We start from the raw sequence: 113140 nt of genomic DNA, 5'->3' as shown, positions 1-113140 counted from the left end.
AACGTTTGCATCCTCTACCTCCGTTAAGGGATGTGGAGGATATCTTGATTAAGAATAACGAGGACTCGTCAATCGCTATTGCGGAAATAGTAAAGTTTTACGAGTTGAATAGTTAGGTTTAATAAGGTCAGTTAAAGCTCGCCCGCGACAGGCGACAAGCGGGGCTATCGCGGGCAGTTGCCAATTAATACTGCGACAGATCCGCCAACGGATGCCGACCTTCCCACACCTTGTGAAAATGCGCCTCGACCACCGCCTCCGGGACGTTATTGATGTCCGGCCAATGCCAGTGCGGCTTCTGATCCTTGTCGATCAGTCGCGCGCGAACCCCTTCACTGAACTCCGGATGCCGGCAGCAGTTGAGGCTCAGGGTGTATTCCATCTGAAAGACTTCGGCCAGCGACAGGTAGCGGGCGCGGAGGATCTGTTCCCAGACCAGATGCGCGGTCAGCGGCGAGCCTTCGCTCAGGGTTTTCGCGGCGCGGGCGATCAGCGGGTCGTTGCTGTCGCGTTGCAGGCTGATGGCTTTCCAGGCGCAGGTGACGTCGCTGACGTCGAGCAGTTCGTCGATCTGCTGGCGGCGCGGCAACCACTGCGCCTCGGGCATCTGCCCGACGGCTTCCTGTTGCAGGGCTTTGAGCAGACTGTTGAGTTGCATGTCGGTTTGCTCCTGCCAGTTGAGTTGCAGCAGGCCTTCGATCAGTTGCGGTTGCTGCTCTTCAAGCAGAAAGCGGTCGGCCAGATCCAGATCGATCGCATCACGCCCGTTCATGTGCGCACCGGTCAGACCGAGGAACAAGCCGAGCTTGCCCGGCAACCGGGAGAGAAACCAACTGGCCCCGACGTCCGGATACAGACCGATGGTGATCTCCGGCATCGCCAGGCGACTGCTTGGCGTAACGATCCGCGTGCTGGCGCCTTGCAACAGGCCCATGCCGCCGCCGAGCACGTAACCGTGGCCCCAGCAGATCAGCGGTTTGGGGTAGGTGTGCAGGCTGTAGTCCAGGCGGTATTCGGCGGCAAAAAACTGCGCGGCCAGTGGCGGCACTTCGCCGGGATGGGCGCGGCAGGCTTCCACCAGGCTGCGTACTTCGCCGCCGGCGCAGAATGCCTTGGCGCCATTGCCGCGCAATAGCACGCAGACGATTTGCGGATCCTTGGCCCAGGCGTTCAGTTTGTCGCTCAGGGCGTTGATCATCGGCAAGGACAGCGCGTTGAGCGACTTTTCAGCATCCAGGCTGGCGATCCCGAGGCGGGCGCCGTCGGTGCCGGTGAGTTCTTCGAAGTGCAGATTCATCGTGACCTCGATCGGGAATTTGAACGATCAGTATGATCGCTGTGTGGGAAAGTGCCGGATCTGTGTCAGATCAATTGACAAGCGTGGTCGGCTTTCCTAGGGTTCGCCCCATTGTTTTTGCCGGGTATGACCATGACTGCTGACGACCGTATCAAACTCGAACCGAGCTGGAAGGAGGCACTGCGTGCTGAATTCGACCAGCCTTACATGGCAGAGTTGCGCACTTTTCTGCAGCAGGAGCGGGCGGCCGGCAAGGAAATCTATCCGCCGGGGCCGCTGATTTTCAACGCGCTGAATTCGACGCCGCTGGATAAGGTCAAAGTGGTTATCCTCGGCCAGGACCCGTACCACGGCCCGGGCCAGGCCCATGGCTTGTGCTTCTCGGTGCAACCGGGCGTGCCGGCGCCGCCATCGCTGGTCAACATCTACAAGGAGTTGAAACGCGACCTGAACATCGACATCCCCAATCACGGTTACCTGCAGAGCTGGGCCGATCAGGGCGTGTTGATGCTCAACACCACCATGACCGTCGAGCGCGCCAATGCCAATGCGCACAAGGACAAAGGCTGGCAGTTCTTCACCGACCGGATCATTGAGGTGGTCAGCGAACGTCAGCCGCATCTGGTGTTCATGCTGTGGGGCGCGCATGCACAGAGCAAGCAGAAGCTGATCGACGCGACCAAACATCTGGTGTTGACCTCGGTGCATCCGTCGCCGCTGTCGGCTTATCGTGGATTTTTGGGGTGCGGGCATTTCAGCCGGACCAACAAGTTTCTTGAGCAGAATGGTGAAGCGCCGATCGAGTGGCGGTTGCCGCCGGTTTGACTGGCTGAGTAAATCTGTGGCGAGGGAGCTTGCTCCCGCTCGGCTGCGCAGCAGCCGCAAAACCTGTGATTTCGGTGTGCCGGAAGTACGCGGCTCAAGGATCTCGGGTCTGCTGCGCAGCCCAGCGGGAGCAAGCTCCCTCGCCACAGTAACTCGGTATCACTCGGGATTACGATTCCAATACTTGAACAACGGCTCCGCCAGAAACAGCACAAACAACAGCCGCATCACTTGCATCGCCGTCACCAGCGGCACAGACAGTTGCAGGGTTTCCGCCGTCAGACTCATTTCGGCAATGCCGCCGGGCATCATGCCCAACGTCAGCGAACGCAGATCCAGATGGGTCAGCGCACTCAAGCCCAGTGCCGCCAGGGTGGCGATCAACATGGTCAATGCCGTGCCGATCAACGTACGCCCCATGAATGACGGCGCGCGCCGGAAGAACTGCCGATTGAAGTGACAGCCCAGTCCGCTGCCGATCAGCCATTGGCCGATCTGGCTGCCTCCGTCCGGCAGGCCAATGTGCAAATCCCAGGTAATGCTCACCGTGGCACTGACCAGCAACGGGCCGAACAGCCACGGATTGGGCTGACGCAAACGCTGCCAGAGCCAGGCGAGCAGGGCGCCTGTGGGAAACAGAATCGCCAGCCAGCGCCAATCGACGCTGCCAGCGTGGGAAATCGGCGTGCCGTCACCCAGCAGATACTTGAACGCCGCCGGCACGCACAGCACCACCACCAGCACCCGCAGACTCTGCCCGGCCGCGACATGGCTGAGCAACGCACCATTGCGCGCGCCGAGATTGACCATCTCTCCGGAGCCGCCGGGCATGCTCGAGAAAAACGCCGTGGCGCGATCTTCGCCGGTGCGGCGCATCAGCCACACGCCGACCACCGCCGACAGGCTGGTGACCAGCGCACCGAAGAAAATCAAACCGAAATGACTCAGCACCTGCTCCATCACCAGCGGGGTGAAGTGCAGGCCGATGCCGATGCCGACAACCCATTGGCCGCATTTGCGCCCGCCGGGGATTTCAGTAAGTTGCCACGGGGTCAGGCAGCGCACCAGGATGATCGCCAGCAACGAGCCGACCATCCACGGTAGCGGCCAGCCGATCTGGCTGGCGATAAAACCGCCAAGCAGACCGACCAGCGGGGTGGCCCACCAGCCTCTGAGGGACGTGCGATCAGACATCGGCGATGGCGCGTTGCGCTGCCGCACGTTTGCGCCAGATGCGGATGATCGGCATCAGCAGCATGATCCCTGTCAGTACCCAGACGCCGAGCGTGATCGGGCTCGACCAGAGGATTTCCAGCGCACCGTTGGAGATCGACAGGGCGCGACGCAGGTTCTGCTCCATCAGTTCGCCAAGAATGAAGCCCAGCAACAGCGGCGACAGCGGGAAGTCCAGCTTGCGCAGGATGTAGCCGAAGATGCCGATACCAATCATCAGGAACAAGTCGAACGTGGTGGCATGCACGGCATACACGCCAATCCCGGTGATGATGGCGATGACGGGCACCAACGCCCAGTTCGGCACGGCGAGGATGCGGGTGAAGATGCGGATCATCGGGATGTTGAGGATCACCAGCATGACGTTGGCGATGAACAACGAAGCGATCAGGCCCCAGACGATGTCCGGTTGCTGTTGGAACAGCAGCGGCCCCGGAGTGATGTTGTACAGCGACAGGGCGCCGATCATCACCGCCGTGGTGCCCGAGCCGGGAACACCGAGGGTCAGCATCGGCACCAGCGCACCGCAGGCCGCACCGCCAATAGCCGTTTCCGGCGCGGCGAGGCCTCGGGCATCACCTTCACCAAATTTGCCGCTGGTGCCGGCGATGCGTTTCTCGGTCATGTAGGCCACGGCACTGGCGAGGGTCGCGCCGGCACCCGGCAACACGCCCATGATGAAACCCAGCACGCCGCAGCGGACGTTGACCACGAATACCGAAGCCGCCTCCTTGAAGTTGAACATCATCCGGCCGGTGGCTTTCACCGCTTCCTGGCCGTGGTGGGTTTTTTCCAGCAGGAGGAGAATTTCGCTGATGGAAAACAGGCCCAGCACCAGCACCACGAACTGAATGCCGTCGGTCAGGTGAATGTTGTCGCCAGTGAAACGGTACACACCGCTGTTGGCGTCGATGCCCACGGTCGACAGGAACAGGCCGATCAACGCTGCTATAAACGTCTTCAGCGGACGATCACCGGCCATGCCGCCAAGGCAGACAATCGCGAACACCATCAGTACGAAGTATTCCGCCGGGCCGAAAGCAATCGCCCATTTCGCCAGCAGCGGGGCGAACAGCACCATGCCGCAGGTGGCAATGAATGCACCGATGAACGAACTCCATGCCGACAGCGACAGCGCCACACCGGCCAGACCTTTACGGGCCATCGGGTAACCATCGAGGGTGGTCATCACGGTGGAGGCTTCGCCTGGAATGTTCAGCAGGATCGAGCTGATCCGCCCGCCGTATTCGCAGCCCAGATACACCGCCGCCAACAGAATCAGCGCCGACTCCGGTGGCAGGCCGAGGGCGAATGCGATCGGGATCAGCAGTGCCACACCGTTGATCGGACCCAGGCCCGGCAACAGGCCGACAACAGTGCCGATCAATGTGCCGCACAGCGCGGTCACCAGGTTGTAGGGGCTCAGCGCAACGCCAAAACCCTGACCCAAATAGCCAAGAGTATCCATATCAGTTCTCCAGAACGCTGAGCAGGCCAAGGGGCAGCGGAACGTCCATCAAACGGTCGAACAGCAGGTAAAGACCGATGGCCATCAGGCTGATGATCGCCACGCTCGGCAACCAGCGACCGCCGTACAGGCGTGCCATCGGGATGCCGGTGATGACGCTGGCGATGATGAAACCCAGCGATTCAAATGTGCCGGCGAACACCAGCAGCAGGACGACGCAGATGCCGATTTTGATCAGGGTTTCGCGATCCAGCGGTGGCTCGTCCGCGCTGTGTTTGATGGGGGCCGGGCGGAACACCATGTACAGCAGCGCCAGGCCCATCAGGCCGAGCATCAGCAGGGGAAAGGCACGCGGGCCGACCGGTTCATAAGAAAAAGCCGCTTGATACGGCCACGCCATCAGCGCCAGGCCGACGCAGGCCAGCAATAGCACCGAGGCGAAAATGCGTTGTAAGAGCATGGGAAACTCCTGTGCCGAGGCCTCGATGCGCGAGGCCGCAGCCGCTAGACAGAGGCGATCACTGAATCAGGCCGAACTCTTTGGCCAGCACCTTGTAGTCCGCCACCTGCTTCTTCACGTAGGTGTCCAGCTCCGGGCCGGTCATGGCGAACGGGAACAGTTCACGCTGATCGCGCAGCTTGGCGAAATCGTCCGAGGCCAGCAGTTTGTCAAAAGCGTCTTTCCACCAGGCGTAGTCTTCGTCGCTGACTTTTGGCCCGAGGTAGAAACCGCGAACCACCGGCCAGACGATGTCGTAACCCTGCTCGCGGGCGGTCGGGATGTCTTTCATTTCCGGCTCGTCGAGGCGTTTGTCGGCGAATACTGCCAACAGGCGCATGTCACCGCTCTGGATGTGCGGCATGGAGTCGGAAATGTCGGTGCTGCCGACCTGGATGTGCCCGCCAAGCAGCGCGGTGGCAATTTCGCCGCCACCTTCGAGGGCGACGTAACGCAGGTCACGCGGGTTGATCCCGGCAGCCTTGGCGATCAGGGCCGTCTGCATCCAGTCCTGGCTGCCGACGGTGCCGCCGGAACCAATGACCACCGAGCTCGGATCTTTCTTCAAGGCTTTGACGAGATCGTCGAGGGTCTTGTAGGGCGAATCGCTTTTCACCGCGATGGCGCCGTAGCTGGTGCCGACGGCTGCGAGCCAGCGCACATTGGTTTCATCGAAGCGGCCGAACTTGCCTTGCGCCAGGTTCAGCAGCGAACCGCTGGACCACGCCACCAGCGTGCCCGCATCGGCCGGACGCTGAGCGACGACCGCGTTGTACGCTACCGCGCCGACACCGCCGGGCATGTAGGTCACACGCATCGGCTTGGTCAGCAGTTTTTCATTGACCAGCGCGCTCTGCGCCAGTTTGCAGGTCAGGTCGAAACCGCCGCCGGGGGAGGCCGGGGCGATGCATTCCGGGCGCTTCGGTTCGGCCATCAGTTGGCCGGCAAACAGCATGACGCCAGCGGCCAGAGCAACTTTACGCAGTGATAAGTTCATTGGTTTCTCCACGGTCTTCTTGTTGTAGGGCTTTTTGTAGGAGCTGCCGCAGGCTGCGATCTTTTGATCTTCCAACCCGCAGCATTTCAATCAATTACCAGAGGGCAACGCTATAGCTCACCAGCAGACGCACTTCATCGGCATCGCGAGCGGAGTAGTTGGAACGGTAGGTGGCATTACGCAGGCGTACGGCAACGTCTTTCAAGGCGCCGCTTTGTACTACATATTTGATCTCGGTGTTGCGCTCCCACTCTTTGCCTTCATCGCCATTCTTGAGCTTGATGTTGTCACCGCTCAGGTAACGGCTCATGAACGACAGGCCGGGGATGCCGAGGCGCGCAAAGTCGAAGTCGTAACGCGCCTGCCACGAGCGTTCCTCGGCGCCGGCGAAGTCGTTGATCTGCACGAAGTTGACCAGGTACGGGTCGCTGCCATCGACATACGGGAAGGCGCTGTCGCCGGACATGTGCTGATAACCGGCGGTGAACTTGTGGCCGCTCAGGGCATAGCTGACCAGGCCATTGAGCGAGCGGTTGTCGATCTCGCCACCACGGGCCGCGCCCTGATCGTCACTGACCGCAAAACGCAGGTCGGTTGCGAATGTGCCCGGGCCCATCGGCCGCGAGGCGACCAGGCCGAAGAAATGCTGGTTGTAGACTTCGTCGAGTTGGGCGAAATGGTAGCTGCCGGTGATCTTGTCGGTGAACTTGTAGTCCACGCCGGCAAAATCGAAATGCTTGCCGGCCACGGTGCCAGCGAAACGGCTGTTCTTGTTGTTGAGGGCAATGTCCTCGAAATCGGTGCTGTCGCGATCCTTGGCTTTCTCCAGACGCCCGCCGGTGAAGGTCAGGTTCTTGATCTCTTTGGAGGTCAGCAAACCGCCCTCGAAGGTCTGCGGCAGGATGCGCCCGTCGTTCGGTTTGAGGATCGGCAATTCAGGCATCAGGCTGCCGATTTTCAGTTCGGTGGCAGAGATTTTCACTTTGCCGGTCAGGCCGACCTTGGAATATTCGTCAGCGGCGCGCCCGTCATCGTGGGTCGGCAGCAGGCCGGTGCCGGTGCGATCCGGGCTCGAATCAAGTTTGACCCCCAACATGCCCAGTGCATCGACACCGAACCCCACGGTGCCGTCTGTGTAACCCGATTGCAGGTTGAGCATGAACCCTTGGGCCCATTCATCCCGCTTGCTTTGCTGGGCACTGGTGCCGTCGCGAAAGTCGCGGTTGAAGTACATGTTGCGGGTTTCGAAGGTGGCGGAACTGTCTTTGATGAAGTCGGCGTAGCTCAGCGGTGAAAAACCGGCGAGGGCGGCGGCACTGACGAGGGCGGTGTGGCTGAAACGCGAAGGGCGAGCGGGCGTGAAAGCCCTGGTCTGCAAGGACGGCATGCGCGGTGTACTCCGTTTATTGTTCTTATTGGTCGAAAACGCTTCGTGGCGTTTTTCGTAGCGCTGTGTGGCAGCAGCGACGGCAGTCGAAACTGTCCGTGACCGGACTCTAACGGGCTAACCTTTCACTAACCTTTCAGCTGGATTTCGCGGGTTTCGGGCTTCACAGCGGCGGTTGCGGCTGTAAACTCCGCGGCAAAGAGTGGCGTCGGCCATCCCTGAATGAGGTAAGGATCCATGCGTGTTCTGCTCGTCGAAGACCATTTGCAGCTGGCCGAAAGCGTCGCCCAGGCGCTCAAGAGCACCGGTCTGACCGTGGACGTGCTGCACGATGGCGTGGCCGCCGACCTGGCACTGGGCAGCGAGGAATACGCGATGGCGATCCTCGATGTCGGCCTGCCGCGCATGGACGGGTTCGAGGTGCTGGCGCGCCTGCGCGCACGCGGCAAGAACCTGCCGGTGTTGATGCTGACGGCGCGCAGCGATGTGAAGGACCGCGTACACGGCTTGAACCTCGGCGCTGACGATTACCTCGCCAAACCGTTCGAACTGAGCGAGCTCGAAGCGCGGGTCAAAGCCCTGCTGCGACGCAGTGTGCTCGGCGGCGAACGCCAGCAGCGTTGCGGCGTGCTGGCCTATGACCTCGACACCCGACGTTTCAGCCTCGGCGAAGAATTGCTGACCCTGACCTCTCGCGAACAGGCCGTGCTCGAAGCATTGATCGCCCGCCCGGGACGGGTGATGAGCAAGGAGCAACTCGCCGCGCAAGTGTTCGGCCTCGACGAAGAAGCCAGCCCCGATGCCATCGAAATCTACGTGCATCGCCTGCGCAAGAAACTCGACGGCCAACCGGTGGCGATCGTGACTTTCCGTGGTCTTGGTTACCTGCTGGAAAGTCGCGATGCATAAGCCCAGCAGCCTGCGCTGGCGGTTGCTGTGGAACCTCGCGCTGCTGCTGGTGGTGTTGATGCTCGCCAGTGGTTTGAGCGCGTACTGGAACGGGCGCGAAGCTGCCGACACGGCTTACGACCGAACCCTGTTGGCCTCGGCGCGAACCATTGCCGCCGGCCTGTCGCAGCGCGACGGCACGCTCAGCGCCGACGTGCCCTACGTGGCCCTCGATACTTTCGCCTACGACAGTGCCGGGCGGATCTATTACCAGGTCAACGACATCCACCAGAAGCTGATTTCCGGCTACGAAAACCTGCCCGGGCCGCCACCTGGTACGCCAAGAACCGACGATTACCCGGCGCTCGCGCGCTTCTACAACGCGACCTATCGCGGGCAGAACGTGCGCGTGGTCAGCCTGCTCAAAGCGGTCACCGAACCGAACATGAACGGCATGGCGGAAATCCGCGTCGCCGAAACCGATGAGGCGCGCGTCGCCATGGCGCGCAGTCTGGCGGCCGATACGCTGCTGCGTCTGGGCATGCTCGCGATCGGTGCATTGTTGCTGGTGTGGTTCGCGGTGAGTGCCGCGCTGCGCCCGCTGGAGCGTCTGCGCACGGCGGTGGAGGAGCGCCAGCCCGATGATTTGCGGCCGCTGCCGCTGGTGGAAGTGCAACATGAATTGTGGCCGCTGGTGCGCGCGCTCAATCACTTCACCGAACGCTTGCGCGGGCAGTTCGAGCGGCAGGCGCAGTTCATCGCCGATGCCGCCCACGAACTGCGCACGCCACTGGCAGCGTTGAAGGCGCGGTTGGAACTGGGGCTGCGTTCAAATGAGCCGGAAACCTGGCGCACAACCCTGGAATCATCCGCGCAAAGCACCGATCGCCTGACCCACTTGGCCAATCAACTGCTGTCGCTGGCACGGGTGGAAAACGGTGCCCGGGCGATCGCCGAGGGCGGCGCGCAATTATTGGATCTGAGTCAGTTGGCCCGCGAACTGGGCATGGCCATGGCGCCTCTGGCCCACGCGCGCGGCGTCGCACTGGCGCTGGAGGCGGAGGAACCGGTGTGGCTGCGCGGTGAGCCGACGTTGCTCAATGAACTGTTGAGCAATCTGGTGGACAACGCCCTGGCGCATACGCCACCGGGCGGCAACGTGATTCTGCGGGTCGCGGGGCCGGCGGTGCTTGAAGTTGAAGATGACGGGCCGGGGATTCCGCTGGAGGAGCGTGATCGGGTGTTTGAACGCTTTTATCGGCGCAATCAACAAGTGGCGGGTTCAGGGTTGGGGCTGGCGATTGTCGGAGAGATCTGCCGGGCGCATCTGGCGCAGATCACCTTGCATGATGGTGAGCAGGCCGGTTTGAAGGTTCGGGTGAGTTTTATTGCCGGATAGCAGCCGAGAGGGCTTTTGTGGCGAGGGCGCTTGCTCCCGCTCAGCCGCGCAGCAGTCGTGATTCCTGAGTGCAAGGTTTGCCTGGTGAAGGGAGGCCGCCTGGTTTTGGGGCTGCTTCGCAGCCCAGCGGGAGCAAGCTCCTTCGCCACAGGTCAGTAAAACATCGTCCGCGACTCTTCCAGATCTGCACACAATTGTTCGTTCTCCGGATCGATCCCAAGCTTTCTGAATGCCGGCACACTGAGCGGGTCAATCCGTGAAATCGGATGATCGCTGTCTTTGTGGCAGTACAGGCTCGCGACCTGAACCAGATCGACGTAATCGATCTGTGCCGAGTCGCGCTTGAAATCCAGGTACAGCCCAGGCAGCTCCACCAGTTGCTCGGGAAATTCCCAGACCCGCAACAGCTTGTCGCCCAGCAGCGGGTGAATGTGGTCGATCACATGATTGAGGCTGACCGGATCCGACAGCAGTTCGTAGTGATCTTCGGCGTAAGTCAGGATCGGCAGCACGCCGATTTGATGCACCAGTCCGCCCAGCGCTGCCTGATCAGGTTTGAGTTGGGTGTGGCGGCGGCACAGGGCGTAGCTGACGCCGGCGATTTCCAGGCTCTTGCGCCAGACTTCGCGCATCTTCTGTTCGACCACGTCGGAGCGGGCGTGGAAGATCTGTTCCATCACCAGACCGATCGCCAGGTTGCTGCTGTAGTTCACCCCCAGCCGAGTGATCGCGGTGTGCAGGTCGGTGACTTCCTGGGTCGCACGCAGCAACGGGCTGTTGACCACTTTGATCAGGCGCGCCGACAGTGCCGTGTCGCGGCCAATGACTTTGCTCAGATCGCTGATGCTGATCTCCGGGTCTTCGGCGGCCTTGCGAATTTGCAGGGCCACTTCCGGTAACGTTGGCAGAACCAGGTCATCGTTATCGATGGCCTCAACCAAATCCTGTTGGACCTTATCCGCCAGCTCGCTCATGTAGATTCTCTAGGGTGTTGCAACAAAAGCTGCGATCAGCGCTGGATTTCGCGGTCGCGATCCAGTTCGTAGGGCAGGTCGAGCAAATGCAGCGCTGGGCCTTCGAGGGCACCCAGGTGCAGATCACCCGCTTCGGCAGCTTCGGCCTGCAACACCGCCAGCAGTTCAATCTTTTCTGCGGCGCGGGCGGCAATCACCACTTCGCCGATGGCGCTGCTGTGGCTTGGGGCGAACAGCGGGGTCCCCGGCTCCGGCAATTCGCTCGCGTCCAGTTGCACGCGATAGAGGCGACGCTTGAGCTTGCCCAGGTACTGCATGCGCGCGACGATTTCCTGTCCGGTGTAGCAACCTTTCTTGAAACTCACGCCGCCGACGGCCTGCAGGTTGAGCATCTGCGGGATGAACAGCTCGCGGGTGGTCGGCATGACCTGACCGATACCGGCGCGAATCTGCCCCAGCAGCCATTGGTTCAGCTCGCCTTCCGGCAGGGCGGCGACTAGTCTGGCCTTGATGGCATTGGCTTGATCGGCCGGTGTCCAGAGCTCGGCGCGATCCGCCGAGACGCGAATCGCGATCAGGCCTGCGTTGCGCACCACGCTGTCGGTTTCGCGCGGCAGGTCCAGACCCAGGCTGGCCAATGCGGCGTCGCCGTGCTCCAGGCCAAAACGCACCCAGGCGGCGCTTTCGTCGGTCAACTTGGATTTGGAGAATACTGCGTACTTTTTCAGATCTGCCAGTTGCGGCTCCAGCAGTTCGCTGGCCATCGCCAGCAGCACGCCATCACCTTCGAGCAGAATGCGGAAGCTTGACTGCATCCGGCCTTTTTGCGTGCAGCGCGCGCCAAGGCTGGCCTGGCTGTCGCTGAGGTAATTGATGTTGCAGGTCAATTGGCCTTGCAGGAATTTGCCGGCATCCGCGCCGCGAACCGCGAGTACGCCTTCATGAGACAGGGTGCAGAAAAAAGCAGAATCGGCCATGGTTCATCGCAGGGTAAAAAGTCTGGGGCACATCATAAGGGCGCGTTGTTGAAATGGGTAGTTGATAAAGGATCGGTGGTGCCCGACCAAAGCCGACTGTGCGACCCGCGCCGGGGCTGTATACTGCGCGCCTATTTGAGGAGGGCTCCATGGTCGAACAAGTTGAACTCAATCGCCTCTTCTGGCACAGCCGCCGCGGCATGCTGGAACTTGACGTGCTGCTGGTGCCGTTCGTGCAGGAGGTCTATCCGCACCTCAACCAGGTCGATCGCGACTTGTATGTCCGACTGCTGACCTGTGAAGACCAGGACATGTTCGGCTGGTTCATGGAGCGCAGCGAATCCGAAGACCCGGAACTGCAGCGCATGGTCCGGATGATCCTGGACCGTGTTCAGCCCAAGTAACACCTTCGAATGCCGCTGGCATGCCTCACGGCAGTTGCTGGCGGCGTATCTGTTGGCCCAGGCGTTCGCACTGGGCGTGTTGTTTCTCCTGTCGATTCCACTCTGGGCCAGTCTGCTCGGAGCTTTCGCCTGTCTGCTGCACGCCGCGTGGGTGCTGCCACGGCAGATTCTGCTGAAGCATCCGCAGGCCTTTTGCCGATTACGCCGCGACGCCGATGGCTGGCAGTTGTGGAATCAGGCGGGCGGCTGGCAAGCGGCGCAGCTGCGGCCCGATAGCCTGGCGTCGCCGTTGATCGTGGTGTTGCGCTTTCGTCTGCGTGGGGAACGGCGAGTGCGTTCGATCTGCGTACCGCGAGACTCGCAGGCGGCGGATGTGCACCGACGCCTGCGAGTGCGGCTTAAATTCAGCCGGCGTAGGTGGGCGGCACCAGAATAGTGTCGAGCGCTTCGGGCAGCAGGTTCGGATAGTCGAGGGTGTAATGCAGGCCGCGACTTTCCTTGCGCTCCATGGCTGAGCAGATCATCAGCTCGGCGACTTGCGCGAGATTACGCAGCTCGATCAGGTCGCGGCTGACTTTATAGTTGCTGTAGAACTCGTCGATCTCGTCCAGCAGCAGGCGTACGCGGTGCTGCGCCCGTTGCAGGCGCTTGTTGGTGCGCACGATCCCCACGTAGTCCCACATAAAGCGGCGCAGCTCATCCCAGTTGTGGGCGATGATCACGTCTTCGTCGGAATCGGTTACCTGGCTGGCGTCCCACTCGGGCAGGGCGTTTGGCGCGGTGACGGCATCCAGTTGCGCAAGAATGTCCGCTGCCGCCGAGCGGGCATAAACGAAGCATTCGAGCAGCGAGTTGCTGGCCATGCGGTTGGCCCCGTGCAAACCCGTGAAGCTGGTTTCGCCGATGGCGTACAGTCCCGGCACGTCGGTGCGACCGTGTTGATCGACCATCACGCCACCACAGGTGTAGTGCGCCGCGGGTACGACCGGGATCGGTTGCCTGGTGATGTCGATGCCGAAACCCAGGCAGCGCTCATAAACTGTCGGGAAGTGGCTTTTGATGAAGGCTTCAGGCTTGTGGCTGATATCGAGATAGACGCAGTCGACACCCAGGCGCTTCATTTCATGGTCGATGGCACGGGCGACGATGTCGCGTGGTGCCAGTTCGGCACGTTTGTCGAAACGCGGCATGAACCGTTCGCCATTGGGCAGCTTCAGGTGCGCACCTTCGCCGCGCAAGGCTTCAGTGATCAGGAAACTCTTGGCTAGCGGGTGATACAGGCAAGTGGGGTGGAACTGATTGAATTCCAGGTTTGCCACCCGGCAGCCCGAGCGCCAGGCCATGGCAATGCCATCACCGCAGGCGCCATCGGGGTTGCTGGTATAGAGGTAAACCTTGGCGGCTCCGCCGGACGCGAGGATCACGAAACGCGCGCCGTAGGTATCGACTTCGCCGGTCGCGCGATTCAGCACGTAGGCACCGAGGCAACGCTCGCCATCCAGACCCAGACGACGCTCGGTGATCAGATCAACGGCAACCCGTTGTTCCAGCAGCTCTATATTGCTGCGCTCTCTGGCCTGGGCGAGCAGGGTGGTGAAAATCGCTGCACCGGTTGCGTCGGCGGCGTGGATGATGCGCCGATGACTGTGACCGCCCTCGCGGGTCAGATGGAATTCGAAGCCGCCGTCTTCGGTGCCGGACTGTTCGTCGCGGGTGAATGGCACGCCCTGGTCGATCAACCACTGGATGGCTTCCCGACTGTGCTCGACGGTAAAGCGCACCGCGTCTTCATGGCACAGACCGCCGCCGGCATTCAGGGTGTCGTCGACATGGGATTCGACAGTGTCGGTATCGTCCAGCACGGCAGCGACGCCGCCCTGGGCCCAATAGGTCGAACCGTTGGCCAGATCACCTTTGCTCAATACGGCAATGCGCAAATGACCCGGCAGGGTCAGCGCGAGACTCAAACCGGCAGCGCCGCTGCCAATCACCAGAACATCGTGTTGAAACTGTTGGCTCATTTCAGGATTCCGCTCAAAGCGACCCGGATCGGGGTTGGCGCAAGACAGCTGGATCGGCGAGTCAAGACAGCCACACAGCCCACTAGTATATAGAGGGGTGGAGCGGCACAATAGCCGGGCTTGTATGGCATTGTGAAACTACTGTGACGACAAAAGCCTGACGTTTCGTCGGACGTTTTTTTCGGTCGTTTTGGGAAAAGGCGACTGTATCGAGGATGAAACAGGCTTTTTCAGCGCACGGTCGTTCAATGTCGCGCCAGCATGGCTATAAATAATTGGAACTTTTGCCAGAGGCCCAAGATCAATAGACAGTTGCCAGAAACACGGGACAGTGTCGGCTTCAATGCAGAACCTGCGATTGGGTTTTTGCTGGCGAACCGATGACAAGATTATTCGCGCAGCCGGTTTATCCCGCGCTGCGTTTTTCGTGCGTGCCAAATCAGAGCCCGCAGGAAACTTGCCTGGAGGGGGAGAACTTTTGCGAAAAGCCCGAGTCTATGTTTGCAAGTCTGGTCGTTTAGTTATGCAAGCCTCCTCCATGCTTATCGAGGAGTGTTCATGCTAACCCAGGAAGAGGATCAGCAGCTGGTCGAGCGCGTTCAGCGTGGCGACAAGCGAGCTTTCGATCTGCTGGTGCTGAAATATCAGCACAAAATTCTCGGGTTGATCGTGCGTTTCGTGCACGACACCCATGAAGCCCAGGATGTGGCTCAGGAAGCCTTTATCAAGGCGTACCGAGCATTAGGAAACTTTCGCGGAGACAGCGCGTTCTATACGTGGCTTTACCGCATTGCCATCAACACGGCAAAAAACTATCTGGTTTCACGCGGCCGCCGGCCGCCGGATAGCGATGTAAGTTCTGAAGACGCAGAGTTCTACGACGGCGATCATGGCCTCAAGGATCTCGAATCACCGGAACGCGCGTTGCTGAGGGATGAGATCGAAGGCACCGTCCATCGAACCATTCAGCAACTGCCAGAGGATTTGCGTACGGCGTTAACTTTACGTGAATTCGATGGTCTGAGTTACGAGGACATTGCGAGCGTCATGCAGTGTCCGGTGGGTACCGTGCGCTCCCGGATTTTCCGCGCTCGGGAGGCCATCGATAAAGCCCTGCAGCCGTTGTTGCAGGAAAACTGAGACAGCGGCGACAGCCAAGAGAGGAACGCCATGAGTCGTGAAGCCCTGCAGGAATCGCTGTCCGCAGTGATGGATAACGAAGCGGACGAATTGGAATTGCGTCGAGTGATCAATGCACTGGACGATGTTGAAACCCGTGAGACCTGGGCTCGTTACCAGATCGCCCGGGCAGCCATGCACAAGGACCTGCTGCTTCCGCGTCTGGACATCGCTGCGGCAGTCTCTGCTGCTCTGGAAGACGAGACGGCTCCAGCCAAAGTATCCCGTGGTCCATGGCGTAACCTCGGTCGTCTGGCCGTTGCTGCTTCGGTGACCGTTGCCGTTCTGGCCGGTGTTCGTCTGTACAACCAGGACGAAATCGCGGGTGTCGAGTTGGCTCAGCAATCCAATCAGCCTTCATTGGTAGCGCCGCAAGCCAAAGGCCCGGCAGTGCTGGCAGGCTATAAGGAAAGCTCGGAGACCACCGGTCCGATGGCCAATGGCGTTCTGCAAGGTCAGCCAGGCTGGCATGATCAGCGTCTGCCAGGTTATCTGCGCCAGCATGCCCAGCAGGCTGCGCTGAAAGGTACTGAAAGCGCCTTGCCTTATGCGCGTGCAGCAAGCATGGAAAACCGTTAAGGAGGATCATGCGCGCCATACCTTTACTTTCGCTTCTGCTCAGTGGCTGGTTCGTTGTTCCAGCCCACGCTGATGAGGCCCAGGACTGGTTGAACCGTCTGGGCCAGGCCGAACAGCAGCAAAGCTTTCAAGGCACCTTCGTTTACGAGCGTAACGGTAGTTTTTCTACCCATAACATCTGGCATCGCGTCCAGAACGGTCAGGTTCGCGAGCGTCTTGTTCAACTGGACGGCTCGGCGCAGGAAGTGGTGCGCATTGATGGGCATACTCAATGTGTCAGTGGCACTCTGATTGCGGGGTTGGGAGACTCTTCCAGCTCGACCGCTCGTGCGTTTGATCCCCAAAAGCTGAAAAACTGGTATGACCTTGCTGTCATCGGCAAGTCGCGCGTTGCCGGGCGGGATGCGGTTATCGTATCGCTGACGCCGCGAGACCAGCATCGCTATGGTTTCGAGCTTCATCTGGACAAACAGACTGCCCTGCCGCTTAAGTCATTGCTGCTCAATGACAAGGGGCAGTTGCTCGAGCGTTTCCAGTTCACCAGTCTTGATACCGCTGATGTCCCGTCGGACAAAGATCTGCAAGCTGGCACCGAGTGCAAGGCCGTTACTATTGATAGTGACAAGGCCTCTGCCGTGAAGACGGCTCAGGTCTGGCATTCCGACTGGCTCCCTCCGGGTTTCGTGCTAACCAGCAGCACCTCGCACAAAGATCCGGAAACCAAGACTCAGGTCAACAGCCTGATGTATGACGACGGTCTGGCGCGTTTTTCGGTATTTCTTGAGCCGTTGAACGGTGCAACAGTGACCGATACCCGCACGCAGTTGGGGCCGACTGTTGCCGTTTCCCGCCGTCTCACTACGCCCGAGGGTGAAATGATGGTCACGGTGGTCGGTGAAATTCCAATCGGCACAGCTGAACGCATTGCTTTGTCGATGCGCAACGATGGCACTGCAACCAGCAAGCAGTGAGCTGATTTCAGTCATTTCCACCTCTTCGTCGAGACGTAGATGAAATGTTTGCTCAGCATTTTCATTTGCAAATCACCCGAAAGTTTTTTATAGGTCAGAGCCTCACGGCTCTGGCCTTGTCTGTTGTTCCCGGAACAAAAATACCGGCCCGCGGTTCCCGGTGTTCCTTGCTCCATATCGCTTAACCCTGCTCGTCGTAACGGGAGCTGTATGTCGATACTTAGCTTGAAGTCTTATCTCTCCATTTTCGCCACCGTGCTGGTGCTGGGTCAGGCTGTCCCCGCTGCCCAGGCGGCCGACCTGCCGGATTTCACCCAACTGGTTGAACAGGCCTCGCCTGCAGTGGTGAACATCAGTACCACGCAGAAGCTGCCGGACCGCAAGGTGAACCAGCAGATGCCTGACCTGGAAGGCTTGCCGCCGATGTTGCGCGAGTTCTTCGAGCGCGGCATGCCGCCTCAGCAGCGTTCGCCGCGCGGCGATCGTCAGCGTGAAGCGCAATCGCTCGGTTCGGGCTTCATCATTTCCTCCGATGGCTACATCCTGACCAACAACCATGTGATTGCCGATGCCGACGAAATCCTCGTGCGTCTGGCTGATCGCAGTGAAATGAAAGCCAAGCTGATCGGTACCGACCCTCGCTCCGACGTGGCCCTGCTGAAAATCGATGGCAAGGATCTGCCGGTGCTCAAGCTCGGCAAGTCCCAGGACCTGAAGGCGGGTCAGTGGGTCGTGGCAATCGGTTCTCCGTTCGGCTTTGACCACACTGTGACCCAAGGCATTGTCAGCGCCGTCGGCCGTAGCCTGCCGAACGAAAACTACGTGCCGTTCATCCAGACCGACGTGCCGATCAACCCGGGTAATTCCGGTGGCCCGCTGTTCAACCTGAACGGTGAAGTGGTCGGGATCAACTCGCAGATCTACACCCGTTCCGGTGGCTTCATGGGTGTGTCGTTCGCCATTCCGATCGACGTGGCGATGGACGTTTCCAATCAGCTGAAAAGCGGTGGCAAAGTCAGCCGCGGCTGGCTGGGCGTGGTCATCCAGGAAGTGAACAAGGATCTGGCCGAGTCGTTCGGTCTTGATAAGCCGGCCGGTGCGCTGGTTGCGCAGATTCAGGATGACGGTCCGGCAGCCAAGGGTGGCCTGCAAGTGGGTGACGTGATCCTGAGCATGAACGGTCAGCCGATCGTCATGTCCGCTGACTTGCCACATCTGGTCGGTGCGCTGAAAGCGGGCGCCAAAGCCAACCTTGAAGTGATTCGTGACGGCAAGCGCAAGAATGTCGAGCTGACTGTCGGCGCGATTCCGGACGAGGACAAAGAGCTGGCAGCGCTGCCGAAATCCGGCGCGGAAAGCAGCAGCAATCGCCTCGGTGTTTCGGTGGTCGAGTTGACCGCCGAGCAGAAGAAAACCTACGACCTCAAAGGCGGGGTAGTGATCAAGGAGGTTCAGGACGGTCCTGCGGCCCTGATCGGTCTGCAGCCGGGTGACGTGATCACTCACCTGAACAACCAGGCCATCGGCTCCACCAAGGAGTTCACCGAGATCGCCAAGGCACTGCCGAAGAATCGTTCGGTGTCGATGCGCGTACTGCGTCAAGGTCGCGCGAGCTTCATCACCTTCAAACTGGCTGAATAACCCGGTTGCGGTGAAATAAAAAACCGCCTCGAAAGAGGCGGTTTTTTTATGCCTGAAACTTTTATGTCGCTGATGAAACTTAGCCCATCATGTCCTTGATCATGCGCTCCTGCTCCATCAGTTCACGCTGGCGCGCATCGATCCTGGAGGACAGCGGGAAGTTGCTGCCCGCCTTGCGTTTGGCAAAATCGAGCTGCTGGATCGCCTGACGATAGTCCCCCACCAGCGCAAAGTATTCGGCGCGAGCCTGATGCAGACCAATGATATTGCCGGACAGGCCACGAGTTTCAGCGACCTGATACCACACGTCCGGATCGTTCGGACGAGATTTGAGCAAGCTGTCGAGGGCTTTTTCCGCGTCGGCGGTGCGATTCTGTTTCAGCAACAGATCGACACGAACCTGATTCAGCGGGTAATTGCCCGGATACTGCGTGAGCATCCGGTCCACCCGTGTTTGCGCATCCGGCAGACGGTTGTTGGTGATGTCCAGGTCGATCTGCGCGAGGTTGTAGATGATCTCGTTGGGCGACTTGGCCAGCAATTGTTTGAGGTTCTCCCGCGCTTCATTGAGCTGACCACCCTTGATCTGCGCGATTGCCAGGCCATAGCGCGCCACGTCGTTCTTCGGGTTCTCATCCAGTTGTGCGCGGAAGCGCTTGGCGCCCAGCCCCGGGGTTTCTTCGTAGATCAGCTGTACGCGGGCGCGGATCAGCTGATAGCGCATGCTGTCTTCGATGCCGCCCGCTGGCGCCTGTTCTGCGCGGTTACGGGTGTCGGCGATACGCGATTCGGTCACCGGGTGAGTCAGCAGAAATTCCGGCGGCTTGGCGTCGAAGCGGTATTGGCGCATCAGACGTTCGAACATGGTCGGCATTGAGCGCGGGTCGTATCCGGCCTTTTCCAGGTTTAGGATGCCAATACGGTCGGCTTCCTGTTCGTTCTGGCGCGAGAAGGTACGTTGCGATTGAATGGCTGCTGCTTGACTGCCGGCAATGGTCGCGATACCGGCATCACCACCACCGGCAGCGGCAATCACGATGCCAGCCAGCAGCGCCGCCATCATCGGTACCTGCATCCGTTGCGAAGCTTCGACGCCACGAGCAAAGTGACGTTGTGACAAGTGAGCCAGTTCGTGAGCCAGTACCGAGGCATATTCGCCTTCGGTCTGCGCATTGAGGAACAGCCCGCCGTTGACCCCGACCACGCCACCTGGCGCCGCGAAGGCGTTGAGCTGCGGGCTGTTGATCAGGATGAATTCCAGGCGGCGGTCAGTTACCTGGCTGGTTTCCACCAGCTTGTAGACGCTGGACTCGACGTAGTCCTTGAGTTGCGGATCGTTGAGTTGTGCAACCTGACTGCGCAACATCGCCAGCCAGGCGCGGCCCAGCTGATATTCCTGTTGCGGTGAGACAATGGCAGAACTGGCGTCGCCAAGTGACGGCAGATCGTCGGCAAAGCCCGGTGAGGCGAGCAGGCAAGCGAGCGTCAACAGGGTAGGGCGCAGAAATGTCATGCACAAAGCCTTAGAAGACAAAGACCTTACTGTAGCCGGACACCGGGCCCGCGACCAGATATTCTAGGCCGCTCGACCATCTGAACCGGAGTGACGCAATGACTGACGCTGTAGCCCATGATTGTGAACTGGACGCCAGTGGCCTGAATTGCCCGTTGCCGTTGCTCAAGGCCAAAATGGAACTCAACAAGCTGCCCAGCGGCGCCGTACTCAAGGTGATCGCCACGGACGCGGGCTCGCAGCGCGACTTCCGCACCTTTGCGCGTTTGGCCGGTCATACGCTGCTGCGCGAAGAAGACGAAGCGGGCGTTTACCGTTACTGGTTGAAAAAAGCCTGAAATCCACCGCGTAAAAGACCCAGGGATTATTGATGTTCAAAGTGTTACGCGACTGGATTCAGCGCTACTTTTCCGACGAAGAAGCGGTGGTGCTGGCAGTGCTGTTGTTTCTCGCCTTCACCGCAGTGCTCACGCTCGGTGGCATGCTCGCGCCGGTACTGGCGGGGATGGTGCTGGCGTACCTGATGCAGGGGCTGGTGCTTGCTCTTGAGCGTATGCGCGTGCCTGGTGCGGCGGCAGTGGGTCTGGTGTTTGCTCTGTTCATGGGCGTGTTGCTGGTGTTTATCGTGGTGGTGTTGCCGCTGCTCTGGCATCAGTTGATCACGTTGTTCAACGAGCTGCCGGGCATGCTCGCCAAATGGCAGTCGCTGCTGCTGTTGCTGCCCGAGCGCTATCCGCACCTGGTCTCCGATGAGCAGGTGCTGCAGGCCATCGAAGCCGCGCGTGGCGAAATCGGCAAGTTCGGGCAGTGGGCGCTGACCTTTTCGCTGTCGAGCCTGCCCCTGCTGGTCAACATCATGATCTATCTGGTGCTGGTGCCGATCCTGGTGTTTTTCTTTCTCAAGGACCGGGCCATGATCGGCGAGTGGGTGCGCGGCTATCTGCCTCGCGAGCGGGCGCTGATTACCCGGGTCGCGCAGGAAATGAACCGGCAGATTGCCAACTACATTCGCGGCAAGGTCATTGAAATCGTGATCTGCGGCGGCGTGACCTACATCGCTTTCGTCGCCCTCGGCCTCAACTATGCGGCGCTGCTGGCGTTGTTGGTCGGGGTGTCGGTGGTCGTGCCGTACGTCGGTGCGGTGGTGGTGACCGTACCGGTGCTGCTGATCGCGCTATTCCAATGGGGCTGGAGCGATCAGTTCATTTATCTGATGGCGGTCTACGGAATCATTCAGACGCTGGATGGCAACGTGCTGGTGCCTTTGCTGTTTTCCGAGGCGGTCAACCTGCACCCGGTGGCCATCATCTGCGCGGTGCTGTTGTTTGGCGGGTTGTGGGGCTTCTGGGGCGTGTTCTTTGCGATTCCGCTGGCGACGCTGTTCAAGGCAGTGCTGGATGCCTGGCCGCGCAAGGAGCCTGTAGTGGCTCCATTGCTATGAAAGTAAAAGATCGCAGCCTGCGGCAGCGCCTGCATTGGAATGCGTTTTCCTGTAGGAGCTGCCGCAGGCTGCGATCTTTTGATCTTTAGGCTTTATTCAGATCCTGAGCCGCAGCCAGCACCGCATCCACATGCCCCGGCACTTTCACACCGCGCCATTCCTGACGTAGCACACCGTTTTTGTCGATCAGGAACGTGCTGCGATCGACGCCCAGGTATTCCTTGCCGTACAGCTTCTTCAGCTTGATCACGTCGAACAGCTGGCAGACGGCTTCGTCCTTGTCGCTGATCAGCTCGAACGGAAATTCCTGCTTGCACTTGAAGTTCTCGTGGGACTTCAGGCTGTCGCGGGAAATACCGAAGATTTCCGTGTTGGCAGCCTGAAACGCCGCGTACTGGTCACGAAAACCCTGGCCTTCGGTGGTGCAGCCCGGGGTGCTGTCCTTCGGATAGAAGTAGATCACCACTTGCTTGCCCTTCAAGGCAGACAGGCTGACGGTCTGCCCGCTGGTGGCAGGTGCTTCGAAATCCGCAACGGGTTGGTCGATGACAACGGCCATGAAAGCTTCCTTACATTGGGTTTTGTGGGCGCCAAGGCTCGATGAGGGCATCCAGGTTCATCGCGTCGGCGAAATCCAGGAACTGGTCGCGCAGCCAGCTGATCTGGGTGCCGGCCGGCAGTGTCACGGTAAAGGTGGCGTTGAGCATGGTGCCGCCGGTCTGTGGGGCCTGGTAGGTATCGCAGGTCAGGTTTTCCAGCTCGACGTTGTGGTCCATGAAGAACTGGCACAGCTCATTGATGATGTCCGGGCGATACGCCGAGCTGACATAAGCTACATAAGGCAGCGCCTGCGGGCGATTTTCCAGCGCCGCACTGCGTACCACGTTGACGGTGAAGGCGTGGCGCTTGGCCAGGGTTGGCAGGCTGCCTTCGAGGCGGGCCAAGGCGTCCCAGCTACCGGAGATTTCCAGTACCAGGGCACTGCACTCGCCGTGGCGGGTCAGGCGGGAAGTGACGACGGCGCAGCGATTTTCATGGCTGGCGCGGCACAGGACGTTAGTCAGCTCCATGGGGTTGGCGCCAAGGGCACTGATGACAAGGAATTGTTCGCGAACTGTGGGGGTGGACATGCAGCATTCCTAAAGCGATGAGCGGTCGGTAGGTCGATGGGCGTTGGCCGTCGGGATGCGTCTGCGCGTGCCCGTTCAGAAAGCCCCGGACCCTGGCTCGCAATTCGCTCCAATAAAGGCGGAACGTGCAGCTGCGACACTGGAACGGGGCCTGGGAGGCCGAAAGGGGAGGCTGGAACCCGGCGTACAAGCTGATCTGTACCGATCAAAGTCTGAAGGGTAGCGAAAACCGACGCCAAGGGGAATGGCGGCGCAGTACTTCGCTTGTGCAAGCATCTTGGCGCCAGTACCATTACCGCTCTCTTTTTCCGGCAGGAGCGGTTTCATGATTGCGGGCAGTATGGTGGCACTGGTCACTCCCATGGATGCACAAGGGCGTCTTGACTGGGACAGCCTCAGCAAACTCGTGGACTTCCATCTCAAGAACGGCACCCATGCCATTGTCGCGGTCGGTACTACCGGCGAGTCGGCAACCCTTGATGTAGAAGAACACATCGCCGTCATCAAAGCCGTGGTCAAACAGGTCGCAGGCCGCATCCCGGTGATCGCCGGTACCGGTGCGAATTCGACCCGCGAAGCCGTCGAGCTGACCCGCAACGCCAAGGAAGCCGGCGCCGACGCCTGCCTGCTGGTCGTGCCGTACTACAACAAGCCGACCCAGGAAGGCCTGTACCAGCACTTCAAGCACATTGCCGAAGCCGTCGACATTCCACAGATTCTCTACAACGTTCCCGGCCGCACCTCCTGCGACATGCAGGCCGAGACGGTGATTCGCCTGTCCACCGTGCCGAACATCATCGGCATCAAGGAAGCCACCGGCGACCTGAAACGCGCCAAAGCCATCATCGACGGCGTGAGCAAGGACTTCATCGTGCTGTCCGGCGATGATCCGACCGCGGTCGAGCTGATCCTGCTGGGTGGCAAAGGCAACATCTCCGTAACAGCCAACGTCGCCCCGCGCGAAATGGCTGACCTGTGCGAGGCTGCGCTGAAAGGCGACGCCGAGACCGCACGGGCAATCAATGAAAAACTGATGCCGCTGCACAAGGACCTGTTCATCGAAGCCAACCCGATTCCGGTGAAGTGGGCTTTGGTTGAAATGGGCTTGATGCACGAAGGCATCCGCCTGCCGCTGACCTGGCTGAGCGCTCCTTGTCATGAAACGCTTCGCACGGCCCTGCGCCAGTGCAGCGTCCTGGTTTAATTGAGGAAGTACAACGCATGAAGCGAATGGCCGGACTTTCCGCACTTGCCTTGATTATCTCCAGCACCAGTGGCTGCGGATGGGTCTGGGGCCCGGAAGGTTATTTCCGTGACCGTGGTAGCGATTACCTGGAAGCGCAACAGACTGCACCGATGCAATTGCCACCGAATGTCAGCACCTCCAAGCGCCTCGACCCGCTGTTGCCGATCCCGCGCAACGTGGCCGATGACACTGCCAAGGGCGAATACGTGGTGCCGCGTCCACAACCGCTGACCGCGATTGCCGATGCAACCGACTACTCGCTGCAGAAGAGCGGTGACTCGCGTTGGGTCGTGGCCCAGCACCCACCGGCCGAAGTCTGGCCAGTGGCGGTGCAGTTTTTCCAGGACAACGGTTTCCGTCTGGATGAACAGCGTCCGCAAACCGGTGAATTCACTACCACCTGGCAGCATTCTGACGAGCTGTCCGCCGCCATGGCCAAGCGCCTGAGCGCAGCGGGTGTCGGCGCCGATAGCGAAACCCGCGTGCGGGTGCGCATCGAGCCGGGCGTGCAGCGCAACACCAGTGAAATCTACGTGGTCAGCGCCGAGCGTCCTGCCGGCAGCACCGCTGACGTCGATTTCACCAACCGTTCGGTCAACACTGGCCTGGACGCTGCGCTGGTCGACGACATGCTGGCGAGCATGAGCCGGACCTCCGAAAAGGGTGGTTCGGTGTCGATGCTGGCTTCGCGTGATTTCGATACCCCAAGCCGTGTCAGCCTTAGCGAAGACGGTAGCGGCAACCCAGTGTTGAACGTCGGTCCGGATCTGGATCGTGCCTGGTCGAGCGTCGGTCGTGCGCTGGAGCAAGGTCAGTGGCGCGTTGAAGACATCAACCGCAGCCTGGGCCTGTACTACATCAACCTGGCCGAAAAAGCCGAGAAGAAAGACGAGAAGCCTGGTTTCTTCAGCAGCCTGTTCGGCAGTGCGCCGACCAAAGAGGAAGTTGAAGCCCGCGCCGAGCGTTATCAGGTTCGCCTGAGCAAGGTCGGTGAAAACGTTCAGGTAACCGTCGAGAAGAACATCAACACCGTTGCGCCGGCCGATGTGGCCCGCAAAGTGTTGAGCGTGATTCAGGACAACCTGGGCTGATCACATGCGCTTTGCCGTTCTCGGCAGCGGTAGCCAAGGGAACGGCACGCTGATCGCCAGCGCTGATACGTATGTGCTGGTGGATTGTGGTTTTTCCCTGCGGGAAACCGAAAAACGCCTGTTGCGCCTGGGTGTGAACCCGGCGCAATTGAGCGCGATACTCGTAACCCACGAACATGCCGACCACGTGCATGGCGTGGGTTTGCTGTCTCGGCGCTACAATCTGCCGGTCTACCTCAGTCGCGGCACACTGCGCGGGATGCGCAAACCGATCGAACCCGCAGGCTTTCTGGCCGGCGGCGAGCAGTTGCAGATCGGCGCTCTGAACATCGGGGTCATTGCCGTGGCCCATGATGCGCAAGAGCCGACTCAGTATGTATTCAGTGACAACGAGCAGCGGCGCTTCGGCCTCCTGACCGACCTGGGTTCCTACTGCGAGCGGGTGCTGGACAGCTATCGGGATCTCGATGCATTGATGATCGAGTCCAACCATTGTCGCGACATGCTGGCACGTGGTCATTACCCGTACTTTCTCAAGCAGCGGGTGGGCGGCGAGCTGGGACATTTGAACAACCATCAGGCGGCATTCCTGGTGGCCGAGTTGGGGTGGCAGGGCTTGCAGCATCTGGTTCTCGCCCACCTGAGCAGCAAGAACAACCTGCCGCAGCTGGCCCGGCAATGTTTTGTCGACACCCTCGGGTGCGACCCGGACTGGCTGCAACTGGCCGATCAAGATTCAGGGCTCGACTGGCGCCATATCGCCTAGCCCATCTACTTAGCAAGCGGAGCCCATCATGGAAAAACGTGAAGAACTCTACCGCGGCAAAGCCAAATCGGTTTACAAGACCGATGACGCTGACCGCTTGATCCTGCTGTTTCGCAACGACACCTCGGCGTTCGACGGCAAGCGCATCGAGCAGCTCGACCGCAAAGGCATGGTGAACAACAAGTTCAACGCCTTCATCATGCAAAAACTCGAAGCGGCCGGCATCCCGACCCAATTCGATAAGCTGCTGGGCGACAACGAGTGCCTGGTGAAGAAGCTGGACATGATTCCCGTCGAGTGCGTCGTGCGTAACTACGCCGCCGGCAGCCTGGTAAAACGTCTGGGTGTCGAAGAGGGCATGAAGCTCAATCCTTACACCTTCGAACTGTTCCTGAAGGACGATGCCAAGGGCGACCCGTTCATCAACGAATCCCACGTCGTGGCATTCGGCTGGGGCACCGCCGAGCAACTGGCGCGCATGAAAGAACTGTCGCTGAAGGTCAACGAAGTCCTGAGCAAACTGTTCGACGACGCAGGACTCTTGCTGGTGGACTTCAAGCTTGAATTCGGCGTGTTCAGCGACGGTTCGATCGTCCTGGGCGACGAGTTCAGCCCGGACGGCTGCCGTCTGTGGGACAAGGACACCAAGAAGAAGATGGACAAAGACCGCTTCCGCCAGGGCCTCGGTGACGTCATCGAAGCTTACGAAGAAGTCGCCAATCGTCTGGGTGTACCGCTTTAATCGACGCAAGCATCTGATAGCACGAAGAAATTTTCGAAAGAGGGTTTGCTTTCGGTCAAAGTGTTGTTATGATGCGCGCCGTTGGAGAGATGCCAGAGTGGCCGAATGGGACGGATTCGAAATCCGTTGTACCTTCACCGGTACCTAGGGTTCGAATCCCTATCTCTCCGCCATTATTGAACAAGACGAAGCCCCCGTAATCATTGCTGATTACGGGGGCTTTTTCGTTTGTCGCGCTTCAGTCAGGGTATCTTCAGGTTCTTCACGGATTGCCGGGAAAGTCGCTCCTGATCTTCCTGAAAAGAATTCGCAGTCTCGGTAGCCGTAAGTCATCCGCTTGATGGTTATTGATCCCCTCCAGTCATACGGTGTGCACAGGCCACCGCACGCTGCTCAGGATGCCGCGCCAGCAGCGACAGCGTTGCTTGAAGATCTTGTGTGCAAGTTGGTCATGGCGCAGGCAGTTGGCCTCGGGGACCTGCACCCGGTTGGCAGCTCTGGATGAACGCTTCAGCCAGGCGGCGCGTCACCCGGGGATAGCGATCAAGCCAGCTCACGGTTTCCATTCGGTGACCGCGACTACTGCATCCAACCCGTCTGAGTTCGACGTTTAAACGAACTGCCCGCCCAAGGATGGGCAAGTCTGGGATGAGTGGCTGGCAGTATTCATGAGTGGTTGTGCTGGGCTCGCTGCAGGCTGGTAATCGGTTGCTCTTGGCGATCAGACCGATCAACAGCGTGTCACCATCAGGATTGATGGCGACGACAGCAAAAAATAAAACGGCAGGAGCGTATTAATATCGCGCACAAGAACGCCGGTTTGTTAGATGTGCTTGCTCGCACGATCATCATCAATCAAATCGGCGTTCTTGTTTCTGTGTTTTTCGGTACTTCGTGAAGAGCCAAAGAATAGGGTTGAAGCATTGTTCAAGGCTGTGAGCATCCAGAAGCAGTAACCACATGCCGTCGACGCCTGGGTACGGCTGAAGTTTTGTATGCCCGGCACGGTACAACAACTGCAAGCATCAGGCTAAACGCCCGCCGCCAAGCGGGCGTTTTTGTATCCACTCGCAGGCTACAGTTGCGAGGTGCGCTCATTTTTTTCTTGGAGTAGAGACTTCATGATGTATGGTGCAATGAATTGCGAGCCATACATGGATAGATGGTTCCTATCGTTGTATAGCACTTTTCCACCCTTGGCCGCGTAGCATCTATCGGAGTCGCAGAGCTGCGAAGATAAGTCAATTATTTGCACGTTAATAAAGTCTTTCGCTACGCGTTGAACAATTTCGTTGTATGCAGAATTTACAGTGTCCTGATCGAATATTGTCCGCTGGAATGAGCAGTGATCATTCTTTTCAGTAATTCTAAACGGTCGTTGGACACAGGCCGATGGATCAAAGGGAAGCGTTGGGCCGTCTAGAACTACCAAAACATTTTTCTTTGCGTCAGATAGTATTTTGAAGGACCTTCTCATGCCGGACTCCAAGACTTTTCTGAAGTCCGGTTCGTCAGGGTTTTGAATGTCTACAGCGTCTTCATAAGAGCACCGTGGATTATGAGCAAGAAGCACATTTACTACGCTGTTGTCGTTGGCGACATAATCATATGCCTCATTGATGAGGCGATAAGCATTCGCGCGAACCTTCGCCGCGGCTTTATCCTTTTGCGCAGTAGACGTATCATAAAACGGCGCAGCACAACTGGCCGGAAAAACAGCCAAGCCATGTTCCGCGGTGGAGTAGGTACTTAGCCCAGCAAACAAGTGCGCTGCATGTGAGTCGCCTATGACCGAGCTCGTAATCGAACCGTCCTGGATCAGGCATGGGTTGTCAGTCATTTTGTTCCAGTCAGGGAATCTCGTTGCGCAGTTCGCCAGCGAAATTGCAGTATTTTTCTCGATAGCCCGGGCTACTTCGGATTTAGTCTCTAACGGGTCAGCTACTGGCTGTTTATAGGATACAAACCCGCCAAGCACGATAACGATCATCAATCCGACAAATGCAGGGGTTTGACGTGCCTGCTTTAGTATTCCGTTGCGAAGGGGCTTTTCAACTAATGAATAGGTAATCCAGGCAAGTAACAGTGCTGCTGCAACCGCTGCCGATCTTATCTCAATGCTGGGTTCTTCACCTTGGACTATTCGGGCGAACGCAAGCAGTGGCCAATGCCATAAGTACAGCGGAAAGCTGATTAAACCGATAGCTACAGCTACCCGTGTTGAAAAGATCCTTTTGTTGATTATAGATGAAGGTCCTGCAGCTATCAGAAGGACTGAACCAAGCACCGGAAATATTGCACGCCACCCCGGGAAGAGATCGCTCGACTTGAAGCTGAACAGTGCGAAGAATATGAGTACGAGCCCGGTCGCGCTTAAAATGTCATTGAGTGTGGAGCGCTGTTGTTCGACCCTTGATATCCACCACGGCTGCAAACAAGCCCATGCCAGCAATGTACCTGCCAACAGTTCCCAGGCCCGGGTCGGCAGCAAGTAAAATGTGGCGTTTGGATCAACGTGGATGAAATAAAGATTCAAAATCAGCGACACTAATCCAATGGCCAGAATCAGCTTGATAGCGCTAAATCCCAGCTTCCAGGCCGTCCAAAGTATAATGGGGAATAATAGATAAAATTGTTCTTCAATCGCTAGCGACCATAGATGTAATAATGGTTTGAGTTCTGCAGCGATATCGAAATATCCGCTCTCGTACCAAAGTGCGAAATTTGCTACAAAGCCCGCGCCCGCTACGATGTGTTTGGACAGTTCGGTCATTTCATTCGGCAATAGGACAAGCTTGCCAATAAACCAGCAAGATATCAGTACCAGAGTCAAGGCTGGAAAGATTCGACGTATCCTTCTGGCATAAAAATCTGAAAAACTAAACGTTCCTCGGTCCATGCTTTTAAGTAATATGGTTCCGATTAAAAATCCGGATATTACAAAAAATATATCTACACCTACGAATCCACCTGGCATCAATGTTGGGAAAGCATGAAAAATCACAACAGAAATAACAGCAAGCGCGCGAAGGCCGTCTATATCACTTCTATATTTTAAATTGGGGTTTGTCATTGGTTCGGCTCAAGTTGTTACTAGCTGCAAGGCACGGGATAGAAGGTCGCGATAGTGCCATTATTCTGCTGTTAAGGAAACTCTGATCAAAATTTCGCTACGGGCAGAAAAATTGAAAACAGCCTTGGCGTCTAGCGATGTTTAGCTGGGAAGGGGGGGCGCCGGGGATCTTGGACCAAATGTTGATGGCCTGCTAACGTGTTAGAAAAAGCCCCGCAGCTGAAAAGCTGCGGGGCTTTTTTGTTTCTGCGGGTTTTAGAGACCCCGCCTCAGCTCTTCACGGCTGCGGATGCCCCAGCTTCTGCTTGATCAAGTCATACACTTCCTTGTGCGTCGAGTTACGCAGGGTGTTGTCCTTGCAAGCCGAGGCCAGGAAGGTCTTCACTTCATCCTTGGCGTGCGGATAGAGGCTGGCGACGTAGTCGGCTTCGTGTGTTTGAGTGCAGTTGAAGTGTTTGTCGTCTTTTGCTTTGTCTCTGGCCATGGTGCGGCTCCTTTTTTGAGTTGAACGTCGTATGGCTTGACAGGGCTGGATCGCCCCATACGCTGAAGAGCGTAGGGGCGCGGAAGTGCTTCGCCAGCGCTTCAGGCAAAAAAGGAAGTGGCTGTAGGACGCAGCGCTGTGCTGCCCGGTGCGGTCAGATCTCCTTCACCGGCGTATCGCTCTGCACACCCTTGATCAACTCGATCACGTGTAAACAGTCGGCCTTGTTCACGTAGGACTCGCCACTGGCAACCGTCTCGTGGTTTCCCGCCCGCAGCCGCCAGCGCCATTGGCCTTTGCCGGTGCTCGGGGTGCCTCGGGATTGCCTGTAGATCTCGAAATACATTCAATTCGCTCCTTGCGATGGTGTTTGCGACAACCTGTGTGTCGCATCGACGCAAGCCTAGCGGAGCGAGTTTTTTTCGCTATCGGGCATTTGTTTCCAATCGTTGGCAGATGTTTCTGAGGAGTGCGGACTAGAGCGTGCGCAATGGCGTCTGGATTGGCCGGAATGTCGCCATTTGCGCCTTGCAAGGTTAACGGCGCTACTGCTTAATACGGGACGGCTCATGGCGTCGAAAATGCTTCGACGACCGACAAACACTATAAAAAGAGCATTCCCTTGACTGAGCATGGAACAGCACAGGCCACACGGGTCACGTTATCGCTGATTATTCCGGTTTTTAACGAGGAGGACAGTCTCGACGCGTTCATTCGGCGCATCGACGAAGTCTTCCGGCAGCAGACCTCGATTGCTCTGGAACTGGTGTTCGTCAATGACGGCAGTACCGATGCCACGCTTGAGGGGCTGCTGGAACGGCAACGGCACGACTCGCGTCTGCGTATCGTCGATCTGAGCCGTAACTTCGGAAAAGAGGCCGCCTTGTCCGCTGGCCTGCAGATTGCCACCGGGCAGATCGTTGTCCCCATCGATGCCGACCTGCAGGACCCGCCCGAAGTCATTCTGCAAATGATCGAGCGCTGGCGCGAAGGCTATGAAGTCGTGCTCGGCCACCGCATCAGCCGCCGCAGCGACACCTGGGCCAAGCAGACTTCGGCGCACTGGTTCTATCGCCTGCACAACAAGATCGCCGAGCAACCGCTGCCGGAAAACGTCGGTGATTTCCGCCTGATGGACCGTTGCGTGGTCGACGCCTTGCTGACCTTGCCCGAATCCCGGCGCTTCATGAAAGGCCTGTTTGCCTGGGTCGGGTTTCGCACCACCCATGTGGATTACGAGCGGCCCGAACGCGTGGCGGGGCAGAGCAAGTTCAACGGCTGGCGGCTGTGGAATTTTGCCCTGGAGGGCATCACCAGTTTCAGTACCGAACCGCTGCGAATCTGGACTTACATCGGCGCGGCGGTGTCGCTGGTCTCGTTTGCCTTCGCCATTTTTATTGTGGTGCGCACGCTGATCCACGGCGTCGACATGCCCGGTTATGCCTCGTTGATGGTGGCTGTGACGTTCCTCGGTGGCCTGCAGTTGATCGGCATCGGCGTACTCGGCGAGTACCTGGGGCGCACTTACATCGAATCCAAACGCCGGCCGGTTTTTCTGGTGCGTCGCGTCTATGACCCCAAGGACTGATACATGGATCTCAAGGAAACCGACATCCTCGGCGACAGCATCGGCGAGCATTGGTATTACTGCTCCAAAGCGGCGGCAACGCGTCGCCTGCTCGGTGAGGCACCGATCACGCGGATTCTCGACGTGGGCGCCGGATCGGGTTTTTTTTCGCATCATCTGTTGACCCAAACCTCGGCGCAGGAGGCGTGGTGCGTCGATATCAGCTACCCCGCCGATTCTGATGCGAGCACTGCCGGCAAACCGGTGCATTATCGCCGCGATATCGACGCCGTCGACGCGGATCTGGTGCTGCTGATGGACGTGCTCGAGCATGTCGACGACGACCTCGGCCTGCTCAAGGCTTACGTCGATAAAGTGCCGTCCGGCAGCCGTTTTCTGATGACTGTGCCGGCGTTTCAGTTTCTGTGGAGCGGGCATGACGACTTCCTCGAACACAAACGCCGCTACACCCTGGCGCAGTTTGAAGCCCTGACCCGTGACGCCGGTTTGACCGTGCAACGTGGTGCCTACTATTTCGGTGCGGTGTTTCCAATCGCGGCAGCGTTGCGTTTGCTGCCCCAGGGCCCGCAGGCCGCCGCGCCGCAGTCTCAACTCAAGCGTCATCATCCGTTGGTCAACGGCGTGCTCAAGACCCTCTGCCGCCTTGAACTGCCGCTGATGGGCATGAACCGTCTGGCCGGTCTGAGCGTGTTTGTGCTGGCGTGCAAACCGTGACTTCAGCCGATAGATCGGCGTTGATCCAGCGCGGCTTGCGCTTTGCCGTGACCGGGCTGTTCGTCACCGCTCTGCATGCGCTGGTGGCGGTGCTGTTCATCAACTTCGTGGCCCCGCAACCGCCGTTGGCCAACGGTGTGGCATTCGCTGTGGCGACGGTGGTGTCCTACGTGATCAACACCACCTGGAGTTTTTCCGCGCGGCTGCATGGCAGAACATTGGTGCGGTTCATGCTGGTGTCCTTCGGCGGGTTCTTGCTGGCGATGCTCGTTGCGTGGGCAGCGCAATTGGCTGGACTGCACTATTTGCTGGGCATCGGTGCCGTGGCACTGATCATTCCGGCGTTCACCTTTGTGCTACACAATTTCTGGACGTACCGATGAAAGGCTTGAACAAGCATCCGGCCTTGGCGCTGTTGCCAATCCTGCTGGGAGCGCTGGCGTTTTTCCTGGTGATCGGCCCGCGTGCCCTTGATCCGCAAAACATTGCCTGGCTCAAGGACGGCGACCCGGCGACGCATTACCTGGGCTGGGCGTTCTTTCGCCACTCGCCCTGGACCTTTCCGCTCGGGCTGAATCCGTCCTATGGAATGGAGTTGGGCAGTGCGATCATTTTTTCCGACTCCAATCCGCTGCTGGCGTTGCTGTTCAAGCCGTTCAGTGCGTGGCTGCCGGAAACATTCCAGTACTTCGGCATGTGGTTGTTGCTGTGTTTCGTTCTGCAGGCCTGGTTTGCCTGGAAGCTGCTCGGACTGATCACCGACAATCCCGTGTTGCGCTTGCTCGGCACCGGGCTGCTGGTATTTTCGCCGCCGATGTTTCTGCGCACCGGTGGTCATCTTTCGCTGGCCGGGCACTTTCTGATTCTTGCGGCGCTGTACCTGGCGTTGCATCCGGCACTGCAGCGGCGGCGTCTGGCATGGGGCATGTTGCTGGCCGCGACAGCGCTGGTGCATGCCTACCTGTTGGGGATGGTGGCGCTGATCTGGGTGGCTGATCTGCTTGGCAAGCTGCGGGGCGGCAAGCTGATCCGCCGTCAGGTCCTGATCGAGCTGGGCAGTTTGTTCGCACTGGTGAGCGTGTGCTGCTGGCAGGCGGGTTATTTCAGTATTTCCGGTGGCGCGGTGAGCGGTGGTTTCGGCTTTTATCGAATGAACCTGCTGTCGCTGGTGGATGCGGACGGTTGGTCTTACATTTTGACTAACATTCCCACGGCCGGCGGCGATTACGAAGGCTTCAATTATCTGGGGCTTGGCGTGCTGTTGCTGGTGCCCTTGGCCTTGATTGGCGGGTACCGCAGCGGCATTTCGCTGAAGGCACTGGTGAGCCGTCGTCCGTTGCTGTTCTGGGCGTTGATCGGGTTGACCTTGTTCGCGCTGTCGAACCATATCGGCGTCGGCCTGCAGACCTTCAGTTACCCGTTACCGAAGTTTGTGGTGAAGCTTTCGAATATTTTTCGTGCCTCGGGTCGGATGTTCTGGCCGGTGTTTTACGTCATCGTGATATTGCTGACTTATCTGGTGGTGCGCGGCTATCGAACGCGAGTCGCCATGGGGCTGCTGGCGCTGGCGTTAATGGTGCAAGTCACCGACACCCGGATTGCCTGGGCAGGTTTGAGAGCAGCGAAAATGCTGCCCGAAGCGTCGGCCTGGGCCAGCCCGATGCATGATCCGTTCTGGGCCAGTGCGGCGGCGCACTACAAGAGCATCCGTGCCGTGATGCCGAAAAATCAACCGGACCAGTGGCAGGCGATTGCCGATTTCGCCGCCACCCATGGGCTGAAAACCGATGCCGCCTACCTGGGGCGTACGAGCCCCAAAGCCCTGGAAAAGCTGCAGCGCACGACGCAAAGTCAACTTGCCAGTGGCCAGTACGACCCCGACTCGCTGTACATCCTTGATGACGATGCGCTGATGCTGGCGGTAAAAAGCATTCGCAGCGACAGCGATCTGTTGACCCGGGTCGACGACTTTGTCGTGCTGGCTCCTGGTTGGAAACACTGTGATCAATGCCTGGCGATGGTCGATCAGGGGCGAGCGCTGTCGCCGATACCCTTGAGCCAGCCGGGGCTGGTGCAGACGTTCAACCGCAGTACTCGACAACTGGCCAAAGGCTGGTCCACGCCGGAAGCCTGGGGCACCTGGAGTGACGGACAGGATGCGCAACTGCTGCTGCGCGTGGCCCCCGGGTCGCATGCGCTGGTGATTGAGGCGCTGGCGTTTGCCATGCCGCCGAACCTCAGTCAGCGGGTGATCGTCAGCATCAATGGCGTCGAGGCGTTGTCGACGCGTCTGACCCAGGTGCAGGGCAATCGGCTGGAAATTCCGCTCAGCGCGGCGCAGGTCGCCGAGGAGTATCTGAATGTCCAGCTGCATCTGCCAGATGCGGTCAGCCCGAAAAAGCTCGGCTTCAATGACGATGCGCGAGTCATGGGGCTGGGATTGCAAACCCTGACGGTGCAGTGAAATTGTCGAACAAACCGCCAATCGTCTGATAGACGCCGATCCCAAGGACTTCATACACTGCCAGCAGTCTGGGGATCGGGGGCAATGGATGAATCGAAATGAACTACGCAAGGCCGACATCAACCTGATGGTGGTGTTCGAGACCTTGATGCTCGAACGCAACGTGACCCGGGCGGCGGAGAAGCTGTTTCTCGGCCAGCCGACCATCAGTTCGGCGCTCAATCGCTTGCGCGCGATGTTCAATGACCCGCTGTTCATCCGCGTCGGCCATCGCATGGAACCGACCGCCCGCGCCGAAGAGTTGTTCAGGTATCTGTCGCCGGCGCTCGACTCACTGTCGGTGGCGCTGAGCCTGACCCACGACTTCGACCCCGCCGTGAGCAACATGACGTTCCGTATCGGCCTGTCAGATGATGTCGAGTTCGGCCTGTTGCCGCCGCTGTTGCGGGCATTGCGCCAGGAGGCGCCGAGCGTGGTGTTCGTGGTGCAACACGTCGACTACTGGCGCATTCCCGATCTGCTGGCTGCCGGCGACATTACCGTCGGCATCAGCCAGACCCGTGGCTTGCCGGCCAATGCCAAACGCAAGCTGCTGCGGCATATCCAGCCGAGCATCCTGCGTGCCGATGCTTCGGACTCACCGCTGACCCTCGACGAATACTGTTCACGCCCACACGTACTGGTGTCGCACACGGCGAACATCAGCGGCTATGCCGATGAGTGGCTGGCGGAAATCGGTCGCACCCGGCATGTGGTGTTGTCGGTGCCGCAATACAGTGCGCTGCCGGCGTTGCTCGCCGGTACCGACCTGATCGCCAGCCTGCCGGACTACACCGCCGAAGCCATGGCGGCTTCTGGTCGATTGTTCAAAGAACCGTTCCCGTTCAAGACCCCGATGCTGGATCTGTCGATGGTCTGGCTCAGCCATGTCGACAGCGATCCGGCCGAACGCTGGCTGCGTTCGCGGCTTGAGGCATTCATGAGCGAACGGCCACTGACCGCGCCCTGAATTCCACCACAAATCTCCCCTGTGGGAGCGAGCCTGCTCGCGAAAGCGCAGTATCAGACAATATTGATTTGACTGAGACGTCCTCATCGCGAGCAGGCAAAAACCCGCACGGGAGCAGGGCAATGCTGTGGTATATGTACGACCTTTCTGCCGACTGACTGGAGCACCCCATGCCACATCTGCACATGGAATACACCGCCAACCTGCCGCAATTGAACGCGGATGTGGCGTTGATCCGGCTCAACAACACGCTGGTGGGTTCCGGTCAGTTCGCGGCGGAGTTCGATATCAAAAGCCGGGCGGTGAAGGTCGAGACTTTCAAGGTGGGCACCGGCATGGGCGAACGCGCCTTTGTCCACGTGAAGCTGGCGCTGCTCAGCGGTCGTTCGCCGCAAATCAAGAAGCAGCTCTCGGAAAGTCTGTTGGCGGTGCTGCAGGATCTGTGCGAGTGGCCGGCTGGGGTTGAAGTGCAGCTCTGTGTGGAGTTGCTCGATATCGACCGCGATTCCTACACCAAGACCGCCATCGGCGTTTAGGACTCAGGCCGCTTCCAGCTCACTGCAGACCTTGATCACCTGCTCGCGCAGCCAGACGTTGGCGCTGTCCTGATCGGCGTTCTGGCTCCATTGCATGTCGAGGGTGAAGCCCGGCAGGCCGTTCGGCGCTTCGCAATGATTGAACACCGCGTCGTTGGTCAGCAGACGCTGGATGCGCCGGGGCAGGGTGAGGATGAAGTCGGTGCCGGTGATCATTTTCAGCGCCGCGCTGTAGCTGTTGGAGCGGGCGACGATCTGCCGTTTCTGCGCCTGGCGCGCCAGCCATCCATCAACCATGTTGGTGGTGGACGTCCAAGGAGTCGGGAACACATGGCGCCGCTCGGTGAAGGCCTGCAGGCTCAGGCGCGGTTCCAGCGGCGTGGCGCGTTTGTCGAAGACGCAGACCAGATCGTCTTCCAGCAGCATTCGCGACTTGAGGTCGGTGTGGCTGCGGTGGAAGTTGGGGCCGAAACAGATGACCAGATCGAGGCTGCCTTCGCGCAGTTCGTCGGCGGGTACGTCGGTCTCGAACTTGTGCATGTTGACCACCACCGGCAAATCGTCGAAGTCGAAACGCTTCAACAGGCGCGGCAACACCAGTTGCTCGAAGTATTCCGGCGCACAGATGTTGAAGGTTTTCGCTTGGTGGGTCGGGTCGAAGGCCGGGGCACCGGCGTGGCACAGGTTGATGCTTTCGAGAATTTTCTGCACATGGCCGTACATGGTGCCGGCCTTGTAGGTGGGGCGCATGCCTGTGCGGGTGTTGATGAACAGATCGTCTTCGAAACTGGTGCGCAATTTTTTCAGGCAGTAGCTGACAGTGGACTGGCTGACGCACAGCGTCTCCGAGACATCCGTGACGCTGCTTTGCTCATACACGGCGATAAACACCATGAGGTCCTGCATGTCGAGCTTTCGAAGCAAGTTACTGTTCAGCATCCGTTCCGTCTCGCTGTGCTCCTTGCGCTGAATCCGCGCAAACGTGTGCGCATGATCGTAACGGAACGATGGTGCCAGGACAAAGCCTTGTAGGACGATTCAATGTCAGTTGTGGGACAGAAAGTTTTAGCAACACGACGTCGCCAGATAAACCGCAAAAAGATGGCAAGAAGCCTCTAGCCCGGCGATGGTATCTGGCTTCAACGGATATGTCGGGCGTACTGCCGAGGGTCGAAACGCAGCACGATCAGCAACATCACCATCATTACCGCAGTCAGCGACCACCAGGCCCATTCGAAGCTGCCGAGCCGGTCGCGGATCATTCCGGCCAGCAGCGGCGAAAGCCCGGCGATCAAGTAGCCGATACCTTGCACGAATGCGGTCAGGCTGCCGGCGCGCTGCGGGTTGTCGAGGTGATCGAGCGAGACGATCAGGCTCATCGGGAACAAGCCGCCGATGCCCAGCCCCAACAGGCACGGCCACAGCAGGCTGAGGTGTTGCGGACTGAGGATCAACCCGCAGAAGCCTGTGATGATCAGCAGCAGTAAGGCTGCCAGGACCGCGCGACGATCGCGGCTGCGGTTGGCGATGGCCGGCGTCAGCAGCCCGGAAATGACCTCCATGGCGGTCAGAAAACCCAGCAGTAGCCCGGCATCCTGTTCGTTCCAGCCTTGTTCCACGTAATACGGCGCCAGCCACGCGAGTACGCAGGTGTAGGACGCCGTGCCGAGGCCGAAGAAGATGGCGAGCAGCCAGGCACGGGTATTACGCGCGAAGGATTCTTTTCCTGCAGCGGTGTTCTGGATGGATGACGATGGCGACTGTGTCCGCCAGACCAGCAACGCGAGCAAGGCCAGTGCCGCCCAGATCGCCAGCCCGATGCGCCAGCTGCCGGTCTGTCCCAGCACCAGCGGCGAAAATGAGGCGGCCAGCGCGGCGCCGCCCATGATCGACGTGACATACAGGCCCATGCACAGCGCTACATGATCGGGGAAGCGTGACTTGATCAGCGCCGGCATCAACGCCTGAATCAAAGCAATGCCAATCCCCGCCAGCACCGCGCTGCCAATCAACGGCGGCGCCGAATCGAGCCACAGCCGCGACAGCGTCGCCAGTCCGATAATCAGCAGCGACAGGATCACCGCGCGTTGCTCGCCCAAACGTCGACTGATGCCAATACCGAAAAACATCGCCAGTCCCATCGCCATCACCGGCAGCATGGTCAGCAGCGAAGCCAGGCTGAAACTCAGTGCAATGTCGCCGCGTATGGCCGACAGCAAGGGACCGACGGCGGCCATGGACGGGCGCAGATTCAGCGCGACGAGGATGATCCCGAACATCAGCCAGACAGCGGGGCGGGTGGTGCGGACGTTTTCCATCGGCAGACTCTGGATTGCGGAGGCTGCTGATTAGGCGGTGCGGCGCACTTATCGGCAAATCAGTTTTCCCGAGTATTATTTAAAAACTAAATATCACTCTCCCCGTGTAGGAGCTGCCGCAGGGTGAGGTTCGGATTCATCTTGTTGATCACGCTGTCAGACTATTCTTTATCTCTGGCAGGATATTTCGTTACAGCTCTGGTCCTGCGCAGGCGCGTAAAACGCCGGCGGCGATATATACTGCGCGCCATTCTTCAAGGGAGAGCCGTGTGGCCATCGATATTCACTGGATTCGCGACAACGAAAGCCTCGCGCAGCTTTGCGCCGAGTGGCAGCAACTGCCGTTCGTTGCCCTCGATACCGAATTCATGCGGGTCGACACCTTCTACCCGATTGCCGGTTTGCTGCAGGTCGGTGACGGCAAACGCGCCTACCTGATCGATCCGCTGACCATCGACGCCTGGCAACCGCTGGCAGCGCTGCTGGAAAACCCGGCGGTGCTCAAAGTCCTGCATGCCTGCAGCGAAGACCTCGAAGTGCTGTTGCGTCTGACCGGCAGCTTGCCGGCGCCGTTGTTCGACACTCAATTGGCCGCGGCCTATCTGAACCTCGGGTTCTCGATGGGCTATTCGCGGCTGGTGCAGGAGGTGCTCGGTATCGAGCTGCCCAAGGGCGAAACCCGTTCCGACTGGTTACAGCGTCCGCTGTCCGACACGCAGATCAGCTACGCCGCCGAAGACGCGGTGCATCTGGCGGAAGTTTTCGTACAACTGCGGCCGAAACTGTCTGACGATAAGTTCGCTTGGGTGCTGGAGGACGGCGCCGAACTGGTGGCCAACCTGCGCCGTGAAACCGACCCGTACGAGGTCTATCGCGAAGCCAAGTTGGCGTGGAAACTGTCTCGTGCGCAATTGGCGGTGCTGCGTGAGTTGTGCGCCTGGCGTGAAAAAGAAGCCCGCGCCCGTGATCTGCCGCGCAACCGTATCGTCCGTGAACACTCGCTGTGGCCGCTGGCCCGCACGCAACCGGACAACCTCGCCGCGCTGGGCAAGATCGAAGACATGCACCCGCGTACCGTGCGTCAGGACGGCCAGTTTCTGCTTGATCTGATCAAGCGCTCTGGCAGTGTGGGGCCTGATCAATGGCCGCCGGCGGTGCCGGAGCCGTTGCCGGTCGAAGCCGCTGCGCTGATCAAGCAACTGCGCGCCCTCGGCCAGGTCGAAGCCGAGCGTCTGGGCATCGCGCCGGAACTGATGCTGCGCAAGAAAACCCTCGAAGCGCTGGTTAAAAGCGGCTTCCCCGAGGGCCCTTATCAATTGCCTGAGTCGCTGCGTGGCTGGCGCCGCGAACTCATGGGCCAGAAGCTGCTCGACAGCCTGGCCACCGCCGGAGAACAGCCTTGAAACGTATTTGCTCCATTTACCAAAGTTCGAAGAAACCCGGGATGTATCTTTATGTGCTCAAGAGCGATGCGCTTGAGCGCGTGCCCGAGGCGCTGATGGCGGCCTTCGGCAAGGCGAAGCATTCCTTTGACCTGGTACTGACCCCCGAGCGCACACTGGCGCGCGAGGACATCACCGTGGTCCTGGAGAACCTCGACAAGCAGGGCTATCACCTGCAGATGCCACCGGCCGAGGACGAGTACATCGAACACCTGCCCGAAGAGTTGCTGCGACGCAACGACCCGGTCTGATCTGCGAGGCCCTGTTCTGGGCCTCTTGCCACCCTGGAACTGATTTTACGGCGACGACCGCCACGAAGGAGCACGGCTCTTTCGGCGGTTGCCTGCACGGTTTGCGAAAGGTTTGAAGATGCGCGTTCTGATTGCTGAACACGACCACGCGGTGTACGCCCGGCTACTGCGCCAGATGGCCCCCGAACTTGAAGTCCTGACCAGTGGCGACTCTGCCGAACTGGCGCGTCAGGCTGCCGATTGCCCGGTGTGGCTGGGGCAGCCGGACCTGTTGGCGACCCTGCTGCGTCAGGGCCACCAGCCGCAATGGCTGCAATCGACCTGGGCCGGCATCACGCCGCTGCTCGCTGATGGTCTGCGCCGCGATTACCGCCTGACCCGCGCGGTGGGGATCTTCGGTCAGGTGATGGCCGAATACGTACTGACCTACATGCTCGGTCACGAACGGGAAGTGCTCGCGCGCCTCGTGAGCCAGGTCGAGCGCAAGTGGGATAACCGCACCGGCCAGAGTCTGGTCGGGCGCAAGGTGCTGATCGTCGGGACCGGCGATATCGGTCAGAGTGTGGCGCAGTTCCTGCTGCCGTTTGGCGTCGAGTTGTACGGCATTGCCAGCAGCGCGCGTGAGCAGGCGCCGTTCATCGAAGTCGGTTCGATGGCCGATCTGCCACGGCTGGTGGGCGCGGTCGATTACGTGGTCAACCTGCTGCCGAACACTGCGCACACCCACGATATCTACGATGCGGCGCTGTTCAAGCAGTTCAAGCCGACCGGGTTGTTCATCAACGTCGGACGCGGCGTGGCGGTGGTGGATGCGGATCTGGTGGAAGCCTTGAAGGAAGGGCATCTGGCCGGTGCGGTGATCGACGTTTGCCGTCAGGAGCCGTTGCCGCAACGCCATCCGTTCTGGACTGCCTGGGGCCTGCTGCTGACTGGACACAGCTCGGCGCCGACGTCGCCGGCGTTGATGGTGCAGTTGTTCGTCGAGAATCTGAAGGCGTATCAGGCGGGAGAAGCGTTGCGCGGGGAAGTGGATTTCAACCGCGGTTACTGAATGTTCGCCAAATAAACTGTGGGAGCGAGCCTGCTCGCGAAGGGGAGTGTCAGCCAACATCATCGTTGTCTGATACACCGCTTTCGCGAGCAGGCTCGCTCCCACATTTGTTTTTGTACTGGCTTAGAGGGTGAAGTTCCCTTCCGCCGCCAGCTCGCTCAGTGGACGACGCGGGCTCGGCTCTTCACGGGCCTGCAGGTACTCGGCCAGGGTCGCCTTGTCACCCAGCTTGCCGACAGCGACCGCCGCGTGCAGTGCATAACCTTCAGGAATATTCAGTTCCTTGCGGGCCAGCTCCTGATCGAAACCGGCCATGCCGTGAGTGTGCCAGCCGCTGATGCTCGCCTGCAGCGCCAGGTGGCCCCAAGCGGAGCCGGTGTCGAAGGTGTGCCACAGCGCCGGGGTCTCTTCGCTGGCACCGGGTGCGGTGAAGGTGGTTTTCGAAATCACGATCACCAGCGCCGACGCGTGTTGCGCCCAGCTGCGGTTGAATTCATTCAGCAGCCCCAGGAAGCGCTCCCAGTTCGGCGTATCACGACGCGCATACAGAAAACGCCACGGCTGCGAGTTGTACGCCGAAGGCGCCCAGCGTGCGGCTTCGAAAAAACTCAGCAGGGTTTCTTCCGGGATCGCTTCGCCGGTGAAGGCGCGGGGCGACCAGCGGTCGGTGAACTGCGGGTGAATGGCGTAATCGGCGACGCGAGGGTTGGCACTCATCGAAAGATTCCTTGCTGTGTTTGAGTCATGAATTCGTGGCAAAACCCTACTGGGCGGCGATTCGGCTGACAAGCGCGATTTACCGACAGTCGCCAGCGCTTGGCCCGCAAGGCCTTGGGCACTAGACTGGCGGCCTTTTCACCACCTGATGTTGATGCTTGAGCCATGGCCGTCAAAGTCGAACCGTTCTGGAAACGCAAAACCCTCGAGCAACTGGATCACGAGGAATGGGAATCGCTGTGCGACGGCTGCGGTCTGTGTTGCCTGCAGAAACTCGAAGATGAAGAAGACAACAGCGTCTACTACACGCGCATCGCCTGCAAACTGCTGGACCTGAAGACCTGCCAGTGCAGCGACTACCCGAATCGCATCAAGTTTGTCCCGGACTGCATTCAGCTCACTCCGGGCCAGGCCGAATCATTCAAATGGCTGCCGCCGACCTGCGGTTATCGCCTGGTCAGCGAAGGCAAGGATCTGCCGCTGTGGCACCACTTGGTGTGTGGCGATCGTGACGCTGTGCACCACGAACGGATTTCCCAGTCCGGACGCATGCTCGCCGAAGGCAGCGTGCCGGAGGATGACTGGGAAGATCACCTGATTTTCCGCGCCGGTTAAGCACCAAGGGTTTCCAGGATTCAACAAGGAGTGTGTATGGCTGGGGGATTGCTGCGGGCATTGCTGATCGCCCCGCTGGCGCTAAGCGCACCGGTGTGGGCGGCAAAGAAAGTCGATCTGGATTACCACGTGCGCCTGCTGCCGCAAAGCGATCAGGCCGAAGTGCGCCTGACCGTGGCCAAGGGCGAAGCGGTACGCAGCCTCGATTTTGACCTCGGTGATGGCAGCCATTACAGCGACTTCAAGGCCGACGGCCAATGGCAACTGACCCCGGGCAAACAGACCCGTGGCCTCTGGCACCCGAACGGCGACAAGCCCAGCCTGACTTACCGCGTCAGCATCAGCCACGGCCGCAAGAGCGGCAGCTTCGACACGCGCATGACCCCGACCTGGGCGCTGCTGCGCGGTGATGATCTGGTGCCGCCCGCCAGGCTCGATCAGCAGGATGGCGTCGAGCTGGTGTCACGTCTGCAATTCGAACTGCCCAATGGCTGGCAAAGCGTTGAAACCGCTTGGCCGCGCATCGGCAAAAACACATTTCGCATCGACAACCCTTCACGCCTGTTCGACCGCCCGACCGGCTGGATGCTCGCCGGTCACCTCGGCAGCCGCCGCACGCGCCTGGGCGAAACCGAAGTCACCGTGGCTTCGCCGCAAGGGCAGGGCATGCGCCGCATGGATGTGCTGACGCTGCTGACGTTCGTCTGGCCGCAGGTGCAAGCGGTCTATCCCCGACATCCGAAAAAACTGCTGATTGTCGGCGCCAACGACCCGATGTGGCGCGGCAGCCTCGGTGCACATGAATCGATCTATCTGAATACGCGCTTGCCGCTGGTCAGCGAGAGCGGCAGCAGTGCGCTGGTGCGTGAGCTGGCGCAGGTGTTCGGGCGCATCAACGATGAACATCGCAGCGACTGGATCAGTGAAGGCTTTGCCGAGTATTACGCGATCGAATTGGTACGGCGTGCCGGTGGCATGAGCGATGAGCGTTATCAGGCGCTGCAGGCGAAATTGACCAGAGACAGTCAGAAGGTGACGACGTTACGCGGCGAACAGATCAGCCCGGCGCAGCTTGCAAAGGCGGTGATGGTGTTGCAGGAACTGGATCGCGAAATTCGTCTGAAGACGCGCAACAAGCGCTCGTTGGATGATGTGTTGCGCGGGGCGATGCATCTGGGGACGGTGAGTACTAAAGAGTTTGTGCAACTGGCTGAGAGCGTGCTCGGCGAGACTTCTAAAGTCCTTGATACCGCATTGTTGCAGTAAAGATCAAAAGATCGCAGCCTGCGGCAGCTCCTGCACCAATCTCTATAGGAGTCGCCGCAGGCTGCGATCTTTTGCTTTTAAACCCCGGCCTTCGGCGATTTCACCGAATCATTGCCAGTCACCGTCGCGGTGCTGGTCGCCGCCTCGGCATTGGCCTTGAGCTGGCTCAGTTCTTCACCGGCGCGCTCGATTTTGGCCCGCACGTTGTTCATGTCCTGACGGCTTTTCTCCAGCAGGCTCTTCACCGAGCTGTGCCCGGTGATGCCACGGGCCATCGCCACGCCGCCAATCGCCACTTGAATCAGACCGAACACGCCGCCACGGCGCAGGCCCTTGCCGACCATGATCACGCCACCGGCCAGCGAGCCGATGCGCTCCCAGCCCTGGACGTTCTGCTCGGTCGGGCTCTGGAACGGGGTGGAATCGATACGTTGGACGCGTTTGAGTTCGGTCATGATCTGTCTCCCAGGCAATGTGCAATAGATAGATAAGCTGACTGCCGCAGCGCCCGGCTCGTTCCATCGGATGTGCGACGTTTCAGCGGAATTTCGGCCCGGAGCGGGTGTTCAGGCCCTTGGCCATGCGGTCGTAGAGTACGACGTTGACCGTTGCCGCCAGGTTCATGCAACCGGTGGTCGGGATGTACACAACGTCTTCGCACCAGTCGCGGATCTCTTTATCCAGCGAGCCGTCTTCCGGGCCAAAGATGTATAGCGCGCGATCCGGGTGGGTGTATTCCGGCAGCGGGCGGGCGCCCTCGACCAGTTCCACGGCGACCGGGACGCAGTTGAGCGGGAGGATCTTTTTCAGGTCGTCGATGCCGATCAGCGGGATGTCGTAGTGCACACGCTTGGTGTCGGTGACGAAGTCGGCGGCGCGTTCATAACGCTTCCCGGTGTAGAACACCGACGCCACGCCGTAACAGCCTGCGGCGCGCATCACCGAACCGACGTTCTCCGGTGACTTGGGGTTGTACAAACCAATGCAGCTGTAACGTTTGTCTGCCACGAGCGGGGTGCCTTCGGGAAAAAGAGGGCGATTATACGGGGATTGGGGGAGGGCGGGCAGATTCGAGATCTGTGGTGTCTGGTCTGGCCTCATCGCTGGCAAGCCAGCTCCCACAGGTATCTCGGGTGTTCACAAAATTTGTGAGCGACCAAAATCATTGTGGGAGCTGGCTTGCCAGCGATGGGGCCAGTAATGGCAATGAAGATCAGTCTTCTTTTTTCATCAGGCCGGCGAGGGCGGCAAACGGGTTATGCGTGGCCTTGGCGATTTTCGGTGTGCTCAGCGAGCCTTCGCCGAAATACTGCTGGTCGGTGTAGCGCGAGTGCTCATTGTCGTGGCAATACAGGCACAACAGTTCCCAGTTCGAGCCGTCCTGCGGGTTGTTGTCGTGGTTGTGATCGCGGTGGTGCACGGTCAGTTCGCTCAGGCGCTTGCCGGAAAACTCACGGGCGCAGCGGCCGCAGACGTGCGGGTACATCTTCAGGGCCTTGTCGCGGTAGCCCATTTCCTTGTCGCGCTGGTTGTCGGCAAGGATGCGATCGAGCTTCGACGTGTTGGTCGGGGTGGACGAACTCATGGGTTCACCTTAGTAAAAAGACTAATGACGGTTATGTGCAGAGTTTAGCTCAGCCCTTGAGCTTCTCGGCAATCCAGATCGTGTGGCGGGTGCCCTTGTTGCCATGGGCGAACACCTGGACTTCTTCGGCCTTGAACCCGGCCTTCTTCAATTTGTCGGAAAACTGCCGGTCAGCGCTGGCCGACCACACCGCCAGCACGCCCTTGGGCCGCAGGGCCTTGGCGCAAGCGTTCAGACCGGCGGCGGAATACAGCCAGCTGTTGGCCTTCTGGGTCAGGCCTTCAGGACCGTTGTCGACGTCGAGCATGATTGCGTCGAAGCCGTTCGGCTCGCTCTGCAGGACCTTGGCGACGTCGTCCTGGCGGATCACCGTGCGCGGATCGAGCAGCGGGCGCCCGGACTTTTCCCCGAGCGGGCCGCGGTTCCACTCGACCACGCCGGGCACCAGCTCGGCGACCACCACTTCGGCGCTCTTGCCCAGATGCTTGAGCGCCGAGGCGAGGGTGAAGCCCATGCCCAGACCGCCAATCAGCACCCGTGAATTCGGCCGTCCGGCCACCTTGCGGCAAGGAATCTCGGCCAGCGCATCTTCCGAACCGTGCATGCGCGTGTTCATTAATTGCCCGCCGTCGCCGCCCTGGATCTTGATGACGAAATCCTCGCCATACTCGAACAGGCACAGGGCGCCGCCGCTATCAGGGATCGGCGTGGTGTCGAGCAGAACGAAACGTTTCATGGAAATCTCTACAAGGGGGGAAGGCAAGCAGGCCCGTTGGGAGTAGCCTGAACGCAGACTAGAGGCCAAACGGAGCCCTTGATGAAGCGCACCATTCTAACGGCCATTGCCCTGGCCGCGCTCGCGATTACTGCAGTGCAGGCGCAGCAGACCATTCCGGTCAGCCCGACGCCGCAACCCGGCTCGCCGGGTACCGCCACGCCAACGCCGTATCCGCAAATCACCCCGATCAGCGCACCGAAGGCCGGCGCCGGCAGTGGCAGCCCGCCGCTGGTGCCAATCGAAATGCCCAGCCCGCCAAGCAAGGATCAACCGGTGCCGGGCATCGAGCCGAACAGCACCAAGGCCAAATCCCCCGGCGGTTAAACCTGTTGCGCCGCCAGTTGGCCGTCGGCCATGCGCAGGCGTTTGGAAAGGGACACGGCGAGGGCGCGAATGATCTTGGCGGCGATCTTCGGCGCGTCGTTGAGCATCTTTTCCAGTGAGTCCTTGCCCAGGTTGAGCAGTTGGCAGTTGCTCGCCGCGACGCAGGTCGCCGAACGGCGCTCACCATCGAGCACGGCCATTTCGCCGAACGCCCGACCGCTGCGCAGGGTGGCCATGGTGATGACCTGGCCGTCAGGGCCAGTTTTCTGCACCGCGACCTGACCGGTGTGGAGGATGCACATGAAACTGCCGGCATCGCCCTCACGGAAAATCGCTTCACCTTCAGCCACGGTGCTGATGCTGAAGTAGCCCGAGGCTGCGGCGAAGTCCGCCAGTTGCAATTGATCGAACAGGCCACAGTCCATCAGCCAGTCGCGGATTTCGTTGTTCAGTAAGGTCGGTTCTGACATGTCGTTGCGGTCTTTATTGTTTTCACGGTTTTCAGGCACTACACGATCCCCTGTAGGAGCTGCCGAAGGCTGCGATCTTTTGATTTTGAAAGGCAAGATCAAAAGATCGTCCGATCGCGGCCCGAGCCTTCGGCAGCTCCTACACGGGTTCATGAGTATCGGCCTCCTGGGTCTGGAGTTAAGACCCAAGTGACCGATGGAGTTCCTAGGCCAGGCCCAAAACCTTGAACACAAATGCATATTCGAGCGCTACGTCACGTAATCCCTGATAACGCCCGCTCATGCCGCCATGCCCGGCGCCGAGTTCGGTCTTGAGCAGCAGCACGTTGTCGTCGGTCTTGGTCGCGCGCAGTTTCGCCACCCACTTGGCGGCTTCCCAGTACTGCACGCGGCTGTCGTTGTAGCCGGCGATCACCAGCATTGCCGGGTAAGCTTGCGCGGTGACGTTTTCGTACGGCGCGTACGCCTTGATCCGCTCGTAGACGTCCGGCTCTGCGGGGTTGCCCCACTCGTCGTATTCGGTGACGGTCAGCGGCAAATCGGGGTCGAGCATGGTGTTGAGCACGTCGACGAACGGCACTTCGGCAATCGCCACGCCGAACAGGTCCGGACGCTGGTTCAGCACTGCGCCAATCAACAAGCCGCCAGCGCTGCCGCCGCTGATCGCCAGTTTCTCAGCGGTGGTGATGCCGTTGAGGATCAGAAATTCGGCGCAGGCAATGAAGTCGCTGAAGGTGTTGTGCTTGTGTTCCTGTTTGCCTGCGCGATACCACGCTTCGCCCAGCTCACCGCCGCCACGCACGTGGGCGATGGCGAACGCCATGCCGCGATCCAGCAGGCTCAGGCGCGCGTGGGAGAACCACGGGTCGAGGCTGGAGCCGTAGGCGCCATAACCATACAGATACAGCGGCACCGGTTTGCCGACCATCTCGCGTTTCATCACCAGACTGATCGGCACCTGCGTGCCGTCCGGCGCGGTAGCCCACAGGCGTTGGCTGACGTAGGCGTCGGCGTCGAACGGGCCGAGCACCGGGGTTTCTTTCAGGACGGTTTGTTCGCCGCTGTCCAGCAGCAACTGCCGCACCTGCGCCGGACGGTTCAATGCCTCGTAGCGCAGACGGATGCGGTCGCTTTCGAACTCCAGGCTGTTCTGCACATAGAGGCTGTAAGCCGCGTCCGGCAATTGCACGCGATACGGCGTCTGGCCCTGTGGATGAACTTCAATGATCGGCAGACCGCCTTCGCGCAGGCTCAGGGTCATGGCCGCCGTGTTCAGCGTCACGCCGTCGAGCATCACTGTGTCGCTGTGCGGGATCAGGTTCTGCCAGTCGGCCTCGCTCGGCACCACACCGGTGTCCGGCGCCTGATACAGGGCGAAGTTGATGCCGTCGCGGTTGGTGCGGATGAACCAGGTCCACGCGCCATCCAGCGCGCCGTGGTCGACATCGTATTCGTGATCCTCGACCCGGGGCGCCAGGCAGGTGAAGGGCAGGTGCGGCTGATGCGCGTCCAGGGCCCAGACTTCGCTGGTGGTCTTGCTGCCCAGGGTCAGCAGCAATTGCTGCTCGGAACTGGAGCGGTAGCAATGCAGGAAGAAACGTCCGTCCGGCTCATGGAACACTTCTTCGGCAGCGGTGCCGTCGAGGCGATAGCGAAACAGCTTGTGCGGGCGATGGGTGTCGTCGAGCACGCCGAAGAACAAGGTCAGGCTGTCGTTGGCCCAGGTCATGCTGCCGTCGCAGTCCTGGAATTCCAGCTCGCTGATCTTGTCGCTGGCCAGTTCCTTGACGAACAGCGTGTAGATCTCGTCGCCCGAAGCATCGACGCTGTAGGCCAGGCGCTGGTGATCCGGGCTGATGCTGAACGCGCCGAGCGAGAAAAAGCCGCCGTTGGCCAGCACGTTGGGGTCGAGCAGCAGTTGCTCGCGGCTCTCGTCGAGGGTCAGGCTGTCGTCGGCCGGACGCGGGCAGCGGTAATGCCGGGCGTATTCGTCACCCGCCGTGGTGCGCGTGTAATACAGATACGGCCCCCACGGCGAGGGCAGGGACAGGTCGGTTTCGAGGATCCGGCCCTTGATCTCTTCGAACAGGCTTTCGCGCAGGGCGGCCTGATCGGCGGTCTGTGCTTCCTGATAGGCGTTTTCAGCCTTGAGGTAGTCGAGCACCGCGTCGGTGTCGCGTTCCTGCAGCCAGGCATACGGGTCGGCACCGGCAGCCTTGTGGGCGATCGGGGCGCGGATGACGTGGGCGGATTCGGGCATGGAAGGCTCTCGGACAATATTCGGAATAATGGTTTTCGCAGCTCTTGAAACCATCGCACTCTCCTGTGGGAGCGAGCTTGCTCGCGAAGGCGTCCTGTCAGATGACATTTGTTTCACTGACCCGACGCTTTCGCGAGCAAGCTCGCTCCCACAGGGTTTGCTGTTGGCCGTCTGGCATTGGGACAAGCCTGACAGGCGAAAAGTCGTTACTATAAGCGCCTCTTTGCCTGCCTTGCCATGGACACCATGACCGAGAACGACTATCTGATCGCCTGGGGCCTCTACGCCTTCGCCGCTGTGGGCTGCCTGTTGGTATGGATGCGCCTGACCCGCTGGATGTGGCGCTGGCTGCGCGAGCCGCTGCGGGTGCTGATGGCGGTGTTGCTGTTCAGCCCGACCATCATTGATCCGGTGAAAGCCAAGGTTGCACCGTCGATCGCCATTACTGCGCTGGATCTGGCCTTCAAGGTCGGTAACAACGCCTGGCGGGCGATTTCCGACCTGTTCATGTACGGCATGATTGCGTTCGGCATCTACCTGATTTTCGTGCTGATCCGCTTCCCGATCGAACGCGCCTCACGCGCCCGTCGCGAGCAGGCCGAAGCCGCCAAGGCCGCGGCGCGTGCCGATGATCAGCCGTTCGGCGCTGCCGGTGATGACCGCTACGGTCGCCCGCCATTGCCGAACAATCCGCAGCGCATGCGCGTCGAGCCGCGTCTGTAATCACGAGGTCAGCACATGTGTGAACTACTGGGCATGAGTGCCAACGTGCCGACCGATATCGTGTTCAGCTTCACCGGCTTGATGCAGCGCGGCGGGCGTACCGGCCCGCACCGCGACGGCTGGGGCATCGCCTTCTATGAAGGGCGCGGTCTGCGCCTGTTTCAGGACCCGGCCGCCAGCAGCGAGTCGGAAGTCGCCAATCTGGTGCAGCGCTATCCGATCAAGAGCGAAGTGGTCATCGGCCACATTCGTCAGGCCAACGTCGGCAAGGTCTGCCTGTCCAACACCCACCCGTTCGTCCGCGAACTGTGGGGCCGTAACTGGTGTTTCGCGCACAACGGCCAGCTCGCCGATTTCACCCCGATCAAGAGCTTCTACCGCCCGGTGGGCGACACCGACAGCGAAGCGGCGTTCTGCGATTTGCTCAACCGCGTGCGTGCAGCCTTCCCGGAACCGGTCGATATAGAAGTGCTGCTGCCGGATCTGGTTGCTGCCTGCGCTGAATACCGCAGCAAAGGCGTGTTCAACTGCCTGCTCAGCGACGGCGACTGGCTGTTCTGCTATTGCTCGACCAAACTGGCACAGATCACCCGGCGCGCACCGTTCGGCCCGGCGCGACTCAAGGATGTCGATGTGATCGTCGATTTCCAGGCAGAAACCACGCCCAATGACGTGGTCACGGTGATCGCCACCGAGCCTTTGACCGAAAACGAAACCTGGACCCGTTACCAACCGGGCCAATGGAGCCTGTGGCGACGCGGCGAATGCGTCAGCCAGGGCACGACCGAATAAAGGATCTCTCCTCGATGTTGCTCAGTTATCTACGGCTGGTGTTGTTTGCGGCGGGCCTGTTGATCGGTGTCCAGGTGCCGGGGTTCATCAACGATTATGCCAAACGCGTCGAAGCCCATCTGATCGAAGCGCAGACCGCTCTGCGCGGTTTTCAAGGCACCGCCGAGCAGTTCTTCAAGGGCGATTTGCAGGCGCTGGTCGCGCATTACCGCGCCAGTGACGACCCGGTATTTCGCAGCGATGCCGACAGCCTGAGCACCTTGCTCATCCGCCAGACAGCGCTGGATAAACAATTCCAGGCGATGCAGGGCCCGTGGTACATCCGCTTCCTGCAAGTGGTGCTGGCCGCCGACCCGGATATTCGCAAGGAAACCTGGAACGGCTACAGCTACCAGATCCTGCTGACTCCGGAAGCGATGATCTGGGGCATGAGCGGCGCGTTGCTGCTGTCGTTCGGCATCGAGTGCCTGATTCGTCTGATTGACTGGGTGGTGCTCGGTGGGCGGCGTCTGCGCCAGAGCCGGCCGATTGAAGACCGCGATGTGCGCGGCTTGTAAAAGGTCAAGAGCAAAAGATCGCAGCCTGCGGCAGCTCCTACACGGGAATATGCGTTTCCCTGTAGGAGCTGCCGCAGGCTGCGATCTTTTGCTTTTCAGCTACTCAAGACAATGTACTTTTCACCCACCTTGCGCGCATATCGCTCCAGCACCTGCTGACACAACGTCACCATCTCCTCGACCCACTCAACGCCCACCCGCCACGACACCACCACCTGCAGATTCGGCGGGCGTTGGTCGATGTCGAGCAAAGTCATTTCACCCCGCGCCAGTTCCTCGGCCACCAGCACCGGCGGCAATACGCCAATGCCGAATCCATCACCTAACAACCGGGTAATCGCCGACACTGAATTCACGCAGTTCAGGCGTGGCGCGAGCACGCCGTTGGCCTGCATCAATGCCAGCAGATCCTGATGCGGTCGGGAGTTTTTCGAATAAGTGATGATCCGTTCCTGCGCCAGCTCACCAAGGTCGGCGTACTCGCGGTTGTAGATCGAGTTGCTGGCGACGATCCAGCCCAGCGGATGGCTGGCCAGCTCGAGGCTGCGCACGCTTTCGTGGCGCACCAGATCGGTTTGCAGAACGATGTCGAGAAAGCCTTTTTGCAGCTGATCGCAGAGATTCAGCGAGGTATCCGCCACCAGCTCGATTTCCACCCGCGGATACCGTTCGGTCATCTGCGCCACCAACGGGCTGAGCCAGGTGTGGATTACCGTGTCCATCACCCCGATGCGCACCCGGCCGACCTTGCTTGAACGGGTCTCGATCGATTGCTTTAGCGCCGACATGGTGTCGAGCATCTGCTCGGCGTAATCCAGCACCTTCAGGCCTTCGGGCGTCAGGCTGACGCCGCGGGAATCGCGCAGAAACAGCTTCACCCCCAGCTCGCCTTCGAGCACCGCGATGCGGCTGGAAATCGACGCCTGGGTGGTGAACAGCTTGTCGGCGGTCAGGCGAAAACTCTTCAGCCGGGCGACCCAGACAAAGGTCTCGAGAAACTTCAGGTTCATGGCAACGGCTCGGGTGACAAATTTTTCTTATGCCTAAGGCGGGTTTTTATTCGTTGGACGCAGCAGGGCCGGGCGACGAAAAATCGGCGCATCCGGTTCCCACGATAGGCGTCGTCGGAACTTCGAACAAGACCAATAAAAGCCTGCGGAGACTTGCCATGCGTGCGCCCGACACCCTCGACCTCCCCAAGAGCACGGCCCGCCCCGGACCGTTCGACTGGTATCGCAACATCAATCAGCAAGAGCGTCGCACCTTCTGGAGCTGCAAGATCGGCTATGGCCTGGATGGCATGGACACGCAGATGCTCAGCTTCGTGGTGCCGACCCTGATCGCCATGTGGGGCATCACCACCGGACAGGCCGGGCTGATTCACACCAGCACCCTGATCGCCTCGGCCATCGGCGGCTGGGTGGCGGGGATTCTCTCCGACCGCATTGGCCGCGTGCGCACCCTGCAACTGACGGTGCTGTGGTTCGCCTTCTTCACCTTCCTCTGCGGTTTCGCGCAGAACTACGAACAGCTGCTGATCGCCCGCACCCTGATGGGCTTCGGTTTCGGCGGCGAATGGACCGCTGGCGCGGTGCTGATCGGTGAAGTGATCCGCGCCAAGGATCGCGGCAAAGCGGTGGGCATGGTGCAGAGCGGTTGGGCCTTGGGCTGGGGATTGACGGCGATTCTGTATGCGCTGCTGTTCTCGGTTTTGCCGCCGGAAGAGGCCTGGCGAGCGCTGTTCATCCTCGGCATCGTCCCGGCGATTTTCGTGATCTTCGTGCGGCGGCTGGTGAAAGACCCGGAAATCTACCGCGAAGCCAAGGCGGCGCAAACCCCGGAAAACCCGGCGAAGTTCTACGAGATCTTTGCCCCGGGCATGCTGTTCACCACGTTCCGCGCCTCCTTGCTGACCACCGGCGCGCTCGGCGGTTACTACGCGATCACCTCGTGGCTGCCGACCTTCCTCAAGAATGAACGCGGCTTGAGTGTGCTCGGCACTGGCGGGTATCTGGCGATGGTGATTGTCGGCTCCTACGTCGGCTATGTGATCAGCGCTTATCTGACTGACCTGCTGGGACGCAAAAAGAATTTCATCCTGTTCGCAGTCGGCTCGTTCACCATCGTCTTGCTGTACACGCAAATGCCGGTCAGCAACGGGGTGATGCTGTGGCTGGGCTTTCCGCTGGGCTTCTTCGCTTCGGGAATTTTCAGCGGCATGGGCGCGTTTCTCACCGAGTTGTTTCCGACGCGGATTCGTGGCTCGGGGCAGGGTTTCTGCTACAACATCGGTCGGGCGCTGGCGGCTCTGTTCCCGCTGCTGATTGGCCTGCTCAGCCAGAAGGTGCCGCTGAGCGTGGGGATCGGTGCGTTTGCGGCGGTGTCCTACGGCGTGGTGATTCTGGCCGCGTTGAGCCTGCCGGAAACCCGTGGCAAGCAACTGGATGCGCAGTAACTGATAACCTGCCGGGCAAGTGTCCTACAGATAAAAAGACCAGAAGCTACAGGAGTGTTCACCGTGAGCCGCCTGCTATTGAACTGTGACATCGGCGAGAGTTTCGGCAGTTGGACCATGGGTCTGGACGCCGAAGTCATGCCCTTCATCGACTGCGCCAACGTGGCCTGCGGCTTCCATGCCGGTGACCCGGGCATCATGCGCAAGACCGTCAGTCTGGCCCTGAGCCACGGCGTGCAGATCGGCGCACATCCGGCCTATCAGGATCTGGTTGGCTTCGGTCGGCGTTCCATGGCTTATTCCGCGCAAGAGCTGCAAGACATCCTGCATTACCAGATCGGCGCGCTCGACGGCATTTGCCGCGCGCAGGGCGGGCGAGTCAGTTACGTCAAACTCCACGGCGCGATGTATAACGACATGATGGCCAACCCGGCACAGTTGCGTGCGGTGATTCAGGCCGTCGCTGCTTACGATCGCAGTTTGCCGCTGATGTTGATGGCCACCCGCGACAACGCGGCGGCGCAACAGCTCGGCGACGAATATGGCGTGACCCTGTGGTTCGAAGCCTTCGCCGACCGCGCCTACGACAGCGCCGGCAAACTGGTTTCACGGCAACTGCCGGGCGCGGTGCATCACGAACCAGAAACAATCATCGAACAGGCTCTGACCATCGCCCGTGGCGGTGAACTCGTCGCCAGCGACGGCAGTGCGCTGCATCTGCAGGCCAACACCTTGTGCGTGCATGGCGACAACGCCAGTTCGGTGGCCGCCGTGCGGCGCATTCGCGAGGCCCTGAATCAGCAGAGTGCGCCATGAACCCACGGATTGAAGTGGTGGCGGTGGATTGCCTGATGCTGCGCCTGTTCGATGAAATCGCCGAAGCCAACATGCCGTGGATGCTCGCCGCCAGTGAGCGCTTGCGTGCGGTGTTTGGCGCGCAGTTGATCGATCTGGTGCCGTCTTACACCACGTTGATGGTGCATTACGACCTGACCGCGCTGAGCCCGAATCAGGCCCGTGAATTGATCGCTGAAGCGTTGATTGATCTGTCGCCGAACGCTCGAACCAGCGGCCAGTGCCATGTATTGCCGGTCTGGTACGACCTGAGTGTCGGCCCCGAACTGAGCCTGTTGGCGCAGCGCAGCGGGTTGGCGGTGCAGGAGGTGATTCGTCGGCACAGCGCTCGCGAATATCAGGTGTTTGCCCTCGGCTTCGCACCGGGATTCGCCTTCATGGGGCTGGTGGAAGAAATCCTTGCGGCGCCACGTCTGGACACCCCGCGCAAAAAAGTCGCGGCCGGCAGCGTCGGCATCGCCGAACGGCAGACCGCGGCTTATCCGGTGGTGTCCCCCGGCGGCTGGAATCTGATCGGCCGTACCCCGGCGAAACTGTTCGACCGTCATCGCGACGGCTACAGCCTGATGCAACCCGGCGACACCGTGCGTTTCGAAGCGGTGAGCCACGCCGAGTTCATCAACCTGGGCGGTGATGACACACCGCTGGAGGCGCTGGCATGAGCCGACTGACGATTGAAGCCAGCACGCCGCTGTGTTTGTTGCAGGACGCCGGGCGTTTTGGCGTGCGCCATTTGGGCGTGACTCAGGGTGGCGCGGCAGATTGGTGTTCGATGAGTTGGGGCAATTGGTTGCTCGGCAATGCGCTGGATCTGCCGGTGATTGAAATTACCCTCGGCGGGTTTGCCGTGGTGGCAAAGGAGGATTGCCTGCTGGCGCTGGCCGGGGCGGATCTTGGTGCGCAGATCGATGGGCAGGCGCTGGCGCCGTGGCGCAGTTTCAAACTGGGCCAAGGGCAAACATTGAGGTTCACCCAACCGCTGCTCGGCGCGCGGGCTTATCTGGCCGCGCCCGGTGGTTTCGATGCGCCGCAGGTGCTGGGCAGCAGTGCTACGGTGGTGCGCGAAGAACTCGGTGGATTGGATGGTATGGGGTTACCGCTGACCAAGGGCGCGACGTTGAGTTATCGCGGTGCGGTTCTGCAGGTGCGTGAAGTGCCGCTGGCGCATCGACCTGATTTGCGCCTCAATGCACCGCTGGATCTGGTGCTCGGCGCACAGATCGGCCAGTTCAGCGGGCAGAGTCTGTTTGATGTGTTCAACAGCCCATGGACGCTCGACAGTCGCGCTGACCGCATGGGCATTCGGTTGTTGGGCACGGCGTTGCAGTATCAGGGCCGGCCGATGATTTCCGAGGGCATTCCGCTGGGCGCGGTGCAGGTGCCGCCGGATGGACAGCCGATTGTGCTGCTCAATGATCGGCAGACGATTGGCGGGTATCCGCGGTTGGGAGCGATGACGCCGTTGGCGTTGGCGCGACTGGCGCAATGTCTGCCGGGGGCGCAGGTGCGATTGAGGCCGGTGGTGCAGGACGTCGCGCACCGCGAGCATGTCGAGTATTTGCAGCGCTTTGGTTGAAGATCAAAAGATCGCAGCCTTCGGCAGCTCCTACATGGAAACGCGAATTTTTCTGTAGGAGCTGCCGAAGGCTGCGATCTTTGGCTTTTTATTTGGACAAAAACCGCATCCCTTCTTCCAACCCGCGCAGGGTCAGCGGATACATCTGATCCTCGATCAAATCGCGCACGATATTGGTCGACGAGGTATAGCCCCACGTATCCTTCGGATACGGATTGATCCAGATGAGCTTCTTGTACTTCTCCATGAAGCGCTGCATCCACAGGTAGCCCGGCTCTTCGTTCCAGTGCTCGACGCTGCCGCCGGCCTGGGTGATTTCGTAGGGCGCCATGGCGGCGTCACCGATGAAGATCACTTTGTAGTCGGCGCCGTACTTGTGCAGCAGATCCTGCGTCGAGAAACGCTCGGACGTGCGGCGCATGTTGTTCTTCCACACCGACTCATAGATGAAGTTGTGGAAGTAGAAGTACTCCAGATGCTTGAACTCGGTCTTGCAAGCCGAGAACAGCTCCTCGCAGATCTTCACGTGGGCGTCCATCGAGCCGCCGATGTCGAACAGCAGCAACAGCTTCACCGTGTTGCGCCGCTCCGGGCGCATCTGGATATTCAGCAGGCCGGCGTCTTTGGCGGTGTGGTCGATGGTGCCGTCGATGTCCAGCTCTTCCGCCGCACCTTGCCGGGCGAATTTGCGCAGACGCCGCAGAGCAACCTTGATGTTGCGCGTGCCCAGTTCCACCGAATCGTCGAGGTTCTTGTACTCGCGCTGATCCCAGACCTTGACCGCTTTGCCTTGACGCTTGCCGGCATCGCCGACCCGAATGCCTTCCGGGTTGAAGCCGCCGGAGCCAAACGGGCTGGTGCCGCCGGTGCCGATCCATTTGTTGCCGCCGGCGTGGCGTTCCTTTTGTTCTTCGAGGCGCTTCTTGAACTCTTCGATCAGCTTGTCCAGACCGCCAAGGGACTGGATCTGCGCGCGTTCCTCATCGGTCAGCGAACGCTCGAATTCCTTGCGCAACCAATCTTCGGGAATCAGCGCCTGCAAGTGATCGTCGAGCTTTTCCAGGCCATTGAAGTAGGCGCCGAACGCACGGTCGAACTTGTCGAAATGCCGTTCGTCCTTGACCAGAATCGCCCGCGACAAGTAATAGAACTCGTCCATGTCGGCGAAGGTCACGCGCTGCTTCAAAGCGTTGATCAGGTCGAGCAACTCGCGCACCGACACCGGCACCTTGGCGGCACGCATTTCATTGAACAGGTTGAGCAACATGGCATCAGCCTCTTAGCGAGAACCGCGACGGCTCATGAACGCCAGGCGCTCAAGCAACTGCACGTCCTGCTCGTTCTTCACCAGCGCACCGGCCAATGGCGGAATGGCTTTGGTCGGATCGCGCTCGCGCAGCACCGCTTCGCCGATGTTGTCAGCCATCAGCAGCTTCAGCCAATCGACCAGTTCCGAGGTCGACGGCTTCTTCTTCAGGCCCGGCACCTTGCGCACGTCGAAGAACACGTCCAGCGCTTCGCTGACCAGATCCTTCTTGATATCCGGGTAGTGCACGTCGACGATTTTCTGCAGGGTGCTACGGTCGGGGAAGGCGATGTAATGGAAGAAGCAGCGGCGCAGGAAGGCGTCCGGCAGCTCTTTCTCGTTGTTCGAGGTAATGATGATGATCGGACGTTTCTTGGCCTTGATGGTCTCGTCGATCTCGTAAACGTAGAACTCCATCTTGTCGAGTTCTTGCAGCAGGTCATTCGGGAACTCGATGTCGGCCTTGTCGATTTCGTCGATCAGCAGGATCACCCGTTCTTCGGACTCGAACGCCTCCCAGAGCTTGCCTTTTTTCAGGTAGTTACGCACGTCGTGGACTTTTTCGTTGCCCAGTTGCGAGTCGCGCAGACGGCTGACCGCGTCGTACTCGTACAGGCCCTGATGGGCCTTGGTGGTGGACTTGATGTGCCAGGTGATCAGCTTGGCGCCGAACGATTCGGCCAGTTGCTCGGCGAGCATGGTCTTGCCGGTGCCCGGTTCGCCCTTGACCAGCAGCGGCCGCTCCAGGGTGATGGCGGCGTTGACCGCCAGCTTCAGGTCATCGGTGGCGACGTAGGCCTGGGTGCCTTCGAACTTCATCTGCTAATCCTCGAACGGTAACGCCGACCTGCACGGGCAGGGCGGGGGCGAAAAAATCGGATGCCCCGACTATAACGCGCAGCCCGGTCGACTGTGAACGCAGACGGCTTATTCAGTCTCTGAATGGGGCGTCACATGTTGACTCGGTTTCGGCCAGAGGCCAGTATTCAGGTATCGCCGATTTGGCGATAGTCTGTCGGGCATGACGACTAAATACCGATTTCGCGACAAATACCGCATTCAGTTACGTGAGAAGGATCACCCGCCACCCCATGTCCACTTGATCGGTGGCGGTGTGGACGTGATGCTGAGCCTTGAAACCGTCGACGTCATGACGGGCAAGGCACCGCCGCTGATTATCAAGGAAGCGCTGGCTTGGGTTGCGGCTCATCAAGTGCAACTGCTGGAGGACTGGAAACGATGTTACCCATGAAAAGGCCTCGTCTGACGGCTGTGCAGGCACTGTCAGGTTTTCGATTGAAACTGACCTTTATTGATGGTCAGGATCTGACCCTTGACCTGAGCCGAGATATCCACGCTTATCCAGGTCTGCAACCATTGCTTGATCCCGAAGTGTTTGCGGCTGCGACCCTTGACGACAATGGCTGGACGGTCGAATGGCTTGAGCCCGATATACAGATCGGCGCAGACACGCTTTATATGGATGCGCTGGCCCAAAACACTGTCGATGAAAACACTCGGATTTTCATCGATTGGCGTGCACGTACCGGACTCTCACTGAATCAGGCAGCCGAGGCGCTGGGTGTCAGTGCCCGCAGCATCAGCCGATACAGTAATGGGCGGGAGGCGGTGCCAAGGTCATTAGCCTTGGCTTGTCTTGGTTGGGACTCATTGCAGCAAAAGTCCACGCTGGCGGCTGAAGAGTCTGGTCGATATGTCGTTAATCGTAAGAATTAGCCCGCATCCGGCTTCGGCCGCTCATACCGCGCATTGAAAGCCTGAATGAAGCCATTACGCAAAATCTGCAAAAACGCTTCGAACGCACTGATGTTTTGCTGATGCACGTTGCCACTGAGTTCGACCTTGGTGGCGAACTGGTTTTTGGCCTGGTTCTTCAGCACGGTTTCCGTGCCGCCGACGATGGCCTCCCAGACGGAGCGGAAGATGCTCTTGTCCTTGTTTTCCACGTCCTGCTGCCAGTTGAACACTTCGACGTCGCGCAGCAAGGGTTTGATGTAGCCGCTGACCTGGGCTTTTTTCGCCTGGGCTTCGATGACCACGTCGCCGTGGCCGGCGTTGAAGTCGAACTTGCCATAGGCCGAGGCAAAGTCGTTCATGCTTTTGAGTTCGATGTCGCGGGCGCGCAGGCGGAACTGGAAGTCTTCGAAGTTGCTCAGCGGATCGAAGGTGGCGCTGGTCTCCAGCGGTGCATGGCCGAGCAGTTTTGCCTTGCCTTCGAAACGGGCGTCGCGTTTGCCCTGTTTGTCGACAACATTGGTCAGGTTGTAGATGCTCGCTTCGACGTTGCTGGCGTTCATGTTGACCGGCGGTTTGGAGTTGAAATTGCGGAAAGTGATCTTGCCGTCGTGGATCTGCACCTCGTCGAGAGTGATCGGCAGCAACTTGCCCAGTTGCGCCCGCCAGTCGGTGCCTTTACCAGTCTGCGAGTTCTGCTTGTTGGGGCCGCCATCGACGAAGTTGATCTCGGGATTGAAGAACTGCACCTGCGCCACCACGGCATGGTCGTACCACAGCGAATGCCAGCTGACCGCCAGATCAATCACCGGCGCGTTGACGAACGGCACCGGCACCTTGCCGTCGACCTTGACGATCTTCAGGCCGTTGATCCGGTAGGCGCCGCGCCACAGGGCCAGATCGACGTCGGTCACCTGACCGCGGTAATCACCCATGTCGGCCAGTTTGCCGTTCAGGTAATCGCGCACCACGTAGGGCAGGGCGATGTGCAGGGCGATAAGCAGCACAACGACGACGGCAAAAATCCCTATTGGCCAGCTGTAGCGACGCTTCATGACGGTAATTCCCGAACGATGTAAGCGATTGACTGTTACGCGTCGCAGACGTTCGACCCGACTGGACTGTGTCAGGCAACAGGCATACCTTGAAAGGCTGAATTCAACGCTGCATAAGGACCCAGCCATGAGCCGCATTTTCGCTGACAACGCCCATTCCATCGGCAACACGCCGCTGGTGCAGATCAACCGCATCGCGCCGCGTGGCGTGACCATTCTGGCCAAGATCGAGGGGCGCAACCCCGGTTATTCGGTCAAGTGCCGGATCGGCGCGAACATGATCTGGGACGCCGAAAGCAGCGGCAAACTCAAGCCGGGCATGACCATCGTCGAACCGACGTCGGGCAATACCGGCATCGGTCTGGCCTTCGTTGCCGCCGCCCGTGGTTACAAATTGATGCTGACCATGCCGGCATCAATGAGCATCGAGCGGCGCAAGGTGCTCAAGGCCCTCGGCGCAGAGCTGGTCCTGACCGAACCGGCCAAAGGCATGAAAGGCGCAATCGAGAAGGCTGCCGAGATCGTTGCCAGTGATACCGGCAAATACTTCATGCCGTCGCAGTTCGATAATCCGGCCAACCCCGCGATTCACGAAAAAACCACCGGTCCGGAAATCTGGAACGATACTGACGGCGCTGTCGATGTACTGGTCGCAGGTGTCGGGACCGGCGGAACCATCACCGGCGTTTCGCGGTATATCAAGAATACCCAGGGCAAACCGATTCTGTCGGTCGCGGTAGAACCCGTCTCTTCGCCGGTGATCAGCCAGGCCCTGGCAGGAGAAGAGATCAAGCCAAGCCCGCACAAGATTCAGGGAATTGGCGCCGGTTTCGTGCCGAAGAACCTCGATTTGTCGATGGTTGACCGGGTGGAGCAGGTCACCGATGACGAGTCCAAGGCCATGGCGCTGCGCCTGATGCAGGAAGAAGGGATCCTGTGCGGGATCTCATGCGGCGCGGCCATGGCCGTGGCGGTGCGTCTGGCCGAAAAGCCGGAAATGCAGGGCAAGACCATCGTGGTGATTTTGCCGGACTCCGGTGAGCGGTATCTGTCGAGCATGTTGTTCAGCGATCTGTTCACCGAGCAGGAGAATCAGCAATAGTCGAATTGACTCAGATCAGCCGGGGTTCAGGATCGTTATGCTAATAAATGCTTTGTTGCGCAATTCTCAACACTGAATCTTGGGTTCAGCGGGTTTTGCCCGAGGCCGGTAGTGTTTATCATGGCCGGCTGCCATGCCGGCTAAAGGGCATTGCGCAGCGTTGTCTTTATTCAAGGAGTCGTTGATGACCTTTTCGTTAGCCGCCAAGGTGTTGGTGTTGCTGCTGTTTGTGGGCAGCATCCTCTATGTGCATTTGCGCGGCAAGGCGCGTTTGCCGGTCCTGCGTCAGTTCGTCAACCACTCGGCGCTGTTCGCCCCGTACAACGCGCTGATGTACCTGTTCTCCGGCGTGCCGTCCAGACCGTATCTGGATCGCAGCAAGTTTCCGGAACTGGATGTGCTGCGCGATAACTGGGAAACCATTCGCGACGAGGCCATGCATCTGTTCGATGAGGGCTATATTCGCGCCGCGGAGAAGAACAACGACGCTGGTTTCGGCTCGTTCTTCAAGAAGGGCTGGAAGCGTTTCTACCTCAAGTGGTACGACAAACCGCTGCCGTCGGCCGAAACCCTGTGCCCGAAAACCGTGGCGCTGGTCAGTGCGATCCCTAACGTCAAAGGCGCGATGTTCGCGCTGTTGCCCGGTGGCAGCCACCTGAACCCGCACCGTGATCCGTTTGCCGGCTCGCTGCGTTATCACCTGGGCCTGTCGACACCGAACTCCGACGACTGCCGGATCTTCGTCGACGGTCAGGTCTACGCCTGGCGCGACGGTGAAGACGTGATGTTCGACGAGACCTACGTGCACTGGGTGAAGAACGAAACCGAACAGACTCGCGTCATTCTGTTCTGCGACGTCGAACGCCCATTGAGCAACCGTCTGATGACCCGCATCAACCGCGCCATCAGCGCTTGGCTGGGACGCGCCACCGCCCCGCAGAACCTTGATGACGAACGTGTCGGCGGCATTAACCAGGCTTATGCCTGGAGCAAGAGCTTCAGCGACAAGTTCAGTGGCGTGGTCAAACAATGGAAACGCCGCAACCCCAAGGCTTACCGCATCCTGCGTCCGGTGTTGGCGGTGCTGGTGTTGACGTTGCTGGGGTATTGGCTGTTTGGTTGAGGCTGGGTGTTGAAATAAAAAAACCGCTCCTGGTGAGCGGTTTTTCGTCTGCTGATAAATCTAAAGTCGGCCAGCGGCGAGTACATTCGGCTCTTCGCTTTCAGTACCCTTTATCAGTAACTGCAGCAGACGCCTCTGACTCGCAGTGAGCGTTATCTCATCGGATTTTTTGCCGAGAGGGGGTATCTCTTTTCTGGAGGACGGCTTCTTTGTTGATTTGCTCATTTCTCCTCCTGTGTTGATCGATAATTGAACAGTTTTCACGATACTAGGTTCTCCAGGGTTTTGACAAGGCGGCCACCAGCGTCGAAGCCGAAGCCAAGCTCTTGATAGTGTGAAATCGCGCCCTTCAAAGGTTCTTGGATCTCGAGAACCTTGCTGCCTATGAGTTGGGCGTATTGTTCAATCACAATCATCGCCAGTGCCCCGATACGTCTTTTTAACGGATGGGATTCGTAGGGGCGTCCCTCCAGGCGCACAATTCGTATTCTGTTTTTGCTGGCATTTGGATTTGCGAAACACAGCCCGCACAGTTCCTCTTCAAACCAGATAGCGATGTCCAGAGATAAAGGCTCTCGACCTTTCCACTCAATGACCTCATTCCAGCAAAAGTGCTGGTCTCTCCAGAAAGTTGATGCCTGAAGTGCTTGTTGGTCGATAGGTTCGAAACGTACTTTCGACAAATCGATGGCAGTCGGACCATGGCGTTCCAACTGAAGCTGTAGTTGAAGGGTAACGATAGCAGCCTGCTTCCGCGCCTCTGACCGATAGACCTGATACCGCAAATATGTCCGTTCCCTTGGCATGTGATCCCGAGCATTCCCTGTCTCCCCATCAATGGGCCTATCCGTTGCTCATCAGCCTATTCACCTCGCCGCCAACTGTCCCTGCTGGCCCTTTGTCCAAATCGTTGCAATCCATGTCCCACGCTGGTTATAGTCGGCGCTCGTGAATCAGCTGATTCACTCTCCAAACCCTTCAAAAAAGATCAGCCCAATGCCTGCATCCCTCATCAACGCGGTAGTCGATTCAGCGGTCAACGCTGGCGTCGTGCCGTGCGGGAATCAGCAGCCTGGGCAGATCAGTCATTACCCTCCACCTGTCAGTAGCACGCCGGTGTGCGTCGTCGTATCACCGCCGGGCGTTGGCGTTGCGGGCTGATCGGCATTCTCCGCTGACCCCCTGCGCCCGCCAGAAACACCTACTGAATTTCAGCCTCGGCTGAGTTGGCTATTTGCCTGACTACAGGTGGTATTCATGTTTGTCCTTTCGAAAAAATCCGCGCTCGCGGCGATGTCCACGAGCCTGTTCGTTCTGCTGTGGAGCAGTGGTGCGATCTTCTCTAAATGGGGCCTGGCCCATGCCTCGCCCTTTGCCTTTCTGCTGATTCGCTTTGTGATCGCCCTGTGCGGGCTGCTGCTGTTGACGCCGCTGCTCAAGTTGAAGCTGCCCAAGGGCGGCAAACCGATGCTGTTCGCGATTGCAACGGGCCTGGTGTTGTTGGGGGCGTATCAGATTTTCTATCTGCTGGCGCTCAACACCAAAGTCACGCCGGGGGTGATGGCGACCATCATGGGTGTACAGCCGATCCTCACCGTGGTGTTGATGGAGCGGCAGCGCTCGGCGAGCCGGATGTTCGGTCTGGCGCTGGGCTTGGCGGGGCTGATCATGGTGGTTTACCAGGGGATCGGTCTGGCGGGGATGTCCTGGGCCGGCATGCTGTTTGGCCTGCTTGCACTGGCGAGCATGACTCTGGGTTCGATCATGCAGAAACGCATCACCGACAATCCCCTTGGCACGCTGCCGGTGCAATACCTGGCCGGACTGTTGTTGTGCGGGATATTTGTACCGTTTCAGCCGTTCCACTTTGAGCACAGCGCCGGTTTCATCGTGCCGGTGTTGTGGATGGGACTGGTGGTGTCGGTGCTGGCGACGCTGTTGCTGTACCGCCTGATCGCTCGGGGCAATCTGGTGAACGTCACCAGTCTGTTCTATCTGGTGCCAGCGGTGACGGCGCTGATGGACTATCTGATTTTCGGCAATCGTCTGGCGGCGCTGAGTGTGCTGGGGATGCTGTTGATCATTGTCGGTCTGGCGTTTGTGTTCCGTAGAACTGCTTGAAAACTTTCAGGCCGACCCGGGCATTTTCAGTGTCTGGGCCGGCCTCTTCGCGGGCAAGCCCGCTCCCACAATTGGAATGCATTCCTCCTGTGGGAGCTGGCTTGCTCGCGAAGACTGACTTATCAACGCCGCAAATCAGCGGGCTGTAGCTACCGCCGGCTTCAACACCAACCACAACGCCAGCGCAATCAACACCCCGCCGTACAAGTGAGCCATCGACAGCGGCTCATCCAGCAGCAACGCACCCCACAACACGCCGAATGCCGGGATCATGAAGGTGACGGTCATCGATTTGACCGGGCCGATGGAACTGAGCAAGCGGAAATAGATGATGTAGGCGAACGCCGTGCAACCCAGCCCCAGGCCCAGCAGCGATAGCCAGACACTCCAGCCGCCCCAGCTTGCCGGTGGTGCGGTGATCACGCTGTAGCCGAACAGCGGCAACAGAAACAGCGAAGCGCCGAGCATGCTGCCCACCGCCGAGAGACGACTGTCGAGCCCGCCGCTGTGATCCAGCCAGCGTCGCGTGAGAAATCCGGCGAAGCCGTAGCAGGTGGTGGCAAGCAGGCAGGCGAGGGCGCCCATGAGCAATGGCAGATCAAAAGCCACCGGACCTGCGCGCGTCAGCACGCCGACACCGAACAAGCCGAGAAACACCCCGGTCAGCTTCGCGGCAGTGAGTTTTTCACTGAAAAACAGCCCGCCAATCAACACGCCCATCAACGGCGTGGTGGCGTTAAAGATTGCCGAGTAACCCGCCGGCAACACCTGCGCCGCGACTGAATACAGCGTTGCCGGAATCCCCGAATTGATCACGCCCAGCAACATCACGGTTTTAAGCTTGCCTTTGAAGTCCCAGCTGATGCGCATCAACCCGAGAATCACCAGCAGCCCGACGGCCGCTATCGACACCCGAAAGAACGCAGTCGGAATGGTGCCGATGACCGGCGCAATAATGCGCATGAACAGGAAACTCGCGCCCCAGATGGCTGCCAGCGACAGCATGCGGAAAATATCGACAGCGCTCACGATGGCACTCCTTCCTTGATCGGGACGAGAGTGTTGCCGAGCGCCCCGGCGATGGCAACCGCTAATCGGGCATTTAATTCTCAGCAGCGGGTTGCCTGGTGAAAAATGCCAGCGATGTGCGCTGGCGTTCCGGTTTTGGCAGAAATTGCACTTCACCTGCACCCGGTTCCGTGGCTAAGCTCAGGCACAGATTTCCACTTGCACGCCGAGGTCTCATCTATGCCGCAGCAATGGCCAGCCATCGACATCGCCCGCATGATCCTCGATGGCTTTGACGATTACCGCGAGCACTTCCGGCGGATTACCGATGGCGCGCGCGAGCGCTTCGAGCAGGCGCGCTGGCAGGAAACGCAGACCGCCTCGGCGGCGCGGATCAATCTCTACGAGGAAAAGGTCGGCGAAACCATCGCCCGCCTGCGCGATCATTTCGACGACGAGACGTTGATGAATGTCGGCAGCTGGCCGTTGGTGAAAAGCGCCTACATCAGCGTAATCGACCTGCGCTTCGACGATGAGCTGTCCGAGACCTGGTACAACTCGATCTTCTGCGGGCTGTTCAGCCACGACCTGATCAGCGACGGCTGCATGTTCATCCACACCACCCGGCCGAGCCTGCGCCGCGCCCGGGCTGCGCAAACCCGCACCTACAAGCCGCAAGGTCAGCTGTCGTCGATGCTTGCGAGCATCTTTGCCGACTACCGTTTCAGCGAGGATTACGCCGATCTGCCCGGCGATCTGCAGCGCCTCGAAGCGCAACTGCGCGAGAATTTGCCGGACTGGGTGTGCAAGGATCCGGAGCTGAGCGTCGAGCTGTTTTCCTCGGTGCTGTACCGCAACAAAGGCGCCTATCTGGTCGGGCGCATCTACACCCGCGACGAGCAGTGGCCGCTGGTGATTCCGCTGCTGCACCGCGAAGGCCGCGGGATTCAGATCGACGCGCTGATCACCGACGAAGCCGATGTGTCGATCATCTTCTCTTTCACCCGTTCGTATTTCATGGTCGATGTGCCGGTGCCGGCGGAGTTTATCGGTTTCCTGCGGCGCATTCTGCCGGGCAAGCACATCGCTGAGCTGTACACCTCGATCGGCTTCTACAAACACGGCAAGTCCGAGTTCTACCGCGCGCTGATCAATCACCTGGCCAACACCGACGATCAGTTCATCATGGCGCCGGGCGTGCGCGGCATGGTCATGAGCGTGTTCACCCTGCCGGGCTTCAACACCGTGTTCAAGATCATCAAGGACCGTTTCTCGCCGTCGAAAAACGTCGACCGGGCGACGGTGATCGAGAAATACCGATTGGTGAAAAGTGTCGACCGCGTCGGGCGCATGGCCGATACCCAGGAATTTGCCGACTTCCGTTTTCCATTGAGCAAGTTCGATCCGGCGTGCCTGGAAGAACTGCTGGAAGTCGCGCCGTCGACGGTCTCGGTCGAAGGCGACACGGTGCTGATCCGCCACTGCTGGACCGAGCGCCGCATGACCCCGCTCAACCTCTATCTGGACAACGCCAACGACGCGCAGGTGCGCGAGGCGCTGGAGGATTACGGGCTGGCGATCAAGCAACTGGCGGCGGCCAATATCTTCCCCGGCGACATGTTGCTGAAGAACTTCGGCGTTACCCGTCACGGGCGGGTGGTGTTTTACGATTACGACGAGATTTGTTTCCTGACCGAAGCCAACTTTCGCCACATCCCCGCGCCGCGCACCCCCGAGGACGAAATGGCTTCCGAGCCGTGGTATTCGATCGGGCCGCTGGACGTGTTCCCGGAAGAGTTTCCGCCGTTCCTGTTCGCCGATGCCGGGCAGCGCAAACTGTTCGATCAACTGCACGGCGAGCTGTACAACGCCGATTACTGGAAGGGTCTGCAGGAGGCGATTCGCGCCGGGAAAGTCATCGACGTCTTTCCTTATCGCCGCAAAGGACTGGATAACGAATAACCCGTTGTCACCTCAATCCTGTAGGAGCTGCCGCAGGCTGCGATCTTTTGACTTTGATTTTTAAAAACAAGATCAAAAGATCGCAGCCTGCGGCAGCTCCTACAGGGGAAGCAGGTCAATCGAGAGCAAATCTGCGACAATCCGCCCCCTGCACATATAGACGACTGAATTGCGTACCCGATGACCGACGAATCGCCCTCCATCGACAAACTGCTGAAAAACCTTGATCACGCCATGCTCGCCGACCGTCACCGGCTGCGGCGGCAGTTGCTCGAGCTGCGCAAGAAACCCGACGAGGCCAAACTGGCCCAGTGGGTGACGCGTCTGCAGGCGTCCAGTGATCAGGTGCTGGCGCGCCGTGCCAGCCTGCCGGTGATTCGTTACGACGACAGCCTGCCAATCGCCGCCAAGCGCGATGAGATCAAGGCTGCGCTGGAGAAGCATCAGGTCCTGATCATCGCCGGCGAAACCGGTTCGGGTAAAACCACCCAGTTGCCGAAAATCTGTCTTGAAATCGGTCGCGGTCAGCATGGCTTGATCGGCCACACCCAGCCGCGCCGAATCGCGGCGCGCAGTGTGGCCAGCCGGGTCGCCGAAGAACTCGGTACGCCACTGGGCGCGCTGGTCGGTTATCAGGTGCGTTTCGAAGATCAGAGCGATGCCAACACCCTGATCAAACTGATGACCGACGGCATCCTGCTGGCGGAAACCCAGAACGACCGTTATCTGGAACGCTACGACACGATCATCGTCGACGAAGCCCACGAACGCAGCCTGAACATCGACTTCCTGCTCGGTTACCTGAAAACCCTGCTGCCGCGTCGTCCGGACTTGAAAGTCATCATCACCTCGGCGACCATCGATCTGGAGCGCTTCTCCAAGCATTTCGATGACGCGCCGATTGTCGAGGTGTCCGGCCGCACCTTCCCGGTTGAAACCTGGTATCGCCCGCTGACGCTTGAGCAGGATGAAGAAGGCAACCGCGTCGAAGACGACCTGACCGTGGATCAAGCGATCCTCGCCACCCTCGACGAAATTGCCGCTTACGAGCGCAGCGAACGCCGCAGTCCCGGCGATGTGCTGGTGTTCCTGCCCGGCGAACGCGAGATTCGCGACGCTGCCGACATGCTGCGCAAGGCCCAGCTCAAACACACCGAAATCCTGCCGCTGTACGCGCGCCTGTCGCCGGCTGAACAGCAGCGGATTTTTCAGTCGCATCCGGGACGCCGCGTGGTGCTGGCGACCAACGTCGCCGAGACCTCGTTGACCGTGCCGGGCATCCGGTACGTGATTGACAGCGGCACCGCGCGCATCAGTCGCTACAGCTATCGCGCCAAGGTCCAGCGGTTGCCGATCGAAGCGATTTCCCAGGCCAGCGCCAATCAGCGTAAGGGTCGTTGCGGCCGGGTCGAGCCTGGTATTTGCGTGCGCTTGTACAGCGAAGAGGATTTTCTCGGTCGCCCGGAATTCACCGATCCGGAAATTCTGCGTACCAACCTTGCCGCCGTGATCTTGCAGATGCTGCACCTGCGTCTCGGCGAAATCACTGCATTCCCGTTCATCGAGCCGCCGGACGGCAAGGCGATCAGCGACGGTTTCAACCTGCTGCAAGAGCTCTCGGCGGTGGATCGCAACAGCCAGCTGACCCCGCTCGGTCGCCAGCTCGCGCGCCTGCCGGTGGACCCGCGCATGGGCCGTATGCTCTTGGAAGCGGCGAAACTCGGCAGCCTGCAGGAAGTGCTGATCGTCGCCAGTGCGATGTCGATTCAAGACCCGCGCGAGCGTCCGCCGGAGCGTCAGCAAGCGGCGGATCAGGCCCACGCGCAGTGGAAGGACAGCGATTCGGACTTCGCCGGTCTGGTCAATCTGTGGCGTGGTTTTGAAGAACAGCGCCAAGCGCTGACGGCCAGCCCACTGCGTAACTGGTGCCGGAAGAATTTCCTCAATTACCTGCGCCTGCGCGAGTGGCGCGATTCCCATCGCCAGTTGAGCCTGATCTGCCGCGACATGCAGTTGAGCCTGAATAAAGAGCCGGCGGATTATCCGAAACTGCACAAAGCGGTGCTGGTCGGCCTGCTCAGCCAGATCGGCCAGAAAACCGAAGACGGCGATTACCTCGGTGCCCGGCAACGGCGCTTCTGGATTCATCCGTCGTCGGGCATCGGCAAGAAACGTCCGCAGTGGCTGATGACCGCCGAACTGGTGGAAACCACCAAGCTCTATGCGCGCATGGTCGCCAAGATTGACGCCGATTGGATCGAACCGCTGGCCGGGCACCTGATCAAGAAAAACCACTTCGAACCGCACTGGGAGAAGAAGCGCGGCCAGGTCGTGGCCTACGAGCAGATCACCCTGTTCGGGCTGATCGTGGTCGGTCGCCGTCCTGTGCATTACGGCCCGGTGGATCCGGTGGTGTCGCGTGAGCTGTTTATCCGCGAGGGCCTGGTGCGTGGCGAGATTCAGTCGAAAGCCAAATGCCTGAGCGCCAACAAACAATTGCTCGAACAGCTCGACGAACTGGAAGCCAAGGCCCGGCGCCGCGACATTCTCGCTGACGAAGAAACCCTGTACGCGTTCTACGATGCGCGGTTGCCGGCGGAGATTCACCAGACCGCGACCTTCGACAGTTGGTATAGGGTCAACAGCCAGAAGAACCCACAGCTGCTGATCATGCGCGAAGAGGACGTGCTGGCCCGCGAGGCCAGCGAAGTCACCGCGCGCGACTACCCGGACGCGTTGCACATCGGCGATCTGGAGCTGGCGCTCAGCTACCACTTCGAACCCAATCACCCGCGCGACGGCGTGACCCTGCGCGTGCCGGCACCGCTGCTGCCGATGCTGCCGCCGGAGCGTTTGGAATGGCTGGTGCCGGGGCTGATCGAGGCCAAGTGCATTGCGCTGGTGCGCAATCTGCCGAAAGCCCTGCGCAAAAACTTCGTGCCGGTGCCGGACTTCATCAAGGCGGCGTTGCAGCGCATGAGCTTCGCTGAAGGATCGTTGCCGCAATCGCTGGGTCGCGAACTGCTGCGCATGACCGGCGCCCGAGTAAGCGATGAGGCTTGGGCGGAAGCGGCGCAGCAGGTCGAAAGCCATCTGCGGATGAACCTGGAAATCGTCGACGGCCAAGGCAAGTTCCTCGGCGAGGGCCGCGATCTGGCCGAGCTCACCGCGCGCTTCGCCGAAGCCAGCCAAGCGGCTTTGGCCGTGCCGCAAAGTGCGAAAAGTCAGCAACCGGTGGAGGCCAAAGTGTTTGCCCCGGTGGCGGAAAAGACTCAGCAGAAGATTGCCGGCCTGTCGATGACGGTCTATCCGGCGCTGGTGGAAGAGGGCGGCACGGTCAAGGAAGGGCGGTTTTCGACCCCGGCCGAAGCCGAATTCCAGCATCGCCGCGCCTTGCAGCGGCTGCTGATGCAGCAACTGGCGGAGCCGGCGAAGTTCCTGCGCAGCAAACTGCCGGGCATCACCGAGTTGGGCCTGCTATATCGCGAGTTGGGCCGAGTGGATGCACTGGTCGAAGACATTCTGCTGGCCAGTCTCGACAGCTGCATTCTGGAAGGCGAAGACCCGTTACCCCGTGACGGTGCCGGGCTCGCCGCATTGGCTGAACGCAAACGCGGCAGCTGGACCGAACACGCCGAGCGCGTGGCGCGGCTGACGCTGGAGATCCTCAAGCTGTGGCACGGCCTGCAAAAACGCTTCAAGGGCAAGATCGATCTGGCTCAGGCTGTGGCGCTGAATGACATCAAGCAGCAAATCAGCCATCTGGTGTATCCGGGGTTTGTCCGGGAAACGCCGATGCAATGGCTCAAGGAGCTGCCGCGCTATCTGAAGGCGGTCGAGCAGCGTTTCGAAAAACTCGGTGCGCAAGTACAGAAGGATCGCGTCTGGAGCGGTGAATTGGCCGGCCTCTGGGCGCAATACCAGACCCGCGCGGCGAAACATGCCCAGGAAGGCAAGCGCGATCCGCAGCTGGAGTTGTACCGCTGGTGGCTGGAGGAATACCGGGTGTCGCTGTTCGCCCAGCAGTTGGGAACGAAAGTGCCGATCTCGGACAAGCGGCTGAGCAAGCAATGGAGTCAGGTCGAGGCTTGAACCCGCGACAGGCAAGGACTTTGTAGGAGCCGCCGAAGGCTGCGATCTTTTGATTTTGCTTTTTAAAGGATCAAGATCAAAAGATCGCAGCCTTCGGCAGCTCCTACAGGGAGTGCGTTTAGCGGGAGAGGCGCCAAAACCTTGGGTTTATGGCAAACTTCGCGACCATAAACGCCGGTTTCGTGACCCAGAGCCTTCGGCCGGGTCACGTGGCGGAATAAAGCGATGCCAGGTCAGCGTCCCCGGACGGGAACAGACCCTTTGTGTGTTGGTACGTCGGTGCCAGCGCTTTCTGCCTGAACAGATTAGAGAAACGACCATGCATAACGTCGTCATCAGCGGCACCGGCCTGTACACCCCGGCCAACAGCATTTCCAACGAAGAGCTGGTGCAGTCTTTCAATACCTACGTCGCGCAGTTCAACGCCGACAACGCCGATGCCATCGCCCGCGGTGAAGTCCAGGCGCTGACTGAATCCAGCGCCGCGTTCATCGAAAAGGCCTCTGGCATCAAGAGCCGCTTTGTCATGGACAAGGATGGCATTCTCGATCCGCGACGCATGGCCCCGCGTCTGCCGGAGCGTTCCAACGACGAATGGTCGGTCCTCTGCCAGATGGCCATCGGCGCCGCCGAACAGGCGTTGCAACGTGCCGGCAAGACCGCCGCCGACATCGACGGCGTGATCGTCGCCTGCTCCAATCTGCAGCGCGCCTACCCGGCCATCGCCATCGAAGTCCAGGAAGCACTGGGCATTCAGGGCTTCGGTTTCGACATGAACGTGGCCTGCTCCTCGGCGACTTTCGGCATTCAGGCTGCGGCCAACAGCGTGCAACTGGGTCAGGCCCGGGCGATCCTGATGGTCAACCCTGAAGTCTGCACCGGTCACCTGAACTTCCGCGACCGCGACAGCCACTTCATCTTCGGCGACGCCGCGACGGCAGTCATCATCGAACGCGCTGACCTGGCGACCTCCAAGTACCAGTTCGATGTGGTCAGCACCAAACTGCTGACCAAGTTCTCCAACAACATCCGCAACAACTTCGGCTTCCTCAACCGCGCCGCGGAAGAGGGCATCGGTGCCCGTGACAAACTGTTCGTGCAGGAAGGCCGCAAGGTGTTCAAGGATGTCTGCCCGATGGTTGCCGAGCTGATCGGTGAGCATCTGGAAGAGAACAAACTCAACGTCGGCGACGTCAAGCGCTTCTGGCTGCACCAGGCCAACCTGAGCATGAACCACCTGATCGTGCGCAAGCTGCTGGGTCGTGAAGCCACCGAAGAAGAAGCCCCGGTGATTCTCGACACCTACGCCAACACCAGCTCTGCCGGCTCGGTGATTGCCTTCCACAAATATCAGGACGATCTGGCTGCCGGTTCGCTGGCCGTGCTGAGCTCGTTCGGCGCCGGTTACTCGATCGGCAGCGTGATTCTGCGCAAGCGCTGAGTTACCCGCCCTTGTGGCGAGGGAGCTTGCTCCCGCTGGAGTGCGTAGCGCTCCCAAAACCGGCGATTGCGATCTTGTTGAAGAACCGCAATCGCCGGTTTTTTGCGACTGCTGCGCAGCCGAGCGCGAGCAAGCTCGCTCGCCACAGGTTCGAGTGGTTAACGTTAATCGGTATTGCAAACGAGGCGCGCATGGCCGCAACGGACGACACCCAACTGCTCGAACGCCTGTTGGCCGGTGAGCAAAAGGCTTTCAAGGAACTGGTCAGCACCTACCAGAGCGCCATGCGCGCTGTGGCTTACGCGATTGTCGGCCAACGTCATGTCGAAGAAGTGGTGCAGGACGCCTGGCTTTCGGTGGTGCGCCACATCGGTAGCTTCGAGGGCCGTTCCAGTCTCAAGACCTGGCTGCTGACCATCACTGCCAACTCGGCCAAGAGCCGCTACAAACAAAATCGTCGCGAAGTCTTGATGGATGATCTGCCGTCACCCCACGGCACCATCGACGATGATCGCTTTTCTCCCGGTGACGGTCATTGGCTGGTGGCGCCGTTCGCCTGGCATCAGGACACGCCGGAAGCCTTGCTGACGGAAAGCGAATTGCGCGACTGCCTGGAGCACACCTTGCTCAGCCTGTCGGAACTGCAAAGCAGTGTTTTGCTGCTGCGCGAGCGTCAGGGCCTGGAGCTGGAGGAGATCTGTAATCTTCTGGAGATCTCGCTCTCCAATGTCCGTGTGCTGCTGCATCGTGCGCGGCTGAAAGTCTTCGCCACGGTGGAGCATTTTGAGGAGACCGGCGAATGCTGACCTGCAAGGAACAAGTAGCGCGCTCCAGCGATTACCTCGATGGCCAGTTGAGCTTTCGCGAGAGACTGTTGGTGCGCCATCACCTGATGTTCTGCCCTAACTGCCGGCGTTTCATTCGCCAGATGCGTTTGATGCAGGCCACGTTGAAGGCGATGCCGGAGAAGCCGCAAGAGGGTATGGATGCGCTGGCTGAGCGCCTGGCCGAGCAACGCCGCAAAGATAATCTCCTGTAGGAGCTGCCGGAGGCTGCGATCTTTTGATCTTGTTTTCAAGGATCAAAAGATCGCAGCCTCCGGCAGCTCCTACATGTTTTTTGCATCCTGCAAAAAATAGCCCGACGCGGATGAAACGAACGGATGATGGGGATCGTCCCGCCCGCGTCAGGCTACAGGTGACGCTTTTTAGAACTTCGCTTCCGCGTCCAGCTGCAGGGTGTTGGTGTCTGCGTCACGCTGGGTACGGCTGGAGAAGTCGGCCTTGGTCAGGAAGTAGGTCGCGCCGATGGCGAAGTTCTTGTCGATGTCGTAACCGACCTTGAACTTGTGGCCGCGCGAACCGGTGGTGCCGTTGGCGAAGTCGGAGTCGGTGAACGCGCCGACCACGGCGTCACGCTGTACGTCACGATAGTTGTAGTCCAGGTTCAGGCCGAAGACTTTCGACTTGGCGCCGACCAGCCACGCAGTGTCGGCATCGGTCACCGCATCGTTGTTCTTCACGTACTGGCCGTAGAACGACAGCGGCATTGGCAAACCACCGATATCGATCTGGCTGAAACCCTCGTACAGACGGAATTCGTTGTTGGCCGAGTTGCCGTTGACCGACAGTGCGCACGGTGTGGACGTCCCGGTGCAACGGCTGTCCTCGTCGTTCTGGTAGGCGTAGACGCTGCCGCCCAGGGTCAGTTTCAGGTTGTCGGTGATCGCGAAGCGGCTGCCCAACTGGCCAGCGGTCAGGCGCAGGTCGTGGCGAAATTGCACGCCTTCGCCGTCGACATTGTCCTTGAGGGTGTAGTTACCCAGGCTGCCGAACAGTTCGGCGCTGCTGCCCAGCGGGTATTTGTAGGTCACGGCCAGACCTTCCGGGTTGATGTCGCTGTCCCAGATCACATCGCCCATGCTGACCCACGGTTGCAGCATCTTGCCGCCGATCACGTGCAGGTTCTTGATGGCATCGGGGTGGTAGTCGATGTAACCCAGATCGAGCCAGATCTGCTTCTTGTCGAAGTAGTTGTCCATGTCCTGGTTGGTCGAACGGGCATCGTCGCCGCCGCCGGTGGCAATACGGATACCGGTGTCGACTTGCGGGTTGATCTCGGTGTAGGCGCCGAGGCGGGCACGGATACGCTGGCGATCCTTGTCGCGACCACCATTGTTGGATTCACCGTCGATCTTGACGGTCTCCTGACGGATACGCACGTCACCCTTGAACTGGGTCTTGGCGGCCCAGGCAAGTTTCTGGTCGAAGGAGCTCAGCTCATTGGTTTTCTTCGCGGTTGCCGCGATTTGCTCGTTGGTCTCTTGCTGCGCCTGCTGCGCGATTTGCTGAGCCTTCTGATCCTTGGCCAGTTCAGTTTGCAGTTCAATGTACTGCGCCTGGGAAATGGAACCGTTAGCCTTGAGCATGTCGAGCAGTTTGGCGTCGACTGCAGCACTGGCCGGAACGCTCATGGCCAGCAACAGGCCACCGCACAGGGCCGCCGCAGTTTTCGTGGAAGCAAGACGCATAGCAATCTCCGAAGATGAGAGGGATGGCTGAACCATCCTGGGCACACCGACGCGCACGTCGGAAAACAGTGTCCGGGTAGACCCCGGCGCTCTAAAAACAGGAGCGAGTATCGCGATGGTTTATGACAGAGCAGTGGCTAAGTGATGTCATGTCGATGACGATGCAAAGTCTTCGTGAACTATTGAGCCAGAGCACTGTCGCCCGAATGAGCGTGTGCAATGGAAGCTGATCAGCGATACTCGCGGGGCTTTGACGCCAAGATGTGGAGAGCTAGTGGATGCCGTTGCAACGTGTGCAAAACCTGTCAGAAATCGCCCCCGCGACCTGGGATGCGCTGGTGCCCGAGAACCAGCCGTTTCTGCGCCATGCGTTCCTCGGCGCACTGGAAGACAGTGGCAGCGTCGGCCCGCACACCGGCTGGCAACCCGAGCATCTGCTGCATGTTGAAGACAATCGGTTGATCGCCGCGCTGCCCAGTTATCGCAAATGGCATTCCTACGGCGAGTACGTCTTTGATCACGGTTGGGCCGATGCCTGCGCGCGCGCCGGGATCGATTACTACCCCAAGCTGCTGACAGCGGTGCCGTTCAGTCCGGTCAGTGGCCCGCGCTTGCTGGCGGCGAATGTCGAGGACGGATTCGAACTGCTCAAGAGCCTGCCGGGTTATCTGGAAATCGAAGAACTTTCCAGCGCTCACGTCAATTTCACCGACCCGTTCACCGACGCCGCCATGGCCGAGCAACCGGGCTGGCTGCAACGCATCGGCTGTCAGTACCACTGGCAGAATCGCGGTTACCGGGACTTTCAGGATTTTCTCGACGTGCTCAGCTCGCGCAAGCGCAAGCAGATGCGCAAGGAGCGCGAGCAAGTGGCGGGGCAGGGCTTCGAATTCGAATGGCTGGAAGGGCGTGAGCTGGACGAGGCGCAATGGGATTTTGTCTACGCCTGCTATGCCAACACTTATGCCGTGCGCCGACAGGCGCCGTACCTGACGCGCGAGTTCTTCAGTCTGCTGGCTGCGCGGATGCCGGAGGCGATTCGGGTGGTCTTCGCCAGGCAGGGTTCACGGCCGGTGGCGATGGCCTTCAGTCTGGTCGGGGGCGACAGCTTCTATGGACGCTATTGGGGATGTCTGGCCGAGTTTGACCGGCTGCATTTCGAGACGTGTTTCTATCAAGGCATGGATTACGCGATTGCCCAGGGGTATCAGCGCTTTGATGCGGGGGCCCAGGGTGAACATAAACTGATTCGCGGCTTTGAACCGGTGATCACGCATTCGTGGCACTACCTGCGCCATCCCGGGTTGAAAGCGGCGGTGAAGGATTTTCTGCAGCAAGAGCGCGCTGGCGTCCTTGCGTACGCCGAGGAAGCCAGAACAGCCTTGCCTTACCGCCAAGCCTAGATCCCTGTAGGAGCTGCCGGAGGCTGCGATCTTTTGCTCTTTAAAAGTCAAAAGATCGCAGCCTCCGGCAGCTCCTACAGGGGAGGTAGTGGTTTCAGGATTCCTCTTTACCCAGCCAGCGATAGATTCCGCCGCCCACCACCGCGCCCAGCAGCGGCGCGACCCAGAACATCCACAACTGCGCGATCGCCCAGCCGCCGACCATCAGCGCCGGCCCGGTGCTGCGCGCCGGGTTGACCGAGGTGTTGGTGACCGGGATCGAGATCAGGTGAATCAACGTCAGACCCAGGCCGATGGCGATCGGTGCAAGGCCCGCCGGAGCGCGTTTGTCGGTGGCACCAAGGATGATGATCACGAACATGGCGGTCATCACCAGTTCGGTGACAAAGCCTGCGGCCATCGAGTATTTGCCCGGCGAGTGCTCGCCATACCCATTGGAGGCCAGACCTGCGGCAATATCGAAACCCTCCTTGCCGCTGGCAATGTGCGCAATCAGCGCCGCGGCGAGAATCGCGCCGAGCACCTGCGCGATGATATAGGCGGGCAACTCTTTGGCCGGAAACCGGCCGCCAACGAACAGACCGACCGAGACGGCCGGGTTGAGATGACATCCGCTGATGTGGCCAATGGCGAACGCCATGGTCAGCACCGTCAGACCAAACGCCAGGGCCACCCCCAGCACTCCAATGCCCAAGGGCGAAGACGCAGCGAGCACTGCACTGCCGCATCCACCCAGAACCAGCCAGAACGTACCCAACAACTCAGTGACTGAACGTTTGAACAGAGACATGAGAGAGTCCTTGATAGGCGTGCTATCGAGACTGTATCGAGTTGTGCTTCCTTGCAGATTTACGACAGGCTCCCTGCTGGAGCCTTGGCTGAGTACAGCAGGCTTTGGATGGATTTCCAGCAGGCATGAAAAAACCGCCAGAGCCCGTGGTTGGCGGGCTGGGGCGGTTTTTTGGCGGACAAACATTGTGTGGCGAGGGAGCTTGCTCCCGCTGGACAGCGAAGCTGTCCCAAAACTATCTGCACCGGTAGTGTCAGACTCGCACAGTTGGCGGGCTTTGCGTCTGCTGCGCAGTCGAACGGGAGCAAGCTCCCTCGCCACAAAAGTTCACAAAGTCAGATTTTTTGTGATCAATCGATCCCGACAAATCCACCGGTCTGGTGCGCCCACAACCGCGCATACAACCCGCGATGGGCGAGCAATTCGGCGTGGGTGCCGCTCTCGGCGATCTTGCCGTTTTCCAGCACCACCAGCCGATCCATGCGGGCGATGGTCGAGAGGCGGTGAGCGATGGCGATCACGGTTTTGCCTTGCATCAGGGTTTCGAGGCTTTCCTGGATCGCTGCTTCGACTTCCGAATCCAGTGCCGAGGTCGCTTCGTCCATGATCAGGATCGGCGCGTCCTTGAGCAGCACCCGGGCAATCGCGATGCGCTGGCGCTGGCCGCCGGACAGCTTCACCCCGCGCTCGCCGACGTGCGCATCGAAACCGGTGCGGCCCTCGGCGTCCGACAGCAACGGAATGAACTCGTCGGCGCGAGCCTTGTGCACCGCATCCCAGAGTTCGGCGTCGGTGGCGTCAGGCTTGCCGTACAGCAAGTTGTCGCGGATCGAGCGGTGCAGCAGGGAGGTGTCCTGCGTGATCATGCCGATCCGTGCGCGCAGGCTTTCCTGGCCGACTTCGGCGATATTCTGCCCATCGATCAGGATCCGTCCGCCCTCGACGTCGTACAGGCGCAGCAGCAGGTTGACCAATGTCGATTTGCCGGCGCCGGACGGCCCGATCAAACCGATTTTCTCGCCCGGTTTGATGGTCAGGTTGAGGTCGCCGATGATGCCTTTCTTCTTGCCGTAGTGAAAATCCACATGTTCGAAACGCACCTCGCCACGGGCCACCGCCAGTGGTTTGGCCTGTTCGTGATCAGTGACGCTGACCGGTTGTGAGATGGTCTGCAGACCGTCCTGCACCATGCCGATGTTTTCGAAGATGCCGGTGACCACCCACATGATCCAGCCGGACATGTTGACAATGCGAATCACCAGACCCGTAGCCAGCGCGATAGCGCCGACCGTGATCAACGACTGCGTCCACAGCCACAGCGCCAGCGCGGTGGTGCCGACGATCAGCAGGCCGTTCATGGCGGTGATTGCCACGTCCATGCTGGTCACCACGCGGCCGGCCATCTGCGCCTTGACCGTCTGTTCCTCGATGGCTTCCCTGGCGTAATGCTGTTCGAAATGGGTGTGGGCAAACAGCTTCAGCGTGGCGATGTTGGTGTAGCCGTCGACAATCCGCCCCATCAGTTTCGAGCGCGCATCGGAGGCCTCCACCGAGCGATCCTTGACCCGTGGCACGAAGTAATACAGGGCGCCGATGTAGGCGGCGATCCACGTCAGCAGCGGGATCATCAGGCGCCAGTCGGCTTCGGCGAACAGCACCAGCGAACTGATCGCGTAGATCACCACATGCCACAACGCGTCGACCGCTTGCACGGCGGAGTCACGCAGCGAGTTGCCGGTCTGCATGATGCGTTGGGCGATACGCCCGGCGAAGTCGTTCTGGAAGAAATTCAGGCTCTGTTTGAGCACATAGCTGTGATTCTGCCAGCGGATCATGCTGGTCATCCCCGGGCTCAGGGTCTGGTGCACCAGCAGGTCGTGCAGGCCGAAAAAGATTGGCCGCAGTACCAGCGCAACCACCACCATCCACGTCAGTTCGAGGGCGTGGTCGCTGAAGAAATTCGGGTTGGGCGTGCCCTGGGCCAGGTCGATGATGCGGCTCAGGTAACTGAACAGCGCCACTTCGATCAACGCAGCAAACAGACCGACCACCAACAGAGCGGCAAAGCTCGGCCAGACTTGTTTCAGGTAGTAGGTATAGAAGGGCAGCACGCGATTGGGCGGAGCCGCCGTCGGAGCGTCGCGGAATATGTCGATCAGTTGTTCGAAACGGCGATAGAGCATCAGATAACCGCCCGGAGGCCGGGCTCTCCTTTTATCGGTGTGAGCGGCGTGGCGTCAGGCCTGCGCCGCTCGAAACGCCCTGTACAGCTTAGTCGATGACTTTGGCCGACTTGATGATCACAGGGTCGGAAGGCACGTTTTGCATGCCCTGTTTGGTGGTGGTTGGCGAGTTGACGATGATGTCGACCACGTCCATGCCTTTGACCACTTTGCCGAATACGGCGTAGCCATCACCCTGGTCGAGGAAGTCGTTGTCCTTGACGTTGATGAAGAACTGGCTGGTCGCCGAATCAGGTACGGAGGTGCGCGCCATGGACAAGGTGCCGCGAACGTTGGCCAGACCGTTTTTGTGTTCGTTCTTGATCGGCGCCTTGGTTTCTTTCTGCTGCATCTGTGGCGTGAAACCGCCGCCCTGAGCCATGAAGCCCGGGATCACGCGGTGGAAAATGGTGTTGGTGTAAAAGCCGCTGTTGACGTAATCCAGAAAGTTTTTGGTACTGATCGGCGCCTTGACCGGGTCCAGTTCGATTTCGATCTGGCCGTTGGTGGTGTCCAGCAGCACGTGCGGCGCTTTGGCCGGGGTGGCAGCCATCAGGTTGGCAGCGAACAGCACGGTGCCGGCGGCGAGGGCGAGTTTTTTCAGCATGGGTCAGTGATCCTGAGATTGAATGTCGGCTGCGGCGAGAAACTCCAGCAGCGTTTGATTGAAGCGTTCGGGTTGATCGAGCGGGGTGGCGTGGCGCGAATCGGCGATGACCACCAGCCGCGCATCGGGCAGCAGTTTTACATAGGTTTCTTTCAGCGCCACCGGTGTGTAGTCACGGTCGGCAGTGACGATGAGGGTTGGACAGGTCACCCGGGAAAGTCGTTCCTGAACGCCCCAGCCAACAATCGCATCGAAGCTGGCGAGATAAGCACGTTTGTCGTTTTTTGCCCAGCGTTCGGCCATTTTCTGCCGCAAATCAGCCTGTTCCGGTTTCGGAAAAAGTTTGCCGCCCAGCGCCTTGCCGATGGTTGCCAGGCTCAGCACACGCATCAGGCTCCAGCGTTTGAACCACTGCCAGTAATCGTCGCGGCTGCGGAGTTTGACTTCGGGGGCGCTGTTGACGATGGTCAGGCTTTTGAGCCTTTGCGGCTGATCGACGCCGAACTGAAAGCCGATCATCCCGCCCATCGACAGCCCGACGTAATGCACCGGACCGAGGTGCAAGTGGTCGAGCAACGCCAGCAGGTCAGCGCTGAAACCGGCGATGCTGTAGCGCTCGCGGGGTTTGTCCGAGCGACCGTGACCGCGTATGTCCGGGACGATCACCCGGTAATGCGCCGACAGTGCCGGAATCTGCATTTCCCAGTCCAGGGTGCTTGAGCCGAGCCCGTGAACCAGCAGCAACGGCGTACCGTGGCCATATTCCTCGTAGTGCAGGTTGCAACCTTCGTGCTCGAAATACGCCATCGGTGAACTCCGTGTCAGGCTTGTTCGGGGGCGGCGAACGGTGCGTCCAGCGGCAAGGTGTCGAAGGTACGCAGCAGTTCGATGAGGATTTGTGTCGCCGGGCCCAGCGGTTTGTCCTTGTTCGAGTACAGATAGAAACTCGGGTTGCGGCTGCCGCCCTGAACCAACGGTAGCAGCTTGAGCGTGCCTTCCTTCAATTCACGTTCGATCATGTGTCGGGGCAACCAGGCGAAACCCAGTCCGCTGCTGACGAACGTTGCGGCAGTGGCGAGGCTGCCGACCGTCCAGCGCTGTTCGGCACCCAGCCAGCCGACGTCGCGTGGCTGCTGGCGCCCGGAGTCGCGAATCACCACCTGCATCTGGGTTTCCAGATCCTGGAAGCTCAGTTCGCGATTGAGCCGATGCAAGGCGTGGTCCGGGTGGGCGACGGCAACAAATTCGACATCGCTCAATTCCGCACCGAGATAGCCGGGAATGCTCAGACCGGTGATCGCCAGATCGGCCACGCCTTCCAGCAGCACTTCTTCGACCCCCGACAACACTTCCTCGCGCAGCCGCACGCGGCAGCCACGACTTTGCGGCATGAACGCGGTCAGCGCCCGGACGATACGTGCGCTCGGGTAGGCCGCATCGACCACCAGCCGCACCTCGGCCTCCCAACCTTGCTCCATGTGGTGGGCGAGGTCTTCCAGTTGGCTGGCCTGTTTCACCAGTTGCCGCGAGCGGCGCAACAGTACACCACCGGCTTCGGTGAGTACCGCCTTACGCCCGTCAATGCGCAGCAAGGGCACGCCGAGTTGGTCCTGCATGCGGGCGACGGTGTAACTCACCGACGATTGCGAACGGTGCAGTGCCTCGGCGGCTTGGGCGAAGCCGCCGTGATCGACCACGGCCTGCAATGTTCGCCATTGATCAAGGGTCACGCGGGGCGCTTTCATCAATAGCTCCTCTTGTCCTAAGCTGGCCGTCCCTCATGGAGACTGGCGAATGAAAAAATTCTGTTGTGTGTTGCTGGCGCTGCTGCCGCTGTCAGCGTTTGCTTACCCGATCGATGTGCAGAAAAATCTCAATGGCTTGAAGATCGACTACGAAACCTATGACACCGACAAGGACATCGGCTCCATAAAAGTGGTCAACTTCGGTGATGTCGATGCCGTCTGCAAAGCCGTTTTCAACAATGGCCCGGAAGCGCCACGTACGCGCAACATCGAAGTCCCGGCCCGCAAGCATACGAACGCCACGGCCAAGTTCTCTCGCGAGATCATCAGGCTGCGCATTGAACTGAGTTGCAGCCCGAAATAACGGCGTCAATCCCTTGTGGGAGCGAGCTTGCTCGCGAAGTGGCCGTTTCAGTCGACATCATTGTTGAATGACACACCGCTTTCGCGAGCAAGCTCGCTCCCACAGGGGGCAAGTGCATCTAAACGAATTATTCGATGCTTTGCAGCAATTATTTGCGCTTTTTCATCGATACATCCCTGTTTAACCTTCACTCCATCGACCTACAACATTCTCGGATGGAGACTACACACCATGTCCCGCGTTCTGATCATCGAAAGCAGCGCCCGCCAGCAAGACTCGGTTTCCCGTCAACTGACCCAGACCTTCATCGGTCAGTGGAAAGCGGCGCACCCCAACGATCAGATCACCGTGCGTGACCTCGCCGTGAACCCGGTACCCCACCTGGACGCCAACCTGCTGGGTGGCTGGATGAAGTCTGCCGAACAGCGCAACGCCGACGAACAATCGTCGCTGGACCGCTCCAACGAATTGACCGAAGAGTTGCTGGCCGCCGACGTATTGGTGATGGCAGCGCCGATGTACAACTTCGCGATCCCGAGCACTCTGAAAGCCTGGCTCGACCACGTGCTGCGTGCCGGTGTGACCTTCAAGTACACCGAAACCGGCCCGCAAGGCCTGCTCAGCGGCAAACGTGCCTACGTGCTCACCGCTCGCGGCGGGATCTACGCCGGCGGCCCGGCCGACCATCAGGAACCGTACCTGCGCCAGGTCATGGGCTTCATCGGCATCCACGACGTGACCTTCATTCACGCCGAAGGCATGAACCTGGGCGGCGACTTCCAGGAGAAGGGCTTGAATCAGGCCAACGCCAAACTGTCCCAAGTCGCTTGATAGGTTAATCGCCAGATAATCGCCGCTTGTTTAAGTGACCTGGCGCAACCCCTTCAAGGCTCTACGCGCATCGAACCTCCCTTTGCACTTGTTGCTCCTGAGTGCTGTAGCCCGATTGAACGCTTAAGCGAAATCGGGCTTTTTTTTGCCTGAGATTATCTGAGCAACGTGTATCCCCTGTGGGAGCGGGCTTGCTCGCGAAGGCGGTGTGTCAGTCAAATATTCGTCGACTGACACGATGCCTTCGCGAGCAAGCTCGCTCCCACAGGGTTCAGTGTTGCCTGAGGTTCGCGGTCTGGCGCAAAAACCGCTATCGTCGCCGCCATTCGAAACAGAGGCGACCATGGGCTATCTACTTTTTGTCACGCTGATCCAGGCGTTTTCCTTCAGTCTGATCGGCGAATACCTCGCCGGGCATGTCGACAGCTACTTCGCAGTGCTGGTGCGCGTGGTGCTGGCCGGGCTGGTGTTCATTCCGTTGACCCGCTGGCGTTCGGTGGAACCGGCGTTCATGCGCGGCATGCTGTTGATCGGCGCATTGCAGTTCGGCATCACCTACGTCTGCCTGTACCTGAGCTTTCGCGTATTGACGGTGCCGGAGGTGCTGCTGTTCACCATCCTCACACCGTTGCATGTGACGTTGATCGAAGATGCGTTGAACCGACGCTTCAATCCATGGGCGCTGGTCGCTGCATTGGTAGCGGTGGGCGGTGCGGCAGTGATTCGTTTTGATCGGATCAACCCGGATTTCTTCATGGGTTTCCTGTTGCTGCAACTGGCGAACTTCACCTACGCCGCCGGCCAGGTGCTGTACAAGCATCTGGTGGCGAAACACCCGAGCGACCTGCCGCATTACCGGCGTTTCGGCTTCTTCTACCTCGGCGCACTGGCGGTGGTGTTGCCGGCGTTTCTGCTGTTCGGCAAAGCCAACTTCCTGCCCGAAGCACCGCTGCAGTGGGGTGTGTTGCTGTTTCTCGGCCTGGTCTCCACCGCGCTGGGCATGTACTGGTGGAACAAGGGCGCGTGCATGGTCAACGGCGGCACGCTGGCGGTGATGAACAACCTGCATGTGCCGGTGGGGCTGCTGCTGAATCTGCTGATCTGGAATCAGCACGAAGAGCTGGGGCGATTGTTGCTGGGCGGCAGCGTCATCCTCGCGGCCGTATGGATCAGCCGGTTGGGTATCCGCCGCACCGCATGACCCGGTGTAGGAGCTGCCGAAGGCTGCGATCTTTTAATCTTTAAAATCAAAAGATCGCAGCCTTCGGCAGCTCCTACACTGATCGTGGGTTACATGAGGTGTTTTTGTTGTTCCGCAATGTGCGCCGAACCCAGCACCGCCGGCAACAACCCCGAACGCAAATCCCCGCCACTCGGCTGCTGATACAGGCTCAAGCCAAACTCCGGTAGCACCGCCAGCAGATAATCGAAAATATCACCCTGAATCCGCTCGTAATCGGCCCACACCGTGGTGGTCGTAAAGCAGTAGATTTCCAGTGGAATGCCCTGCGCCGTGGTCTGCATCTGGCGCACCATGCAGGTCATGTTCGGCTGGATCTCGGGATGGCTTTTCAGATACGCCAGCGCATAAGCGCGGAAGGTGCCGATGTTGGTCATGCGCCGACGGTTGGCCGCCATCGCCGCTACATTACCCTGCGCCTCGTTCCACGCTTTGAGTTCGGCTTTCTTGCGGCCCATGTAGGCGGTCAGCAGGTGCACCTGAGAGAGTTTTTCTTCTTCATCGTCGCGGATGAAACGCACACCGCTGGCGTCGATAAACAGGCTGCGCTTGATCCGTCGCCCGCCGGACTGCTGCATGCCGCGCCAGTTGCGGAACGACTCGGACATCAGGCGCCAGGTCGGGATCGAGACGATGGTTTTGTCGAAGTTCTGCACCTTGACCGTGTGCAAGGTGATGTCGACCACGTCGCCATCGGCACCGACTTGCGGCATTTCGATCCAGTCGCCGACCCGCAGCATGTCGTTGCTGGTCAGCTGTACGCTGGCGACGAACGACAGCAGGGTGTCCTTGTAGACCAACAGAATCACCGCCGACATCGCACCCAGACCGGACAGCAGCAACAACGGCGAACGGTCGATCAGGGTGGCGACGATGATGATCGCACCAAACACGTACAAGACCATTTTCGCCAGTTGCACATAGCCCTTGATCGAGCGGGTGCGCGCGTGTTCGGTGCGCGCATAGATGTCCAGCAACGCATTGAGCAGGGCGCTGACCGACAGCAGCAGGAACAGGATGGTGAAGGACAGCGCCACGTTGCCGAGGAAGGTCATCGCGGTTTTGCTCAGTTCCGGCACCAGGTGCAGACCGAACTGGATCACCAGCGACGGCGTCATCTGCGCCAGACGCTGAAACACCTTGTTGTGGCGAAAGTCGTTGATCCAGTGCAGCGCCGGCTGGCGCCCGAGCATGCGGCTGGCATGCAGGATCAGATAGCGCGCCACTCGTCCGAGGATCAGCGCGATCACCAATAGCAGCATCAGCGCCAGGCCGGATTGCAGGAACGGGTGCTTTTCGAGGGCACCCCAGAGGTCTTGGGCGTTGAGCCAGAGCTGTTTGAAATCCATGTGAGCAACGATTCTTCTGTAAGACGCGATGGGCGATTAGAGCATTTAAGACGCTGTGTATTACCGTTGGAGACAAATCGAGCAACAAAAAAGCCACTGATTACGCCCGTTTGTATAAAGAAACTCGGCCTGAGCGCTCGAAACCGGTAACCTATGCAGCTGTTTTTTTGCATATCTTCGAGGTAGCACCCGTGTTTTCCCAATTCGCCCTGCACGAACGCCTGCTCAAAGCCGTGGCCGAGCTGAAATTTGTCGAGCCAACGCCTGTGCAAGCAGCGGCCATTCCGCTGGCGCTCCAGGGGCGTGACCTGCGGGTGACGGCGCAAACCGGTAGCGGCAAGACCGCCGCTTTTGTCCTGCCGATCCTCAACCGCCTGATCGGCCCGGCGAAGATTCGCGTCAGCATCAAGACCCTGATCCTGCTGCCGACCCGCGAACTGGCCCAGCAGACCCTGAAAGAAGTTGAACGCTTCTCGCAGTTCACCTTCATCAAGTCCGGCCTGATCACCGGCGGTGAAGACTTCAAGGTGCAAGCGGCGATGCTGCGCAAGGTGCCGGACATCCTGATCGGTACCCCGGGCCGGATGATCGAGCAACTCAACGCCGGCAACCTCGACCTCAAAGAAGTCGAAGTGCTGGTGCTCGACGAAGCCGACCGCATGCTCGACATGGGCTTCGCCGAAGACGTACAGCGTCTGGTCGACGAATGCCCTAACCGTCAGCAGACCATGCTGTTCTCCGCCACCACCGGCGGTTCCGGCCTGCGCGAGATGATCGCCAAGGTGCTGAACAACCCTGAGCACCTGCAGCTCAACGCGGTCAGCCAGCTGAACTCGACGACTCGTCAGCAGATCATCACCGCCGACCACAACCAGCACAAAGAGCAGATTGTGAACTGGCTGCTGGCCAACGAGACCTATCAGAAGGCCATCGTCTTCACCAACACCCGCGCCATGGCCGACCGCATCTACGGCCGCCTCGTGGCTCAGGAATACAAGGCGTTCGTGCTGCACGGCGAGAAAGACCAGAAGGATCGTAAACTGGCGATCGATCGTCTGAAGCAAGGTGGCGTGAAGATTCTGGTTGCCACCGACGTCGCAGCACGTGGTCTGGACGTGGATGGCCTGGATCTGGTGATCAACTTCGACATGCCACGCAGCGGCGACGAATACGTGCACCGCATCGGTCGTACCGGTCGCGCCGGCAACGATGGTCTGGCGATCTCGCTGATCTGCCACGGCGACTGGAACCTGATGTCGAGCATCGAGCGCTACCTGAAGCAGAGCTTCGAGCGCCGCACCATCAAGGAAGTCAAAGGCACCTACGGCGGGCCGAAAAAGGTCAAGGCCTCGGGCAAAGCCGTCGGCGTGAAGAAGAAAAAGACCGACGCCAAGGGCGACAAGAAGAAAACCGCCGCCAAGACCCCGACCAAGCGCAAGAGCGCCAATCGGCCGAAGCCGGATTCGCTGGTGAGCAGCGACGGCATGGCCCCGCTCAAGCGCCGCAAGCCGGCCGAGCCTGCGGCTGAATAAGTCGCCACAAATGGCCAATAAAAAACCCGGACAGTGTCCGGGTTTTTTTATGCGCAGGGTCTGTCAGTTCCCCAACTGTCCGCTGGTGTCCGCGTCAAAGCGCTGTCTGGCGCGATCTGCCGCCGGTTTGAGCAGCGCGAGCAGCGCGGCTTCGCTGTACAGCCGCGAGTCGCCCAGCTCTTTTGGCGTCGGCTCAATCGGGATCAGCACATCCTCACCGTCCGCATGCAGCCAGATCGCCACGACGTGCAGCGCCGAGACAAACAGCACGCGCAGTTCAACGCTTTTGCCTTGCAATTGCGGCGCCTGTTCCGCCAGTTTCAACGCGCCCACGGTGTCGGCGGCCCGGGTGCCGTGGTTCAGCGAAGCGAACTCGACATGGCCACGCACCTCGGCCAGTTGCGCATCGGCAATGCTGACGCCGTCGGCAAACACCAGGTAATGCCAGTCACCGATGCGTGCGTTTTTCAAACCCTTGCCCTGGCTCAGATCGTCGAGTGTCAGCGAGTAGCCGCGATAGGCTTCGCTGAGGCTGACTTTGGCCGGTGTCGCGGCGGCGAACTGGCGATTAATGCCGAAACCCTGTGTTTGCAGTGCGGCTTGCAGCGCGGGACGCAAAGTCTGAACACCGTTGGAAGGCGCCTTTGGATAAGTCAGTTGCATGATGTCGCCCTCCTAGTTTTTTGCGGTGAAGTAAGTGTGAGTCCAGTTGCCGCCGCCGTTGTACGAACCCGGGAATGAGTTCAGCGCGCGGGTCGAATAACCGTAGATCGAGTCGGCAACCAGCACATAGTTGCCGTTGGTGCCGTAGATCGCCAGGAAGTGCGCACCGCCACCGTACCAGGCACAGCGCAGGCCGACCGGGCGGCCCATGTTGATCTGGTTCTGAATGGCCGACATCTGCAGCGAACCCTGATTCATCCCGTTATAGCTGCGGGTGGTTTGCAGGGCTGAATCCAGATAGCCGTAGACGTTGCACGGTCCTGGCTGGCTGCAGCAATTGCGATCCAGTTGGGTGCTGGCGACGCCGCACTGGGTCCAGTTTCCAGTGCCGTAATAGTTGCCGACCGAAGCGGAAACAGCGGCCCAGCACCAGTTGGTCTGAGTCTGTTTCTGCATGCTGAAGTTGAGGCTGGCAGCGGCCAGTGCGGCGGTTTGTGCAGTGGCTTGAACCTCGACCAGCTGCGGGTCGAGCAGATGGCCGACAAGGCACCTTGGCAGGCTCTCGCCGGTGAATGATGTGGCTTGAGTGGTTAACATTTTTTCAGTCCTCCATGAATGAAAACAAGCGTCCAGCTTGTGGTGGTGTTGCGGTATTGCCGAGCGATCGGTGGTTAACGGTTTTCATCTGCGATGAACGGTGCCGATCTCCTTGCTCGAGGTAACCTTAGTCTGGATATGCGTTTGTGCAATAAAATAAATGCATTAATGCATTTTCAGGGGCAAAAGATCGCAGCCTTCGGCAGCTCCTACGGGGTTCGGTGTAGGAGCTGCCGCAGGCTGCGATCTTTTGATCTTGCTTCTAGCCCTCGGCTTTTTTCTCGGCCGTGCCTAATTCCTTCAACCGCTGATCAATCAACTGGCACTTGTCCGGCAAATCTGCACTGGCCGTGCCCAAATCCATCTTCTGCAACTCGGCATTGATTTCCTTGGCCTTGGCCGGATTCTGTTCGGTGAGCTTGGCCACTTCCTTGGCCAGTTGTTCACGTTTGGCGGTGGCTTCTTCTGGGGTACAGGCCCAGACGGGCAGGGCGCAGGCGAGGGTGGCGGCGAGGGTGAGCTTGAGCAGGGTTTTCATGGGGCAGGCCTCCGTTCCGGTTAAGGCGGGTTATTGGGTGGAGGCCTCGATGCGACGAAAAGTTCAGAGTTGTCGCAAACAGCATGTCGGTCGCTCGCTGCGGAAAATGCAGCTGAACGGCTGCGGTGTGTCCGGGTCACAACCTATGACAGTGCCCCAAATCACGCGCACCGGAGGTTGAATCAGGATGACGACTTATAACTGGGATTTGATTGAACGCTTGCTGCATGAAGTGCAGAACAGTGCAGGCGAAAGTTTCGCGCCGCGAAAATATGCCGAGGACTACGCAGCAGAGAAAGCCAGTGCGGGCGAGCCGATCGAGAATCTGGATCACCTGAAAACGGTGGCCTGCGAGTACGAGAAGTTACTGCTGGACCGTGGGTTCATCGAACCGCGTCCGGATCATGAGGGCAGCACCGGTAACAATTTCATACTGACCCAGCGGGGTTCCAGCTTGTTGAGCCTGATCGACAGCAGCATTCCCGGCAATGACCATCCACGGCAAGTGCTGGATGAGCAGGTGGATGCGCTGGATGAGGCGACGTTTGATGAGGTGGCTTCTAAAGCGCAAATTGCCTGAAAACAAAAGATCGCAGCCTTCGGCAGCTCCTACACATAACCCTGTAGGAGCTGCCGAAGGCTGCGATCTTTTGATCTTCTATTCCTGCTTTACTGCCTTCAGACACTTCAAATCATTGAAGTCCTTACGCACACCCTCGATTTTCTTGAGCAACCGCTGACGCTGCTGCGGCGTACTCTCGGCCATCAGATCCACCGCCAGCGAACGCGCCTGCGCTTCGGTGTTGGCGTAGGCTTTTTGGTAATCCGCTGTCCATAAACGCTCGCGGTTGACCAGAAGTGTCTCGATTCGTTGTGGGAATTCCGGACTTTTGCGCTGAGCAACGGCATTGCTGAACTGCTGCTGCCAGTGGGCGCGGTTGGCGATCCATTGGGTATTCTGATCGCCCAGGGCGGTCGACCAAGCCATTACCCGTTGTTCCTGAGTCACGCTCAACGGACCCAGCCAGTCGGTCAGGCGCTTGTCCATGCGTGCGCCGCGTTCGGCAATCTGTTGCGCCAGCGGCGGTTTAACGTATTCCTTTTCACGTTTGCGCAGATCCTTGGCGAACGCGTCGTTCATTTCCGCCACTTGTTTGTCGTCCAGCCCTTGCAGTAACTCGATGGCCGACGGTGTGATCTGGCGTGCGGTTTCGGCGATGGCCTGTTTGGCCTCTGCGATTCGCGCTTGCAGCGCAGCGTCGGTCACCTGATTGGTTTCAACCATGTTCTGCAAACGGTCCAGCCAATCGAGGTAGCCCGGCAATTGTGTGGTGCAGTGCCAGTTCAGGTGCTCCTTGAGCCGTTCGTTGAACCAGTCTTTTTGCTCGCCGTTCATGTCCAGGTAGTCGCCGAGCGTCCACGGGATGATCACGTCGAGGTTGCGGTAGGCCAGGCCGACACGGCTGCAGGCGCCGAGGGCAAGGGTGAAAATCAGCAGGGTGGCGAGGTGTTTGAACCAGCGAGACATGAGCGAATCCTTGCGAGAGCCTGACGTCTGATTCTTATGTGAACGCAGGAAGCTCCCGGCGGTTCAGCCGATCAATAGAATGCGCGCTCGGCCTTGAGCGTCACCAGCCCGTCACACTGACTGTTGTGCCCGGAATACGCCGAGCAATCGCTGCCACTGAGGTTGGAATTGCTGTAGATCAGGTCGAGATCGACGCCCATGAACGGTCGGGAAAATTTCACCGACCAATCGGTAAAACTGCTGACATAACCACCGTCCACTGACACCGGCGTGTTCAATTGATGGGTGGTGTATTTCATGCTGATCCCGATGCCGAACGGCTGATTGCCGCCAAGGTCGGCGAACAGCGTGTTGTTCTGTTTGTCCGGGTCGTTGCTGACGGCTATGCCGAAACGGCTGCCGAGCAGGGTCAGGCCGCCGAACAGTTCCTGACTGTCGAGGGTCTCGACCTTGGGATAGCTGTAGTGGATCATCCCGACTTCGTAGCCGAGGGTCTGATCGAAAGGTTGTTTGAAGCCGACGTAGGAGTCGATTTCCAGGTTCTTGCCCGGGGTCAGGCCCATGCTCGGCGCGTATTGACCGACATACAGGCCGCTGTCGTGGCTCAGATCCAGGCCGCCGTGGAACGAGCCGACGGCTGCCGGCTTGACCAGACCTTGGGCCATGCTGCGGCTGGGCGTGGTGCCGAGTTTGAGGTCGAAGTCGCCGAGCTCGCGCTGGAAAATCTGCGCGTGCACCGATGACCAGGCCAGTAGGCCCACAAGCAATAAACAGGAATTTGATTTGAGCATGCGTCACTCCATGAACAGCGAGGGCAGGGCTGAGCCTGCTGAAACGCTTGATCCAGACGCGTGCAAGGATACCGGCGAATGCTCGGCAATGATGGCCGTTCGTCGATTTTCAAAAGATTGATTAAACAGAAGTGAGGGTGTTGCGCGGGTGCCTGTCCAGACGCTTCGAAGCTCAAAGCGTCTCAGGACGGGTGTTTTACCGGGTGTTACTTCTTGCCCAGGCTGATCTGCTTGGACGGGCCGAACGTCTGGCCGCTGACGCCTTTGGCAATTTGCTGGATTTCGCCGCCGGACTTGAGGAACGCTGCGATTTGATCATTGATCGATTCGCTGGTTTCAACGGCTGGAGCTGGCTTTGCTTTGCTGGTGGATGCTTTTACACGCATGGCGGCCATTAACCTGTAGAAAAGTAACTCGGCCAGGCATCGTACAGGAATAACTTGACAATTGCTTGATAAATATCCCCGGGAATAACTGAGTGTGCGGGTGGATTATTCTCGCTTAATTATTCGAAATATCCGCCTAAGCCACTGTTTTAAATAACAACATTTATTGCTCGTTACTGAAAATGTAAGCCGTGAAACGCTGCGTCAGGTGCCGCACCGGCCTGACGAATGGCGACTCGCTTGCGCCAAACCAAGGAAAATCAAGGTGCCCCGCGGATTTTCTTCGCCCGGTTGCTCGCTCGGCGAACGAGACCGGCAAAACCGGGTAGAATGCCGCCACGCAATGAGGGTTTTGGAAAATGGCTTTAGTCGGGCGTTACAACAGTTTGCAAGTGGTTAAACACACTAACTTCGGTTTATATCTGGACGGCGGTGCTGACGGCGAAATTCTTTTGCCCAACCGTTATATCCCTAAAGATATTCCCAGCGAAGATGAAGACTGGCTCAACGTATTTATTTATCTGGACAGCGAAGACAAACTTCTCGCTACCACTGAAAAACCAAAAGTTCAGGTCGGTGAATTTGCCAGCCTGAAAGTAGTTGAAGTCAACAGCATCGGTGTCTTCCTCGATTGGGGCCTGCCAAAGGATCTGTTGCTGCCGTATTCCGAAGAAAAGCGGCAGATGACCGCTGGCGAGTACTGCGTGGTGCACGTCTATCTCGATAAACACACGCGCCGCATCACCGCGACCGCACGTCTGGATCGCTACCTCGACAAGACACCGGCCAACTACAGCGCCGGTCAGGAAGTTGATCTGCTGGTGGCTGAAGCCACCGACATGGGTTTCAAGGCGATCATCAACAACAAGCATTGGGGCTTGATCCACAAGAATGAAATCTTCAAGTTCATGCGCTCCGGCATGCGCGAGAAGGGTTTCATCAAGGAAGTGCGCGCCGACGGCAAGATCAGCCTCAGCCTGCAACCGGTAGGTCAGGAAGCGGCGAGCAGCCTCAGCTCGAAAATCCTCGCCAAGTTGCGCGAAAACAATGGCACGCTGGCCGTCAGTGACAAGAGCGATCCGGCGCTGATCAGCAGTCTGTTCGGGGTCAGCAAGGGTAACTTCAAGAAGGCCATCGGTTCGCTGTACAAGGAAGGCAAGATCGTCATTCATGCTGATCGCATTGAACTAACCTGAGTGACCGTTGGCCCCATGTAGGAGCTGCCGCAGGCTGAGATCTTTCGATCTTCAAAGGCAAAAGATCGCAGCCTGCGGCAGCTCCTACATGAGGGTTTGCAGATGAAGAAAGCGTTGATTGCCTATGGCGCCACACTGCTGGCGTTTCTGTTGCTCGACGGTATCTGGCTCGGCGTATTGATGGCGCCCACCTACCGCGAGCTGCTCGGTTCGCTGATGCTCGAAAAACCGCTGCTGGTTCCGGCAGCGGTTTTTTATTGCCTGTACGTTTTTGGTTGCGTGCAGTTTGTGGTGTTGCCGGCGCTGAGCTGGCAACGCGCGGCAAAGATGGGCGTGCTGCTGGGGCTGGTGGCGTATGGCACGTATGACCTGACCAATTGGGCGACATTGCACGGGTGGTCGGTGCAGGTGAGTTTGATGGATTGGGCGTGGGGGACGTTTGCCACGGCTCTTGCCTGCTCGGTCGGTTTCCTGGTTGCGAAGCGATTTGTGAGGTCAGCTGCATAATCCTGGTTGTCTGGGCAGACGCCTTCGCGAGCAAGCTCGCTCCCACAGGGGAAGTGCGGTCGACTGTGGGAGCGAGCTTGCTCGCGAATGGCGGCGCAGCCGACAACCATTCACCTGTGACGTTACTGACGCATCCAAAGTCTTTTTCAGACGGCTTTTTTTGCCCGAGTGATTGATAATCCCCGACACAGATTTTCGACCAGTGGACGGCTGCCATGTTGTGTGTTTTCGAGGTGTTGCGGTGAGTGTCGAGCGGCGCAATGCCGACGGGTTTGCCTTGCAGGTGATGATCGGCCTCTGCCTGATCTGGGGCGTGCAGCAAGTGATGATCAAGTGGGCCGCGCCGGACATCGCGCCGGTGATGCAAGCCGCCGGGCGCTCGGGGATTTCTGCGCTGCTGGTGGGCCTGCTGCTGTGCTGGAAGGGCGGTTGGGATCAGGTGAGCAACACTTGGCGCGGCGGACTGCTGGCCGGTGCGTTGTTCGGTCTGGAGTTCTTCTTCATCGCCGAAGGTCTGCAACTGACCACCGCCGCGCACATGTCGGTGTTCCTCTACACCGCGCCGATTTTCACTGCGCTCGGCGTGCATTTCCTGTTGGCCAGCGAACGTCTGCGGGCGCTGCAGTGGCTGGGGATTCTGCTCGCGTTCGTTGGTATCGCCATTGCCTTCGCCGGCGGCGTGTCGTGGGACAACCTCGACCGGCGCATGCTGCTGGGCGACGCGTTCGGGGTCATTGCCGGCGCCTGCTGGGGCGCGACCACCGTGGTGGTGCGTGCCTCGCGTCTGTCAGAGGCGCCAGTGACGTTGACCCTGTTCTATCAGTTGATCGTCGGCTTCGCTGGCCTGCTGTTGATTGCGTTGTTTAGCGGCCAGATCAGCCACGTCAGCCTGACCCCCGTGGCGGTGGCCAGCGTGTTGTTTCAGGGTCTGGTGGTGTCGTTTTTCAGTTACCTGACCTGGTTCTGGCTGCTGCGCCGCTATCTGGCGGCCAATCTGGCGGTGTTTTCGTTCATGACGCCGCTGTTCGGCGTCACCTTCGGCGTGCTGCTGCTCGGTGAAGCATTGAGCGTGAACTTCGTCATCGGCGCGGTACTGGTGTTGCTGGGCATCACTTTTGTCAGCGCTGAGCAGTGGGTGCGTCGGCGTTTGCGCCAAGCCCTCGGCCAGCGCTGACTGACTGCAAGGCCAGCCCGCCGGCAATCAGCAGACCGCTGCCGGCGATCACCAGCGCCGGTTGCAAGCCGCCGCTGAAATGGCTGCTCAGCGCCGCCAGCAACGGGCCGCTGAGCTGGCCGACGGCAAAGCACGCCGTCAGCAGCCCGGCGTTGCGCTGGGTGCTGTGCGGCGCCAGTTCCCGCGAGCGTTGCATCACCAGTTGCATGCAAGCGAGGAACGGCATGCCGCACAACACCACCCCCAGCGCCAGGCCATAACTGCTGCCCAACAGACAGGCAAAGACCCCGAGCGCTTGCAACCACAGGGTGGCGGTCAGCCAGTGCCGTGTGGTGTTCGGGTCGTGGCGTCGCAGGCTCACCAGCAACACGCCGATGGCCGCGCCAAGGCCGAAGCACGGCCAGAACAGATCGGCCTGCCATTGCCCGTGAAACTGCGCGTTGGCCATTTGCGAAAGGAATGTGGCCGGGATGATGTAACCCAAGCCATACAGCGCATACACCACTGCCAGTCGCGGGATGCCGCGATTCGAATGATTGACGTTGAGCGTGGCGACCGGCGTGTGCACGCCCGGTTGCGGCAGGATTCGCACGATCCCCAGCAGCATCAGCATCGCCACGCCGGCATAGATCAGCCACAACGTGGCAGAGGTCTGGTTCAGCAGATGTGAGAACAGTGCCAGCAACCCGGTCAGAAAAATTCCCAGTCCGGGGCCGGCAAATACCAGCGCACCCAGCCGTGGCCGACCTGCCGCCGCTGCCAAAGGCTGACTCAGCGCCGTAATCATCACCAGCACCCAGGCACTCGCCACTCCGGTGCCGAAGCGCAGCAGCAAATGCGCCCAGAAACCGTTGGCCCAGAACGATGCCAGCGTCAGCACCACGCACAGCCACAAACCGCCATGCAAACGCCGCTGCACTTGCGGCGGACGATGGGCGAACATCGCATCCACCGCGCCCAACAGATAGCCGAGGTAGTTGGCCGCAGCAATCAGACCAGCGGCCGTCAGATCGATCTGGCCTTCGCTGAGCAGGTGCGGCAGTTGCGGGGTGAGGGCGAAACGCCCGATGCCCATGGCCATCATCAGGGCGATGAAACAGGCGGATAAGCGAATCAGTGGCGACATGGTCAGGATTCCTTTGGAGGAGCAATGACCGTCAGGCTAGAACCGATTGACTTTCTTTAAAATTGAATAATAGTGAGAAACTTGTTCTGTTATGGAGAAGGCTTGTGGAGTTCAGCCAATTGCGGATCTTTCAGGCAGTGGCCGAGGAAGGTTCGATCACCCGCGCCGCCGAGCGCCTGCATCGGGTGCCGTCCAACCTGTCGACCCGGCTCAAACAGCTGGAAGAGCAATTGGGCGTCGAACTTTTCGTTCGTGAGCGTCAGCGTTTGCAGTTGTCCCCTGCGGGAAAAGTCCTGCTGGACTACACCGGCAAGCTGTTTGCCCTGCGCGATCAGGCCAGTGCGGCGGTGATGGGCGGGCAACCGGCCGGGGATTTTGTCCTCGGCACGCTGTACAGCACCGCGGCGATCCATTTGCCGGCGCTGTTGGCGCGTTATCACAAGCAATACCCGGCGGTGAACCTGCAAGTGCAATCCGGGCCCAGCGGCGAGTTACTCGAAGGCCTGGTCTCCGGGCGCCTCGACGCGGCGCTGGTGGATGGCCCGCCGCAACTGGCCGGGATCGACGGTGTGCCGCTGTGTGAGGAGCGTCTGGTGCTGATCAGCGAGGCCGATCATCCGCCGATCCGCAGCGCCAAGGACGTCGAGGGCAGGGCGGTGTTTACCTTCCGCCATGGCTGCGCCTACCGCGCCCGGCTGGAGGCCTGGTTCGTCCACTATCAGGCGGCAATGGGCCGGGCGATGGAGATCGAGTCCTATCAAGGCATGCTTGCCTGCGTGATTGCCGGCAGCGGGGTGGCATTGATGTCGGAGTCGATGCTCGCCAGTCTGCCGGGGCGCGAGAGCGTTGCAGTGCACCCGTTGGCCGAACCGTTCGCCAGTGCGACAACGTGGCTCATGTGGCGCAAGGGCATGGTCGGGGCCAACCTCAATGCCTGGATTGAACAGCAGCAAGCGCTCTATCCCGTGGCATCGAGTGAACCCCGGCGGACGGCGTGAACCAACCCATCGTAATTCTGTTCAATTCAGTAACAGATCATTGCGGATTTGGCCGAGCATTGCGTAGGACTTCGGACTATTATCAGTGCGAAGCGGCCTCAGAATTCCGGCCGCTCAGCACTACCCTGAAGGGGGCATGACGATGAAAGAGAAAATTCAGAACTGGCTGCACGATTTGGGTGTTGCCCTCGGCTTGATCGAACCGCCTCTGCAACCCGTACCGATCCGCACCGATGACGAACAGCGCCGGCGTCAGCCTCGCCGGCGGTAGTGCTCAAATAAAAGATCAAAAGATCGCAGCCTTCGGCAGCTCTTGCAGGGAATGTGTTTCCTGTAGGAGCTGCCGAAGGCTGCGATCTTTTGCTTTTGTGGTGGAACTCAAGCGTGCCCGCGCAGCCATGCGTCAATCATCGAACGCAAATGCCCGCCGGAAAAACTGCCGAAATGCCCGCCATGCACAGTGCGGATCGGCAGCGTCTGCAAGCGCCGCAGGCTGGCGGCGTAATCCTGCAGATCGGAGTGGTAGGCGTCTTCGATCAGCGGCCCGTCGTAGATGATGTCGCCGCTGAACAGCGTTTCGGTCGCCGCTTCATACAGGCTGATGCCGCCCGGCGAATGCCCCGGCGTGTGCAGCACTTGCAGCGTGCGGTTGCCCAGATCCAGTACATCGCCATCCTCGACAAACCCGGTGGCTGGCGCAGCCTTGACCCGGTATTCGGCGTAGCACAGCGGACAGTCCGGATGCGCCTCGAACATGTCGTCGCCGACGAAGGCCCGGCTCAGGTCATTCTCGCCGTCCGGCGCGGCGAGGATGTCGGCCTCGGCGCGATGCACCAGGCGTTCGGCGAATTCGTGATGCCCGGCGATGTGATCGAAGTGGCAATGACTGGCCACCGCCACCAATGGCCGCTCGGTAATCCACGGCAATTGCTCGCGCAGGCTGACCAGCCCTGAACCGCTGTCGAGCAGCAGATCCTTGTCGCGGCCCTGGATGTGCCAGAGGTTGCAGCGATAGAACGGGCGGATGTACGGCTCGTGGATCAACCGAATGCCATCGCTCAGATTCTGAACTTCAAACCATTGATCGCGAGAAACAATCTTCATCAATCATTTTCTCCAGGCGAAAAAAACGGGTGTGGCAACCGACGCCACACCCGTCGAAGAAAGCATCAAGTCGTTACGTAAAGCTTAGATCGCGCTCGCCACCGTCGCCGGGCGAGGGGAGACCAGGCTGACCACCACAAAACTCACCAGGCCCACAGCCAGGCTGTAGTAGATCGGCGTGTTCGCATCCAGACCGTCCTTGAACATGAACAGCAGCGCGGTGGCGAAACCCAGGCCCATGCTGGCAATGGCGCCGGCGGTGGTCGCACGTTTCCAGAAGATCGCGCCGATCAGCGGAATCAGCATGCCGCCGACCAACAGGTTATAGGCCAGGGTCAGGGCGCTGATCACGTCATTCACCACCAGCGCAATACCCAGTACCACGACACCGGTGAGCAACGTGAACAGGCGGTTGACGCCTAAGCTCGACTGTTTGCCGCCGCGCAGTTTCGGCAGCAGGTCTTCGGTCAGGGTGGTGGCCGCGGCGAGCAGGCCGGCGCTGGCGGTGGACATCATCGCCGCCAGTGCCGCAGCGATCACCAGACCACGGATGCCGTCCGGCAGCGACAGTTTGACGATGGCGGCGAAGGCGTTGTTGACGTTGTCCAGATCCGGGATCAGCACGTGCGCAGCCATGCCGATCAGCGCGCAGGCCAGCCCGTAGAGGATGCAGTAGATACCGGCGATGCTGCCGGCGTACTGCGCGACTTTGGCGGTCTTGACGGTGAACACCCGTTGCCAGATGTCCTGACCGATCAGGATGCCGAAGAAGTAGATCATGAAGTAGGTGATGATCGTGTCCCAGCCGATGGTGGTGAAGTTGAACGCCGCTGCCGGCAGCTTCAGCACCAGTTCGTCCCAGCCACCGACGCGGTACAGGCAGATCGGCAACAGGATGAACATCAGGCCCACGGTCTTGATGATGAACTGGACGATGTCGGTGAGGGTCAGCGACCACATGCCGCCGATCGCCGAGTAGATCACCACCACGCCACCGCCGAGCAATACCGAGATCCAGAAGGGCAGGCCGAACAGCACTTGCAGCACGGTGCCGATGGCGAGGATCGAGGTCACGCCGATCATCAGCGCGTAGGCCAGCATGATCGCCGCGCTCGCCGAGCGGGCCATCGGGTTGTAGCGTTTTTCCAGGACTTGGGTAACGGTGTAGATCTTCAGTTTCAACAGCGGTTTGGCGAGGAACAGGTTCAGCGCGACGATGCCGCAACCCAGTGCCGCGCACAGCCAGAAGCCGGAAATGCCATGCACATAGCCCAGACGCACGGTGCCGACGGTGGACGCGCCACCGAGCACGGTCGCGGCCATGGTGCCCATGTACAGGCTCGGGCCCAGGTTACGCCCGGCAACGAGAAAGTCCTCGTTGGTCTTGGCCTTGCGCATGCCGTAGTAGCCGAGCAACAGCATGCCGGCGGCGTAGATGAGGACGACGAATAAATCCAAAGCCATGATGGCGTGTCTCCGATTGTCTTTTTTATGTGGAACGCTGAATCGAATGCCTCTCTGTGGCGAGGGAGCTTGCTCCCGCTGGGCTGCGAAGCGGCCCCAACAGCTTCATTGCGACTGCTGCGCAGTCGAGCGGGAGCAAGCTCCCTCGCCACAAGAACTCCAATCCTTCAAATTTTCTGTGTGAATCAGGCCGCCTGGCGCAGTGCCGATTTTGCTTGCGCCGCCGCGCCTTGACTGCGCGCATCCTGCGGTCCAAATACCTCCCGCGGTTCCGGGAACAGGCTCAGCAGTGTCAGGTACACCACCGACGCCAGACCCAGCGTCACCGGCAGGCTGATGTCGATGCCGCCGGCCATCTCGCCCAGCGGGCCGACGAACTGCCCCGGCAGGTTGACGAAGCACAGGCCGACCGCCGCGCTCGGGATCCATGCACCCAGACCACGCCAGTTCCAGCCGTGGTTGAACCAGTAGCGTCCGCCTTGTTCGCCGCGTGTGAACACTTGCAGGTCATCCGGGCAGTAGAAGCCGCGACGCACCAGCAGGCCGATGATCATAATCACCATCCACGGGGTAGTGCAGGTGATGATCAGCACGGCGAAGGTCGACACGCTCTGCACCAGGTTCGCCGCAAAGCGCCCGATGAAGATGAAGGCAATCGACAGCACGCCGATCAGCAGCGTCGCCTTGACCCGCGACAGCACCCGTGGGAACACGCTGGACATGTCCAGCCCGGTGCCATACAGCGAGGTGGTGCCGGTGGACATGCCGCCGATCACCGCAATCAGGCACACCGGCAGGAAGAACCAGCTTGGCGATACCGCCAGCAGGCCGCCCACGTAGTTGTTCGCCGCGATGTAGTCCGGCGCCTTGATCGCGACGATGGTCGCGGTGCTCAGGCCGAACAGGAACGGAATGAACGTGGCGATTTGCGACAGCACCACGGCGGCCATGATTCGCTGCTTGGAGGTGTCACGCGGGATGTAGCGCGACCAGTCGCCGAGAAACGCACCGAAGGAAATCGGGTTGCTCATCGCCACCAGCGCCGCGCCGATGAACGCCGCCCAGAAGCCCGGTTGCCCGAGGTTCACGGTGCCTGCGTAGTTGACGTCGAAAGGACCGGCGAAGGCGAAGATGCCCAGCAGGAACAACAGGCTGGCGCTCCACACCGCGATCTTGTTCACCCACAACAGAAAGCGGAAGCCGTAGATGCACACGGTCAGCACCAGAATCGCGAACAGACCGTAGGCCAGGCCCAGGGTCAGGTCGGTTTCCGGCAGACCGATCAGGCGTTTCGCCCCACCGATCAATGCATCGCCCGAACTCCACACCGAGAGCGAGAAAAACGCGATGGCGGTCAACAGCGACAGGAACGAGCCGACGATCCGCCCGTGCACGCCGAAGTGCGCCCCGGAGGACACGGCATTGTTGGTGCCGTTGATCGGGCCGAACAGGCCCATCGGGGCGAGAATCAGCGAGCCGAGCAGCACGCCCAGCACAATCGCCCAGACACCGGCCTGAAACGACAGGCCGAACAGTACCGGGAAACTGCCGAGCACGGCGGTGGCAAAGGTATTGGAACCACCGAAGATCATCCGGAACAAGTCCGTCGGGCCTGCGGTGCGTTCGTGGTCCGGGATCTGTTCGACTCCGTGGGTTTCAATTTGCGTAAGGCTTTGGTCGTTGTTGTTGTTATTCATGATCTGCTCCGATCATAAAGGCGCGCTCATCGTGCGTGAGCGTCACCCGTTTGGCTAAGGGGATGGCAGCCCTTCCGGCATTGCGGACAAATGTTCGTGGCAGGCCAGCCAATGGCCTTGTTGTTCTAGGCTCGACGCTTGTTTCCTGAAAACAATCGTCTCGCGCTCCTGGCTGAAATGTTGCTCCCCTTGCATGCGCAGCTCGGTGGCCACGTCATGGATAAACACCGCCACGTCACCTTGCAGGCTGACGAAGGCGTTGCTCGAAGTGCACGACAGCACTTCAAAGCCATCCTCGGCGCGCCAGCTGTCCCACAAGGCCTGATAGGCATCGCGCGACAGCAGCGGCTGTTCGAGGGTGTAAAACACGAAACTCGCATCGGCGCTGAACGCGCCGAAATAAGCTTCGCGATCGTTGCGAGCGAAGGCGGACACCAGATCGGCAGCCGCTCTCAGAACCTGATCACGTTCGTGCATGGCCGAACCCTCAGCGGTGGACCACGCCCGGCAGTACGCAGAGCATTTCGTACAGCAGGTTGGCGGCCAGCAGCGAGGTGTTGCCGGTGGTGTCGTAAGCGGGCGAGACTTCTACCAGATCGCAGCCGATCAGGTCGAGGCCCTGACAGCCGCGAACGATTTCAATCGCCTGAATGGTCGTCAGACCCCCGATTTCCGGGGTGCCGGTGCCTGGCGCCCAGGCCGGGTCGATACCGTCGATGTCAAAGCTCAGGTACACCGGGCCGCCACCGACTTTCTCGCGCACTTCGGCCATCAGCGGGGCCAGCGATTTGTGCCAGCACTCTTCGGCCTGCACCACGCGGAAACCCTGATCGCGGCTCCAGTTGAAGTCGTCAGCGGTGTAACCCTGCGCGCGCAAACCAATTTGCACCACGCGGTCGCAGTCCAGAAGACCTTCTTCGACGGCGCGACGGAAGGTCGTGCCGTGGGCGATCTTCTCGCCGAACATGTGATCGTTGACGTCAGCGTGGGCATCGATGTGCACCAGACCGACCTTGCCGTGCTTTTTATGGATGGCACGCAGGATCGGCAGGGTGATGGTGTGGTCACCACCCAGGGTCATCGGGATCACGTTGTGCTCGAGGATGTTGTCGTAGGCTTCTTCGATGATGCGCACGGCGTCGAGCAGGTTGAAGGTGTTGATCGCCACGTCACCGATGTCGGCAACCGACAGCGAGTCGAACGGCGCGGCGCCGGTGGCCATGTTGTACGGGCGGATCATCACCGATTCGGTGCGGATGTCGCGCGGCCCGAAGCGGGTGCCGGGGCGCAGCGAAGTACCGATGTCCAGTGGCACGCCAACGAAGGCAGCGTCCAGGCCGGCAGCGGTCGGTACATGGGGGAGTCGGAGCATGGTGGCGATGCCGCCGAAGCGCGGCATTTCGTTGCCGCCCAGTGGTTGGTGAAGAATCTTGTCCACGGGTAGGGCCTCATCGTCTTTGTTTTATTTATGTCGGCGCACCGTCGAGCACAGGTTCGGACGCCGCTGTGGGGCCGATTCTGCGAAATGTAGTGCGGCGGAAGAATCGCTACGGGCAAAAACTTAGTTCAGATTTTTCTAAACTAATGGTCAGGCCCGGGATAGACTCTTCGGGCATGTATTGATGAAACTGTGGCGAGGGAGCTTGCTCCCGCTGGGCGGCAAAGCCGCCCCAAAACCACACGACTCGGTACACCTGATCAACTGTATTTGCCGGGTTTGCGACTGCTTCGCAGCCGAGCGGGAGCAAGCTCCCTCGCCACAGGGGATGTGGTGTGGTGCAGCGTTCTACGCACCTGTGATCCTTGTTTGTGGAGTACCTGATGGCCAACGCTTTACCCGACCTGAAACTATTGCGCATCTTCGTCAGCGTGGTCCGACATCAGGGCTTTGCCAACGCGCAGCAGGAACTCAACCTGTCGACCTCGGCGATCAGCACCTACATGAGCCAGCTCGAAGCGGCGCTTGGTCTGGTGTTGTGTCATCGCGGACGGGGCGGGTTCAGCCTGACCAGCAAGGGCGAGCTGTTCCATCAGGAAACCCTGCGCCTGCTGGCCGAACTTGAAGGTTTCGAGCAATACGCTGCTGCACTCAAGGGCGAACTGCGCGGTACGCTCAATCTCGGGGTGATCGACTCCACCGTCAGCGACAAGGCCTTGCCGTTCGCCGAAGCCATCGGCGCTTATAGCCAGGAGCACCCGGCGGTGCATTTGCACTTGTCGGTGATGAGCCCCTACGAACTGCAACTCGGTGTGCAGGACAACCGCCTCGATCTGGCCATCGGCGCGTTCTCCACGCGCATGAGCGGCCTGGTGTACATGCCGCTGTACCGCGAGCAGCACTGGCTGTATTGCAGCAGCCGCCATCCGTTGTTCCACGAGCGGCGGATTCCCGAGCAGGTCATCACCCAGCAACGCATGGTCGGCCGTGGTTATTGGAGTCAGGCGGAACTGGCGCGCCACGGTTTCAAACACAGCGCGGCGACCGTGGAAAGTATGGAGGCACAGCTGATTCTGGTGCTGTCCGGCGCCTACATCGGCTACCTGCCGGAGCACTACGCTCAGGCCTGGGCCGACAAAGGAGACTTGCGCGTGTTGCTGCCGGCGACCTTCGGTTATCAGGCGCCGTTTTCGATGATCATGCGCCGGGGCCGCAGCCGCGAACCGCTGATCCAGACCTTCCGTGATTTGCTCAAAGCACAGCTCAATCAGGCCTGAAGAACATGTCCAGACCCCAATGCCCGCGCTGCCTGCGCCCACAAACTCACTGCCTGTGCTCGCTGATCCCGCGCCTCGACAGCCGCACCCGCGTTCTGCTGTTGCAGCACCCGAGCGAGGTTAACCATGCGTTGAATACTGCGCGGCTTGCGGCGCTGGGGTTGACCAATGCCGAGCTGATTGTCGGCGAGGTGTTCGAGGACTTGCCCGCGCTGTTGAACCGGCCGGGGTATCAGGCGCGATTGCTGTTTCCCGCCGACGATGCGCAGCCGCTGCAGGCTTACCGTGAGTCCGAAGAACCGTTGTTGCTGGTAGTGCCCGACGGCACCTGGCGCAAGGCGCGCAAGATGCTTCATCTCAATCCGTTGCTGGCGGCGTTGCCGCGGGTGACGCTGGCGGCGGGCGGGGTTTCCCGGTATCGGCTGCGCAAAGCGCCGGGGCCGGGGGCGTTGTCGACGATTGAGGCGATCGTGCAGGCGCTGGAAACTCTTGAAGCGCCGACCACGTTTGCGCCGTTGCTCAAGCCGTTCGAGGCGTTGATCGAGGGGCAGATTGCGGCGATGGGGGAGGAGGTTTTTCAGCGCAATCATGGCGACAGATAGTTGATGTCTGGGCTGGCCCCATCGCTGGCAAGCCAGCTCCCACAGTGTCCGTGTCGAACACAAAATCTGTGAGCACCTCAGAACCTGTGGGAGCTGGCTTGCCAGCGATGAGGCCAGTCAATTCACCACCAGATCCAGAAACTTCTACCGCTCACGCATCGCCTCAGTCCTGGCTTTGAGCACCGGTTTCAGCAGGTAATCCAGCACACTTTTCTCCCCGGTAATAATGTCTACCGTCGCCACCATCCCCGGGATGATCAGCAGCGGTTTCACATCGCCGCCCAAGTGGTTTTTATCGGTGCGCACCTGAATCAGGTAGAAGCTGTTGCCCTTGTCATCGGTAATCGTGTCGGCGCCGATCAGTTCCAGTTTTGCGCTCAGCCCGCCGTATATCGTGTAGTCGTAAGCGCTGAACTTGACCATGGCTTTCTGGCCCGGATGGAGGAACGCGACGTCTTGCGGACGCACCTTGGCTTCGATCAGCAGGTTGTCCTCCAGCGGCACGATTTCGACCATGTCGCTGCCCGGCTGCACCACGCCGCCGATGGTGTTGACCTTGAGCTGCTTAATGACCCCGTGCACCGGCGAGGTCACGGTGGTGCGGCTGACGCGGTCGTCGATGGCGATGCTCGAGGCGGTGATTTTCGACAGGTCGGTGCGTTTCTGATTGAGGTCTTTGGCCGCGTCGGAGCGGAAGGTCTGTTCCGATTCGTCAATCTTGCTCTTGATCTCATTGATCGCCGATTCCGCCCGAGGAATCGCCAGGGTCGTCGCATTCAGCGAACCGCGAATCTCCACCGCGCTGCGCTTGAGTCGCAGGATTTCCACTGGCGATACGGCGCCGGTGCCGACCAGAGGCGACGACATGTTCATCTCTTGTTGCAACAGCGCCAGGCTGGAACTGTACTGACCTTGCTTGGAACGAAACTCCGCCAGTTCCTGAGTTTTCTGCCGCAGCTGTTCAGTGAGGGTGCGTTGTTCGCTGGCCAGTCGACGCTGGCGCTGGTCGTACAACGCACGTTCGTCTTCGGCCACTTGTGGCGCCTTGCTGACGACTTCGTCCGAGAGTTTCATCGGCCGCCCTTCGGCTTCAGCCGACAAACGTTCGACCTGCGCCATCAACGCATAACGGTCGGCCTCGCTCTCGCCCTTGTTCGACAGAAACCGCGTGTCATCCAGGCGCAGCAACTTGTCGCCCTTGTTCACCATTTGCCCTTCACGCACGAAAATCTCGGTGACGATCCCGCCCTCGAGGTTCTGGATCACCTGGACCTTGCTCGACGGAATCGCCTTGCCTTCGCCCATGGTCACTTCTTCAAGCACGGCGAACTTGGCCCAGACCAGCGCACTGATCAACAGCGCCGCCGCCAGCCACACGGTGATCCGCGACCAGCGCGGCGAATCCTGCAGTGCAGCGCCGGCGGTTTCCGGCATGAACTCGGCTTCGGCGCTTTTGCCGAAACTGTCGAAGTAGCCGCGCTCTTTCGAAGATGAAGCTGACATGCGGCGATACCCCTCACTCAAGAGAAACAGGTCAACACAATCCTTGTGGCGAGGGAGCTTGCTCCCGCTGGGTTGCGAAGCAGCCCCAAAGATCTTGTGGGCGCTGCGCACCCAAGCGGGAGCAAGCTCCCTCGCCACAGAAAGTAGGTGGCCACAGGTTTATGTTGCATCAACTAAACCGCCGCCGAGCCGACGCGGCCCTTGCGCAGTGCATCGATGACCGCTTCTTTCGGGCCGTCGGCGACGACCCGGCCGTTGTCCAGGACCAGCAGCCGGTCCACCAGGCTCAGCATCGAGGTGCGGTGGGTGACCAGCAGCAGCGTCTTGCCTTGCACCCAGCCGTGCAGCTTCTGGCGCAGCAGGTCTTCGCTGCTGTTGTCCATGGCGCTGGTGGGTTCGTCGAGCAGCATGATCGGCGGGTCGAGCAGCAGCGCCCGGGCCAGCAACACCGCTTGGCGCTGGCCACCGGAGAGCAGTTGTCCGCGCTCGCCCACCGGCCGGTCGAAACCTTGCGGATGCTGCCGCGCCAGTTCGGTAACGCCGGTCAGTTCAGCGACTTCGAGCATGCGCGAGTCGCTGATGTAGCGGGCGCCGAGGGTCAGGTTGTCGCGCAGGCTGCCGGCCAGCAGGGGCAGGTCGTGGGCGACGTAACCGATTTGCTGGCGCAGGTCGGCGACATCCAGTTGCCGCAGGTCGAGGCCGTCGAGCAGCAACTGGCCTTCCTCGGGTTCATAGAAGCCCATCAACAGCCGCGCCAGGGTGCTTTTGCCCGAGCCGCTGCGACCGATGATGCCGATCCGCTCGCCGGGTTTCATGCTGAAGCTGACGTTGCTCAACGCCGGTGCATTCTGACCGTTGTAGTGAAAGGTCACGCCACTGACATCCAGCGCACCTTGCAGCTGTGTGCGTTCCAGTGGTCGCTGTTTGCCGTCACGCTCCTGTGGCAGGCCCATCAGCGCGTCGGTGCTTTTCATGGTCAGTTGCGCTTGCTGGTAGCGGGTGATCAGCCCGGCGATCTGTCCCAGCGGCGCGAGCACCCGGCTGCCGAGCATGTAGCTGGCGACCAGCGCACCGACGCTGAGGTTGCCGGCGATGATGCTGTAGACCCCGGCAACAATCGTCGCCATCCCCGAGAACTGTTGGATGAACAGTGTGCCGTTGGTCGCCAGCGCGGAGAGGTTGCGCGCATGGCTGTCGAGGCGGGTGAGGGCGCCATGGGTGCTTTCCCATTTGTGCTGGCGCTCGCTTTCGGCGCTGCAGGCCTTGAGGGTTTCCAGGCCGCCGAGGGTTTCGATCAGCAGCGCCTGCCGCTCGGCGCCGAGGCTCAGGCTTTTCTGCACGGTGTCGCGCAGGCGCACCTGAATCGCCAGGGCAAAGATGATCGTGATCGGAAACGCCAGCAGCGGAATCACTACCAGCCAGCCGCCGAGCAGGCCGATCACCACCAGCATCAACACCACAAAGGGCAGGTCGATCAGGCTGGTCAGGGTCACGGCGGTGAGGAATTCGCGCAGGCCCTGAAAGTCATGAATGCTCTGGGCGAAGCCGCCGATGGTCGCCGGCCGCGCCTTCATCGCCATGCCGGTGATGCGTTCAAATAAAGTCGCGGAAAGGATCACGTCGGTTTTCTTGCCGGCGGTGTCCAGCAGGTGCGCGCGCACCACCCGCAACACCAGCTCGAAACCGGTGCCGATCAACAGGCCGATCGCCAACACCCACAGGGTCGAGGTGGCCTGATTCGGTACCACGCGGTCGTAGGTCTGCATGACGAACAGCGGCACCATCAGGCCCAGCAGGTTGATCAGAAAACTGGCGAGGATCGCATCGCTGTACAGCCATTTCGACAGCTTCAGCGTGTCGCGAAACCAGGCGTGGACCCGCGGCACCAGCGGTGAACGCAAGTCTTCAAGTTCGTGGCGCGGACGCGCGAACAAGGCTTGACCGCTGTAGTGCTCGGCCAGTTCTTCGCGCTCGACCCATTGCTCGCCGCCATCGGCTTCGCTGGGCAGGATCAGCGCCTTGCCGTCATCGCCAAAACGCCGCAGGACGGCGGTGCGCCCATCCTTGAGCAGCAACAGGATCGGCAGATTCAGCGCAGAAACATCCTTCAGTTCACGCCGCAACAGGCGCGCCTGCAAACCGGCCCGGGCCGCTGCACGGGGCAGCAGGTCAAGGCTCAGGCGTTGCTTGTTCAGGGGCAGCCCGGCACTCAGGCTGGCGCGACTGACCGTCGCGCCGTGGAGCTTGCAGAGGATCAACAGACCGTCGAGTAACGGGTCATCGAAGCTCAGCCGCGGATCGATCCCGGTGTGTCCGCCTTCGGCCATGCTGGTCATATTGATCGCCCCTGTAATGACTGGTCCAACCTTGTGGCGAGGGAGCTTGCTCCCGCTTGAGTGCGCAGCACTCACAAAATCTTCATCGTTGAACGTTTTTGGGGTCGCTGCGCAACCCAGCGGGAGCAAGCTCCCTCGCCACAAGGGATCGTGAGACTTACTTCAGCTCAGGCAGGCGCGCTTCGTTTTTCACCTCGGTCGCCGCGATCGCATCCGCCGGCAGCACCACCCGTTGCTTGCTCAGCAACTGGCCCATGTTCGCCAGCACGCGGTACATCGAATATTCCTCGGTGTAGCGGATTTCGGTGTAGCGGCGGTTGGCGTTGTAGAGCTCGTTTTCACTGTCGAGCAAGTCGAGCAGGGTGCGTTGGCCGAGGCCGAACTGATCCTGATACGCCGCGCGCACGCGTTTGGTGGTCTCGGCGTATTCACGGGCGGTCGGGGTCTGTTTGTTCGCGTTGACCATGGCGTTCCAGGCCAGGTGGATGTTCTCGTTCAACTGGCGCAGGGCGTTGTTACGAATGTCCATCGCCTGGTTGATCTGGTGCGCATCGGACGCCAGTCGAGCCTTGTCGCTGCCGCCACGGAACAGGTTGTAGTTCATGATCACGCCCACGCGCCATTCGTTGTCGTGGCCCTCATCGCCTTGCACGTTGTTGTTCGCACCCACCGCCGCTTCGGCATCGAATCGAGGATAGAACGGCGACTTGGCAACTTCGTACTGGCTCTCGGCTGACTGCACGTCCGCCTGCGCGGATTTCAGGTACGGGTTGTTCTCGACCATGCTCTGCTGGGCTTCCGGCAGGCTGGTGGGAATTTCGCCGCGGGTCGACGGTGGCGCTTCGAGTTCATCGGGCATGCGTCCGACCACGGCGTAGAAGTTCGATTCGGCGTCGGCCAGATCGACTTCGGCGGTGTCGAGGTTGTTTTGCGCCAGCGCCTTACGGGCGACCGATTGATCGGAGTCGGCGGTACTGCCGATGCCGCGTTGGGTGCGCAGGCCGATCTGATCATTCACGCGCAGGTGCGCTTGCAGGTTGTTCTTGGCCAGGGTCACCAATTCGCGCCGCTTGAGCACTTCTAGGTAGACCTCGATGGTGCGCAGCGCCAGATCCTGGGCGGTGCCTTGCGCGTAGTAGGCGCGCGAGTTGGACACGCCCTTGGTGCGCTCGACTTCGTTGGCCGTGTTGAAGCCGTCGAAGATCATTTGTCGCAGGCGCAGTTCCGACTGGGTGTAATTGAGAATTTCGGTGTGGTGATTACCCAAAGCCCGGGTATTGGTGTTGTCGCTGTAGCCGCGCCCGTAGGCGGCATTCAAGTCGACGGACGGATAGAAGCCGCCCTTGGCCACTTTCACTTGCTCATCGGCCGACAGTTTGGCGTCCACACGCGAGGCGAGATCCGGGTGGGTGGCAATGGTGCTCTGGATTGCTTCGGTCAGGTTCATGGCCTGGGCTTGAGAAGTGCAAGCCATGGCCAGCAAAACCGCGCTGCAAAGGGGGGTTAAAACGCGCATGGGGTGCATCTCCCTGGTCCTGATGGTGTGTTACTGTCGCCAAATATTTGACGATAATTTAAGGTGTAAGCGTTTCACTCTTGTAACAACAGAGCTAAGAACATCCTGAAGCGTAGCTAAGAAAAAATTTTCATAAGGCTTATGCCGAAAAAAACTTATGCGCTTGGCCAAAATCGGCACATTGTTCAGGACGAAAGCCTTTGTTTATGCGCTTCAGGGAGCACGGAGAGGCTTGAGGAAAGTTCCATTCACTTTGCGACATACGGCGAAGTAATGCTGAAGGGGAGGGACGCGTAGCGGCAGATGGGTGACGGTTTTTTGTCACCCGGGTGATTCACCACCGTTACGTAGCGCTAGTGGGTTTGCGGCATCAATCAGGATTGCGCAGTGCTTGAAAGCACCGACCTTTCCTTGTTTGCGCTACCTGCGAAACGAACTGTCGAGGTGCGAGCGTCACCCCGGCAACCCGCTTGAGCCATGGGCGTGCTTCGCGAACCAGTGCCGACGGTGTTCGGCAGCGGAGGAGTTTCACATGGCAACGCTCATCGGGATCGTCACTAAAGTCATTGGTCAGGTTTTTGCTCAAGGCACCGACGGCACTCGCCGCGCTTTGGTCGAGGGCGACCGCTTGTTTGCCGGCGATCAAGTGATCACCGGCGCAGAAGGCGCTGTCGCCATTCATTTGCAAAATGGCCACGAACTGACCCTGGGTCGCGACAGCAGCATGACCCTTTCCGGGCAACTGCTGGCCAATCAGGCGGTGCATGTCGACTCCCCTGAAGCGCTGACGCCGAGCGAAGCACAGCTGACTGACGTCGAGCAGATTCAGAAAGCCATCGCTGCCGGCGAAGACCCGACCAAAGCCGCTGAAGCCACTGCTGCGGGCCCGAATGCGCCGACTGGCGTGCCGGGCGAGGCGGGCGGTGGTCACAGCTTTGTGTTGCTGACTGAAGTCGGTGGACGAGTGGATCCGGTCATCGGCTTCCCGACCGCCGGTTTCAATGGCATTCCCGAGTTTCCCGAAGAGCGGCATAACGCGGTGATCGACAATGGCAACAACACGCCGATCGTGCCGCCGCCGGTCAACAATCCGGTGACGCTCAGCGGCCTCGCGGTGCCGGGGGGCGAGCTGACCCTCAACGAAGCCAACCTGCCCGACGGCTCCTCCTCCAACCCCAGCGCGCTGACTCAGAGCGGCAGCTTCACGGTGTCGGCGCCGGACGGCTTGAGCAGTCTGAACATTGGCGGCATCAGCGTGATCAGTGGCGGCGTGGCGGCGGGTTTCCCGCAGTCGATCACCACGCAACTGGGCAACACCCTGACCATCACCGGTTACAACGCTGCGACCGGGGTCGTCAGTTACAGCTACACCCTCAACGGCAATGACGCCCATCCGGCCGGTGACGGCGCCAACAGCCTCAGCGAACATTTCACCGTGACTGCCGGTGACAGCAATGGCGACAGCGCCACCGGCTCGCTCGACGTCAACATCATCGACGACGTGCCCAGAGCGGTGAGCGACAGCAACGCCAATACCGCGTCGGAAACCCTGCTGACCCTTACCGGCAACGTGCTGACCAACGATGTGCAAGGTGCTGACCGCGTGCCCACCGGGCCTGTGACTGCGGGCACCTTCACCGGCACTTTCGGTACGCTGGTGTTGAATGCCAATGGCACGTACACCTACACCCTGAACACCAGCGACGCGGATTTCAAAGCACTGCACGGCGGCGGTAACGGCACAGAGACGTTCACTTACACCATCACCGATTCGGACGGTGACACCAGCACCGCGAATCTGGTGCTGCAGATCCACAACAACGACGATCCGGTGGTCATCAGCGGCCTGGACGTGAACGGCGGCGAGCTGACGGTTTACGAGAAAAACCTCAGCACCGGCAGCGCCCCTGATGCCAACGCGCTGACCCAAAGCGGCACCTTCACCATCACTGCACAAGACGGTGTAACCAGCCTGACCGTGGGCGGCATTGCCGTGGTTACTAATGGTGTGGCTGCAGGCTTCCCGCAATCGGTGACCACGCCGCTCGGCAGCACGCTGACCATCACCGGTTTCAACGCAGCTACCGGTGTGGTGAGTTACAGCTACACCCTCGACCACAACGACGCCCATCCAACTGCCAACGGCGCCAACAACCTGCCCGAGCAATTCGCCGTCACCGTGGTGGATGACAACGGCACCACTGCCAATGCGACCCTCGACGTCAATGTGATCGACGACCTGCCCAAAGCGGTGAATGACAGCAACACGGGCACGGCGTCGGAAACCACGCTCACGCTGACCGGCAACGTGCTGACCAACGACGTACAAGGCGCCGACCGCGTACCGACCGGCCCGGTCACTGCCGGTACCTTCAGCGGCACCTACGGCACCCTGGAGCTGCACACCGACGGCACTTACACCTACACGCTCAACCCGACCGATGCCGACTTCAAGAATCTGCACGGCGGCGGCAATGGCACAGAGACGTTCACTTACACCATCACCGATTCTGACGGCGATACCAGCACCGCGAATCTGGTGCTGCAGAT

At 59.9% G+C, this 113140-nt stretch carries 111 protein-coding genes and 1 tRNA gene (1 of these 112 cut by a window edge); 60 read left to right on the top strand and 52 right to left on the bottom strand.

Going from position 1 to position 113140, the window contains the following annotated elements; all coding sequences use genetic code 11:
- Positions 1-116, top strand: partial view of a calcium-binding protein gene (locus OC71_RS14615; RefSeq protein WP_041070404.1) — the 3' portion only. 5404 nt of this gene lie to the left of the window's left edge; 116 of the gene's 5520 nt are visible here — the last part of the coding sequence; its start codon lies off the left edge, out of view; it ends in the stop codon at positions 114-116.
- A 68-nt stretch (positions 117-184) separates the two neighbouring features.
- Here the strand turns inward: OC71_RS14615 and OC71_RS14610 are convergent, their stop codons facing one another.
- Positions 185-1297: an enoyl-CoA hydratase/isomerase family protein gene (locus tag OC71_RS14610; RefSeq protein WP_041070402.1), complete on the bottom strand. Its 1113-nt coding sequence runs from the start codon at positions 1295-1297 to the stop codon at positions 185-187.
- Positions 1298-1429: 132 nt separating this feature from the next.
- Here OC71_RS14610 and ung point away from each other — a divergent pair, with 132 nt between their 5' ends.
- Positions 1430-2122 (top strand): uracil-DNA glycosylase, encoded by a 693-nt coding sequence (gene ung / locus OC71_RS14605; RefSeq protein WP_003222534.1) that lies wholly within the window; start codon positions 1430-1432, stop codon positions 2120-2122.
- A gap of 159 nt (positions 2123-2281) precedes the next feature.
- Here the strand turns inward: ung and OC71_RS14600 are convergent, their stop codons facing one another.
- The 5 genes from OC71_RS14600 to OC71_RS14580 all read right to left on the bottom strand — a co-directional run bounded on the left by OC71_RS14600 (position 2282) and on the right by OC71_RS14580 (position 7706).
- Complete coding sequence (locus OC71_RS14600) at positions 2282-3316, bottom strand: AbrB family transcriptional regulator (protein ID WP_041070538.1); 1035 nt, start codon at positions 3314-3316, stop codon at positions 2282-2284.
- Entirely contained in the window at positions 3309-4823 is a 1515-nt protein-coding gene (locus tag OC71_RS14595) for a tripartite tricarboxylate transporter permease (protein WP_041070400.1), read from the bottom strand. Before OC71_RS14595 ends, OC71_RS14600 begins: the two co-directional genes overlap by 8 nt.
- A 1-nt stretch (position 4824) precedes the next feature.
- A complete protein-coding gene (locus OC71_RS14590) occupies positions 4825-5283 on the bottom strand; it encodes a tripartite tricarboxylate transporter TctB family protein (RefSeq protein ID WP_041070398.1) in 459 nt (152 codons plus the stop codon).
- 58 nt (positions 5284-5341) lie between these two features.
- Positions 5342-6319: a tripartite tricarboxylate transporter substrate binding protein gene (locus OC71_RS14585; RefSeq protein ID WP_041070529.1), complete on the bottom strand. Its 978-nt coding sequence runs from the start codon at positions 6317-6319 to the stop codon at positions 5342-5344.
- A gap of 94 nt (positions 6320-6413) precedes the next feature.
- Positions 6414-7706, bottom strand: coding sequence for an OprD family porin (locus OC71_RS14580; RefSeq protein WP_041070396.1), 1293 nt, complete (start codon positions 7704-7706; stop codon positions 6414-6416).
- A gap of 237 nt (positions 7707-7943) precedes the next feature.
- Between OC71_RS14580 and OC71_RS14575 the strand changes: the two genes are divergently transcribed.
- Positions 7944-8615 (top strand): response regulator, encoded by a 672-nt coding sequence (locus OC71_RS14575; RefSeq protein ID WP_041070394.1) that lies wholly within the window; start codon positions 7944-7946, stop codon positions 8613-8615.
- Complete coding sequence (locus OC71_RS14570; protein ID WP_041070392.1) at positions 8608-9993, top strand: sensor histidine kinase; 1386 nt, start codon at positions 8608-8610, stop codon at positions 9991-9993. The genes OC71_RS14575 and OC71_RS14570 overlap by 8 nt, the downstream gene beginning before the upstream one ends.
- A gap of 152 nt (positions 9994-10145) precedes the next feature.
- Here the strand turns inward: OC71_RS14570 and OC71_RS14565 are convergent, their stop codons facing one another.
- Both OC71_RS14565 and OC71_RS14560 read right to left on the bottom strand, forming a co-directional pair.
- Positions 10146-10967 carry an HDOD domain-containing protein gene (locus OC71_RS14565; protein ID WP_041070390.1) on the bottom strand — a complete coding sequence of 274 codons (822 nt, stop codon included), beginning with the start codon at positions 10965-10967 and terminating at the stop codon, positions 10146-10148.
- Between the two features lie 35 nt (positions 10968-11002).
- The gene (locus tag OC71_RS14560) at positions 11003-11944 is read right to left on the bottom strand and encodes a folate-binding protein YgfZ (protein WP_041070388.1); all 942 of its coding nucleotides are present in this window, start codon (positions 11942-11944) and stop codon (positions 11003-11005) included.
- A 149-nt stretch (positions 11945-12093) separates the two neighbouring features.
- Between OC71_RS14560 and OC71_RS14555 the strand changes: the two genes are divergently transcribed.
- On the top strand, positions 12094-12348 hold the full coding sequence (locus OC71_RS14555; RefSeq protein WP_007963266.1) for a succinate dehydrogenase assembly factor 2: 255 nt from the start codon (positions 12094-12096) through the stop codon (positions 12346-12348).
- Positions 12332-12784 (top strand): protein YgfX, encoded by a 453-nt coding sequence (locus OC71_RS14550; protein WP_041070386.1) that lies wholly within the window; start codon positions 12332-12334, stop codon positions 12782-12784. The genes OC71_RS14555 and OC71_RS14550 overlap by 17 nt, the downstream gene beginning before the upstream one ends.
- Here the strand turns inward: OC71_RS14550 and nadB are convergent.
- Complete coding sequence (gene nadB / locus OC71_RS14545) at positions 12753-14369, bottom strand: L-aspartate oxidase (protein ID WP_041070383.1); 1617 nt, start codon at positions 14367-14369, stop codon at positions 12753-12755. The genes OC71_RS14550 and nadB overlap by 32 nt on opposite strands.
- Positions 14370-14927: 558 nt before the next feature.
- Between nadB and rpoE the strand changes: the two genes are divergently transcribed.
- The 4 genes from rpoE to OC71_RS14525 all read left to right on the top strand — a co-directional run bounded on the left by rpoE (position 14928) and on the right by OC71_RS14525 (position 18739).
- Positions 14928-15509 carry an RNA polymerase sigma factor RpoE gene (gene rpoE / locus OC71_RS14540; protein ID WP_003172477.1) on the top strand — a complete coding sequence of 194 codons (582 nt, stop codon included), beginning with the start codon at positions 14928-14930 and terminating at the stop codon, positions 15507-15509.
- A 30-nt stretch (positions 15510-15539) separates the two neighbouring features.
- Entirely contained in the window at positions 15540-16127 is a 588-nt protein-coding gene (locus OC71_RS14535; RefSeq protein WP_041070379.1) for a sigma-E factor negative regulatory protein, read from the top strand.
- A gap of 8 nt (positions 16128-16135) precedes the next feature.
- Positions 16136-17098, top strand: a complete 963-nt coding sequence (locus tag OC71_RS14530) for a MucB/RseB C-terminal domain-containing protein (protein ID WP_041070377.1) — start codon at positions 16136-16138, stop codon at positions 17096-17098.
- A gap of 210 nt (positions 17099-17308) precedes the next feature.
- Positions 17309-18739, top strand: a complete 1431-nt coding sequence (locus OC71_RS14525) for a DegQ family serine endoprotease (protein ID WP_041070375.1) — start codon at positions 17309-17311, stop codon at positions 18737-18739.
- 79 nt (positions 18740-18818) lie between these two features.
- Here OC71_RS14525 and OC71_RS14520 read toward each other — a convergent pair whose 3' ends face one another.
- Positions 18819-20252, bottom strand: coding sequence for a M48 family metalloprotease (locus OC71_RS14520; RefSeq protein ID WP_041070373.1), 1434 nt, complete (start codon positions 20250-20252; stop codon positions 18819-18821).
- 98 nt (positions 20253-20350) lie between these two features.
- On the opposite strand from OC71_RS14520, the gene OC71_RS14515 reads away from it, so the two are divergent.
- Complete coding sequence (locus OC71_RS14515) at positions 20351-20590, top strand: sulfurtransferase TusA family protein (protein WP_007963279.1); 240 nt, start codon at positions 20351-20353, stop codon at positions 20588-20590.
- 32 nt (positions 20591-20622) lie between these two features.
- Positions 20623-21693, top strand: coding sequence for an AI-2E family transporter (locus OC71_RS14510; RefSeq protein ID WP_027614463.1), 1071 nt, complete (start codon positions 20623-20625; stop codon positions 21691-21693).
- A gap of 85 nt (positions 21694-21778) precedes the next feature.
- Here the strand turns inward: OC71_RS14510 and OC71_RS14505 are convergent, their stop codons facing one another.
- The gene (locus OC71_RS14505) at positions 21779-22252 is read right to left on the bottom strand and encodes a peroxiredoxin (RefSeq protein WP_041070370.1); all 474 of its coding nucleotides are present in this window, start codon (positions 22250-22252) and stop codon (positions 21779-21781) included.
- A gap of 10 nt (positions 22253-22262) precedes the next feature.
- The gene (locus OC71_RS14500; protein WP_007963284.1) at positions 22263-22823 is read right to left on the bottom strand and encodes a glycine cleavage system protein R; all 561 of its coding nucleotides are present in this window, start codon (positions 22821-22823) and stop codon (positions 22263-22265) included.
- A 325-nt stretch (positions 22824-23148) separates the two neighbouring features.
- Between OC71_RS14500 and dapA the strand changes: the two genes are divergently transcribed.
- From dapA to OC71_RS14475, 5 genes are all read left to right on the top strand, one after another.
- Positions 23149-24027, top strand: a complete 879-nt coding sequence (gene dapA / locus OC71_RS14495) for a 4-hydroxy-tetrahydrodipicolinate synthase (protein ID WP_041070368.1) — start codon at positions 23149-23151, stop codon at positions 24025-24027.
- A 17-nt stretch (positions 24028-24044) separates the two neighbouring features.
- Positions 24045-25160 (top strand): outer membrane protein assembly factor BamC, encoded by a 1116-nt coding sequence (bamC, locus tag OC71_RS14490; RefSeq protein ID WP_041070366.1) that lies wholly within the window; start codon positions 24045-24047, stop codon positions 25158-25160.
- Between the two features lie 4 nt (positions 25161-25164).
- Positions 25165-25926 (top strand): MBL fold metallo-hydrolase, encoded by a 762-nt coding sequence (locus OC71_RS14485; RefSeq protein ID WP_041070364.1) that lies wholly within the window; start codon positions 25165-25167, stop codon positions 25924-25926.
- 28 nt (positions 25927-25954) lie between these two features.
- Complete coding sequence (purC, locus tag OC71_RS14480) at positions 25955-26668, top strand: phosphoribosylaminoimidazolesuccinocarboxamide synthase (protein WP_007963288.1); 714 nt, start codon at positions 25955-25957, stop codon at positions 26666-26668.
- Between the two features lie 83 nt (positions 26669-26751).
- Positions 26752-26841 (top strand) — tRNA-Ser (locus tag OC71_RS14475).
- Positions 26842-27743: 902 nt separating this feature from the next.
- On the opposite strand, the gene OC71_RS14470 is transcribed toward OC71_RS14475, so the two are convergent.
- The 3 genes from OC71_RS14470 to OC71_RS14460 form a co-directional block, all read right to left on the bottom strand.
- The gene (locus OC71_RS14470; protein WP_041070362.1) at positions 27744-29741 is read right to left on the bottom strand and encodes an acyltransferase family protein; all 1998 of its coding nucleotides are present in this window, start codon (positions 29739-29741) and stop codon (positions 27744-27746) included.
- Between the two features lie 277 nt (positions 29742-30018).
- Positions 30019-30225 (bottom strand): hypothetical protein, encoded by a 207-nt coding sequence (locus OC71_RS14465; RefSeq protein ID WP_027614505.1) that lies wholly within the window; start codon positions 30223-30225, stop codon positions 30019-30021.
- A gap of 154 nt (positions 30226-30379) precedes the next feature.
- On the bottom strand, positions 30380-30571 hold the full coding sequence (locus tag OC71_RS14460; protein WP_041070360.1) for a DUF1508 domain-containing protein: 192 nt from the start codon (positions 30569-30571) through the stop codon (positions 30380-30382).
- A gap of 276 nt (positions 30572-30847) precedes the next feature.
- On the opposite strand from OC71_RS14460, the gene OC71_RS14455 reads away from it, so the two are divergent.
- The 6 genes from OC71_RS14455 (at position 30848) to OC71_RS14430 (ending at position 36536) form a co-directional block, all read left to right on the top strand.
- Positions 30848-31813 carry a glycosyltransferase family 2 protein gene (locus OC71_RS14455; RefSeq protein ID WP_041070358.1) on the top strand — a complete coding sequence of 322 codons (966 nt, stop codon included), beginning with the start codon at positions 30848-30850 and terminating at the stop codon, positions 31811-31813.
- Positions 31814-31816: 3 nt separating this feature from the next.
- Positions 31817-32527 carry a bifunctional 2-polyprenyl-6-hydroxyphenol methylase/3-demethylubiquinol 3-O-methyltransferase UbiG gene (locus OC71_RS14450; protein ID WP_041070356.1) on the top strand — a complete coding sequence of 237 codons (711 nt, stop codon included), beginning with the start codon at positions 31817-31819 and terminating at the stop codon, positions 32525-32527.
- The gene (locus OC71_RS14445) at positions 32524-32910 is read left to right on the top strand and encodes a GtrA family protein (protein WP_041070527.1); all 387 of its coding nucleotides are present in this window, start codon (positions 32524-32526) and stop codon (positions 32908-32910) included. Before OC71_RS14450 ends, OC71_RS14445 begins: the two co-directional genes overlap by 4 nt.
- A complete protein-coding gene (locus OC71_RS14440; protein ID WP_041070354.1) occupies positions 32907-34991 on the top strand; it encodes a DUF6311 domain-containing protein in 2085 nt (694 codons plus the stop codon). Before OC71_RS14445 ends, OC71_RS14440 begins: the two co-directional genes overlap by 4 nt.
- An 88-nt stretch (positions 34992-35079) precedes the next feature.
- A complete protein-coding gene (locus tag OC71_RS14435) occupies positions 35080-36000 on the top strand; it encodes a LysR substrate-binding domain-containing protein (RefSeq protein WP_041070352.1) in 921 nt (306 codons plus the stop codon).
- A 170-nt stretch (positions 36001-36170) separates the two neighbouring features.
- Positions 36171-36536: a 5-carboxymethyl-2-hydroxymuconate Delta-isomerase gene (locus tag OC71_RS14430; RefSeq protein WP_041070350.1), complete on the top strand. Its 366-nt coding sequence runs from the start codon at positions 36171-36173 to the stop codon at positions 36534-36536.
- A 3-nt stretch (positions 36537-36539) separates the two neighbouring features.
- Here OC71_RS14430 and OC71_RS14425 read toward each other — a convergent pair whose 3' ends face one another.
- Both OC71_RS14425 and OC71_RS14420 read right to left on the bottom strand, forming a co-directional pair.
- The gene (locus OC71_RS14425) at positions 36540-37475 is read right to left on the bottom strand and encodes a LysR family transcriptional regulator (protein ID WP_041070348.1); all 936 of its coding nucleotides are present in this window, start codon (positions 37473-37475) and stop codon (positions 36540-36542) included.
- 200 nt (positions 37476-37675) lie between these two features.
- Positions 37676-38854 carry a cyanate transporter gene (locus OC71_RS14420; RefSeq protein WP_041070346.1) on the bottom strand — a complete coding sequence of 393 codons (1179 nt, stop codon included), beginning with the start codon at positions 38852-38854 and terminating at the stop codon, positions 37676-37678.
- Between the two features lie 269 nt (positions 38855-39123).
- Between OC71_RS14420 and rnd the strand changes: the two genes are divergently transcribed.
- The 3 genes from rnd to OC71_RS14405 all read left to right on the top strand — a co-directional run bounded on the left by rnd (position 39124) and on the right by OC71_RS14405 (position 41598).
- Positions 39124-40257, top strand: coding sequence for a ribonuclease D (rnd, locus tag OC71_RS14415; RefSeq protein WP_041070344.1), 1134 nt, complete (start codon positions 39124-39126; stop codon positions 40255-40257).
- Positions 40254-40547: a YcgL domain-containing protein gene (locus OC71_RS14410; RefSeq protein ID WP_003222599.1), complete on the top strand. Its 294-nt coding sequence runs from the start codon at positions 40254-40256 to the stop codon at positions 40545-40547. Before rnd ends, OC71_RS14410 begins: the two co-directional genes overlap by 4 nt.
- Before the next feature lie 118 nt (positions 40548-40665).
- A complete protein-coding gene (locus OC71_RS14405) occupies positions 40666-41598 on the top strand; it encodes a D-2-hydroxyacid dehydrogenase (protein WP_041070342.1) in 933 nt (310 codons plus the stop codon).
- A gap of 123 nt (positions 41599-41721) precedes the next feature.
- Here the strand turns inward: OC71_RS14405 and OC71_RS14400 are convergent, their stop codons facing one another.
- Entirely contained in the window at positions 41722-42315 is a 594-nt protein-coding gene (locus OC71_RS14400) for a nitroreductase family protein (RefSeq protein ID WP_041070340.1), read from the bottom strand.
- Positions 42316-42480: 165 nt separating this feature from the next.
- On the opposite strand from OC71_RS14400, the gene OC71_RS14395 reads away from it, so the two are divergent.
- Together OC71_RS14395 and OC71_RS14390 are read left to right on the top strand one after the other, a co-directional pair.
- Positions 42481-42930 carry a YcgN family cysteine cluster protein gene (locus OC71_RS14395; protein WP_041070338.1) on the top strand — a complete coding sequence of 150 codons (450 nt, stop codon included), beginning with the start codon at positions 42481-42483 and terminating at the stop codon, positions 42928-42930.
- A 36-nt stretch (positions 42931-42966) separates the two neighbouring features.
- A complete protein-coding gene (locus OC71_RS14390; protein WP_041070336.1) occupies positions 42967-44196 on the top strand; it encodes a hypothetical protein in 1230 nt (409 codons plus the stop codon).
- A 77-nt stretch (positions 44197-44273) separates the two neighbouring features.
- On the opposite strand, the gene OC71_RS14385 is transcribed toward OC71_RS14390, so the two are convergent.
- The 4 genes from OC71_RS14385 to OC71_RS14370 all read right to left on the bottom strand — a co-directional run bounded on the left by OC71_RS14385 (position 44274) and on the right by OC71_RS14370 (position 46517).
- Positions 44274-44651: a DUF2892 domain-containing protein gene (locus OC71_RS14385; RefSeq protein WP_041070334.1), complete on the bottom strand. Its 378-nt coding sequence runs from the start codon at positions 44649-44651 to the stop codon at positions 44274-44276.
- 82 nt (positions 44652-44733) lie between these two features.
- Positions 44734-45204: an RNA methyltransferase gene (locus tag OC71_RS14380; protein ID WP_007911337.1), complete on the bottom strand. Its 471-nt coding sequence runs from the start codon at positions 45202-45204 to the stop codon at positions 44734-44736.
- 205 nt (positions 45205-45409) lie between these two features.
- Positions 45410-45781 carry a YajD family HNH nuclease gene (locus OC71_RS14375; RefSeq protein ID WP_007944009.1) on the bottom strand — a complete coding sequence of 124 codons (372 nt, stop codon included), beginning with the start codon at positions 45779-45781 and terminating at the stop codon, positions 45410-45412.
- Positions 45782-45830: 49 nt separating this feature from the next.
- On the bottom strand, positions 45831-46517 hold the full coding sequence (locus OC71_RS14370; protein ID WP_041070327.1) for a spermidine synthase: 687 nt from the start codon (positions 46515-46517) through the stop codon (positions 45831-45833).
- Between the two features lie 81 nt (positions 46518-46598).
- On the opposite strand from OC71_RS14370, the gene OC71_RS14365 reads away from it, so the two are divergent.
- Entirely contained in the window at positions 46599-46883 is a 285-nt protein-coding gene (locus tag OC71_RS14365) for a hypothetical protein (protein WP_041070325.1), read from the top strand.
- On the opposite strand, the gene OC71_RS14360 is transcribed toward OC71_RS14365, so the two are convergent.
- Complete coding sequence (locus tag OC71_RS14360; RefSeq protein ID WP_041070525.1) at positions 46880-47353, bottom strand: cyclic nucleotide-binding domain-containing protein; 474 nt, start codon at positions 47351-47353, stop codon at positions 46880-46882. The two genes, OC71_RS14365 and OC71_RS14360, sit on opposite strands and share 4 nt — an antisense overlap.
- A 205-nt stretch (positions 47354-47558) precedes the next feature.
- On the bottom strand, positions 47559-49613 hold the full coding sequence (locus OC71_RS14355) for a S9 family peptidase (RefSeq protein ID WP_041070323.1): 2055 nt from the start codon (positions 49611-49613) through the stop codon (positions 47559-47561).
- Positions 49614-49850: 237 nt separating this feature from the next.
- Here OC71_RS14355 and OC71_RS14350 point away from each other — a divergent pair, with 237 nt between their 5' ends.
- Genes OC71_RS14350 through OC71_RS14340 form a run of 3 tightly spaced genes read left to right on the top strand, consistent with a single transcriptional unit; the run spans position 49851 to position 51685 of the window.
- A complete protein-coding gene (locus OC71_RS14350) occupies positions 49851-50336 on the top strand; it encodes a hypothetical protein (protein WP_041070321.1) in 486 nt (161 codons plus the stop codon).
- A 15-nt stretch (positions 50337-50351) separates the two neighbouring features.
- The gene (locus OC71_RS14345) at positions 50352-51128 is read left to right on the top strand and encodes a class II glutamine amidotransferase (RefSeq protein ID WP_007969599.1); all 777 of its coding nucleotides are present in this window, start codon (positions 50352-50354) and stop codon (positions 51126-51128) included.
- Between the two features lie 14 nt (positions 51129-51142).
- Positions 51143-51685 (top strand): DUF2937 family protein, encoded by a 543-nt coding sequence (locus tag OC71_RS14340; RefSeq protein ID WP_041070318.1) that lies wholly within the window; start codon positions 51143-51145, stop codon positions 51683-51685.
- A 95-nt stretch (positions 51686-51780) separates the two neighbouring features.
- Here the strand turns inward: OC71_RS14340 and OC71_RS14335 are convergent, their stop codons facing one another.
- Positions 51781-52695 (bottom strand): LysR family transcriptional regulator, encoded by a 915-nt coding sequence (locus OC71_RS14335; protein ID WP_041070316.1) that lies wholly within the window; start codon positions 52693-52695, stop codon positions 51781-51783.
- A gap of 158 nt (positions 52696-52853) precedes the next feature.
- Between OC71_RS14335 and OC71_RS14330 the strand changes: the two genes are divergently transcribed.
- The 4 genes from OC71_RS14330 to OC71_RS14315 all read left to right on the top strand — a co-directional run bounded on the left by OC71_RS14330 (position 52854) and on the right by OC71_RS14315 (position 56571).
- Positions 52854-54140, top strand: coding sequence for an MFS transporter (locus OC71_RS14330; RefSeq protein ID WP_041070314.1), 1287 nt, complete (start codon positions 52854-52856; stop codon positions 54138-54140).
- A 63-nt stretch (positions 54141-54203) separates the two neighbouring features.
- On the top strand, positions 54204-54956 hold the full coding sequence (locus OC71_RS14325; RefSeq protein WP_041070312.1) for a 5-oxoprolinase subunit PxpA: 753 nt from the start codon (positions 54204-54206) through the stop codon (positions 54954-54956).
- Entirely contained in the window at positions 54953-55657 is a 705-nt protein-coding gene (gene pxpB / locus OC71_RS14320; protein ID WP_041070310.1) for a 5-oxoprolinase subunit PxpB, read from the top strand. Before OC71_RS14325 ends, pxpB begins: the two co-directional genes overlap by 4 nt.
- Positions 55654-56571, top strand: a complete 918-nt coding sequence (locus tag OC71_RS14315) for a biotin-dependent carboxyltransferase family protein (RefSeq protein ID WP_041070309.1) — start codon at positions 55654-55656, stop codon at positions 56569-56571. Before pxpB ends, OC71_RS14315 begins: the two co-directional genes overlap by 4 nt.
- Before the next feature lie 88 nt (positions 56572-56659).
- Here the strand turns inward: OC71_RS14315 and OC71_RS14310 are convergent, their stop codons facing one another.
- Entirely contained in the window at positions 56660-57838 is a 1179-nt protein-coding gene (locus OC71_RS14310) for a VWA domain-containing protein (protein WP_027614532.1), read from the bottom strand.
- 12 nt (positions 57839-57850) lie between these two features.
- Positions 57851-58696: a MoxR family ATPase gene (locus tag OC71_RS14305; protein ID WP_003222636.1), complete on the bottom strand. Its 846-nt coding sequence runs from the start codon at positions 58694-58696 to the stop codon at positions 57851-57853.
- Positions 58697-58898: 202 nt separating this feature from the next.
- Here OC71_RS14305 and OC71_RS14300 point away from each other — a divergent pair, with 202 nt between their 5' ends.
- Positions 58899-59129 (top strand): DUF4160 domain-containing protein, encoded by a 231-nt coding sequence (locus OC71_RS14300; RefSeq protein ID WP_041070306.1) that lies wholly within the window; start codon positions 58899-58901, stop codon positions 59127-59129.
- A complete protein-coding gene (locus tag OC71_RS14295) occupies positions 59117-59614 on the top strand; it encodes a helix-turn-helix domain-containing protein (protein WP_041070304.1) in 498 nt (165 codons plus the stop codon). The genes OC71_RS14300 and OC71_RS14295 overlap by 13 nt, the downstream gene beginning before the upstream one ends.
- On the opposite strand, the gene OC71_RS14290 is transcribed toward OC71_RS14295, so the two are convergent.
- Entirely contained in the window at positions 59611-60687 is a 1077-nt protein-coding gene (locus tag OC71_RS14290; protein WP_041070302.1) for a DUF748 domain-containing protein, read from the bottom strand. The genes OC71_RS14295 and OC71_RS14290 overlap by 4 nt on opposite strands.
- A gap of 127 nt (positions 60688-60814) precedes the next feature.
- Between OC71_RS14290 and cysK the strand changes: the two genes are divergently transcribed.
- Both cysK and OC71_RS14280 read left to right on the top strand, forming a co-directional pair.
- Complete coding sequence (gene cysK, locus OC71_RS14285; protein ID WP_041070300.1) at positions 60815-61789, top strand: cysteine synthase A; 975 nt, start codon at positions 60815-60817, stop codon at positions 61787-61789.
- 184 nt (positions 61790-61973) lie between these two features.
- Positions 61974-62912 carry an aspartyl/asparaginyl beta-hydroxylase domain-containing protein gene (locus OC71_RS14280; protein ID WP_041070298.1) on the top strand — a complete coding sequence of 313 codons (939 nt, stop codon included), beginning with the start codon at positions 61974-61976 and terminating at the stop codon, positions 62910-62912.
- Positions 62913-63172: 260 nt separating this feature from the next.
- Here OC71_RS14280 and OC71_RS14270 read toward each other — a convergent pair whose 3' ends face one another.
- A complete protein-coding gene (locus OC71_RS14270) occupies positions 63173-63697 on the bottom strand; it encodes a hypothetical protein (RefSeq protein WP_371260393.1) in 525 nt (174 codons plus the stop codon).
- 472 nt (positions 63698-64169) lie between these two features.
- On the opposite strand from OC71_RS14270, the gene OC71_RS14265 reads away from it, so the two are divergent.
- Positions 64170-65033, top strand: a complete 864-nt coding sequence (locus OC71_RS14265) for a DMT family transporter (RefSeq protein ID WP_041070292.1) — start codon at positions 64170-64172, stop codon at positions 65031-65033.
- Positions 65034-65168: 135 nt separating this feature from the next.
- Here OC71_RS14265 and OC71_RS14260 read toward each other — a convergent pair whose 3' ends face one another.
- Entirely contained in the window at positions 65169-66062 is an 894-nt protein-coding gene (locus tag OC71_RS14260) for a DMT family transporter (RefSeq protein ID WP_041070290.1), read from the bottom strand.
- Positions 66063-66281: 219 nt separating this feature from the next.
- Here OC71_RS14260 and aceK point away from each other — a divergent pair, with 219 nt between their 5' ends.
- The 5 genes from aceK (at position 66282) to OC71_RS14230 (ending at position 74575) form a co-directional block, all read left to right on the top strand.
- On the top strand, positions 66282-68003 hold the full coding sequence (gene aceK / locus OC71_RS14255) for a bifunctional isocitrate dehydrogenase kinase/phosphatase (RefSeq protein ID WP_041070282.1): 1722 nt from the start codon (positions 66282-66284) through the stop codon (positions 68001-68003).
- Positions 68004-68183: 180 nt separating this feature from the next.
- Entirely contained in the window at positions 68184-72095 is a 3912-nt protein-coding gene (gene hrpA / locus OC71_RS14250; RefSeq protein ID WP_041070280.1) for an ATP-dependent RNA helicase HrpA, read from the top strand.
- A gap of 319 nt (positions 72096-72414) precedes the next feature.
- The gene (locus OC71_RS14245) at positions 72415-73536 is read left to right on the top strand and encodes a beta-ketoacyl-ACP synthase III (RefSeq protein ID WP_041070278.1); all 1122 of its coding nucleotides are present in this window, start codon (positions 72415-72417) and stop codon (positions 73534-73536) included.
- A 191-nt stretch (positions 73537-73727) separates the two neighbouring features.
- A complete protein-coding gene (locus tag OC71_RS14235) occupies positions 73728-74342 on the top strand; it encodes an RNA polymerase sigma factor (protein WP_003222662.1) in 615 nt (204 codons plus the stop codon).
- Complete coding sequence (locus OC71_RS14230) at positions 74336-74575, top strand: anti-sigma factor (RefSeq protein ID WP_041070273.1); 240 nt, start codon at positions 74336-74338, stop codon at positions 74573-74575. The genes OC71_RS14235 and OC71_RS14230 overlap by 7 nt, the downstream gene beginning before the upstream one ends.
- A gap of 168 nt (positions 74576-74743) precedes the next feature.
- On the opposite strand, the gene OC71_RS14225 is transcribed toward OC71_RS14230, so the two are convergent.
- Positions 74744-76066, bottom strand: coding sequence for a putative porin (locus OC71_RS14225; protein ID WP_007966005.1), 1323 nt, complete (start codon positions 76064-76066; stop codon positions 74744-74746).
- Positions 76067-76344: 278 nt separating this feature from the next.
- Here OC71_RS14225 and OC71_RS14220 point away from each other — a divergent pair, with 278 nt between their 5' ends.
- Positions 76345-77469: a GNAT family N-acetyltransferase gene (locus tag OC71_RS14220; RefSeq protein ID WP_041070270.1), complete on the top strand. Its 1125-nt coding sequence runs from the start codon at positions 76345-76347 to the stop codon at positions 77467-77469.
- A 94-nt stretch (positions 77470-77563) separates the two neighbouring features.
- On the opposite strand, the gene aqpZ is transcribed toward OC71_RS14220, so the two are convergent.
- The 5 genes from aqpZ to OC71_RS14195 form a co-directional block, all read right to left on the bottom strand.
- The gene (aqpZ, locus tag OC71_RS14215) at positions 77564-78259 is read right to left on the bottom strand and encodes an aquaporin Z (RefSeq protein WP_041070268.1); all 696 of its coding nucleotides are present in this window, start codon (positions 78257-78259) and stop codon (positions 77564-77566) included.
- 350 nt (positions 78260-78609) lie between these two features.
- Complete coding sequence (locus OC71_RS14210) at positions 78610-80442, bottom strand: ABC transporter ATP-binding protein (protein WP_041070265.1); 1833 nt, start codon at positions 80440-80442, stop codon at positions 78610-78612.
- An 88-nt stretch (positions 80443-80530) separates the two neighbouring features.
- Positions 80531-81088: a peptidylprolyl isomerase gene (locus tag OC71_RS14205; RefSeq protein WP_041070262.1), complete on the bottom strand. Its 558-nt coding sequence runs from the start codon at positions 81086-81088 to the stop codon at positions 80531-80533.
- 3 nt (positions 81089-81091) lie between these two features.
- Positions 81092-81895 carry an alpha/beta fold hydrolase gene (locus tag OC71_RS14200; protein ID WP_041070259.1) on the bottom strand — a complete coding sequence of 268 codons (804 nt, stop codon included), beginning with the start codon at positions 81893-81895 and terminating at the stop codon, positions 81092-81094.
- A 14-nt stretch (positions 81896-81909) separates the two neighbouring features.
- A complete protein-coding gene (locus tag OC71_RS14195) occupies positions 81910-82833 on the bottom strand; it encodes a LysR family transcriptional regulator (RefSeq protein ID WP_041070257.1) in 924 nt (307 codons plus the stop codon).
- Positions 82834-82882: 49 nt separating this feature from the next.
- On the opposite strand from OC71_RS14195, the gene OC71_RS14190 reads away from it, so the two are divergent.
- The 3 genes from OC71_RS14190 (at position 82883) to OC71_RS14180 (ending at position 85229) form a co-directional block, all read left to right on the top strand.
- The gene (locus tag OC71_RS14190; protein ID WP_041070254.1) at positions 82883-83197 is read left to right on the top strand and encodes a hypothetical protein; all 315 of its coding nucleotides are present in this window, start codon (positions 82883-82885) and stop codon (positions 83195-83197) included.
- A 231-nt stretch (positions 83198-83428) separates the two neighbouring features.
- Entirely contained in the window at positions 83429-84028 is a 600-nt protein-coding gene (locus tag OC71_RS14185; RefSeq protein WP_041070251.1) for an FMN-dependent NADH-azoreductase, read from the top strand.
- A gap of 343 nt (positions 84029-84371) precedes the next feature.
- A complete protein-coding gene (locus OC71_RS14180; RefSeq protein WP_007965993.1) occupies positions 84372-85229 on the top strand; it encodes a carboxylate/amino acid/amine transporter in 858 nt (285 codons plus the stop codon).
- Positions 85230-85318: 89 nt separating this feature from the next.
- On the opposite strand, the gene OC71_RS14175 is transcribed toward OC71_RS14180, so the two are convergent.
- Complete coding sequence (locus OC71_RS14175; RefSeq protein WP_041070249.1) at positions 85319-86617, bottom strand: mechanosensitive ion channel family protein; 1299 nt, start codon at positions 86615-86617, stop codon at positions 85319-85321.
- Between the two features lie 191 nt (positions 86618-86808).
- On the opposite strand from OC71_RS14175, the gene OC71_RS14170 reads away from it, so the two are divergent.
- Entirely contained in the window at positions 86809-88149 is a 1341-nt protein-coding gene (locus OC71_RS14170; RefSeq protein ID WP_041070247.1) for a DEAD/DEAH box helicase, read from the top strand.
- Positions 88150-88212: 63 nt separating this feature from the next.
- Here the strand turns inward: OC71_RS14170 and OC71_RS14165 are convergent, their stop codons facing one another.
- From OC71_RS14165 to OC71_RS14155, 3 genes are all read right to left on the bottom strand, one after another.
- Positions 88213-88812 (bottom strand): hypothetical protein, encoded by a 600-nt coding sequence (locus OC71_RS14165; RefSeq protein WP_041070245.1) that lies wholly within the window; start codon positions 88810-88812, stop codon positions 88213-88215.
- A 12-nt stretch (positions 88813-88824) separates the two neighbouring features.
- On the bottom strand, positions 88825-89409 hold the full coding sequence (locus OC71_RS14160) for a papain-like cysteine protease family protein (RefSeq protein WP_041070244.1): 585 nt from the start codon (positions 89407-89409) through the stop codon (positions 88825-88827).
- A 262-nt stretch (positions 89410-89671) separates the two neighbouring features.
- Positions 89672-89947 (bottom strand): hypothetical protein, encoded by a 276-nt coding sequence (locus OC71_RS14155; RefSeq protein WP_041070242.1) that lies wholly within the window; start codon positions 89945-89947, stop codon positions 89672-89674.
- Positions 89948-90134: 187 nt separating this feature from the next.
- Between OC71_RS14155 and OC71_RS14150 the strand changes: the two genes are divergently transcribed.
- The gene (locus OC71_RS14150; protein WP_041070240.1) at positions 90135-90527 is read left to right on the top strand and encodes a hypothetical protein; all 393 of its coding nucleotides are present in this window, start codon (positions 90135-90137) and stop codon (positions 90525-90527) included.
- A gap of 78 nt (positions 90528-90605) precedes the next feature.
- Here the strand turns inward: OC71_RS14150 and OC71_RS14145 are convergent, their stop codons facing one another.
- The 3 genes from OC71_RS14145 to OC71_RS14135 form a co-directional block, all read right to left on the bottom strand.
- Entirely contained in the window at positions 90606-91475 is an 870-nt protein-coding gene (locus tag OC71_RS14145) for a DUF6279 family lipoprotein (protein WP_041070238.1), read from the bottom strand.
- Between the two features lie 71 nt (positions 91476-91546).
- Positions 91547-92266 (bottom strand): TorF family putative porin, encoded by a 720-nt coding sequence (locus OC71_RS14140; RefSeq protein ID WP_041070236.1) that lies wholly within the window; start codon positions 92264-92266, stop codon positions 91547-91549.
- A 206-nt stretch (positions 92267-92472) separates the two neighbouring features.
- On the bottom strand, positions 92473-92661 hold the full coding sequence (locus tag OC71_RS14135; protein ID WP_016985943.1) for a hypothetical protein: 189 nt from the start codon (positions 92659-92661) through the stop codon (positions 92473-92475).
- A gap of 350 nt (positions 92662-93011) precedes the next feature.
- Here OC71_RS14135 and OC71_RS14130 point away from each other — a divergent pair, with 350 nt between their 5' ends.
- The 3 genes from OC71_RS14130 (at position 93012) to OC71_RS14120 (ending at position 95529) form a co-directional block, all read left to right on the top strand.
- Entirely contained in the window at positions 93012-93848 is an 837-nt protein-coding gene (locus tag OC71_RS14130) for a S1 RNA-binding domain-containing protein (RefSeq protein ID WP_041070234.1), read from the top strand.
- A 102-nt stretch (positions 93849-93950) separates the two neighbouring features.
- Entirely contained in the window at positions 93951-94355 is a 405-nt protein-coding gene (locus OC71_RS14125) for a DUF2177 family protein (RefSeq protein WP_041070232.1), read from the top strand.
- 241 nt (positions 94356-94596) lie between these two features.
- Positions 94597-95529, top strand: a complete 933-nt coding sequence (locus OC71_RS14120) for a DMT family transporter (protein ID WP_041070230.1) — start codon at positions 94597-94599, stop codon at positions 95527-95529.
- Here the strand turns inward: OC71_RS14120 and OC71_RS14115 are convergent.
- A complete protein-coding gene (locus OC71_RS14115) occupies positions 95474-96655 on the bottom strand; it encodes an MFS transporter (protein ID WP_041070228.1) in 1182 nt (393 codons plus the stop codon). The two genes, OC71_RS14120 and OC71_RS14115, sit on opposite strands and share 56 nt — an antisense overlap.
- 104 nt (positions 96656-96759) lie before the next feature.
- Between OC71_RS14115 and OC71_RS14110 the strand changes: the two genes are divergently transcribed.
- Both OC71_RS14110 and OC71_RS28525 read left to right on the top strand, forming a co-directional pair.
- Positions 96760-97653, top strand: coding sequence for a LysR family transcriptional regulator (locus tag OC71_RS14110; protein WP_041070227.1), 894 nt, complete (start codon positions 96760-96762; stop codon positions 97651-97653).
- 142 nt (positions 97654-97795) lie between these two features.
- Positions 97796-97924: a PA1414 family protein gene (locus tag OC71_RS28525; protein ID WP_003184145.1), complete on the top strand. Its 129-nt coding sequence runs from the start codon at positions 97796-97798 to the stop codon at positions 97922-97924.
- 107 nt (positions 97925-98031) lie between these two features.
- On the opposite strand, the gene OC71_RS14105 is transcribed toward OC71_RS28525, so the two are convergent.
- From OC71_RS14105 to speB, 5 genes are all read right to left on the bottom strand, one after another.
- Positions 98032-98757, bottom strand: a complete 726-nt coding sequence (locus OC71_RS14105; RefSeq protein ID WP_041070226.1) for an MBL fold metallo-hydrolase — start codon at positions 98755-98757, stop codon at positions 98032-98034.
- An 84-nt stretch (positions 98758-98841) separates the two neighbouring features.
- Positions 98842-100221, bottom strand: coding sequence for a sodium:solute symporter (locus OC71_RS14100; RefSeq protein WP_041070225.1), 1380 nt, complete (start codon positions 100219-100221; stop codon positions 98842-98844).
- 185 nt (positions 100222-100406) lie between these two features.
- Entirely contained in the window at positions 100407-101918 is a 1512-nt protein-coding gene (locus OC71_RS14095; protein WP_041070224.1) for a cytosine permease, read from the bottom strand.
- 54 nt (positions 101919-101972) lie between these two features.
- Positions 101973-102395 carry a nuclear transport factor 2 family protein gene (locus tag OC71_RS14090; RefSeq protein WP_041070223.1) on the bottom strand — a complete coding sequence of 141 codons (423 nt, stop codon included), beginning with the start codon at positions 102393-102395 and terminating at the stop codon, positions 101973-101975.
- A gap of 10 nt (positions 102396-102405) precedes the next feature.
- Positions 102406-103356 (bottom strand): agmatinase, encoded by a 951-nt coding sequence (gene speB, locus OC71_RS14085; protein WP_003222717.1) that lies wholly within the window; start codon positions 103354-103356, stop codon positions 102406-102408.
- Between the two features lie 383 nt (positions 103357-103739).
- Between speB and OC71_RS14080 the strand changes: the two genes are divergently transcribed.
- Positions 103740-104633 (top strand): LysR family transcriptional regulator, encoded by an 894-nt coding sequence (locus tag OC71_RS14080; RefSeq protein WP_041070221.1) that lies wholly within the window; start codon positions 103740-103742, stop codon positions 104631-104633.
- Positions 104634-104638: 5 nt separating this feature from the next.
- The gene (locus OC71_RS14075; protein WP_041070219.1) at positions 104639-105235 is read left to right on the top strand and encodes a tRNA-uridine aminocarboxypropyltransferase; all 597 of its coding nucleotides are present in this window, start codon (positions 104639-104641) and stop codon (positions 105233-105235) included.
- 144 nt (positions 105236-105379) lie between these two features.
- Here the strand turns inward: OC71_RS14075 and OC71_RS14070 are convergent, their stop codons facing one another.
- The 3 genes from OC71_RS14070 to OC71_RS14060 form a co-directional block, all read right to left on the bottom strand.
- Positions 105380-106738: an HlyD family type I secretion periplasmic adaptor subunit gene (locus tag OC71_RS14070; protein ID WP_041070217.1), complete on the bottom strand. Its 1359-nt coding sequence runs from the start codon at positions 106736-106738 to the stop codon at positions 105380-105382.
- 173 nt (positions 106739-106911) lie between these two features.
- On the bottom strand, positions 106912-109074 hold the full coding sequence (locus OC71_RS14065; protein ID WP_041070215.1) for a type I secretion system permease/ATPase: 2163 nt from the start codon (positions 109072-109074) through the stop codon (positions 106912-106914).
- A gap of 157 nt (positions 109075-109231) precedes the next feature.
- Positions 109232-110590, bottom strand: a complete 1359-nt coding sequence (locus OC71_RS14060) for a TolC family outer membrane protein (protein WP_041070213.1) — start codon at positions 110588-110590, stop codon at positions 109232-109234.
- Between the two features lie 532 nt (positions 110591-111122).
- Between OC71_RS14060 and OC71_RS14055 the strand changes: the two genes are divergently transcribed.
- Positions 111123-113140, top strand: a 2018-nt coding sequence (locus tag OC71_RS14055) for a retention module-containing protein (RefSeq protein WP_041070211.1), incomplete at its 3' end; no start/stop codon positions are given.

This window comes from Pseudomonas sp. W15Feb9B (assembly GCF_000828175.1).
Lineage (GTDB): Bacteria > Pseudomonadota > Gammaproteobacteria > Pseudomonadales > Pseudomonadaceae > Aquipseudomonas > Aquipseudomonas parakoreensis.
This window is presented reverse-complemented; position numbering and strand designations above follow the sequence as displayed.

Excerpts from the sequence above, each read along its gene's own strand:
- OC71_RS14610 (WP_041070402.1), bottom strand. The coding sequence starts at position 1,297 with ATGAATCTGCACTTCGAAGAACTCACCGGCACCGACGGCGCCCGCCTC.
- ung (WP_003222534.1), top strand. The coding sequence starts at position 1,430 with ATGACTGCTGACGACCGTATCAAACTCGAACCGAGCTGGAAGGAGGCA.
- OC71_RS14600 (WP_041070538.1), bottom strand. The coding sequence starts at position 3,316 with ATGTCTGATCGCACGTCCCTCAGAGGCTGGTGGGCCACCCCGCTGGTC.
- OC71_RS14595 (WP_041070400.1), bottom strand. The coding sequence starts at position 4,823 with ATGGATACTCTTGGCTATTTGGGTCAGGGTTTTGGCGTTGCGCTGAGC.
- OC71_RS14590 (WP_041070398.1), bottom strand. The coding sequence starts at position 5,283 with ATGCTCTTACAACGCATTTTCGCCTCGGTGCTATTGCTGGCCTGCGTC.
- OC71_RS14585 (WP_041070529.1), bottom strand. The coding sequence starts at position 6,319 with ATGAACTTATCACTGCGTAAAGTTGCTCTGGCCGCTGGCGTCATGCTG.
- OC71_RS14580 (WP_041070396.1), bottom strand. The coding sequence starts at position 7,706 with ATGCCGTCCTTGCAGACCAGGGCTTTCACGCCCGCTCGCCCTTCGCGT.
- OC71_RS14575 (WP_041070394.1), top strand. The coding sequence starts at position 7,944 with ATGCGTGTTCTGCTCGTCGAAGACCATTTGCAGCTGGCCGAAAGCGTC.
- OC71_RS14570 (WP_041070392.1), top strand. The coding sequence starts at position 8,608 with ATGCATAAGCCCAGCAGCCTGCGCTGGCGGTTGCTGTGGAACCTCGCG.
- OC71_RS14565 (WP_041070390.1), bottom strand. The coding sequence starts at position 10,967 with ATGAGCGAGCTGGCGGATAAGGTCCAACAGGATTTGGTTGAGGCCATC.
- OC71_RS14560 (WP_041070388.1), bottom strand. The coding sequence starts at position 11,944 with ATGGCCGATTCTGCTTTTTTCTGCACCCTGTCTCATGAAGGCGTACTC.
- OC71_RS14555 (WP_007963266.1), top strand. The coding sequence starts at position 12,094 with ATGGTCGAACAAGTTGAACTCAATCGCCTCTTCTGGCACAGCCGCCGC.
- nadB (WP_041070383.1), bottom strand. The coding sequence starts at position 14,369 with ATGAGCCAACAGTTTCAACACGATGTTCTGGTGATTGGCAGCGGCGCT.
- rpoE (WP_003172477.1), top strand. The coding sequence starts at position 14,928 with ATGCTAACCCAGGAAGAGGATCAGCAGCTGGTCGAGCGCGTTCAGCGT.
- OC71_RS14535 (WP_041070379.1), top strand. The coding sequence starts at position 15,540 with ATGAGTCGTGAAGCCCTGCAGGAATCGCTGTCCGCAGTGATGGATAAC.
- OC71_RS14530 (WP_041070377.1), top strand. The coding sequence starts at position 16,136 with ATGCGCGCCATACCTTTACTTTCGCTTCTGCTCAGTGGCTGGTTCGTT.
- OC71_RS14525 (WP_041070375.1), top strand. The coding sequence starts at position 17,309 with ATGTCGATACTTAGCTTGAAGTCTTATCTCTCCATTTTCGCCACCGTG.
- OC71_RS14520 (WP_041070373.1), bottom strand. The coding sequence starts at position 20,252 with ATGACATTTCTGCGCCCTACCCTGTTGACGCTCGCTTGCCTGCTCGCC.
- OC71_RS14515 (WP_007963279.1), top strand. The coding sequence starts at position 20,351 with ATGACTGACGCTGTAGCCCATGATTGTGAACTGGACGCCAGTGGCCTG.
- OC71_RS14510 (WP_027614463.1), top strand. The coding sequence starts at position 20,623 with ATGTTCAAAGTGTTACGCGACTGGATTCAGCGCTACTTTTCCGACGAA.
- OC71_RS14505 (WP_041070370.1), bottom strand. The coding sequence starts at position 22,252 with ATGGCCGTTGTCATCGACCAACCCGTTGCGGATTTCGAAGCACCTGCC.
- OC71_RS14500 (WP_007963284.1), bottom strand. The coding sequence starts at position 22,823 with ATGTCCACCCCCACAGTTCGCGAACAATTCCTTGTCATCAGTGCCCTT.
- dapA (WP_041070368.1), top strand. The coding sequence starts at position 23,149 with ATGATTGCGGGCAGTATGGTGGCACTGGTCACTCCCATGGATGCACAA.
- bamC (WP_041070366.1), top strand. The coding sequence starts at position 24,045 with ATGAAGCGAATGGCCGGACTTTCCGCACTTGCCTTGATTATCTCCAGC.
- OC71_RS14485 (WP_041070364.1), top strand. The coding sequence starts at position 25,165 with ATGCGCTTTGCCGTTCTCGGCAGCGGTAGCCAAGGGAACGGCACGCTG.
- purC (WP_007963288.1), top strand. The coding sequence starts at position 25,955 with ATGGAAAAACGTGAAGAACTCTACCGCGGCAAAGCCAAATCGGTTTAC.
- OC71_RS14470 (WP_041070362.1), bottom strand. The coding sequence starts at position 29,741 with ATGACAAACCCCAATTTAAAATATAGAAGTGATATAGACGGCCTTCGC.
- OC71_RS14465 (WP_027614505.1), bottom strand. The coding sequence starts at position 30,225 with ATGGCCAGAGACAAAGCAAAAGACGACAAACACTTCAACTGCACTCAA.
- OC71_RS14460 (WP_041070360.1), bottom strand. The coding sequence starts at position 30,571 with ATGTATTTCGAGATCTACAGGCAATCCCGAGGCACCCCGAGCACCGGC.
- OC71_RS14450 (WP_041070356.1), top strand. The coding sequence starts at position 31,817 with ATGGATCTCAAGGAAACCGACATCCTCGGCGACAGCATCGGCGAGCAT.
- OC71_RS14440 (WP_041070354.1), top strand. The coding sequence starts at position 32,907 with ATGAAAGGCTTGAACAAGCATCCGGCCTTGGCGCTGTTGCCAATCCTG.
- OC71_RS14435 (WP_041070352.1), top strand. The coding sequence starts at position 35,080 with ATGAATCGAAATGAACTACGCAAGGCCGACATCAACCTGATGGTGGTG.
- OC71_RS14430 (WP_041070350.1), top strand. The coding sequence starts at position 36,171 with ATGCCACATCTGCACATGGAATACACCGCCAACCTGCCGCAATTGAAC.
- OC71_RS14425 (WP_041070348.1), bottom strand. The coding sequence starts at position 37,475 with ATGCTGAACAGTAACTTGCTTCGAAAGCTCGACATGCAGGACCTCATG.
- OC71_RS14420 (WP_041070346.1), bottom strand. The coding sequence starts at position 38,854 with ATGGAAAACGTCCGCACCACCCGCCCCGCTGTCTGGCTGATGTTCGGG.
- OC71_RS14405 (WP_041070342.1), top strand. The coding sequence starts at position 40,666 with ATGCGCGTTCTGATTGCTGAACACGACCACGCGGTGTACGCCCGGCTA.
- OC71_RS14400 (WP_041070340.1), bottom strand. The coding sequence starts at position 42,315 with ATGAGTGCCAACCCTCGCGTCGCCGATTACGCCATTCACCCGCAGTTC.
- OC71_RS14395 (WP_041070338.1), top strand. The coding sequence starts at position 42,481 with ATGGCCGTCAAAGTCGAACCGTTCTGGAAACGCAAAACCCTCGAGCAA.
- OC71_RS14390 (WP_041070336.1), top strand. The coding sequence starts at position 42,967 with ATGGCTGGGGGATTGCTGCGGGCATTGCTGATCGCCCCGCTGGCGCTA.
- OC71_RS14385 (WP_041070334.1), bottom strand. The coding sequence starts at position 44,651 with ATGACCGAACTCAAACGCGTCCAACGTATCGATTCCACCCCGTTCCAG.
- OC71_RS14375 (WP_007944009.1), bottom strand. The coding sequence starts at position 45,781 with ATGAGTTCGTCCACCCCGACCAACACGTCGAAGCTCGATCGCATCCTT.
- OC71_RS14370 (WP_041070327.1), bottom strand. The coding sequence starts at position 46,517 with ATGAAACGTTTCGTTCTGCTCGACACCACGCCGATCCCTGATAGCGGC.
- OC71_RS14365 (WP_041070325.1), top strand. The coding sequence starts at position 46,599 with ATGAAGCGCACCATTCTAACGGCCATTGCCCTGGCCGCGCTCGCGATT.
- OC71_RS14360 (WP_041070525.1), bottom strand. The coding sequence starts at position 47,353 with ATGTCAGAACCGACCTTACTGAACAACGAAATCCGCGACTGGCTGATG.
- OC71_RS14355 (WP_041070323.1), bottom strand. The coding sequence starts at position 49,613 with ATGCCCGAATCCGCCCACGTCATCCGCGCCCCGATCGCCCACAAGGCT.
- OC71_RS14350 (WP_041070321.1), top strand. The coding sequence starts at position 49,851 with ATGGACACCATGACCGAGAACGACTATCTGATCGCCTGGGGCCTCTAC.
- OC71_RS14345 (WP_007969599.1), top strand. The coding sequence starts at position 50,352 with ATGTGTGAACTACTGGGCATGAGTGCCAACGTGCCGACCGATATCGTG.
- OC71_RS14340 (WP_041070318.1), top strand. The coding sequence starts at position 51,143 with ATGTTGCTCAGTTATCTACGGCTGGTGTTGTTTGCGGCGGGCCTGTTG.
- OC71_RS14335 (WP_041070316.1), bottom strand. The coding sequence starts at position 52,695 with ATGAACCTGAAGTTTCTCGAGACCTTTGTCTGGGTCGCCCGGCTGAAG.
- OC71_RS14330 (WP_041070314.1), top strand. The coding sequence starts at position 52,854 with ATGCGTGCGCCCGACACCCTCGACCTCCCCAAGAGCACGGCCCGCCCC.
- pxpB (WP_041070310.1), top strand. The coding sequence starts at position 54,953 with ATGAACCCACGGATTGAAGTGGTGGCGGTGGATTGCCTGATGCTGCGC.
- OC71_RS14315 (WP_041070309.1), top strand. The coding sequence starts at position 55,654 with ATGAGCCGACTGACGATTGAAGCCAGCACGCCGCTGTGTTTGTTGCAG.
- OC71_RS14310 (WP_027614532.1), bottom strand. The coding sequence starts at position 57,838 with ATGTTGCTCAACCTGTTCAATGAAATGCGTGCCGCCAAGGTGCCGGTG.
- OC71_RS14305 (WP_003222636.1), bottom strand. The coding sequence starts at position 58,696 with ATGAAGTTCGAAGGCACCCAGGCCTACGTCGCCACCGATGACCTGAAG.
- OC71_RS14300 (WP_041070306.1), top strand. The coding sequence starts at position 58,899 with ATGACGACTAAATACCGATTTCGCGACAAATACCGCATTCAGTTACGT.
- OC71_RS14295 (WP_041070304.1), top strand. The coding sequence starts at position 59,117 with ATGTTACCCATGAAAAGGCCTCGTCTGACGGCTGTGCAGGCACTGTCA.
- OC71_RS14290 (WP_041070302.1), bottom strand. The coding sequence starts at position 60,687 with ATGAAGCGTCGCTACAGCTGGCCAATAGGGATTTTTGCCGTCGTCGTT.
- cysK (WP_041070300.1), top strand. The coding sequence starts at position 60,815 with ATGAGCCGCATTTTCGCTGACAACGCCCATTCCATCGGCAACACGCCG.
- OC71_RS14280 (WP_041070298.1), top strand. The coding sequence starts at position 61,974 with ATGACCTTTTCGTTAGCCGCCAAGGTGTTGGTGTTGCTGCTGTTTGTG.
- OC71_RS14265 (WP_041070292.1), top strand. The coding sequence starts at position 64,170 with ATGTTTGTCCTTTCGAAAAAATCCGCGCTCGCGGCGATGTCCACGAGC.
- aceK (WP_041070282.1), top strand. The coding sequence starts at position 66,282 with ATGCCGCAGCAATGGCCAGCCATCGACATCGCCCGCATGATCCTCGAT.
- hrpA (WP_041070280.1), top strand. The coding sequence starts at position 68,184 with ATGACCGACGAATCGCCCTCCATCGACAAACTGCTGAAAAACCTTGAT.
- OC71_RS14245 (WP_041070278.1), top strand. The coding sequence starts at position 72,415 with ATGCATAACGTCGTCATCAGCGGCACCGGCCTGTACACCCCGGCCAAC.
- OC71_RS14235 (WP_003222662.1), top strand. The coding sequence starts at position 73,728 with ATGGCCGCAACGGACGACACCCAACTGCTCGAACGCCTGTTGGCCGGT.
- OC71_RS14230 (WP_041070273.1), top strand. The coding sequence starts at position 74,336 with ATGCTGACCTGCAAGGAACAAGTAGCGCGCTCCAGCGATTACCTCGAT.
- OC71_RS14225 (WP_007966005.1), bottom strand. The coding sequence starts at position 76,066 with ATGCGTCTTGCTTCCACGAAAACTGCGGCGGCCCTGTGCGGTGGCCTG.
- OC71_RS14220 (WP_041070270.1), top strand. The coding sequence starts at position 76,345 with ATGCCGTTGCAACGTGTGCAAAACCTGTCAGAAATCGCCCCCGCGACC.
- aqpZ (WP_041070268.1), bottom strand. The coding sequence starts at position 78,259 with ATGTCTCTGTTCAAACGTTCAGTCACTGAGTTGTTGGGTACGTTCTGG.
- OC71_RS14210 (WP_041070265.1), bottom strand. The coding sequence starts at position 80,442 with ATGCTCTATCGCCGTTTCGAACAACTGATCGACATATTCCGCGACGCT.
- OC71_RS14205 (WP_041070262.1), bottom strand. The coding sequence starts at position 81,088 with ATGCTGAAAAAACTCGCCCTCGCCGCCGGCACCGTGCTGTTCGCTGCC.
- OC71_RS14200 (WP_041070259.1), bottom strand. The coding sequence starts at position 81,895 with ATGGCGTATTTCGAGCACGAAGGTTGCAACCTGCACTACGAGGAATAT.
- OC71_RS14195 (WP_041070257.1), bottom strand. The coding sequence starts at position 82,833 with ATGAAAGCGCCCCGCGTGACCCTTGATCAATGGCGAACATTGCAGGCC.
- OC71_RS14190 (WP_041070254.1), top strand. The coding sequence starts at position 82,883 with ATGAAAAAATTCTGTTGTGTGTTGCTGGCGCTGCTGCCGCTGTCAGCG.
- OC71_RS14185 (WP_041070251.1), top strand. The coding sequence starts at position 83,429 with ATGTCCCGCGTTCTGATCATCGAAAGCAGCGCCCGCCAGCAAGACTCG.
- OC71_RS14180 (WP_007965993.1), top strand. The coding sequence starts at position 84,372 with ATGGGCTATCTACTTTTTGTCACGCTGATCCAGGCGTTTTCCTTCAGT.
- OC71_RS14175 (WP_041070249.1), bottom strand. The coding sequence starts at position 86,617 with ATGGATTTCAAACAGCTCTGGCTCAACGCCCAAGACCTCTGGGGTGCC.
- OC71_RS14165 (WP_041070245.1), bottom strand. The coding sequence starts at position 88,812 with ATGCAACTGACTTATCCAAAGGCGCCTTCCAACGGTGTTCAGACTTTG.
- OC71_RS14160 (WP_041070244.1), bottom strand. The coding sequence starts at position 89,409 with ATGTTAACCACTCAAGCCACATCATTCACCGGCGAGAGCCTGCCAAGG.
- OC71_RS14155 (WP_041070242.1), bottom strand. The coding sequence starts at position 89,947 with ATGAAAACCCTGCTCAAGCTCACCCTCGCCGCCACCCTCGCCTGCGCC.
- OC71_RS14150 (WP_041070240.1), top strand. The coding sequence starts at position 90,135 with ATGACGACTTATAACTGGGATTTGATTGAACGCTTGCTGCATGAAGTG.
- OC71_RS14145 (WP_041070238.1), bottom strand. The coding sequence starts at position 91,475 with ATGTCTCGCTGGTTCAAACACCTCGCCACCCTGCTGATTTTCACCCTT.
- OC71_RS14140 (WP_041070236.1), bottom strand. The coding sequence starts at position 92,266 with ATGCTCAAATCAAATTCCTGTTTATTGCTTGTGGGCCTACTGGCCTGG.
- OC71_RS14135 (WP_016985943.1), bottom strand. The coding sequence starts at position 92,661 with ATGGCCGCCATGCGTGTAAAAGCATCCACCAGCAAAGCAAAGCCAGCT.
- OC71_RS14130 (WP_041070234.1), top strand. The coding sequence starts at position 93,012 with ATGGCTTTAGTCGGGCGTTACAACAGTTTGCAAGTGGTTAAACACACT.
- OC71_RS14125 (WP_041070232.1), top strand. The coding sequence starts at position 93,951 with ATGAAGAAAGCGTTGATTGCCTATGGCGCCACACTGCTGGCGTTTCTG.
- OC71_RS14115 (WP_041070228.1), bottom strand. The coding sequence starts at position 96,655 with ATGTCGCCACTGATTCGCTTATCCGCCTGTTTCATCGCCCTGATGATG.
- OC71_RS28525 (WP_003184145.1), top strand. The coding sequence starts at position 97,796 with ATGAAAGAGAAAATTCAGAACTGGCTGCACGATTTGGGTGTTGCCCTC.
- OC71_RS14105 (WP_041070226.1), bottom strand. The coding sequence starts at position 98,757 with ATGAAGATTGTTTCTCGCGATCAATGGTTTGAAGTTCAGAATCTGAGC.
- OC71_RS14100 (WP_041070225.1), bottom strand. The coding sequence starts at position 100,221 with ATGGCTTTGGATTTATTCGTCGTCCTCATCTACGCCGCCGGCATGCTG.
- OC71_RS14095 (WP_041070224.1), bottom strand. The coding sequence starts at position 101,918 with ATGAATAACAACAACAACGACCAAAGCCTTACGCAAATTGAAACCCAC.
- OC71_RS14090 (WP_041070223.1), bottom strand. The coding sequence starts at position 102,395 with ATGCACGAACGTGATCAGGTTCTGAGAGCGGCTGCCGATCTGGTGTCC.
- OC71_RS14080 (WP_041070221.1), top strand. The coding sequence starts at position 103,740 with ATGGCCAACGCTTTACCCGACCTGAAACTATTGCGCATCTTCGTCAGC.
- OC71_RS14075 (WP_041070219.1), top strand. The coding sequence starts at position 104,639 with ATGTCCAGACCCCAATGCCCGCGCTGCCTGCGCCCACAAACTCACTGC.
- OC71_RS14070 (WP_041070217.1), bottom strand. The coding sequence starts at position 106,738 with ATGTCAGCTTCATCTTCGAAAGAGCGCGGCTACTTCGACAGTTTCGGC.
- OC71_RS14065 (WP_041070215.1), bottom strand. The coding sequence starts at position 109,074 with ATGACCAGCATGGCCGAAGGCGGACACACCGGGATCGATCCGCGGCTG.
- OC71_RS14060 (WP_041070213.1), bottom strand. The coding sequence starts at position 110,590 with ATGCGCGTTTTAACCCCCCTTTGCAGCGCGGTTTTGCTGGCCATGGCT.